At 69.4% G+C, this 115,343-nt stretch carries 86 protein-coding genes and 15 pseudogenes (1 of these 101 running past the window's edge); 52 read left to right on the top strand and 49 right to left on the bottom strand.

The features are described 5' to 3' along the window. Positions 1-1,956 carry the 3' portion of a hypothetical protein gene (locus ACIF83_RS40430; RefSeq protein WP_399734892.1) on the top strand. Its footprint begins 438 nt before the window's first position, so only the last 1,956 of its 2,394 coding nucleotides appear in the window; its start codon lies off the left edge, out of view; it ends in the stop codon at positions 1,954-1,956. Positions 1,957-2,029: 73 nt separating this feature from the next. Here ACIF83_RS40430 and ACIF83_RS40425 read toward each other — a convergent pair whose 3' ends face one another. The 9 genes from ACIF83_RS40425 to ACIF83_RS40385 all read right to left on the bottom strand — a co-directional run bounded on the left by ACIF83_RS40425 (position 2,030) and on the right by ACIF83_RS40385 (position 16,436). Then, on the bottom strand, positions 2,030-4,438 hold the full coding sequence (locus ACIF83_RS40425) for a Helicase associated domain protein (RefSeq protein ID WP_399734889.1): 2,409 nt from the start codon (positions 4,436-4,438) through the stop codon (positions 2,030-2,032). A gap of 51 nt (positions 4,439-4,489) precedes the next feature. Then, entirely contained in the window at positions 4,490-5,122 is a 633-nt protein-coding gene (locus ACIF83_RS40420; protein ID WP_399734887.1) for a hypothetical protein, read from the bottom strand. Continuing rightward, positions 5,119-6,042, bottom strand: a complete 924-nt coding sequence (locus ACIF83_RS40415) for a hypothetical protein (RefSeq protein ID WP_399734884.1) — start codon at positions 6,040-6,042, stop codon at positions 5,119-5,121. Before ACIF83_RS40415 ends, ACIF83_RS40420 begins: the two co-directional genes overlap by 4 nt. 43 nt (positions 6,043-6,085) lie before the next feature. Further along, on the bottom strand, positions 6,086-7,234 hold the full coding sequence (locus tag ACIF83_RS40410) for a nucleoid-associated protein (protein WP_399734881.1): 1,149 nt from the start codon (positions 7,232-7,234) through the stop codon (positions 6,086-6,088). A gap of 769 nt (positions 7,235-8,003) precedes the next feature. Next, positions 8,004-8,561, bottom strand: coding sequence for a telomere-protecting terminal protein Tpg (gene tpg, locus ACIF83_RS40405; RefSeq protein WP_393484811.1), 558 nt, complete (start codon positions 8,559-8,561; stop codon positions 8,004-8,006). Between the two features lie 9 nt (positions 8,562-8,570). Then, a complete protein-coding gene (tap, locus tag ACIF83_RS40400; RefSeq protein ID WP_399734877.1) occupies positions 8,571-10,745 on the bottom strand; it encodes a telomere-associated protein Tap in 2,175 nt (724 codons plus the stop codon). Between the two features lie 23 nt (positions 10,746-10,768). Continuing rightward, positions 10,769-11,077: a hypothetical protein gene (locus ACIF83_RS40395; protein ID WP_393484813.1), complete on the bottom strand. Its 309-nt coding sequence runs from the start codon at positions 11,075-11,077 to the stop codon at positions 10,769-10,771. A 178-nt stretch (positions 11,078-11,255) separates the two neighbouring features. Beyond that, complete coding sequence (locus ACIF83_RS40390; protein ID WP_393484814.1) at positions 11,256-11,522, bottom strand: hypothetical protein; 267 nt, start codon at positions 11,520-11,522, stop codon at positions 11,256-11,258. A 309-nt stretch (positions 11,523-11,831) separates the two neighbouring features. Beyond that, the gene (locus tag ACIF83_RS40385; protein ID WP_399734872.1) at positions 11,832-16,436 is read right to left on the bottom strand and encodes a tetratricopeptide repeat protein; all 4,605 of its coding nucleotides are present in this window, start codon (positions 16,434-16,436) and stop codon (positions 11,832-11,834) included. A gap of 131 nt (positions 16,437-16,567) precedes the next feature. Here ACIF83_RS40385 and ACIF83_RS40380 point away from each other — a divergent pair, with 131 nt between their 5' ends. The 4 genes from ACIF83_RS40380 (at position 16,568) to ACIF83_RS40365 (ending at position 24,048) form a co-directional block, all read left to right on the top strand. Then, positions 16,568-16,894 carry a trypco2 family protein gene (locus ACIF83_RS40380; RefSeq protein WP_393484816.1) on the top strand — a complete coding sequence of 109 codons (327 nt, stop codon included), beginning with the start codon at positions 16,568-16,570 and terminating at the stop codon, positions 16,892-16,894. Then, the gene (locus ACIF83_RS40375) at positions 16,891-20,145 is read left to right on the top strand and encodes a hypothetical protein (protein WP_399734869.1); all 3,255 of its coding nucleotides are present in this window, start codon (positions 16,891-16,893) and stop codon (positions 20,143-20,145) included. Before ACIF83_RS40380 ends, ACIF83_RS40375 begins: the two co-directional genes overlap by 4 nt. Before the next feature lie 172 nt (positions 20,146-20,317). Then, a complete protein-coding gene (locus ACIF83_RS40370; protein WP_393484818.1) occupies positions 20,318-20,515 on the top strand; it encodes a hypothetical protein in 198 nt (65 codons plus the stop codon). Next, on the top strand, positions 20,512-24,048 hold the full coding sequence (locus ACIF83_RS40365) for a trypsin-like peptidase domain-containing protein (RefSeq protein ID WP_399734866.1): 3,537 nt from the start codon (positions 20,512-20,514) through the stop codon (positions 24,046-24,048). The genes ACIF83_RS40370 and ACIF83_RS40365 overlap by 4 nt, the downstream gene beginning before the upstream one ends. 60 nt (positions 24,049-24,108) lie before the next feature. Here ACIF83_RS40365 and ACIF83_RS40360 read toward each other — a convergent pair whose 3' ends face one another. Beyond that, positions 24,109-24,243, bottom strand: coding sequence for a hypothetical protein (locus ACIF83_RS40360; RefSeq protein WP_399734863.1), 135 nt, complete (start codon positions 24,241-24,243; stop codon positions 24,109-24,111). Positions 24,244-24,703: 460 nt separating this feature from the next. On the opposite strand from ACIF83_RS40360, the gene ACIF83_RS40355 reads away from it, so the two are divergent. Further along, positions 24,704-27,919: a Tn3 family transposase gene (locus ACIF83_RS40355; RefSeq protein WP_399734860.1), complete on the top strand. Its 3,216-nt coding sequence runs from the start codon at positions 24,704-24,706 to the stop codon at positions 27,917-27,919. Positions 27,920-28,063: 144 nt separating this feature from the next. Here the strand turns inward: ACIF83_RS40355 and ACIF83_RS40350 are convergent, their stop codons facing one another. Next, positions 28,064-28,798 carry a dienelactone hydrolase family protein gene (locus tag ACIF83_RS40350; protein ID WP_399734857.1) on the bottom strand — a complete coding sequence of 245 codons (735 nt, stop codon included), beginning with the start codon at positions 28,796-28,798 and terminating at the stop codon, positions 28,064-28,066. A 387-nt stretch (positions 28,799-29,185) separates the two neighbouring features. Here ACIF83_RS40350 and ACIF83_RS40345 point away from each other — a divergent pair, with 387 nt between their 5' ends. The 7 genes from ACIF83_RS40345 to ACIF83_RS40315 all read left to right on the top strand — a co-directional run bounded on the left by ACIF83_RS40345 (position 29,186) and on the right by ACIF83_RS40315 (position 38,881). After that, positions 29,186-30,064, top strand: coding sequence for a recombinase family protein (locus tag ACIF83_RS40345; protein WP_399734854.1), 879 nt, complete (start codon positions 29,186-29,188; stop codon positions 30,062-30,064). A 726-nt stretch (positions 30,065-30,790) separates the two neighbouring features. Then, a complete protein-coding gene (locus tag ACIF83_RS40340) occupies positions 30,791-31,009 on the top strand; it encodes a hypothetical protein (RefSeq protein ID WP_399734944.1) in 219 nt (72 codons plus the stop codon). A 514-nt stretch (positions 31,010-31,523) separates the two neighbouring features. Continuing rightward, positions 31,524-32,786 (top strand): phenylacetate--CoA ligase family protein, encoded by a 1,263-nt coding sequence (locus tag ACIF83_RS40335; protein ID WP_393484821.1) that lies wholly within the window; start codon positions 31,524-31,526, stop codon positions 32,784-32,786. Further along, a complete protein-coding gene (locus ACIF83_RS40330) occupies positions 32,783-34,066 on the top strand; it encodes an MFS transporter (protein WP_399734851.1) in 1,284 nt (427 codons plus the stop codon). Before ACIF83_RS40335 ends, ACIF83_RS40330 begins: the two co-directional genes overlap by 4 nt. After that, positions 34,066-35,202 (top strand): GNAT family N-acetyltransferase, encoded by a 1,137-nt coding sequence (locus ACIF83_RS40325; RefSeq protein WP_399734848.1) that lies wholly within the window; start codon positions 34,066-34,068, stop codon positions 35,200-35,202. Before ACIF83_RS40330 ends, ACIF83_RS40325 begins: the two co-directional genes overlap by 1 nt. Beyond that, positions 35,199-36,359, top strand: a complete 1,161-nt coding sequence (locus tag ACIF83_RS40320; RefSeq protein WP_399734845.1) for an acyl-protein synthase — start codon at positions 35,199-35,201, stop codon at positions 36,357-36,359. Before ACIF83_RS40325 ends, ACIF83_RS40320 begins: the two co-directional genes overlap by 4 nt. Then, positions 36,356-38,881 carry an acyl-CoA reductase gene (locus ACIF83_RS40315; protein WP_399734842.1) on the top strand — a complete coding sequence of 842 codons (2,526 nt, stop codon included), beginning with the start codon at positions 36,356-36,358 and terminating at the stop codon, positions 38,879-38,881. Before ACIF83_RS40320 ends, ACIF83_RS40315 begins: the two co-directional genes overlap by 4 nt. Positions 38,882-39,725: 844 nt before the next feature. Here ACIF83_RS40315 and ACIF83_RS40310 read toward each other — a convergent pair. Both ACIF83_RS40310 and ACIF83_RS40305 read right to left on the bottom strand, forming a co-directional pair. Beyond that, positions 39,726-39,932, bottom strand: coding sequence for a hypothetical protein (locus ACIF83_RS40310; protein ID WP_393484826.1), 207 nt, complete (start codon positions 39,930-39,932; stop codon positions 39,726-39,728). Further along, positions 39,929-40,177: a hypothetical protein gene (locus ACIF83_RS40305; protein WP_399734954.1), complete on the bottom strand. Its 249-nt coding sequence runs from the start codon at positions 40,175-40,177 to the stop codon at positions 39,929-39,931. The genes ACIF83_RS40310 and ACIF83_RS40305 overlap by 4 nt, the downstream gene beginning before the upstream one ends. Here ACIF83_RS40305 and ACIF83_RS40300 point away from each other — a divergent pair. From ACIF83_RS40300 to ACIF83_RS40265, 8 genes and pseudogenes are all read left to right on the top strand, one after another. Beyond that, a pseudogene (locus tag ACIF83_RS40300) lies at positions 40,076-40,510 on the top strand (dioxygenase); the annotation flags it as partial. The gene ACIF83_RS40305 and the pseudogene ACIF83_RS40300 sit on opposite strands and share 102 nt — an antisense overlap. 257 nt (positions 40,511-40,767) lie before the next feature. Then, positions 40,768-40,911 (top strand): hypothetical protein, encoded by a 144-nt coding sequence (locus ACIF83_RS40295; protein WP_399734951.1) that lies wholly within the window; start codon positions 40,768-40,770, stop codon positions 40,909-40,911. A gap of 212 nt (positions 40,912-41,123) precedes the next feature. Continuing rightward, a complete protein-coding gene (locus ACIF83_RS40290) occupies positions 41,124-41,261 on the top strand; it encodes a hypothetical protein (RefSeq protein ID WP_393484828.1) in 138 nt (45 codons plus the stop codon). Positions 41,262-42,034: 773 nt separating this feature from the next. Further along, positions 42,035-44,041 carry a SpoIIE family protein phosphatase gene (locus ACIF83_RS40285; protein ID WP_399734838.1) on the top strand — a complete coding sequence of 669 codons (2,007 nt, stop codon included), beginning with the start codon at positions 42,035-42,037 and terminating at the stop codon, positions 44,039-44,041. Positions 44,042-44,225: 184 nt separating this feature from the next. Further along, the gene (locus ACIF83_RS40280; RefSeq protein WP_399734941.1) at positions 44,226-45,002 is read left to right on the top strand and encodes a transposase; all 777 of its coding nucleotides are present in this window, start codon (positions 44,226-44,228) and stop codon (positions 45,000-45,002) included. A 255-nt stretch (positions 45,003-45,257) separates the two neighbouring features. Next, on the top strand, positions 45,258-46,577 hold the full coding sequence (locus tag ACIF83_RS40275; RefSeq protein ID WP_399734835.1) for an ISL3 family transposase: 1,320 nt from the start codon (positions 45,258-45,260) through the stop codon (positions 46,575-46,577). Between the two features lie 65 nt (positions 46,578-46,642). Next, positions 46,643-47,464: a hypothetical protein gene (locus ACIF83_RS40270; RefSeq protein WP_399734832.1), complete on the top strand. Its 822-nt coding sequence runs from the start codon at positions 46,643-46,645 to the stop codon at positions 47,462-47,464. A 159-nt stretch (positions 47,465-47,623) separates the two neighbouring features. Beyond that, on the top strand, positions 47,624-48,631 hold the full coding sequence (locus ACIF83_RS40265) for an ArsR family transcriptional regulator (protein ID WP_399734829.1): 1,008 nt from the start codon (positions 47,624-47,626) through the stop codon (positions 48,629-48,631). Between the two features lie 2 nt (positions 48,632-48,633). Here ACIF83_RS40265 and ACIF83_RS40260 read toward each other — a convergent pair whose 3' ends face one another. Next, positions 48,634-49,545, bottom strand: a complete 912-nt coding sequence (locus ACIF83_RS40260) for a hypothetical protein (RefSeq protein ID WP_399734827.1) — start codon at positions 49,543-49,545, stop codon at positions 48,634-48,636. Then, positions 49,542-49,988, bottom strand: coding sequence for a peptidase inhibitor family I36 protein (locus ACIF83_RS40255; RefSeq protein WP_393484833.1), 447 nt, complete (start codon positions 49,986-49,988; stop codon positions 49,542-49,544). The genes ACIF83_RS40260 and ACIF83_RS40255 overlap by 4 nt, the downstream gene beginning before the upstream one ends. Positions 49,989-50,996: 1,008 nt before the next feature. Between ACIF83_RS40255 and ACIF83_RS40250 the strand changes: the two genes are divergently transcribed. From ACIF83_RS40250 to ACIF83_RS40240, 3 genes are all read left to right on the top strand, one after another. After that, positions 50,997-51,704 carry a hypothetical protein gene (locus ACIF83_RS40250; RefSeq protein ID WP_399734824.1) on the top strand — a complete coding sequence of 236 codons (708 nt, stop codon included), beginning with the start codon at positions 50,997-50,999 and terminating at the stop codon, positions 51,702-51,704. Between the two features lie 208 nt (positions 51,705-51,912). Further along, positions 51,913-52,152, top strand: a complete 240-nt coding sequence (locus tag ACIF83_RS40245; RefSeq protein ID WP_399734821.1) for a hypothetical protein — start codon at positions 51,913-51,915, stop codon at positions 52,150-52,152. Beyond that, positions 52,152-52,373 carry a hypothetical protein gene (locus ACIF83_RS40240; RefSeq protein ID WP_399734818.1) on the top strand — a complete coding sequence of 74 codons (222 nt, stop codon included), beginning with the start codon at positions 52,152-52,154 and terminating at the stop codon, positions 52,371-52,373. The genes ACIF83_RS40245 and ACIF83_RS40240 overlap by 1 nt, the downstream gene beginning before the upstream one ends. Before the next feature lie 130 nt (positions 52,374-52,503). Here ACIF83_RS40240 and ACIF83_RS40235 read toward each other — a convergent pair whose 3' ends face one another. The 3 genes and pseudogenes from ACIF83_RS40235 to ACIF83_RS40225 all read right to left on the bottom strand — a co-directional run bounded on the left by ACIF83_RS40235 (position 52,504) and on the right by ACIF83_RS40225 (position 54,494). Further along, complete coding sequence (locus ACIF83_RS40235) at positions 52,504-52,884, bottom strand: Fic family protein (RefSeq protein WP_399734938.1); 381 nt, start codon at positions 52,882-52,884, stop codon at positions 52,504-52,506. 165 nt (positions 52,885-53,049) lie between these two features. After that, positions 53,050-54,046: pseudogene (locus ACIF83_RS40230) on the bottom strand (IS481 family transposase). A gap of 49 nt (positions 54,047-54,095) precedes the next feature. Next, entirely contained in the window at positions 54,096-54,494 is a 399-nt protein-coding gene (locus ACIF83_RS40225) for a VOC family protein (protein ID WP_393484837.1), read from the bottom strand. A 93-nt stretch (positions 54,495-54,587) separates the two neighbouring features. On the opposite strand from ACIF83_RS40225, the gene ACIF83_RS40220 reads away from it, so the two are divergent. The 4 genes and pseudogenes from ACIF83_RS40220 (at position 54,588) to ACIF83_RS40205 (ending at position 56,451) form a co-directional block, all read left to right on the top strand. Further along, on the top strand, positions 54,588-55,577 hold the full coding sequence (locus tag ACIF83_RS40220; RefSeq protein WP_393484838.1) for a helix-turn-helix transcriptional regulator: 990 nt from the start codon (positions 54,588-54,590) through the stop codon (positions 55,575-55,577). A 126-nt stretch (positions 55,578-55,703) separates the two neighbouring features. Next, positions 55,704-55,886: pseudogene (locus tag ACIF83_RS40215) on the top strand (integrase core domain-containing protein); the annotation flags it as partial. 27 nt (positions 55,887-55,913) lie between these two features. Next, positions 55,914-56,023, top strand: a pseudogene (locus ACIF83_RS40210) (IS5/IS1182 family transposase); the annotation flags it as partial. 50 nt (positions 56,024-56,073) lie between these two features. Next, complete coding sequence (locus ACIF83_RS40205; RefSeq protein WP_393484839.1) at positions 56,074-56,451, top strand: hypothetical protein; 378 nt, start codon at positions 56,074-56,076, stop codon at positions 56,449-56,451. A gap of 72 nt (positions 56,452-56,523) precedes the next feature. On the opposite strand, the gene ACIF83_RS40200 is transcribed toward ACIF83_RS40205, so the two are convergent. Genes ACIF83_RS40200 through ACIF83_RS40185 form a run of 4 tightly spaced genes read right to left on the bottom strand, consistent with a single transcriptional unit; the run spans position 56,524 to position 61,805 of the window. After that, a complete protein-coding gene (locus ACIF83_RS40200; protein WP_145887533.1) occupies positions 56,524-56,709 on the bottom strand; it encodes a hypothetical protein in 186 nt (61 codons plus the stop codon). After that, positions 56,696-57,349 carry a DUF6338 family protein gene (locus tag ACIF83_RS40195; protein ID WP_393484840.1) on the bottom strand — a complete coding sequence of 218 codons (654 nt, stop codon included), beginning with the start codon at positions 57,347-57,349 and terminating at the stop codon, positions 56,696-56,698. The genes ACIF83_RS40200 and ACIF83_RS40195 overlap by 14 nt, the downstream gene beginning before the upstream one ends. After that, entirely contained in the window at positions 57,346-58,401 is a 1,056-nt protein-coding gene (locus tag ACIF83_RS40190) for a hypothetical protein (protein WP_399734813.1), read from the bottom strand. The genes ACIF83_RS40195 and ACIF83_RS40190 overlap by 4 nt, the downstream gene beginning before the upstream one ends. Continuing rightward, positions 58,398-61,805 carry a CHAT domain-containing protein gene (locus ACIF83_RS40185; protein WP_399734810.1) on the bottom strand — a complete coding sequence of 1,136 codons (3,408 nt, stop codon included), beginning with the start codon at positions 61,803-61,805 and terminating at the stop codon, positions 58,398-58,400. The genes ACIF83_RS40190 and ACIF83_RS40185 overlap by 4 nt, the downstream gene beginning before the upstream one ends. A gap of 307 nt (positions 61,806-62,112) precedes the next feature. Here ACIF83_RS40185 and ACIF83_RS40180 point away from each other — a divergent pair. After that, positions 62,113-63,149 (top strand): annotated as a pseudogene (locus ACIF83_RS40180) (IS5 family transposase). Between the two features lie 4 nt (positions 63,150-63,153). On the opposite strand, the gene ACIF83_RS40175 reads toward ACIF83_RS40180, so the two are convergent. Both ACIF83_RS40175 and ACIF83_RS40170 read right to left on the bottom strand, forming a co-directional pair. Then, positions 63,154-64,254 carry a hypothetical protein gene (locus tag ACIF83_RS40175; RefSeq protein WP_399734807.1) on the bottom strand — a complete coding sequence of 367 codons (1,101 nt, stop codon included), beginning with the start codon at positions 64,252-64,254 and terminating at the stop codon, positions 63,154-63,156. A gap of 223 nt (positions 64,255-64,477) precedes the next feature. Next, positions 64,478-64,646 (bottom strand): annotated as a pseudogene (locus tag ACIF83_RS40170) (IS701 family transposase); the annotation flags it as partial. Between the two features lie 240 nt (positions 64,647-64,886). Between ACIF83_RS40170 and ACIF83_RS40165 the strand changes: the two are divergent. Together ACIF83_RS40165 and ACIF83_RS40160 are read left to right on the top strand one after the other, a co-directional pair. Further along, complete coding sequence (locus tag ACIF83_RS40165) at positions 64,887-65,261, top strand: hypothetical protein (protein ID WP_399734805.1); 375 nt, start codon at positions 64,887-64,889, stop codon at positions 65,259-65,261. A 667-nt stretch (positions 65,262-65,928) separates the two neighbouring features. Next, entirely contained in the window at positions 65,929-66,282 is a 354-nt protein-coding gene (locus ACIF83_RS40160; RefSeq protein ID WP_399734802.1) for a hypothetical protein, read from the top strand. 15 nt (positions 66,283-66,297) lie between these two features. Here ACIF83_RS40160 and ACIF83_RS40155 read toward each other — a convergent pair. Continuing rightward, positions 66,298-67,229, bottom strand: a protein-coding gene (locus tag ACIF83_RS40155) for an IS5 family transposase (RefSeq protein ID WP_399734799.1) whose coding sequence is annotated in 2 segments (ribosomal slippage) — positions 66,298-66,891 and positions 66,894-67,229 — 930 coding nt in all. Because the reading frame shifts where the segments join, the coding sequence is not laid out codon by codon here. A gap of 143 nt (positions 67,230-67,372) precedes the next feature. Between ACIF83_RS40155 and ACIF83_RS40150 the strand changes: the two are divergent. Next, positions 67,373-68,497 (top strand): annotated as a pseudogene (locus ACIF83_RS40150) (IS630 family transposase). On the opposite strand, the gene ACIF83_RS40145 reads toward ACIF83_RS40150, so the two are convergent. Further along, a complete protein-coding gene (locus tag ACIF83_RS40145) occupies positions 68,462-69,247 on the bottom strand; it encodes a class I SAM-dependent methyltransferase (protein ID WP_399734935.1) in 786 nt (261 codons plus the stop codon). The pseudogene ACIF83_RS40150 and the gene ACIF83_RS40145 overlap by 36 nt on opposite strands. 256 nt (positions 69,248-69,503) lie before the next feature. Between ACIF83_RS40145 and ACIF83_RS40140 the strand changes: the two are divergent. Next, positions 69,504-70,607: pseudogene (locus ACIF83_RS40140) on the top strand (IS701 family transposase); the annotation flags it as partial. Positions 70,608-70,939: 332 nt separating this feature from the next. Here the strand turns inward: ACIF83_RS40140 and fxsT are convergent. From fxsT to ACIF83_RS40120, 4 genes are read right to left on the bottom strand one after another with little or no spacing between them, the layout of a single operon-like run. After that, entirely contained in the window at positions 70,940-76,084 is a 5,145-nt protein-coding gene (gene fxsT, locus ACIF83_RS40135; RefSeq protein ID WP_399734796.1) for an FxSxx-COOH system tetratricopeptide repeat protein, read from the bottom strand. After that, positions 76,084-77,115 (bottom strand): AAA family ATPase, encoded by a 1,032-nt coding sequence (locus ACIF83_RS40130; protein WP_399734793.1) that lies wholly within the window; start codon positions 77,113-77,115, stop codon positions 76,084-76,086. Before ACIF83_RS40130 ends, fxsT begins: the two co-directional genes overlap by 1 nt. Positions 77,116-77,140: 25 nt before the next feature. Beyond that, positions 77,141-78,997, bottom strand: a complete 1,857-nt coding sequence (locus ACIF83_RS40125) for a trypsin-like peptidase domain-containing protein (protein WP_399734790.1) — start codon at positions 78,995-78,997, stop codon at positions 77,141-77,143. Next, positions 78,994-79,443: a CU044_2847 family protein gene (locus tag ACIF83_RS40120; RefSeq protein ID WP_399734787.1), complete on the bottom strand. Its 450-nt coding sequence runs from the start codon at positions 79,441-79,443 to the stop codon at positions 78,994-78,996. Before ACIF83_RS40120 ends, ACIF83_RS40125 begins: the two co-directional genes overlap by 4 nt. Before the next feature lie 1,409 nt (positions 79,444-80,852). Between ACIF83_RS40120 and ACIF83_RS40115 the strand changes: the two genes are divergently transcribed. Together ACIF83_RS40115 and ACIF83_RS40110 are read left to right on the top strand one after the other, a co-directional pair. Further along, positions 80,853-81,215 carry a transposase gene (locus ACIF83_RS40115; RefSeq protein ID WP_399734784.1) on the top strand — a complete coding sequence of 121 codons (363 nt, stop codon included), beginning with the start codon at positions 80,853-80,855 and terminating at the stop codon, positions 81,213-81,215. A gap of 23 nt (positions 81,216-81,238) precedes the next feature. Then, positions 81,239-81,622 carry a transposase gene (locus ACIF83_RS40110; RefSeq protein ID WP_399734781.1) on the top strand — a complete coding sequence of 128 codons (384 nt, stop codon included), beginning with the start codon at positions 81,239-81,241 and terminating at the stop codon, positions 81,620-81,622. Positions 81,623-81,698: 76 nt separating this feature from the next. Here the strand turns inward: ACIF83_RS40110 and ACIF83_RS40105 are convergent, their stop codons facing one another. From ACIF83_RS40105 to ACIF83_RS40080, 6 genes and pseudogenes are all read right to left on the bottom strand, one after another. After that, complete coding sequence (locus tag ACIF83_RS40105; protein ID WP_399734778.1) at positions 81,699-82,106, bottom strand: hypothetical protein; 408 nt, start codon at positions 82,104-82,106, stop codon at positions 81,699-81,701. A gap of 43 nt (positions 82,107-82,149) precedes the next feature. Further along, positions 82,150-82,851: a transposase gene (locus ACIF83_RS40100; protein WP_399734775.1), complete on the bottom strand. Its 702-nt coding sequence runs from the start codon at positions 82,849-82,851 to the stop codon at positions 82,150-82,152. A 36-nt stretch (positions 82,852-82,887) separates the two neighbouring features. Next, on the bottom strand, positions 82,888-83,271 hold the full coding sequence (locus tag ACIF83_RS40095; protein WP_399734772.1) for a transposase: 384 nt from the start codon (positions 83,269-83,271) through the stop codon (positions 82,888-82,890). A 242-nt stretch (positions 83,272-83,513) separates the two neighbouring features. Then, positions 83,514-83,657, bottom strand: a pseudogene (locus ACIF83_RS40090) (transposase family protein); the annotation flags it as partial. A gap of 325 nt (positions 83,658-83,982) precedes the next feature. Then, positions 83,983-84,720, bottom strand: a complete 738-nt coding sequence (locus ACIF83_RS40085) for a VOC family protein (RefSeq protein WP_393483712.1) — start codon at positions 84,718-84,720, stop codon at positions 83,983-83,985. Between the two features lie 350 nt (positions 84,721-85,070). Then, positions 85,071-85,607 carry a hypothetical protein gene (locus tag ACIF83_RS40080; protein WP_399734769.1) on the bottom strand — a complete coding sequence of 179 codons (537 nt, stop codon included), beginning with the start codon at positions 85,605-85,607 and terminating at the stop codon, positions 85,071-85,073. A gap of 173 nt (positions 85,608-85,780) precedes the next feature. Between ACIF83_RS40080 and ACIF83_RS40075 the strand changes: the two are divergent. The 3 genes and pseudogenes from ACIF83_RS40075 to ACIF83_RS40065 form a co-directional block, all read left to right on the top strand. Continuing rightward, a pseudogene (locus tag ACIF83_RS40075) lies at positions 85,781-86,144 on the top strand (IS110 family transposase); the annotation flags it as partial. A gap of 358 nt (positions 86,145-86,502) precedes the next feature. Then, on the top strand, positions 86,503-86,922 hold the full coding sequence (locus ACIF83_RS40070; RefSeq protein ID WP_393483983.1) for a hypothetical protein: 420 nt from the start codon (positions 86,503-86,505) through the stop codon (positions 86,920-86,922). Then, positions 86,901-88,568 (top strand): cation acetate symporter, encoded by a 1,668-nt coding sequence (locus tag ACIF83_RS40065; protein WP_399734766.1) that lies wholly within the window; start codon positions 86,901-86,903, stop codon positions 88,566-88,568. The genes ACIF83_RS40070 and ACIF83_RS40065 overlap by 22 nt, the downstream gene beginning before the upstream one ends. A 188-nt stretch (positions 88,569-88,756) precedes the next feature. Here ACIF83_RS40065 and ACIF83_RS40060 read toward each other — a convergent pair whose 3' ends face one another. Beyond that, the gene (locus ACIF83_RS40060; RefSeq protein ID WP_399734932.1) at positions 88,757-89,197 is read right to left on the bottom strand and encodes a molybdopterin-dependent oxidoreductase; all 441 of its coding nucleotides are present in this window, start codon (positions 89,195-89,197) and stop codon (positions 88,757-88,759) included. A 21-nt stretch (positions 89,198-89,218) separates the two neighbouring features. Between ACIF83_RS40060 and ACIF83_RS40055 the strand changes: the two genes are divergently transcribed. The 4 genes from ACIF83_RS40055 to ACIF83_RS40040 all read left to right on the top strand — a co-directional run bounded on the left by ACIF83_RS40055 (position 89,219) and on the right by ACIF83_RS40040 (position 92,573). After that, positions 89,219-89,494 carry a hypothetical protein gene (locus ACIF83_RS40055; protein WP_399734947.1) on the top strand — a complete coding sequence of 92 codons (276 nt, stop codon included), beginning with the start codon at positions 89,219-89,221 and terminating at the stop codon, positions 89,492-89,494. A gap of 701 nt (positions 89,495-90,195) precedes the next feature. After that, positions 90,196-90,795: a hypothetical protein gene (locus tag ACIF83_RS40050; protein WP_398141730.1), complete on the top strand. Its 600-nt coding sequence runs from the start codon at positions 90,196-90,198 to the stop codon at positions 90,793-90,795. A 203-nt stretch (positions 90,796-90,998) separates the two neighbouring features. Continuing rightward, the gene (locus ACIF83_RS40045; RefSeq protein WP_398141729.1) at positions 90,999-91,871 is read left to right on the top strand and encodes a trypsin-like serine protease; all 873 of its coding nucleotides are present in this window, start codon (positions 90,999-91,001) and stop codon (positions 91,869-91,871) included. 552 nt (positions 91,872-92,423) lie between these two features. Beyond that, positions 92,424-92,573: a hypothetical protein gene (locus tag ACIF83_RS40040; RefSeq protein ID WP_399734762.1), complete on the top strand. Its 150-nt coding sequence runs from the start codon at positions 92,424-92,426 to the stop codon at positions 92,571-92,573. A gap of 516 nt (positions 92,574-93,089) precedes the next feature. Here the strand turns inward: ACIF83_RS40040 and ACIF83_RS40035 are convergent. Together ACIF83_RS40035 and ACIF83_RS40030 are read right to left on the bottom strand one after the other, a co-directional pair. Continuing rightward, a complete protein-coding gene (locus tag ACIF83_RS40035; RefSeq protein WP_399734929.1) occupies positions 93,090-93,368 on the bottom strand; it encodes a class I SAM-dependent methyltransferase in 279 nt (92 codons plus the stop codon). 9 nt (positions 93,369-93,377) lie between these two features. Next, positions 93,378-93,479 (bottom strand): annotated as a pseudogene (locus ACIF83_RS40030) (IS5/IS1182 family transposase); the annotation flags it as partial. A 281-nt stretch (positions 93,480-93,760) separates the two neighbouring features. On the opposite strand from ACIF83_RS40030, the gene ACIF83_RS40025 reads away from it, so the two are divergent. After that, a complete protein-coding gene (locus tag ACIF83_RS40025) occupies positions 93,761-93,928 on the top strand; it encodes a hypothetical protein (protein ID WP_393483727.1) in 168 nt (55 codons plus the stop codon). A 226-nt stretch (positions 93,929-94,154) separates the two neighbouring features. Here ACIF83_RS40025 and ACIF83_RS40020 read toward each other — a convergent pair whose 3' ends face one another. Next, complete coding sequence (locus ACIF83_RS40020) at positions 94,155-94,895, bottom strand: ABC transporter permease subunit (protein ID WP_399734759.1); 741 nt, start codon at positions 94,893-94,895, stop codon at positions 94,155-94,157. Between the two features lie 18 nt (positions 94,896-94,913). Continuing rightward, positions 94,914-95,669 (bottom strand): ABC transporter ATP-binding protein, encoded by a 756-nt coding sequence (locus ACIF83_RS40015; protein ID WP_399734756.1) that lies wholly within the window; start codon positions 95,667-95,669, stop codon positions 94,914-94,916. 263 nt (positions 95,670-95,932) lie between these two features. Between ACIF83_RS40015 and ACIF83_RS40010 the strand changes: the two genes are divergently transcribed. From ACIF83_RS40010 to ACIF83_RS40000, 3 genes are all read left to right on the top strand, one after another. Continuing rightward, positions 95,933-97,159, top strand: coding sequence for a sensor histidine kinase (locus ACIF83_RS40010; protein WP_399734753.1), 1,227 nt, complete (start codon positions 95,933-95,935; stop codon positions 97,157-97,159). Beyond that, positions 97,156-97,830 carry a response regulator gene (locus ACIF83_RS40005; protein ID WP_393483739.1) on the top strand — a complete coding sequence of 225 codons (675 nt, stop codon included), beginning with the start codon at positions 97,156-97,158 and terminating at the stop codon, positions 97,828-97,830. The genes ACIF83_RS40010 and ACIF83_RS40005 overlap by 4 nt, the downstream gene beginning before the upstream one ends. Positions 97,831-98,368: 538 nt before the next feature. Then, the gene (locus ACIF83_RS40000; RefSeq protein WP_399734750.1) at positions 98,369-99,286 is read left to right on the top strand and encodes an NADP-dependent oxidoreductase; all 918 of its coding nucleotides are present in this window, start codon (positions 98,369-98,371) and stop codon (positions 99,284-99,286) included. A gap of 941 nt (positions 99,287-100,227) precedes the next feature. Here the strand turns inward: ACIF83_RS40000 and ACIF83_RS39995 are convergent. Further along, entirely contained in the window at positions 100,228-100,707 is a 480-nt protein-coding gene (locus tag ACIF83_RS39995) for a hypothetical protein (protein WP_393483745.1), read from the bottom strand. Positions 100,708-101,171: 464 nt separating this feature from the next. On the opposite strand from ACIF83_RS39995, the gene ACIF83_RS39990 reads away from it, so the two are divergent. After that, a complete protein-coding gene (locus ACIF83_RS39990; protein WP_399734746.1) occupies positions 101,172-103,328 on the top strand; it encodes an NACHT domain-containing protein in 2,157 nt (718 codons plus the stop codon). A 491-nt stretch (positions 103,329-103,819) separates the two neighbouring features. Further along, a complete protein-coding gene (locus tag ACIF83_RS39985) occupies positions 103,820-105,259 on the top strand; it encodes a hypothetical protein (protein WP_399734743.1) in 1,440 nt (479 codons plus the stop codon). Between the two features lie 1,269 nt (positions 105,260-106,528). On the opposite strand, the gene ACIF83_RS39980 is transcribed toward ACIF83_RS39985, so the two are convergent. Next, positions 106,529-107,128, bottom strand: coding sequence for a cation transporter (locus ACIF83_RS39980; protein WP_398141723.1), 600 nt, complete (start codon positions 107,126-107,128; stop codon positions 106,529-106,531). A gap of 186 nt (positions 107,129-107,314) precedes the next feature. Here ACIF83_RS39980 and ACIF83_RS39975 point away from each other — a divergent pair. Beyond that, positions 107,315-107,635, top strand: a pseudogene (locus tag ACIF83_RS39975) (transcriptional regulator); the annotation flags it as partial. On the opposite strand, the pseudogene ACIF83_RS39970 reads toward ACIF83_RS39975, so the two are convergent. Beyond that, positions 107,636-107,992: pseudogene (locus tag ACIF83_RS39970) on the bottom strand (DNA polymerase III subunit alpha); the annotation flags it as partial. It abuts the pseudogene before it with no gap. A 564-nt stretch (positions 107,993-108,556) separates the two neighbouring features. On the opposite strand from ACIF83_RS39970, the gene ACIF83_RS39965 reads away from it, so the two are divergent. Both ACIF83_RS39965 and ACIF83_RS39960 read left to right on the top strand, forming a co-directional pair. Further along, positions 108,557-111,391: a glycosyl hydrolase gene (locus ACIF83_RS39965; protein WP_399734740.1), complete on the top strand. Its 2,835-nt coding sequence runs from the start codon at positions 108,557-108,559 to the stop codon at positions 111,389-111,391. Positions 111,392-111,428: 37 nt separating this feature from the next. Continuing rightward, positions 111,429-111,773 (top strand): hypothetical protein, encoded by a 345-nt coding sequence (locus ACIF83_RS39960; protein WP_399734737.1) that lies wholly within the window; start codon positions 111,429-111,431, stop codon positions 111,771-111,773. Here the strand turns inward: ACIF83_RS39960 and ACIF83_RS39955 are convergent. Continuing rightward, positions 111,770-112,408: a TetR family transcriptional regulator gene (locus ACIF83_RS39955; RefSeq protein ID WP_399734734.1), complete on the bottom strand. Its 639-nt coding sequence runs from the start codon at positions 112,406-112,408 to the stop codon at positions 111,770-111,772. The genes ACIF83_RS39960 and ACIF83_RS39955 overlap by 4 nt on opposite strands. 914 nt (positions 112,409-113,322) lie before the next feature. On the opposite strand from ACIF83_RS39955, the gene ACIF83_RS39950 reads away from it, so the two are divergent. After that, complete coding sequence (locus ACIF83_RS39950) at positions 113,323-113,814, top strand: hypothetical protein (RefSeq protein WP_393483764.1); 492 nt, start codon at positions 113,323-113,325, stop codon at positions 113,812-113,814. Positions 113,815-114,272: 458 nt separating this feature from the next. Here the strand turns inward: ACIF83_RS39950 and ACIF83_RS39945 are convergent, their stop codons facing one another. The 4 genes and pseudogenes from ACIF83_RS39945 to ACIF83_RS39930 all read right to left on the bottom strand — a co-directional run. Then, complete coding sequence (locus ACIF83_RS39945) at positions 114,273-114,374, bottom strand: hypothetical protein (RefSeq protein WP_399734926.1); 102 nt, start codon at positions 114,372-114,374, stop codon at positions 114,273-114,275. Positions 114,375-114,495: 121 nt separating this feature from the next. After that, positions 114,496-114,870 (bottom strand): annotated as a pseudogene (locus ACIF83_RS39940) (DUF6192 family protein); the annotation flags it as partial. Then, complete coding sequence (locus ACIF83_RS39935) at positions 114,867-115,070, bottom strand: hypothetical protein (RefSeq protein WP_399734731.1); 204 nt, start codon at positions 115,068-115,070, stop codon at positions 114,867-114,869. The gene ACIF83_RS39935 and the pseudogene ACIF83_RS39940, both read right to left, overlap by 4 nt. A 63-nt stretch (positions 115,071-115,133) precedes the next feature. Next, positions 115,134-115,343, bottom strand: a pseudogene (locus ACIF83_RS39930) (type III effector protein); the annotation flags it as partial.

The following is a 115,343-nucleotide window of genomic DNA, read 5'->3' as shown; positions in this document are numbered from 1 at the left end:
GACACGGTGGGCGAAGCGGCCGAGGGGCGCAGTCGGATGCTGATGCTGGTCGGATCGTCCTCGACCGGCAAGACGCGGGCGTGCTGGGAGGCCGTCCAGCCGCTCGCGGCCCAGGGGTGGCGGCTGTGGCACCCCTACGATCCGACCCGGGCCGAGGCCGCGCTCGCCGACCTCGACCGGGTGGGGTCCCGCACGGTGGTGTGGCTCAACGAGGCCCAGCACTACCTCGGCCACCCCCAGGCCGGCGAGCGCATCGCGGCCGCACTGCGCACTCTGCTCACCCACACCGACCGCGGGCCGGTCCTCGTCCTGGGCACCTTGTGGCCCGAGTACGCCGACGCCTACACGCGCCTGGCCGCCCCCGGGGGGTCTGACCCGCACAGCCAGGTCCGCGAGTTTCTGACCGGGCGCACCGTCACCGTCCCCGACGTTTTCGACGAGGAGGCGCTTCAGGCCGCCTCCGTCCTGGCGCGGGACGGCGACCCGATCATGGCGGGCGCCCTCTCCCGCGCCCGATCTCATGGACGCATCACCCAGGACCTCGCCGGTGCACCGGAACTCGTGCGCCGCTACGAGCAGGGCACCCCACCCGTCAGAGCCCTGCTTGAGGCCGCGATGGACGCCCGCCGCCTCGGTGTCGGACTTCACCTCCCCCAGGCCTTCCTCATCGACGCCGCCACCGACTACCTCACTGACGACGACTACGACCACCTCACCGAAGACTGGGCCGAAGCAGCCTTCGCTGCCCTCGCCCGCCCCGTCCACGGCAGACAAGCCCCCCTACGCCGCGCCACGACCCGCCCCTCGCGACACCCCCCGGGCACTCCGGCACCGACCAGGACGCCCGCCGCGGTGTCAGGACCGGTCTTCCGCCTCGCGGACTACCTCGAACAACACGGCCGCATGACACGCCAAAGGTTCTGCCCGCCCGCCTCCTTCTGGCACGCAGCCCACGCCCATCTCACCGACCCTGACGAACTCACCAGGCTAGCCCGCGCCGCCGACGACCGGCAGCGCCTGCAGTGGGCCCACCACCTCTGGTGCAAGCTCGCACCCCACAACCCGGATGCCCTGCTGGGGATTGCGGCAGTACGGAACACCATCGGGGACCATGAGGGCGCCGAAACCCTGGCCCGATATGCCGCCGACGCCGGTCACCCGGAAGCCCTGACCTACCTGGCACAAACGCGGGAACAGGCCGGGAATCGGGAGGGCGCCGAAACCCTGGCCCGATATGCCGCCGACGCCGGTCACCCGAGAGCCCTGACCTACCTGGCGCTGATGCGAGAGCAGGCCGGAGACCCGAAGAGCGCCGAAACCCTCTACCGGCAGGCCGCCGACGCCGGCGACGCCCGTGCCCTTAGTGGCTTAGCTCGGATGCGGGAGCAGCCTGCAGACCCAAACGGCGCCGAAACCCTGGCCGACCTGGCACGGCTCCGGGAACTGACCGGGGATCCGGAGGCCGCCGAAGCCCTGGCCTGGCAGGCCGCCGCCACTGGGGACATGGGTGCCTTCTGTGATCTGACGCGGATGCGGGAACAGGCCGGAAACCCCCAGAGCGCCGAAGACCTGGCCCGGCAGGCCGCCGACTCCTGCTACCCAGATGCCCTGTTCGACCTGGCGCACATGCGGGAACAGGCCGGAGACCCGAAGAGCGCCGAGAAGCTGGCCCGGCAGGCCGCTGACGTCGGCTACCCGGAAGCCCTGGCCGACCTGGCGCACATGCGGGAACAGGCCGGAGACACCCAGAGCGCTGAAACCCTCTACCGGCAGGCCGCCGACGCCGGCTACCCGGAAGCCCTGGCCGACCTAGCACACATGCGGGAACAGGCCGGAGACACCCAGAGCGCTGAAACCCTCTACCGGCAGGCCGCCGACGCCGGCGTTCGCTGCGATGCAAGGCGGTGGCCGTACGGGCTGGACCCGGACGGTTCCCCCACCCCTCGATGGTTGTGAGCGGGGCTCGCCCCACGGGCGTTACTGCCCCACTGTGGCACCGGCCCCAGTCTAGGTCTCCGAGGGCCCCGGCTTACACCAGGACGACGGGAACGGCATCCTCGGCCGTCCAGTCCCCCTCGAACAGGGCGGCAACCAAGCGTACGTGATCGTCGGGGAGCTGGCCGGCGCGGTGCTTGGTGCGGGCCTTGGCGAGCCAGGCACCGAGTTTGACGGTGTCGCCGTCGACGCGGATGCTCTCGCGGGCGGCGGGGACGCGGCCTTCGCGGTGCAGGAAGAGTTCCAGGAGCTGGACGGTCTCCTCGAAGGTGCGGCGGGCGCGGCGGACGGGGGCGAGGGGGTTGGTGTCGGGGGTGAGGTCGAGGGCGGTCATCAGCTGCTGCTGGCCGGGGGTGAGGGCCAGCCAGGTGGTGAGCTGGCGGTGCAGCCAGGAGCCGATCTTCACCCCGGCCAGGACGGTGTCGCGGGTGAGGGCGGCGGGGTCGGCGCCGGTGGTGAGGTGGGCGCGCAGCAGGTGGTATTTGCGGTGCCAGTCCGCGCCGTGCGGGAGGCGCCAGTCGGCGGCGAGGGCGGTGAGCGCGTCCGCGCGGGCGGTGTCGAGTTCGTTCTTGGCGGCGAGGTGGCGTTGTTCGGCGAGCCAGGCGCCGACGGGGGTGGTGGCGGGGGCGGCGAGGTGGCCGTGGGCGCGGTGGTAGTCGGCTGCGGCGGCCAGGCGGGAGCGCCAGGCGGACTCGTGCTTGTCCCAGATCATGCCCAGCGCGTCGAGTTCGGCGATCCACTCGGCTTCGAGGCGGCCGGCTTTCGCGGCGTCGCGCATGGTGGTGATGAAAGTGCCCAGCCGGTAGCCAGCGGGGTCGGTGTAGTCGGCGGGGACGTCGAGGTGGCCGTGTTCGTCGCGGTAGGACTGGGCGGCGGCAAGGCCGAGGCGGCGGGAGCGGGAGACACCTTGGTCGCGGGGGTCGAAGGAGGTCAGGTCCATCGCTTGGGCGATGCGTTCGGGGTGAACGGTGAAGTCGAAGTGCCAGCGGCGTTCGATGACCTGGCTGGTCTCGCGTGGGAGGCGGTTGGCCTTGTCGGGGAGGCGTTCGAGGATGCGGTGGTCGTGGCTGGCCAGCGCTGTGGCGATGGCCCAGACGGGTTCGTAGGCGGTGCCGAGGATGTTCTCGGGGTCGGCGCCGGGCGGGATGTAGACGGGGACGATCAGCGAGGCCGTCTTGCCCGAGACATCGAGGCGCAGGGCGCGGCCGAGGGCCTGGACGCAGCGGATGACGCTGCGGGTGGGGTCGGCGAAGACGACGGCGTCGACGCTGGGGATGTCGACGCCTTCGGCGATTAGGCGGGCGTTGGCCAGGATCGCGCTGTCGGTGGCGGCGAAGGCGGCGAAGATGCCGGAGCGTTGTTCGGGGGTGTGCTCGCCGTGGGCGAAGAACAGCTTGGGGGGTGTGTCTGGGCACAGGTCGGGGGCGGTTTTGCGGAGCAGGCGCAGGGTGTGGCCGAGTTCGCGGGTGAAGCGCTGGGCGTCGCTGACGAGGTTGAAGTAGACCAGAATGCGGCGTAGTTGGTGCTTGGTCATGGCGCGCAGGACGGCCAGGTGCAGGGCGGTGGTGCGCAGCGCGTCCTCGGTGGCGCGTTGTCCGGTGACGGCGCTCAGATTGAGGCGGTCGCGCAGCTCGGTGTCGGTGACGGTGGGCACCACGATGCGGTAGTCGGCGGACATGCCGTCCGCGATCGCCTGCGCCAGGGGGTATTCGAAGACTTTCTTGCCGTAGGTGGCCTCGTTGTCCATGCTGTTCGCCAGCGCCTCCGAGCCGGGTTGCTCGGCGCTGGCGCGGCGGCCGGGCCGGGAGGGGGCGGCGGACTCGGCCAGGTCGGGTGCAGCGAAGATCCGCGGTGTGGCGGTCATGTAGAGGCGGCGGTCGGCGCGGATGCGGTGCGCGTCGTTGACCATGGCCCACTTCTTGTCCGTGCGGCCGGCGATGCGGTGGGCCTCGTCCATGACCGCCAGGTCGAAGGGGGGTACGTCGAGTGCTGTGTGGTGGGTGTTCTCGACCTTGTCGAGCGAGTCGTAGGTGCAGATCACGGTCAGCGCCGGGATCTGGTTTTCGCCGGGGCCGACGGATGCCAGCAGCAGGGCCAGGGTGCCGACCTGCGCAGTCGAGGTGACGTGGGCCGCGACCAGGTCGTCACGGCCGGAGGCGTCCATGGAGGAGACGATCACCATGTGTTCGCTGCGGGCGTCGGCACGCCACGCCAGCGCGGTCTGTGCGGCCAGGTCCAGAGTGGGCACCACGAACAGCACCAGACGCGCCCCCAGGGCGTCCGTGACGCGGGAGGCGACCACGGTCTTGCCCGTACCGGTCGCCGAGACGTACAGAGCGCGGCTGCCCGGCCGGCGCAAATGCCTGGCGGTGCGCTGGAGGCCCTGCTGCTGGTGCGGAAAGAGGCTGATGCGTTCAGGACCCAGAGGAGTGGGGCTAGTCATGGTTGCTGGCGGTCCGTGTTCTGCTCTTGTGCTTGCTGTGAGTAAAGCAGCTCAATCTGCCGCCGCGGGGGTGGTGGGCGTGCTGTTCGTCTGCGGAGGCAGGGACGCGGTGAGGCCAGCGGTCTGCTGGGCGAGCTTTCGGTAGCCGGTGGCCGTGATGGTGTGCCAGGACAGGTAGAAGCCTGCGGTCAGGAGCAGGCCGAGAGCTGTGGCCAGGGCAAGGAGCAGGGAGCGGTGCTCGATGTCGTAGCGCAGGAGAGCCAGGTCGCTGGCGACAGTGAGCAGGGCGGTGTTGAGAATCCAGCCGCGGCAGATCCTCATCCGGGAACGGGCGTAGTCAGCCAGCGCGATCAGGGCGGGCAAGGTGGCCAGGTTCAGGCGGGCCTGGGCGTAAGCGCTATCGGAGGGGAAGGAGACTTTGCGCAGGCGTCGGCGGATGGGGGCGAGGGCTTTGTCGACAGCCCGGTCGACGAGTATGCCCAGCGCGTAGGCGGCAGCAAGACACGCTCCGGCGGCTGGCGTTGAGCCTGCCAGCGGTGCTGCCTTGGCTGCGGTCTGTGGTCCTGCAGCTGCCACAGCCAGCAGGGCAAGGCCTGTCATGAAGCCGATGCCTACGACCAGCACTTCTATGAACATGGCCGTGGCGGCGGCGAGGGCGGGGGGCTCCGACTGCGCTGCGCTCACCGGCGAACTCTCCAGATCCGGGCCAAGTCGTCGAGCCATCGGTCTTCCAAACTGCCCTCCCAGGTCTCCTGCAGGTCGTAGCGGGCGTTGGCCAGCCTCTCAAATATGATCAAGCTCTCGGGTTGACTGACCAACAGGTAGCGGCCGTGTTCGAGGAACTGTTCGCTGGCGGGCCCGTACTCCTCGTAGACGCTCTCGAGGCGGGAACGTTGCTGCTCGGCGAACTCCACCAGCCGGTCGGCGTAGTCCGGGTCTTCTCCGATGGAATCGACGAGTACGTCGACGACGTCTTGTGACAGTTCCCGGTCGTAGGGGTGAAGGCTGAAGGTTTGGTAGATGCGCTCGGCCTCGGCGAGGAGACGGTTGTTGCGGCTGAAGTCGGGGTGCTCGTCCAACGCTTTGACCCCCCGTTCGACCTCCGAGTCGTACAGCTCTACTAGGGCGATCAAACGGTACAGCGAGCGTCTGACATCGGAGGGGATGTCGGTGGTGACCCCTGGCTTATACATCAGCGAGTGCGACATGCGCGCCCATACGTCCGCGGCTTCGGTGCGGATCTGCACCTCACACTCGTAGGGCATGCCGTCTGGGTCCATCTCTTCCCCGCGGGGGCGGATCTGAACGTGCAGCCGCGGGTACTCGAGGCGCTCTTCGAAGCCGGGCTTGTTGCGGTCATCTTCGATGCGAACGACGGTGAAGTTGCTGGTGACCATCTCCAGCGCACGGTCCAGCAGTGACGAGTACGGAACGACGATGCGGATGCCCGCTTTGTCGGTGATCTCTTTCCAGGGGTCGGTGTAGGGCTTGTGGTAGGCCTTCTTGATGAAGCTGCTGATCTCTTTTGCCCGTGCGGAGACCTGGCAGTCCAGGTGAAGGCGGGCAGCCTTGCGGCGCATGTAGGCGGCGGTCAGCTCGGCCATCGCCCGGATACGAGGCCGCTCCTCGCGGTAGCGGTGATACGCCTCAGTTACGGTCAGCGGCACTGTCATCAACAACGAGCTCTGCCTGGGTGGCCTCGTCGGTGGCCTGTTCGCCAGTACGGCGCGCCTTACCCTGCCCGAAGCTGCGAGTCGAGGTCATGACGCCAATCACGGTCAGACGCATCCGGCCGTCCTCCAGGTCGACGACCTTGACCGTCTCGTTGTCTACGGCCTCGAGCGGCGCAACCAGAAACGCTCCATTGTCGAACTCGACGCGCATCTTGCGCAGCTTCGGTTCGACAAGCTCCAAGTCCTTGTCGAAGGTCTGCTCGGGCAGCTCGTTCTCCCGGAGGAACTCCGCAAAGTCGTCCCGGTGCGGCGGCTGCAGACGGGTTTTGATGAAGGCGTCTGGGTCCAGCACCGGTGTCGGGCTCTGCAGTTCGACGAGCAGCGCCATGAGGTAGGTGATCCGTGTGTCAGCGTCGGAGAAGCGGGAGTTGATCCAGTCCACGGCGGCGTCGTGGAAGCGGAGGGTGACCTCGCGAGGCTCGTTCTTGAGCTGACACCCTAGGAACTTTTCCCGGAAGAACTTGGCCAGGGCTTTGCCCGTCATCTGCTTGTCGGCGGCCCAGCCCTCCATGGCATCCTCGCTGAGGCCAGCGGCCGAGAACAAGGCGACCTTGTAGACGCGGGACGCCTCAGTGAACAGAAGGTTCGCAAAGTATTGGACATCGAAGGTGCGCAGGCCTTCTTCCGTGACGATTTCCGTGGCCTGCATCCCGGTTTCACGTTCCAGCTTGACCATCAGCAGCGTCTTGAAGCCGTCGAGCTTCGCGGATGCCACTAGCAGCAACCCGTCGGAGCTTGAGCCAGGCTGGCTGGTGTGCAGCAGCTGCGCAATCTCCTTCGAAGTGTCCACAAGATCCGCCCGGCCCTCGAGGTATGCGCGGATCTGTTCCGGCAGCACGGCCTTCAGTTCGGGGTCTACGACAACCTCGCGCCCACGGTTGACGAGGACGTCGCTCAGCTTGAGCTGGAGCTCAACGCGAACCGTGTGCGTCAGACTGCAGACGGCTTCGCTCAACTGCACTTTGGCGGGGACGAGGTCGGACTTCATCTTGCGCGGGATCGAGTGCACGATCGCCTGCTCGATGATCAGATTCGCGAAATCAGTCCGCATTCCGGCCCCCACGCAAACACCCCGATACTTTACTGACGTAAATAAGCTGGGTTTTCCGCGACCTCTGCACCACACGCCCCAGACAGAGACTCACGACTGCGACAACGCGTAACTCATCGCCAGCACACCCAGGATGACCCCGCGTTCATCGTAGCGGAACGTAGTTCCATGGGGGGCGGATGCGGCAAGACCGCACGAGCGGTGCGATTGGCGTGCATACAAACGGATGACTGAAATTCATGCACTCACATTTCACAAGCATGTTCGAATATCGAGGCTCGGGCGCCCCGGGTCACGGAGTCGCGCAGGCATCTCGAGGCGAGCAGGAGCGACATGAAACCCAAATGTCCATGCGTGGCTGCGCGTTCGAGCCTCGTGCAGCGGAGCAATCGAACATCACTGCGCCGATATGGCAGCTGGACGGGCTGAAGTGATGGCCACGTTGGATCGCTGCGAGCGGTTCGACGTAGCGCCGCCCTGAGCGCGGGTCGTCGGTGTCATGGCCGTAAACCCTGCCGCGCAGCAGCTGCTCATCGTCGCTGTCCATGCGGTCCAGCCTCACCTCGAAAACCTTCTACGAGCGCAAGAGAACCGAGGGTAAGAGCCACAAGCAGGCAATCCTCGCCCTCGCCCGTCACCGCCTCAATGTGCTGTGGGCCCTCATCCGGGGCCAACGTCACTGGACAGTCGAGCCACTCTGGAGAGGCCGCAGCTTGACAACGACGATTGGGAATCAGTCACACAGGCGCTGCCGTGAACCTGAACCTGCGGGCTTCCGTCCTTACAGGTCGAACTCGACGTGCTCGATGTCGGTGAAGCGGACCTCTTCCAGGCTGCCGGCGCGGCGGCCGTTGTCCTGGAAGTACACGTCCTTGAGTGCTTCGGCGGTGATCTGCTGGAGCTGCTGGTCGGTGGCGCCCTGCTGCTGGGCGTCGAAGAGGCGGGCGGCGTAGCGGGGTGGCAGGGCGACGGTCAGGTGCCGGAGGCGGGCGTCGTCGGTGGTGCCGATCGGGGCGGTGTAGCCGATCCGGGCGCGGGTGTCGATGACGATGCCGTCGGTGGTCGCCGCCTTCTGGCGGGCCTTGGCGCGGATCTGCGGCTGCCACCGCTTCTTCACCTCGGACTCCAGGCGGGCGGCGAGGTCCGGGCGCGGTCTTTTGATCTGGTCCTTGACGTAGCGTTCGACGGTGCGCTGGGAGATCCGCAGCATCTGGGCCACAGCCCTGGTGCCCTTGAGCTGCTTGACCAGGTAGCGCATCTGCGCAGGCGCGGTCTTGGGCGCCGGGCGGGTGAACGCCCGCTGCACCGCGGCTTCCAGGCCGTCCCCGAACACACTCATCGTCCTCTCCTACTCTCCGTTGTCGATGTCGGTGACGGTGCCGTCCTTGATGTAGCGGGCGAGGTTGAGTTCCGGGGCGTTGAACCGGTCACGGACCTCTTCGCCCCACAGGACGCTCTGGGTGCCCTCGTGCTTGACCAGGCCCGGGTTGATGCCGAGTTTGAAGCCGCCGGGCAGTGGCTTGCCGTCCCGGTAGGGCAGGAAGTCCAGCGGCGAGGTGCCGGTGGCCGCGTACACGACGCAGTCGGAGAGGATCGCGATAGGGTACTGCCCGGTGAACGCCGCGTGCTTGACGATCTTGCGGTGGAGGTTGATCCGGGTGCGGGAGATGACTGCCGCGCGGATGTCCGGCCGCCAGGTCGGGCGGGCAAGGGCCCGCCACCGTTCGCCCGGCCGCCAGCCCTCACCCCGGGGACGCTCGCGCAGCTTGCCCAGCCCGCCCTTGACCGTCGCCTTGATCGCCGAGACGACGATCGCCAGCTGAGGGTCGCGTTCCTGGTAGCCGTCCATCGCCGCCAGGAAGTCGGCCGGCGACAGGTCCGCGTCCACGCCGAGGTCGGCCATCGTGGCGAGGTAGGCATCACGCAGCCGGTTGTACCAGCCGTCCAGGTAGCGGCCACTCTCGTTGCGCACCCACCCTTCGATCGGCCGTACCTCGTAGCCGAGCTCCACCGCATACGCCACCGTCGGTGTCGCGTACCAAGCCGGGCCTTCCGGGCGCTCGCCCTTCGGCGTGAACGGGCTGGGCAGCAGACTGGCGTCCAGCTCCGCCCACGTGTCCTTGGCAACCTTCACCCTCGACAGGTCGACGTGGGACAAGTCCACCAGCCACGAGCCGGGCAGCTTCGCATCGAACACCGGCGCCTTGACGTGCATCGGTGCGCCGAGGCCGACGACCAGGCCGTTGGCGCCGGCGGCGAAGGCCATGTTCACGTCGATGCCGACCAGATGCCGCAGGGTGCACTCGGCATCCGTCATCGGCCGCGCCCAGTCGTACGCCTCCTCGAACAGCTTCTCGCCGGGGCCACGGACATGGAAGCGCGGCAGGTCCGCCAGGAGCGGGTGTCCGTCCGGGGCCTCGCACGGCGCGCAGTCCACCGGGTCCTTGCCCAGCGAGCCGGGATTGTGCTCGGAAGTCCGCTTGCCGTCGGCGTCGGGCTCGGAGGCGCGGGTCGGCGGGTGCAGAGCAGTCATCAGCTCCAGTCCGGTGACAGCCGTGGAGCCGCGCGGCGTCATCACCCGGGACGCGTACGTCCCGAGCAACTGGGCGAGTTCCGCCGGTGGCAGCTGGGCGGCGTCGCCCCAGTGGCGGGAGTCGAGCGCGCGCCAGGACGGGATGCACAGCTGGACGCAGGCCCGCTCCGAGCCCTGCGCGGGGCGGTAGATCCGCGCCCACGGCCCGAACCCGCGCTTCGTCAGCAGCCAGTTGGCGCGCCCCAGCTGCTTGATGACCTGGTGACCCTCCGGCAGCCGCCCGGCCACACGCTCCTGCTGTGTGAGCGTGACAGGCAGGCCGTAACGCTCCAACGCAGCCTCGGTCAACACCAGCAGTGGATCGGCATCCTTACCCGAACCGGACAACTTCGACTGACCAAGCTTCGCTTCCTTCAGGGTCCAGTCCACCAAAGCCGGAATCGACTTCGCCGGCACATCCAGCACCAGACCTCCGACGCCATACGCCACGACCTGGCCGTCGTCTTCGACATCGACGACCAACAGCGGACCGTTCACAAACCGCGGATCAACAGCAGCCTTGGCCGCCGTGCCTGCCGCAGCAGCTTTCGGCGCTCCCGGGCGGCGCGAGGCCGATACGCGCCGTGGTGTCGAGTGCGTGTCCGCAAAACGCTCGGGGCGAACGGTCGGCGCGGCGGCAGGGGGCTGCGCACAAGCCGATACCGGTGGCGCGACGGGCGACGCCGGCGGGGCGGGATAGCGCTGGGCGAGGCCCTTGAGGAGGTGCCAGTAGGCCTGGAGCCGTTCGGGTTTCGGTTCGGCGCGGCCGTCCTCCCAGGCCTGGATGCTGGGCAGGCGTACACCGAGGGCCTGGGCGACGGCGGCCTGGGTCAAGCCGGCTGCCTCGCGCAGGCGCACGCGTTCGGCCGGCGGAGGCAGAACGAGGCCGCCGTCGACCGCGGCGAGGAGTGCCTCGACAGCGGCGAGCGGGTCAGAGGACTGGTTGCTCATGGAAGGTTCTCTCATGCCCGCTGTCACCGGATGCCCTGGCGGATCTCTTCGAGGCGGGTCATCAGCCGCTGGTAGCGCTGGGAGGCGGCTTGAGAGGATTTCAAGCCCTGGTGGCGGGCGATCTGCCGCCACTCCATACCCCGGCGCCGGGCCTCGATGACCACCTGCGTCTCCAGCCGGTCCACCGCGGTCCGCATGCCCTCGAACAGGGCCAGAGCCGCAGCCACTTCATCGTCCGACACACCCCGCTCCCCCGCGCCCTCACTCTGGGCGAGGCCGGCCAGCAGCCTGTCCAGCAGCGCGGTATCCCGCTGAAGCCCCTGCGTGGCCACACCATCAGTCCCAGAGAGGCCGGCCAAGCCGACCAAACGGCTACGCGGTTCAAACTGAGGATCCGACATGACACCACACTATCCCAACGAAGCAATGAAACAACGTTCCGTTGTTTCATTGCCCATCACGGTGCTGCGCGTGCCGAGTACCGCGGAAGTCACCGCTGCAAGCGGGCGGCTACCGGCTCGGATGGTTGGGCGGATGCAGTTGGAGCATCTCGGCGTAGTCGTCGACGACGCTGTGGTCGCAGTGGCGCAGCAGGTGGGCCAGAGCGTCGTCGAGTCCGGCATGGTGTACGAGCGTCATGTCCGCCAGGGTGCTGAGGTGCAGGTGGACCAGGTCCGCCCACAGACCGACACCCATCCTGTGCCCGCGCAGCACAGTGATCTGGCATCGGGGCCGTCGGCGCAGGGCGGTCAACACCATGCGTTCCTGTTCAGCCATGGGCCAAAGCCCCCCGCCCCGTACACGGCTGGTGTCCCGGCCCAGGGCGTGCAGGATGTCCTGCCACACGAGACGGCCACCCGGAGCGACGGTGGGGTGAACCACGAAACGTCCGGCTACCGGATCACGGGCGGCCAGCGGCGGGCGCGTGAAGCGCACGGCGTCGCCGGGGTCCAGCACCACAGTGACGGGTGGGCGCGCGAGCGTGCGCAGCCCAGTCTGAGCACGAGGCTGCCCGACACCTCTTCGAGGTCCGACTTGATTCTGAACGGGTTGCTGCTGCTCTGTTCGGCCTCGTGACAGCGAAGGTCACGGCGGCGGAGGCGGGATTGCGCTCCGGTGGGCGGTGGGGGCGGGCGTGGCGAGGCGGCTGAGCAGTGCGCGGGATCGTCGGGCCGTGGTCCTGGCCTCCGCGGTGCGCCCCGTGGCGTCGAGAGCGAGCGCCAGCACGCTCATCGTCTCCGCCAGCTCGGTCATGTGTGTTCCGGGGGCACGGGCGGCCAGGCGACGGCGTACGGCGAACGCTCGGCGTGCCATGCGCAGGGCCTCATGGTGGCGGCCCGCTGCCTTGAGGGCCAGGGCCAGTACGTGCAGCGCGGCACCGAGTGCGATGCGGTGCTGCGACGCGTCGTCCTGCGGGGGCGCCACGGGCGCGGTGAGTGATCTGAGCACGCCGCGGGCCAGTCCGAGCGCCCGGGGCCATGAGCCGGTTTCCAGCAACGCCCAGGCCAGTGAGGTCAGGGCTTCGTCCAGATCGAGACGATCGCCGCCCCGACCGGAGATCGCCTCACCTGCTGCTTCCTTCGCGCACAGCTGTACCAGGTGCTGGCAGGCGTCCACCGCCGCTTCGGGGCGCCCGGCGGCCGACTGTGCGGCGGCGTACAGGTGCAGCGCCTGGCAGTACCCGTCCTCGCGACCTTCGGCGGGGAGTCCCTGCTGGTCCTCGTGGTATCGGACAGCCTCCTCGGCGGCGGCCAGCGCCTCGGTGTCGCCCGCCTGGTGCAGCACTGCGGCCAGTTGTACGAGGAGTGCGCCCTCGCTCACCTGCTCGTCCTCCTCCTCGGCCCCGTCGTTCTCGTCGTTCTCGTCCTCGACCACGCTCTCGCACACGCCCCGTCGCAGGGCGAGGGCCTCACGCACGGCGTCGACGGCCTCGGACGGTCGCCCCGCGTTGCACAGCGAGTCGGCGAGACGCGACAGATCCTGGGCCAGGGAGAGGCGGTGGTCGGCGTCTTCGGGGTCGGAGTCCAAGAGCTGGCGGCGCAGATCGACCATTTGCCGTACGCAGTCCGTCGTCTCCTCGTGACGGCCCAGTTCCTCGAACGCCGAGATCCGGTGCCCCAGGAGTTCGCGCAGGGCGTCGAACCGCTCGGGACGGTCCCCCGCCGATGGCAGGCTGCACAGGAGCAACGCCTGCTCGGTCCGTGTCAGGATCTCCGACCAGCGGCTCCACCGATGCAGGTAAAACATCAGGTTCCCCGCAACGCGGACGAACTCGTCGACGAAGGCTCCGGGTTCCTCGGCCACCGCGGCCGCGAACCTGTCGTACGCCTCCGTCGCCGTGGCCAGGGCGGCCTCAGTGTCTCCTGAGTCGAACAACGCGTAGGACTGGAGATCGAGCACACGGGCCAGCTCCGGTCCGTGTGCGGCGGGCAGCCGGTCGGCGAGGGGACGCAGGACGGCGACCGATTCGCCGAAGGCGCGCAGCCCCTCGTAGTACTGCCCGACGTCGGCGAGGGCGTCGCCGAGTGCGGCGCGGGCGACGGCCAGGGCGGAACCGTGGACACCCGGGGTCGACTCCTCGGTCTCTTCGTAGATCGCGACGGCATCGCTCAGCAGGTCGACCGCCTGCTCCGGAACATAGGGGGAAAGCGCGATCAGTGCGTTGGCGAACGACGGTGCCGCGGTCGGGTCGTGTTCGACCAGGGGCCGCAGCAGTTCCACGGCTTCCTCAGCCGACGCCCGCGCCCTGTCCTCGTCCCCGTGGTCGTCGAAGACGGCCGTGGCGTCGGACAGTCGCTCGGCCAGGTCCTGCGTGAAGCGGTCCGGGTCATGTGCGACGAGGCGCCGGGACTCGGTCAGGCACTCCTCGACCGTGTCCACCGCCTCTGCGAACAGGCCGGCTGTACGGAGGAGTTCGGCGAGGGAACCGAGAACCTCCGGCATGCGTGAACGGTACTGGTCCGGCCACCGAGCGGCGAGGTCACGGTAGAGGTCCCTGGCTCTGCGGGCATCGGCCGTCGCCGCCCCGAACTGCCCGAGCGCACCGTGGATCCGGATGAGGTTGTACTCGGACAGGGCGACATCGGGGAGTTGGGCCGGATCGTCACAGGCGAGATCGTGGTGGAGGTCACGGGCGGTGAGCGCCCCTTCCAGCGCTTCGTCGAGCCGGTCCGCGTCGGCGAGTCGGTTCGCATGGTTGTTCCAGGCCATCGCAAGATCGGCTGTGTACGTGTCGGGATCCCGCGACGCCAGGTCCTCGTAGTGCCGCAGCACATCCTGGGAGAGCGACAGCGCTTCTGCACCGGACCGATCCTGGTCGGCCACCAGGGACAGGGTGTTCAGGGCCAGTCCGAGGCCGCTCTCGGCTCCCGGCCAGCCGTGCGCGGTGAGGATGTGCCACAGGGCGACGGACTTCTCGGCAGCGGTGCGGGCCGCCGGGATCCGCCCGATCTCGACCAGCCGCACGGCATGACGGTGCAGCCGCCGTGCCTGTTCGGCCGACGCCTCGTGAGGGTCCTGCGTCGTGAGTCCCGGTGGTTGTCGGACCAGCAGGCCCGAGAGGTCCGCCGCCCATTCGTCGAGGACCAGCGTGGGCAGCGGAACCGCGTCGTACAGCCGCTGTCCAAGTGATCCGCACCCGTCCACGGTGCTCCTGATCTCCTCCAGTACGGCGGCCAGGGCCTGCCGGAGTGGGGCCGGGTTCTCCACCGCGACGACGGCGTTGACGGCGCGCAGGGCGAGTGGATCGGGGTGGGCGGTGACGACGGTCCGGAGTGGTTCGGTAATGTGAGGCTGGTGGGGCTGGGCCCGGGACAGCAGGTGGAAGGCGGCCGAGGTCTGGCGTTCGGTCGCGGTGGGCAACAGGCGGCCCAGCAAATCGGGATCCTCCGCGATGACGCCGCCCAGGAGATGTTCACCCAGCCGGTCGGGCTGGAGCGGACCCCAGTGGTCGTCGTCGGACGGATAGAGGCTGGACAGCCAACGTCCGCAGCGCACGGGGTCCGGCAGCGGCGTCCGGGGTTCCTCGGTGAGGCCGGTCGGCCGGAGCCTGCCGAGGACGGCCAGGGCCTGCTGCTCGTCCTCGGCCGGGCAGAGTGTCGCCGCGGCGACCATACGGCGGTACTCGAAGAGCGGTAGGTCGCCGATGCCGTGGCTGTGCGCGGTGCGCCTCCAGACCTTCTGCTCGTGACGGAGGAGGACCGCCTCGTGGCGTTCACCGTTCGTGACGCGCACCGGGTCCACAGCCTGCAACAGGGCTACAAGGACGGCCATCTGGAGGTTGAGGGCACCGGAGTATCGGTCCTCGGTGACGGACGGTGGCACCGCTGCGCGTCTCGCCTGCCGTGCCTTCGGCCCCGGGTACAGGGTGGTCAGTCCGTCCCCGAGGTCGGCCATGGCGTCGCGAACGGCGGTGGCACGAAGTGCGGCGGTGGGCTCCAGGGGAGGCAGCGGGCGTACGGCGGTGTCGCACGGGAAATGCACGTGCTCCCGGAGTCGGCTCCACCACTGGCCGGCCTTGCGGGCCAGGAACAGGAGCCGCACCGGATGGCAGCGAGCCGGGACGGACGGGCCGAAGACATCGAGAAGGACGTCCGTCTGTGCCCGGCGGGTCTCGGCGTAGTCCACGACGAGCAGCAAGGGAGTGTCGAGCGTGACCAGGCGGGACAGTGCCCGGTTGTCGGCGCGTTCGGCCAGGAAACCGGCCGTCCAGCCGGCTTCCTCGGCCTCGCGGACCGCTTCCAGGCCCACCCTCGTCTTGCCCTGGCCACCTGGGCCGGTGAGCAGGAGCACCGAGTCGCCGGCATCGGAGTGCCGCCAGTCCGCGAGGTCGCGGAGGGTGTCCTCGCGGCCGTGGAAGCGGACCGCGGCCGCTTCCGGCCTGAGCAGTGAGATGGGGGAGAGCGCCGGACGCCCGGTCGGTCGGTGCAGCACCCCCGAGAGTTCGGCCGGCTGAGGGCGCACCGCTTGGAGACCCAGCAGTTCGCGGGCTTCGGGATCCTCCCACAGCGGTGCCGTCTCCTCGATCTCAACGCCGCCGAGTGCGTCGGCGCGCACCACGATCCCCACGAGCAGGCCGTCGCACATGACGGCCGCACCCGACATGCCGTCCCAGCGTGTCCTCCTCTTCTCGTTCGTCCCCGCGGCTCCGTCGGGCAGTGGCGGCACGGGACGGGCGACGTGGACGACGTGCCGTGATCCGAGGGCATCCGAGGAGACGACCGTGCCGCTGATGTGGGCGGTGTCCCGCATCACGGTGGCCAGTCGTGGGCCGCCCCGGTCCTCGTACACCCTGAGGCCCGCGGGGAAGCCGGTGGCCTCGATCCGTGCAGAACAGGGCCGGGTGGCCAGCCGTCCCCAGCGCACCGGTGGCAGGGCGGACACGGCGGGCGACCCGGCCTCGTCCTCGACGCGCAGCACGGCGAAGTCCCTTGGTCTGCGGTGTCCTCGACCCTCGGGCGCGTCCCGGTCCGAGTAGCGGCGCAGCAGCACTCGGCAGCGCAGCCACGGACCGGTCCCGCCGGGGCGGATCCACACCTCACCGTTACCGGGTGCGGGCACGGTGTGCGCGGCCGTGATCACCAGCCCGTCGTGCAGCAGATATCCGGACCCGGCGTTGTGGGTTCGTGCACCGGGCCGCAGCGACGCTAGTTCGACCACACGCGGGTCCGCCGCCACGGCACGCTCACTCATCCGCTCTCCCACCTCGTCGGCTCCACGCACGCCCCGGCGGCACATCCTGACAGAACGTGCGGGACAGTGTGACGGGGCGCTTCCGGTGGGTAACGATGGGGTTGACCGACGCAGTGCGACAGGGGGATGACATGTCCGACCGAGACTCCGCCGAGAACCTCGTCGAACTCGCGCAGGCCATAGGGTCGTTGCGCAAACAGCTCGACACGGCCCGGCGGCTGGCGCCCGAAGGCGGCCTTTCCTTCGAAGTGGGGGCGGTGGAACTGGAGTTCCAGGTGGCTCTGTTGAGCGGCAGCGAGATCACCGGGGGTGCCCGGTTCTACGTTCTGTCGGGCGGTGGGGCCAAGCGCCGGGAGCGGACGTCCACGCACACCATCCGGCTCACCCTGACACCCCGGGGACCGGACGGTGGACCGCTCGAAGTATCGGACATCACGGAGAAGTTGCCGCAGAGGTGAGCCGGACGATCCCACCCGTAGCCCGGCGGGTGGTCGAGGTCTACCGGACCTCGGACGGCGGTCGGCACCGGATCGCCACGGGCCATCTGCTGGATGACCGTCTGGTGTTGACAGCCGGTCATGCCGTCCGCGGAGCGACGGCGGCCCGTATCCGGTTGCTCGACGACGGCTCGGTCTGGAACTGCTCGGTGGTCTGGCGTCGCTACGACAGCGCGGCGGGGACCGGGATCGACGCGGCGTTGCTCCGGATCGACGATGCCTCGTTCCGGGAGCCGGAGGGGCTTCCACCGCTGGTGTGGGGACGGCTGGGTACGGGCGCCCGCCGTCCCGTCGAGGCGGTCGGGTTCCCGGCCGGTATGCGGGTGCGTGAAGAGGGCGCGCCGGCCTTCAGGGACACTGCGCACGTCACCGGCCACATCGCGCCGGGCAGCAGGCTCAAGGCCGGCCGTCACGAGATCAAGGTGGACAACCCGGTGCCCGCCGCTGTCCCCGTGGGGAGCGCCGGAGAGGACGCCGGGAACGTTTCCCGCTGGGGCGGGATGTCCGGGGCGGGGGTGACGTCCGGGGGCCTGCTGGTGGGGCTGGTGGTGGTCGACCCCGACCCGGGCGCGTCCGGCGGGGCGCTGACCGCCGTTCCGTCGACCGCGCTGCTGGAGGACGAGCAGGCGGCCGCACTGCTGGGGAGGCCCCACGTGAACGACGTCGCGCTCGCGGCCGTCCTTCAGCCCCCGCCGCCGCCCGCGCGGTCACCGGCGGGTCTCCTACGGGCCGAGGTCAGCCCGGTCGGCTTCCATGGCCGGGAGTCGTTGATGGACGGGCTCGTCGAGTGGTGCCTGACTCCGGGTCTGTGGTCGCCGAAGCTGCTGACCGCACCGGGAGGTCAGGGCAAGACGCGGGTGGCGGCCGAGCTGGTGGATCGGATGGCCCGCCGGAACTGGAACACTGGGTTCCTGGATGACGACCCCGACGCCGACCTGACCGCTCTTGGTGAACTGTCGGCTCCCCTCCTGCTCGTCGTGGACTACGCGGAGACCCGTCTCGATCAACTGCTGGAACTGCTGAGGCTGTTCGGGACGATGGCCGGGACAGGGGTGGGGCCGCCGGTCCGTCTGTTGATGCTCGCCAGAAGCGACGGGGAGTGGTGGCAGCATGTGTGCCGCAAGAGCCGGGCACTGCGGGAGCCGCCGCCTGGCACCGTGGAGGAGCTTGGGCCGCTCGCCGACGATCCCGCGACCCGGTCCGGGGCCTTTCGCCACGCGGTCGAGGGCTTGGCGCCCGCTCTGGCCCGGCTGTCGGAGCTTCCCCCGGCGCCGCCCGGTTTTCGACCGGAGTCGGTGACACCGCCGCGGCTGACGGACGAGCGGTTCGCCAGGGCGCTGGAACTGCACGGCACGGCGCTGGCCGCGCTGTTGCAGCACCTGTTCCCGGTACCGGCCGCTGCCCGGGTGCAGGGCGTGGAACTGCTGATGCGGCACGAGGAGGCGTACTGGACACGGACCGTGTCCGCCCACCGGATCGGTCACCTGCACACGGAGACCCTGCGGCAGCTGGTCGTCACCGCGACGCTCTGCCGGGTCCGTACCCCCGACGAGGCCAGAAATCTGTTGGAGGGAAGCGGGATCCTGCGCGGGGAGACCGCCAACACGGTCCTCGGCGCGGCGATGTGGCTCAACGAGCTGTACGGCGGTCGCGACGGCTACTGGGTGGGGCTGGTGCCCGACCTGCTGGGCGAGCATCTGGTCGGTACGACCGCGCGGGCCTTCCCCGAGCTGCTGTCCGCGCTCACCGAACTGCCCGACGCCGAGCGGGCCGGTCATCTGCTGCGCGTGCTGTGCCGGGCCGGACGGAGCTTCCCGGAACTCGACGAGCGGATCGTCGGCCTGATCGCCGGACGCCCCCGGGCGCTGGCGCCCGTCGCCGTCGAACTGCTCGCCCGGGAGGGGTACGGCGTCCTGGGCCGAGCGGTGGACGCGGTGCTGGACGGGCCGGACGGGCGAGGTCCGCTCTCCGCCGAAATGCTCGCCGCGGTGCCCCGCCACACCGTGGTGCTCGCGGGTCGCGCGGCGCGGATGGCCGAAGAGGCCGTGGCGCACGCCCGGGGCACGGCGGGCGCACCGGGGGAACTGGCCTCCGCACTCCATGCCCTGGCCTACCGGCTCGCCCGGGCGAGCCGGTACCCCGAGGCACTGGAGGCGTGCGAAGAGGGTGTCCGCGTCCGGGGAGGCGACAGCCTCGACGCCTCGGTGGACGCGGAGTTCATGGACGTCCTGCTGGGGTACGGTGCTCGGCTGGACGAGGTCGGCCGTCCGCACGACGCGGTCGGAGTCGGCGAGCGACTGCTGGCCGCGCTGGGCCCGGACCACCGTTCGGACACCCCCGAGGCCCAGGGCCGCCGGGCGACCGTACTGCACCATCAGGCCCTGTGGCTGTACCGCGCGGGCCGCCACGACGAGGCCCTGGCGCTGGGGGCCGAATGCGTACGGCTGCGCGAACGGCTCCTGCGCCGGGAACCGGGGTGGCCCGCGGTGGAGATGGCCGACGCACGCCTGCACCACGCCCTCTACCTCCACCAGGACGGTCGTGTCGCGGAGGCGGCCGAGGAGACCGCGCGTGCCGTGGCGATCCTGCGGGTGCTGGCGGAGGAGCACCCGGACGCCTACCTGGTACGGCTGGCGGAAGCGCTGCACAACGAGTCCCGGACACGTGCGGCACTGAGCGAGCACGGGACGGCGCTGGGCCTGGCCGAGGAGGCCGTCGCCATCCAGCGCGGTCTGCTGGACGACGACCCCGCCCCCTTCCAACTGGGGCTCCTGGCACGACTGTTGAGTGGACTGGTCAGTCGGCTGACCGCGCTGCGCCGTCTGCCCGATGCCCTGGAGGCCGCAACGGAGGCGGTGCGCCTGCGACGTGCGCTCGCCGCCGGCCGAGATCCCCGGGCCGTGGGTGAACTGGCTTGCGCGCTCGCCGATCTGGCGCTGTCGCTGCGTCGCGTGGGCGACGACGAAAGCGCGGTGGTGGCCTCGGAGGAATCGGCCGTGGCGCTGCGCGAGGCGACCGGAGGCGGTGGGGCGCCGGTGGGCGGGGAAGACGCCCGCATCCTGTGCGTCCATGGCCTCGTACTCGGCTCCCGCGATCCGGAGGGGGCCCTGAAGGTTCTGGAGGAGGCCGCGGGCGTGGCCCGGGCAGGGCGACACACCGTGCTGCTCCGGCGATGCCTGACCGAAATCGAGCGGCTGCGCGCCCGTTCCTGACCGTCAACTGCCTTTGGCGGACCGAGAGGAGACTCAAACCATCACTGTCGGATCACTCCGGGAAAGAGGCGATCACCGCACCTTCCGGGCGGGGACCATTCCGGCATGCCGTCGCCTAGGCTGAGGCCAGCGCGTCCCCTGTGAACGGTCTTCCCTGCGAGGGAGTTCAGACATGCCCAAGAAGCCCAAGACGTCGAAGCAGGACGGCGAGGCCGCCCCCGCACCGGAACTGTCAACGGCTCCGCCTGCCCCTTCCGCGCAGGACGCTGCCGGTCTCACCCCGCAGGACGCGGATCTCGACCTGAACAGCGAGACATGGTCCAACTTCTCCGAGGTGGACGACGAACTCGACGGGCTGCCCGAGCGGTGACACCATCCGGTCCGGCACCCGTCGACCACCGCACGGACTCCCGTGTCGTCGAGGTCTACAGCCGCAGACCGGACGGCCGGGGCGGCGGCACCGGCTACCTCCTCGACGACGGCCTCGTCCTGACCGCCGGCCACGTCGTCAGCCGTGGCGACTGGCGGCAGGCCGAGGTGACGGTGAGGTTGCCAGGTTCGAAGGACTACCTGCCGTGCGACGTGGAGTGGTACGGCTACGAAGCCCATGAGCCCGCCGACACACGGATGGACGCCGCCGTCCTGCGGATCTCGTCGCCGCTTCCGGTGCCACCGGACGGCGGTTCGCCCCCACTGCGCTGGGGCCGCCTGGTCACCGGGCTGCCAGAGGTTCCGGTCGACCTCGTCGGTTACCCGTCGGGCATGGGCGTACGGCGCGACGACGACATGGGAAGGCTGGTACTGCGGGACACCGTCAGGGTGCGGGGAACCGTCAACACCGGAACAGCCGTCAAGGCCAGGCGCTACCACATCGTTCTGGGGCAGCCGATCCCCTACTCGCCGGCCGCCGCCGTGTCCCGTTGGGAGGGAGCCTCCGGCGCGGCGCTGCTCAGCCACGACCTGCTGTGCGGTGTCGTCGTCACGGCCAAGGACGAGCCGGGGCACGGCAGGGCCCGCGCGATCCCGGCCGAGGAACTCCTGGCCGACCCCGGCTTCCGCGCCCTGTTTCCGAATGCCGTCACCGAACCGGCCGAACTCCAGCCGTTGCTGGAACGGGAGTCGGCCCGGCCGGTCAACACCCCCGTCTCTCTGCTCAGGCCGGACGCGACGGCCGTGCCGTTCACCGGACGCCGGGACGTCCTGGCCCGCCTGAGCGCATGGTGCGAGCAGCCCGGCCGGTTCTCCGTGCGGCTCGTCACCGGACCCGGCGGCCAGGGCAAGACCCGACTCGCCGCAGAACTCGTTCGCCGCCTGCGGCTGCGGAACTGGAGTGCCGGATTCCTGGCCACGGGAGCCTCCCCGGCTCTCCTGCCCCTGGTCACTGAGACCCGCACCCCGTTGCTGCTCGTCGTCGACTACGCCGAGACGAGGGTCGAGCAACTCCAGACCCTCCTCGATCTCGTCGACCGACACGAGCACACCGACACCACACCGCTACGACTGCTGCTGCTCGCCCGGGACGAGGAATCGGGCGACTGGTGGGAGAACCTGTGCAGCGAGGCCCTGCCACTGCGCGACCCGCCGCCAGGGACGGTGCTCCCGCTGCCCGACCTCTACGGCGAGGATGAAGAGCCACCGGACGACAACACCTTCCGCACGATCGGTGAGCACCTCGCCGAGGCACTGACCGGGCTGCCCACCGTCACCGCGCCCCCGGACCCCGCCGTCCTGCGCACCCTGCGCGTGCCCGACCTGGACGACCCCCGCCACCACCGGGCCCTGGACCTCCAGATGGCGGCCCTGGTCGCCCTGCTCCAGGCCCTCGACCCCGAGGAGGGCCCGGCGGACGAGCCGTACGAGGGCGTACTGCTGAGGCATGAGCAGAAGATCTGGCGGCACACCGCACACGACCGGGGACTGGGTGCCCTGACCCTGGGTGCCCGGCGGGAACTGGTCGCCTCGGCCACGCTGTGCGGCTCACCCGCCGATCGGGACCAGGCCACGGACGTCCTCGCGCGGCTGTCCACGCTCATGACCGACACACCGGACGTCACGGGCAACGACGCCACCCCCGACGTGGTCGGCGCCGCCGCGGACTGGCTCGCCACCCTCTATCCCGACCCGCACACCTTCTGGGGGCCGTTGCGCCCGGACCGGATCGGGGAGTACCTCGTCGGACTCGCCGTCGGCCGACGCCCGGCGCTGCTGGACGAACTGCTCGCCACGGCGCCGACCGCCCAGGCCAGCGACGCACTGCGGGTGGCCGCCCGAGCGGCACCCCGGCACAGTGGGCTCGGCCCGCCCCTGCACGCCGTCGTGGTCCGCCACCCCCGGCGGCTGGCCGGACCGGCCGTGACCGCGGCGACTTCCAGCGGATCGGAACCGGGCCCCCTGCACACCGCCCTCGCCGAGGTCGTACGCGACCACCCCGACGACCAGACGCTCCTGCGGAGCATGTTCACCCGGCTGCCCGCGCACTCCCGAAACCTGTCCGTGTGGGGAGCGGAGCTCGCCGGGGCCCTCGTCACCCTGGCCGGAGGAGCGCTCGGCGAACAGCCGGACGAGACCGGCTGGGCACGGCTGGCGGCCGCCTTCAACGACCACGCCCACTGGCTGACCGCCGTCGGCATGCACGACGAGGCACTGGAACGGGGCGCGATGGCGGTCCGGCTCTATGAGGGCGTCGCCGGCCGGGAACCCGGCCGCTACGCCCACGACCTGGCCACCGCACACGAGGGCTACGCCCACCAGCTCCATCTGCAGAGCAGGCGGGAGGACGCGTTGGCATCCGCCGAGCGCGCGGTCGCCCTGCGGCGCGAGCTCGCCGACGGGCCCGTCGCCCGGGCGGCGCTCGCGGTGGCGCTCACCGGGTATGCCCACCATCTGTCCAGCCTCGGACAGGTCGTGGAGGCCGCCGGGGCGAGCGGCGAGTCCGTGTTCCTGTACTCCGGGCTTCCCGCCCAGACACTGTCGGCCCATGAGGACGAGTACGCTGCCGCACTGCTGGCCCACGCCGTCTGCCTCGCGGATCTGGCCGAGTACGACGACGCCATCGACGCCGTGGACCGGGCGATCGTCCACTACCGCCGGCTCTCCCGCCGCTACCCCGATGCCCATCTACGGCCTCTCGCCGCCGCGTTGGCGACTCGGGCCGACCTCCTGGTGGACACTGGCTCCTACGAACGCGGCCTCGACGATGCCGGGGCGGCGCTGAAGGCGTACGAAAGTCTCGCCATGGGCCCGGTCGACCTGTACGCCGGTGAACGTGCCGCCGCGCTGCACTGCGTCGCCCGCTGTCTGGGGCCCCTCGGCCGCTGGGAGGAGGCGGAACGACGGTCCCGGGAGGCCGTCGAACTCTACGACGAGCTACGGCGGGCCGCGCCGCGGACGCACACCTTCGCCTGGGCCCGGGCAGCCGACGGCTGGGCCATCGCCCTGTCGGAGTCCGGTCACGACCGGCAGGCCGTGGAGGTGGGCCGCGGGGCCGTCGACGCGCTGGAGGAACTGCACGCCGACGGCGACCCCGGGACGCAGGGCGCGCTGGCCGACGCGTTGCGCAACCACGCGGAGATACTCCTGGAGCAGGGGCGGGCGGCCGACGCCGAGCCCTTCGCCGCCCGGGCCCTCGCGCTCTGCCGGGAGATGGCCGTCGACGACGACGGGGCCTTCGCCTACGAGACGGTGCTGTACCTGCTGGTCCAGGGCATGGTGCTGGCCACGCTCCGGCCCCGCGAGAGCGTACGGCCGCTGCTGGAGGGACTCGGCCGAGCCCAGGAGGCCGATGACCAGGAGACGGGCGCGCAGTTGGCGGCGGTGTTGGTCGACGCGTACCGGGCGGACCCCACCGTGGCCGATCTGGTCCACGAACTCACCGGCGCCGTACCCGACTGGCTGCGCGCCTGACCCGGGCTCCGGTCATGGGCGGGGCGGTGGAGAAGGCCCTGGACTCGCCGGGCTCGTCCACTACGACAGCTGGATCGCCCGCCGCCGCGAGGCCGCCGCCCGGCCCGCGGGCCCCGGTGTCGCCGCCTCCGCCGAACTGGCGCCGAAGACCCGCAGCCAGGCGGGCTCGCTGGCGCTGATGATCACCACCGGCATCGGCCTGCACAACTTCGCGGGGGGCTGGCCCTCGGCAACGCAGCGGCCCAGGGCGAACTCTCCCTCACCCTCCTGCTGATCATCGGATTCGGCCTGCACAACGCCACCGAGGGCTTCGGCATCGTCGCCCCCCCTGGCCGCAAAAGGTGAACGCCCCTCCTGGCCCACGCTGCTCTGGCTTGGCCTGATCGGCGGCGGCCCCACCTTCCTGGGCACACTCGTCGGCCAGCACCTGGTCGACGACACCCTGTCGATCGCCTTCCTCGGCCTCGCCGCCGGCTCGATCCTCTACCTCGTCATCGAGCTGCCGGCCCTAGCCCGCAAGACCGGGGTGTGACCCAGATACGCGTCAAAGGTGCAATGAGTTGATCTTGAAGCCCTGAGCGCCCGGCCCGTCACCCATTCGGCCGAGTGTCGTTGGTGGTGATGTTGAGCTGTCGTCTGGGCCCGGGGCGGGATTGTGACCTCGATCGAGCGGACCGCATATCCGCGGTTCAAGCGGCTAATCACCGCGCATGAGCTGCATCTGTTCTTCTCACCGACTCGCGATGAGCTGGAGTGGGCGGCAGAGGCGACGGACGGGGACGGGCATCTGCTGGCGCTGCTGCTGATGCTGAAGTCGTACCAGCGCATGGGGTGTTTCCCGGCGCTGGAGGACGTGCCGGAGCAGGTGGTGGAGTTCGTCCGGCGGCAGATTGAGCTGCCGGAGGGCACGCTGCCGGTGTACCGGGCGGAGCGGACCGCGAAACATCACCGGGGCTTGGTCCGCAAGCGGGCCGGCGTGGCGTACGACCAGGCCGAGGCCCGGCGGATCGCCGAGCAGGCGATCCGCAAGGAGACCGCGGCGAAGAACCGGCCGGCGGACCTGATCAACATCGCGCTGGAGAAGGTGGTGGAGGCCGGGCTGGAGCTGCCCGGGTTCTCCACCTTCGACAAGATGGCCTCGAAGATCCGCACGGAGGTGAACACCTCGATCTGCTTGGGCATCCACGACCGCATGAGCCCCCTTCAGCGGGCGGAGCTGCTGCGGCTGCTGGAGGAACGCGACGCGGACGGCACGACGCTGTTCAACCGGTTGAAGAAGCCCGCCAAGGGGCCAAGCTGGTCGCACTTCAAGAGCCTGACCAAGCGTATGGAGTGGGTGGATGGCCTCGGCGACAGCGCGGTGTGGATGGACGGTATCGCCGCGCGGAAGATCACCGACTTCGCCGGGGAGGCAGACGCGGCCGATGCCCCGGCGCTACGGGACTACGTGCCGGTCAAGCGCCTCGCGCTGATCGCGTGCCTGGTGCACAAGGCACAAATGAGGGTGAGGGACGACCTGGCGACGATGTTCTGCAAGCGCGTCGCCACGAAGATCAAGAAGGCCAAGACGGAGCTGGAGGAGATCCGGCTGGCCGAGCGGGAGATCACCGAGGCCCTGATCGGGAACTACCGCACCGTACTCAAGGACATCGACGCCGACGGCGCGGCCCAGCTGGCGTTCGCGAAGGCCGCAGAGATGACCGCTGAGGCCAGGGTGGCCCTTCAAGGGCTGGACGAAGAGGCATCGGCCAGCGAGATCGCTCGGCGCCTGGGCGGGAAGGTCTCCCCGGCCCTGCTCGCCTTCTCCAAGGCCCTGGTGGTGCAGGCTGGGGGTCTGGCCACGGTCACCAGGACGGTGGAGGGCTTCGGCGGGTTCGCCAAGCAGTACGAGCAGATTGAGAAGGTCTCCGCTCACCACGGCAACTTGTGGGAGCCGCTGCTGTATGGGCAGATCGGCCGGGACCGGGCGGTGATGTTCGACCTGGCCGAGAAGCTGGAGTTCACTGCGACGTCCGAGGACGGGCGGGTGCTGGACGCGCTCGCGCATGCCCAGCGGCACCAGGGCGCCCGCGGCGAGTACATCACCGCCTTCGACGAGGAGGGCAAGGAGGTGGACATCTCCTTCTCCACCCAGAACTGGCGCAAGGTGGTGGTCGACAAGACCCGCACCGGGCAGTTCGTCCGCAAGCACTTCGAGGCGATGGTCTTCACCTACCTCGCCGAGGAGCTGCGCTGCGGCGACGTCGCGGTTCTCGGCTCGGAGGAGTACGCCGACTGGTCCGAGCAGCTGCTGGAGTGGGAGGCCGTGCAGGAGAAGCTGGCCGACTATCTGGTGGAGGTCGGGCTGTGCGAGGCGGGCGAGACCGCCGAGTTCGACGCGCAGTTCTTCCGCCGACAGCTGGAGGACAAGCTCCGCAGCGCCGCTGCGGCTGCGGACGCCGGGTACCCGGACAACGAGGGCCTGGTCATCGACCCGGAGACTGGTATCCCGTCGCTGAAGCCGCACCGCTCGGAGGGGCTCACGCCCTCGGCGAAGCGGCTGGAGCAGGAGATCAAATCCCGGATGCCGGAACGCACGCTGATCGGGATTCTGTCGAGGACCGCGTACTGGGTGGAGTGGTGGCGCCGCTTCGGCCCGGCCTCCGGCAACGAGCCGAAGCTGGAAGACCCGTTCGGCCGCTACGTCATCACCACCTTCGTGAAGGGCACCAACATGGGCCCGTACGAGGCGGCCCGCCACATCCCCGGCGTCTCCGGGCACGAGCTGTCGTACACGGCGAACCGGCATTTCTCCATCGTGCTGCTGAACGAGGCCATCGCCGACCTGGTCAACGCGCACGCCCGCCTGGACATCTCGCAGGCGTGGGGCGACGGCACGACGGCGGCGGCGGACGGCACGCACATGGACACCTATCTCGACAACCTGCTCGCCGAGACGTCCGTCCGGTACGGCAAGCCGGGCGGCATCGCCTACCACCACATCTCCGACACCTACATCGCACTGTTCACCCACTTCATCCCGTGCGGGGTGTGGGAGGCCGTCTACATCATCGAGGGCCTGCTCAAGAACACCTCCGAGGTCAAGCCGACCACCGTGCACGCCGATACGCAGGGCCAGTCCCAGCCGGTGTTCGCGCTTGCGCACCTGCTGGGCTTCGACCTGATGCCCAGGATCAGGAACTGGAAGGGCCTGACCTTCTACCGGCCCAGCAAGACCACGGAGTACGTGCACATCGACGCGCTGTTCGGGGAGCCGGGCAAGAACGTCATCGACTGGGACTTGATCGAGTCGCAATTTCGGCACCTGATGCGGGTGGCGATCTCCGTGCGGGAGGGGGCGATCTCCTCGTCCACGCTGCTAAAGCGGCTGCGCTCCGGCTCGCGGAAGAACGCCACCTACACAGCGTTCCGTGAGGTCGGCCGTGTGATCCGCACCGTGCAACTGCTGCGCTACCTCTCGGACGCGCCGCTGCGCCGGCGGGTGACCGCAGCGACGAACAAGGTCGAGGCGTTCAACGGCTTCTCCCAGTGGCTGGGGTTCGGCAACCGCGGCGTCATCGCCGACAACGACCCGGTCGAGCAGGAGAAGGCGATGAAGTTCAACGCGCTGCTCACGAACGCCGTGGTGTTCCATAACGCCCTGGACATCGCGGAGATCGTCCGGCAGTTGCTGGAGGAGGGCTGGGAGATCGACCCAGAGGACCTGGCCCATATCTCTCCGTACCTGACGGAACACATCAACCGGTTCGGCGAGTACTCCACGCACGAGCTCGGCCTCCAGCCCGAGGCGTACGACCCGAAGCTGGACGTCGACTTCACCCCGCTGCGTGAGCAGGACCTAGTCGCAGCTGGTTTCGGCACTGCCGCCTGAACCGGAGCCGCCCCCGCGCTAGCGGGGGCGGCCCTGCGACCATGGTGGATCACCGGTCGTTCACTATGCGAGTGCGGCCCCAGGCGGCATTGGCCAGCAGGCGCAGAGCCGTGTACTTCAGGTTCGATTCTCCGAGCCGGAGCCTCAGCTGTTACCCAGGGCGCGGCCCAAAAGAGGGAGCAGGCGGTCCCAGTGACGCTTCAGCCCGGAGGCGCTGAAAGCGTCGGTGTCGGACATGGTGAAGCCATGGATGGTGCCGGGGTAGATCTCGGAGGTGTAGCTGACACCTGCGGCATCCAGGGTCTGGTTGAGCTCGCCGAGGGCCTCGGGCGTCAAGTCGCTCTCGGCGTGGCCGAAGTGGACCTCGGCGGTGAGCGTCGAGAGGCTGTCGGGCCCGTCGACTCCCACTGGGCCGTGGAATGCGGCGAGGGCGGCCACCTGGCCAGGGTGGGCCGCGGCGGTGCGCGTCGCCAGGAGGCCGCCGATGCAGTAGCCGGTCACCGCGACCGGTCCGGCGCTGACCTCGGGCTGAGCGGTGAGGAACTTGAGATAGGCGTCGGCGTCGCTCAGGACACGTTCTGTGGTGTGCGCCTCGATCATCGGCATCAGCTGGGCGAAGACAGCAGGCCGGACCTCATCTCCGATGTGCTCAGGAAGCTCGATCACTGGAGCCGGGCCGTGCCGGTAGAAGAGGTTGGGGACGAGCACGTAGTACCCGTGCCCGGCCAGGTCGCGGGCCATCTCCCGCAGCACGGGTCGGATACCGAAGCCGTCCGTGTACATCAGCACCCCCGGGTACCGCCCGCCACCATCGGGGAAGGCGGCGAACGCGTCGGCCTGGCCGTCCGCAGTAGGAATCTGCAGCGTCTTGATGGGCATGAAATCTCCTGTCGTGGTTGACGTGTCGAGCCTGTGATCAACACGACGGAGGCGGAGCCCGCGCAGCGGCGCAAGATCCCCGATCGAGCAGCGGGCCCGCACTGGCCCGCGCGGCGCTCAGAAGAGCACCGGGTCACCAATCCGTGTGCGGCGCGATGCCATCCCGGTAATCATCCCCACAACATAGTCCACAGCCCCGCCCATCCGGTGCGACAACATGACTAGGAGTAGAACGGAACGGCCGTCACGCTTCGTACTCGCAGAAATGAGTAGTTCTGAGAGGCCGTGGCCCCCGCCGGACCATGTCCGGTTTGCCTCTAATCTTCGTTCTCACAACCTCTCGCAAAACAGCCTTCGCACAATGCCTCTCGCGGTAGGTTTTGCGACATGCCAGAGCTCGCCGAACCGGCCGCCGTCGTCGAACAGTTCAACTGTCCGACCTGTGAGGTGCCCGCCGGAAGCACCTGCCGCACCCGCGGCGGCAAGGTCGCCCCGAAGTACCACACCCCGCGGTTCATGCTCGTCCCCCAGCTCCGTGCCGAACTCGAAGTCCGCACCCCTGCCGATCGCGGCCCCGGCCGCACGTGGGAGATGGGCCCCGCGATCGGGGCCGCAGTGCCGGAGGCCGCGACGAAGCCCACGAGGGTGGGGTACGCCCGTTGCAGTACCGCTCAGCAAGAGCTCCAGAGCCAGCTCGACGCCCTGGAAGAGGCGGGCTGTGATCCGGTCTTCTCGGAGAAGATCAGCACCCGGGTCAAGGTGAGGCCGGAGTTCGTCAAGGCGATGGACTTCGCCCGCACCATCAAGAAGGCCGTCCCGCACCAGCGGGTGATCTTCACAGTGCACGAGATGAAGCGCCTCGGCCGCGGCGCCGCCGAGCTGCTGACCATCGCCGAGGACTTGCGCCACCACGACATCCAGCTCGAACTCCTCACCGGCCCCCTTCAGGGGGTGTACGACCCGTCCGGGCACGGCGCCGCCCTGTTCGCGTTCTTCGCCGGCATGGCGGAGTCCGAACGCGAGTACATCCGGGAGAAGTCCCTGGAGGGCCAGGCGTCCGCCCGCGAGCGCGGCCGGCATGGCGGGCGTCCCAAGGTTGTCGACGACGACATGGCCGCGTACGCCCGCAGCCTGCGGGCCAACGGGGTCCCCGTCCCCGAGATCGCCCGAAAGCTAGTCATCACCTCGGGCAAGAATCAGGGCAAGCGGCCCTCGGTCGCCACCGTCTACCGCATCCTCGCCGAGAACGCCGACAGAACCGAATGAGCCCGGACGCTTTCAGGTCTTCAAGATCAACTCATTGCCCCTTTGACGCGTATCTGGGTCACACCCGAAGACCGCGCTGTAGACGTTCACCACCTGGTGCATCCTTCTCGGCCTCCTGCTCGGTTTCGTCACGGACGCCGTCGTCACGGCGGCTGGAGCCTGAACCAACCAGCACGTGCAACCTTGCGCTGCCAGGGCGACATCTGCTAACGGATCGGTCGGTCCGGCGGGCGCGTTTCCTTACACCGCGCTCGCTATGCGCTTCACGCGTTCGTCGGCCGTAGCAACCCTCCTTGCCCCGCCCTCACTGCAAGCATGGGCAAGCTGGGTCGCCTCGGGCGACAACCTCACGGAGCTTGTCCACCGAGGGAAGGCTGCCCACCTTGCACCACAGGCTCGGTTCCTGCACCAGGTGGGCGAACAGATCAGCCCCGCCGACCAGCACCCACCGCCACCGACATCCGCCTGTGGTGCCGGGCCACTGACACAGCCGACCAAGCCGACGGCGTCATCGTCGAGTCCCTGCACGCCGAGTCGACGTACACGGAGTGACGCACCCAAGTCCGCTCCGACCTCAAGGCACTGCAGAGTCGCGAGCCACACCTGTTCCAGGACATAGAACTCTTCCGCATCTGCTCTGCGTCCCTGGTGCCCGGCCTCCTGCAGACCGAGGGCTACGCCGAAGAGGAGGCGCCACTGCGCTATCAGGTGTGCGAGGCCGACGCGATGGCGGCACAGCTCGGGCACCTTCTCACCGCCGGGGCCCTTCCCCAGGTGTCCCTCGACATTGTCCCCATGGCGACGGCCGGAAGAGAACAGTGGCCGCGCGAGACCTTCCACGTCTACGACGGCCACCTCATCAGTGTGGAGCTGGTCCCCGCACGCGTGGCAGGCCTTCGAGCAGCTGCGCAGCATGGCTGCGCATGGCGCCGACGCTCGCGCTGATCGTGAAGGCTATTGACGCGTTGCAATGACGCGGAAATTTCGCCCACTTCATGGACCGACACGCGCCCTGCCCCCGGCGGCTCCGTGTTCGGCGCCATGACGCTCATGGCCGCCTCGCGGGCGCGCTGCATGCGGCGCATCGGTTCGGCGGCGCATTCGGCCAAGCCCGAGGCGGTCCTCGGCATCCTTCCATAAAGGTCACTTGAGGGGCACTCAACAATTACTTATGGAAGGACGGTTTCATGTGACAGGCGTCTCTGGTTCTGAAGGAACCAAAAGCAGTCACAGCTCGTCCGCCCACGCACCTGAACCTCCTTGCACACATGGCCCGTTCACGTAAAGCGCGTTCCGAATGTTGAGATATCCTTCTGCCTAGGATGCTCCGCTCATCGCGGGTGCACCGTTGATTGAATTCGTCAACGACAGGGCCTTCCTCCGTGCCGGAGCAGCCCCACTCGTCGTACCGCCGTCGACTATTTCCATTCCGACGGTTCACGCCTTCGAGCAGGAATTGATGCCCGTTCAACCACTCGCGGAGCTCGTACGCTTCGCGCGCCACAACTCGCCTTTCTACCGTGAGCTCTACGCTCACCTGCCCAGTCATGTGGCACACCTCACGGATCTTCCAGTAGTGCCACAGGCGGACTTCTGGCGGGCCAACTCGCCCCGCGACAACAGGCTGCTGACCGCCCCGCTCCACGAGGCGGTCGTCTTCCGCAGCGGCGGCACCACGGGTTCGCCGAAGTTCTCCTACTACACCCGCACGGAATGGCGGGAGTTCACCACGGCGTTCGGCGCCGGACTCGTCAATGCCGGGCTGCGACCGGGCCATCGGGTCGCCGACCTGTTCTACGCGGGTGATCTGTACGCCAGTTTCAGCTTCATCCTGGACGCACTGCACCGTTCCCCGGCGGCCAACGTCCGCCTCCCCATCGGCGGCGCGACGCCCTGGGAATCCACCGCGGCCACTTTGGAGGAATTCCAGGTCCAGGTCGTCGCCGGGACGCCCACCACCCTGTGCTCCCTCGCCGAGCGCCTCACCTCCGCCGGCCGGTCACTCCCGGATGTGGAGCTGCTGTTCTTCGGGGGTGAATGCCTCTTCGGCGACCAGCTCCCCCTGCTTGCGGGCGCGTTCCCGAAGGCGCAGGTGCGCTCCCTCGGCTACGCCAGCGTGGACGCCGGGCTGCTCGGGGAGGCCGTGCCCGGCGGCGACCCGCGCGTGCACCGCGTGTTCACCCCGTACACGATGGTCGAGATCCTCGACGAGGAGACCGACCGGCCCGTCAACGGCGACGGCGTTCCGGGACGGCTGGTCGTCACCGACCTGCGCCGACGGCTCATGCCGGTGCTCCGCTATCCGGCCGGTGACCGGGCCGAGTGGGTGGACCGGAACGCCGGTGTCTTCCGCATCCTGGGCCGCGCCGAGGAGGGCGTGCGGGTCGGTCCCGTCTCCCTCTACACCCAGGACGTCCACGACATCGTCATGGCTGCCGACACGGCCGGTGAGGTGACGGGGCTGCAACTCGTGGTGCGCCGCACCAACGGCCGCGACGGCTTGGTACTGCGGCTCGCGACGGGTGAAGCCGACGACGGGAACACCGCGTTGGCAGATGCCGTCGCCAACGCGGTCCTGGCGCAACGCCCGCTCTATCGGAGCGCGACCGCCGCCGGTCATGTGAACCCGCTCACCGTCCAACGGGCGCGGCACCAGGACCTGGCCGTCAACTCCCGTACGGGCAAGCTCATCCGCGTCGTCGACGAACGGCCGCATTCATGAACGCGGTGGAATCACGCGCACGCCGTCTACCCCTCGTGCTGCGCAACGCGTCGTTCGGCCGGGTCTGGGCCGGTCAGCTCCTCACCCAGGCCGCGAGCAGGATGTTCCAGGTCGGCGCGGTCTGGTGGCTGGTCGGATTCGCGGGCGGCGGGCACCGCGGGCTCGACTCGGGCCTCTTCCTCATGGTCAGCGCGCTGCCCGCGGTAGCGCTCGCACCCGTGGTTGCTCGCATCGTCGCACGTCACGCTCATCGGACGGTGCTGGCCGGCGCGGCTGCCGTGGCCGGCGCGGTGGCCACGGTGGCGGCCGTCCTGGCGCAGTCAGGGCCACTGCCGATGGCCGCGATCTACGCGGTGGGGCTGGCACTGGCTGCCTGTCAGGCGCTCTTCGACCCGTGCCTGACGACATCGGTGCCGGAACTCGTCGAGGACGCCGACATCGAAGCGGCCACCGGATTCGAGCTGTCCACCCAGTCGGTCGCCGGGCTCGGCGGAGGACTGCTCGGACCACTCATGGTCGATGCGGGCGGACTCCCGGGCGTCGTCGCCGCCTGCGCGGCCGCCTACCTGCTCGCGGCCCTGCTGGTCCTCTCGGCGCGCTTCCCGCACACCTCGGCCCAGGCGCACGGACCGGAGAGCGGCACGGCACCCGCATCGCGGACGCTGCGCCAGGTCCTGACCGGGCTGCCGTTCATCCGGCGTGTGCTGGTCTGCTTCGCCGCCGCCAACGTCTTCACCACCGCTGTCTACGTCGTGATGCCGCTCTACACGCGGGGGGTGCTGCACTCCACCGGCTCGACCGTGGCCTCGCTGGAGGCCGCCCTCGGCGCGGGCACACTCGTCGGATCCTTCACCGGTGCCCGCGTTCCGGGGCGTCCCGTCACCGTCGGCACCGTGAGTCTGACCGTGATGGCCGCAGCCCTCGGACTGCCGGGCCTGGCCCCCGGGCACGCCGTGGCGTTCGGTGCCCTGGCCGTCGTCGGCTGGTGCGTCGGCGTGATCGGCGTCCGGTTCGTCGCGCTGTTCCAACGGCTGGTGCCCGCCGACGACAAGCCGGAGTTCTTCGCAGTCATGCAGGCACTGCTCGGTGCCACGTTCCCCGTCGCCTCACTCGTCTTCGGCGCACTGGGTGACCATCTGACGGCCCGCACGCTCTGCCTCGTGCAGGGCGCAGGTCTCGTACCGGTCGCGCTGGCACTGTGGTGGGTCGGCGGACGGACGGACGCCGACGGATTCCAGCCGCCCGCCACGCAGCCCCTCGTCCGGGCGGGAGAAGCGTGATGAGCGTCGTCGTCTCCCCCACCGCTGTCCAGGACATCGCGGAACTAAGGCAGTTGTACTTCGAGGTGTACGGGCACGGCTACCCGGTACCGCTCGGCAGTGACCCGGTCGTCATGCGCCGCCTGATCACCGACGGCACCGCCCACTGGCTCACCGCCCGCACACACCGCGGCGGCCTCGTCGGGTCCGCCGTCGTACAGACCGATCCGGGCAGCCGCATCGGCAAGCTCGTCGGACTCGCCGTGCATCCCGGCCACCGGGGCGGTGGGCTGGCTTCCCGGCTGACCGGTGCCGTCTGCGAGGAAGCGTTCGCCACCGGCCACCTCGACTCGGTGTACGCCACCGTCCGCGTCGTCACCGAGGGCCCCCAGCGCGTCGTCGTACGCAACGGCTTCCGGCCGCTCGGCCTGATGCCCAACGCGGTCGAGGTCGAGGGCTGCGAGAGCCTCGCGCTGTTCGCCCGCTACGCCGACGGCGTGCTGGACCGCCGCGCCCCCGTCGAACACGTGCCGGAACGGCTGTCGGCGCTGCTGTCCGCCGCCTCCAGCGGCATCGGCATCGACTACAGCGCCACCGGGCTCGTCCCAGGTGGCGGTGCGGCGCGCGCCACCGCGGTTGCCGCACCGATCGAGCTGATCAACGCCCCGGCCTTCGTCCGCCGCCGCTTCCTGGAACGGTTTCCCGAGGCGGACGACCGCTTCTTCCCGCTGCACACCCCGAACGCGCTCCTGGTGGCAGCCGACGGCGGCTTCGAGGCGTACGCCGACCTCGACCCGGTGGCGGGCAGCTGCGCGCTGGTCGCCGTCCATCCGCGCCCGGCCGCGGTGACCGGCGCGCTGGAGGCACTGATGACCAAGGTCACCCGGGCCGGCGCGGACTACGCCGAGACGCTGCTCCCACTGGCCGACACCAAGGCACTGGAGGTCTATCTCGCGTCGGGGTTCGTGCCGAGCGCGGTCTATCCCGCCATGCGCCGCATCCACGACCGCTTCCACGACTACGTGGTGCTGTCCCGCACCAGCCGCCAGATCGACTTCCGGACGGCGGCCGTCAGTCCCCTGCTCCAGCCGTACCTCGGCGCCTATCTGAGCGCCTGGACCGCCACCTACCTGCCCCTTCACGAGGTGTCCCGATGAACCCCCATCTCGCTCCCGTCGAGGTCCCCGACCCGGCGGCGCTCGGCCACGTGCAGCGGCTGTGCGACCTGGCGGAGCCGTACGCGGCCGGCACCGACGAGCTGTTCGCCGCGGCGATGGCCGAGACCCATGCCTGGCACGCCCAGCGCTCCGCGTTCTACGCCGCCCTGCTCCAGGACGCGCCCGAGGTCCCGGCGCCCACGGTCGGCGACGGAGTGCGCGCCCCCCTGGTGCCCGCCGCCTTCTTCAAGCGCCACGAGGTGCTCTCCATCCCTCGCGAGGAGGTGTTCCTGCACCTGACCTCCTCGGGCACTACGGGCCAGAAGTCGCAGATGTTCTTCGACGAATGGACGATCCGCTCGGCGCAGCGCATGGTGGCCCGGATCTTCGACCACTACGGCTGGATCACCCCAGACCAACCGGTCAACTACCTGCTGTACAGCTACGAGCCCGCGCCGTCGCTGAAGCTCGGCACGTCGTTCACCGACAACTACCTGTGCGACTTCGCCCCGGCCCGGCACACCACACACGCGCTGCGGCACACCGGCTCCGGCCACGAGTTCGATGTGCACGGCTGCATCGCGGCGCTCCAGCGGTACGCGGACGACGACGTGCCGGTGCGCATCCTGGGCTTCCCGGCCTTCCTGTACTTCACCCTGGAACGGATGAGGGCCATGGGTCTGCCGCCGCTACGCCTGCCCGAGGGATCACTGGTGGTGCTCGGCGGCGGCTGGAAGGGCCATGCCGACCGGCAGATCGGCAAGGCCGTGTTCTACGCCGAGGTCAGCGAACGCCTCGGCATCCCGGGCGACCGTGTCCGGGACACGTTCGGCTCCGTCGAGCACTGCGTGCCGTACGTCGAGTGCGCACACCATCGGCTGCACGTACCGGTGTGGTCACGCGCCGCGGTCCGCGACACGGCGACGCTGCGTCCGCTGCCGTACGGAGAGCGCGGCTTTCTTCACCTGGTCAGCCCTTACATCACCGCTGTCCCGGCGCAGAGCGTCGTGATGGGCGACCTCGCCTCGCTGCACCCGGGCGAGGACTGCCCCTGCCCGCTGTCCACCGACTGGTTCACCGTGCACGGCCGTGCCGGGGTGAGCCGCAACCGCAGTTGCGCGGTCGCCGCCGCCGAACTGATGAAGGGAATGTCGTGACCACCTCCGCACTTCACCTCTGGCAGGGCGAGTTCATCGACGACGCCGAGGCCGGCCAACGGCTCGCCGGGCTCGCGGAGTTGACCGGGCGGGTCCTGGCACGTCCGCTGCCCACCGACGTGGTGCTCGACGCCTGCGCAGCGGTCAGCCGTGACCTGGCCGATCCCGGCTCCGACCTGTACGGCCGGCTGGCCGAGCAGCTGACTGCCGCCGAGGCCGCGGCCACCTCGGCCGAGCTGGCCGGCGCGCTCACCCGGCAGGCGCTGGAACGCAAGCTGCGCCGGGAACTGGGCGGGCTGCGGCCGGAGCGGCTGACCCGGCCGGACGGCCGTGAGACGGTGTACGAGTCCTGGGCGCCCGTGGGCCTGCTGCTGCACATCGCCCCCGGAAACGCTGCCGCCGTGGCACCGCTGAGCGTCGTCGAGGGCTTGCTGGCGGGCAACGTCAATGTCCTGAAGGCCAGCAGCTCCGACACCTCACTCGCCCAGGACCTGCTCGCAGCCCTCGGGGCCGCCGACCCGACCGGGCTGATCTCCGAGCGCGTGGTGGCCCTGCGCTTCCCCTCATCGCGGCAGGACTGGATCCAGGCGCTGTGCGGGCAGGCCGACGCAATCGCCGCCTGGGGCGGAGAGGACACCATACGCGCGGTGAGCGACATCGCACCGCCGGGCTGCCGGATCGTCGAGTGGGGGCACCGCATCTCCTTCGCCTACCTGACCCGGGAAGCGGCGACCGACGACAGCACACTCGACGCGCTCGCCGAGGATGTCTGCCGCTTCGAACAGCAGGCGTGCTCCAGCCCTCAGGTGATCTATCTCGACACCCCGGACGCCGACGACGTCTTCGCGTTCGCCGGGCGGTTCGCCGAGCGGTTGGCGAAGGTGTCCGACGCCCTGTGCGCGCCACTGCCCGGACCGGCCGAGCAGGCGGAGATCACCACCGTGCAGCAGCTGGCCCGGCTCGAACAACACCTCGGCCTCACCCGCGTGTTCGCCGCCGACGACGGTTCGTGGCGGGTCATGGCGGACACCCGGTCGGCGCTCGACGCCTCCCCGCTGCATCGCAGCGTCTGGGTGAAGCCCCTCCCCCGGCACACGGTCACGGCGACGCTGCGGCCGATGCGCCGCTATCTGCAGACCGCGGCCGTGGGCGGCAGCCCGGCTGACGTGGCCGAGCTGTCACGCGCCCTCTTCGCCGCGGGGGTCACCCGGGTCACCCCGGTCGGCTCCATGCTGGAGGGCTACGAGGGTGAGCCGCACGACGGGGTCTACGCGTTGCAGCGCTACAGCCGTCGGGTGAGCGTGCGCGCGCCGGGCGATGCGTTCCGCACCGTCGCCTGCCTGGACGACCTGGTGGCGCCCCCGGTCCTGCCCCCGGCACCCAAGGCGCCGCTGCTCGGCAAGGAAGGCGTGCAGCGCGCTCTCGTCTCGCTGGACCCGCGCCACGCCCACCTGTACTTCCGCAGCGGGGGCTCCACGGGCACGCCCGCCCTGTCATTGTTCACTTGCGACGACTACGACAACCAGATGCGCGCCGCAGCCGACGGGCTGCTCGCCGCCGGCTTCGACCCGGCCCGTGACCGGGCGGCCAACCTGTTCTACTGCGGCGGGATGTACGGGAGCTTCATCAGCTTCTTCTCCATTCTGGAACGCCTGAACGCCACCCAGATCCCGATGGCCGCAGGTCCCGACCACGCCATGACCGTCGAGGCACTGGTCACCCACGGGGCGGACACCCTCTTCGGCATGCCGTCCTACTTGTGGCAACTGTTCCACGCCGAGGCGGACCGGCTGCGTGCGTACGGCGGGATCAGGAAGGTGTTCTTCGGCGGAGAGCACTTCACCCCTGAGCAACGCCAAGTACTGACCGAGGAGTTCGGCGTCGAGGTCATCCGTTCCGCCGCGTACGGCAGCACCGATCTGGGGCCGCTGGGCTACCAGTGCACGGCGGGTGAGGGGTCGGTCCACCATGTGCTGACCGATCTCCACACGCTGGAGATCCTCGATCCGCACACGGACCGGCCGGTGACACCGGGCGAGCCGGGACGGCTGGTCTTCACCTCCCGGGCCCGTGCCGGACAGCGGCTGGAGCGCTACGAGATCGGTGATCTGGGCCGAGCGGTGGAGGGCGCGTGCACGTGCGGCAGCCACGTGCCGAGGCTGGAACTACTAGGGCGCTACGGCGACGTCGTGCGCGTCGGCACGTACTTCGTCAACTACCGGCGCATCCTGCGGGCCGCACAGGAACGCCTCGGCTACCACGGTGAGATGCAGTTGCTGGTCGCATCCGGCTCCGGCCGCGACGTACTGACCGTCCGGCTCGACGAGCAGTACGCGAGCGACCCCGAGACAGCGCGGGAGGCCCTCCTCGCCGAGGTGACGGAGCTGGCCTCGGCCGGGGCGGAGGGTCTGCTGGCCCTCGCCGTGGAGACCGTGCGGAGGGAGACGTTCGAGCGCACCCCCACCAGCGGCAAACTGCGGACGGTCGTCGACCTGCGCGAGTACTGCAGCGCGACTTCGTGATCCAGCTAGGCGTCGAGGTAGTGGTAATCCCCATCCGACAGGCCGATCACCAGGCCGCCGTTGTGGACCCTCCACTCGCTCATGCCGTCGACGTCGCGGCTGACCAGAAACAGCCCCCGGAGCCTCTCGTCGTACTCGTCATCCTGGTAGGAGGCCGCGCAGGTGTCTCGTGCCCCGCCAGCGGCGAGGCCTCCTCAGGCCCGGGCGTTGAACGTCCGGGTGCCGGTTTGCGACGCTCAACTCAGCGTGTGAAATGGGTACTTGAGGAGCCCTACGTGCTCGAGGAAATCGCGCCAGATTTCCCCGGGAAGGACGTCCTCGAAGTCCCCCGGAACTGGTAGATCATCAGGAATGATCTCTGGATCCAGCTGATGTGGGCTTCCGTGAAGTCGAAGTTGGGCGACCTTGTTTCGACCGAAACAAGGTCGCGAATCGGGCAGCCTGCGACCTCCAACGTGGCCTGCGGTACGGCTTGCACGGTGAAGTGCCGTCGCCCCCCCCCACCGCCTCGCCCTGACCGACAGGATCTGCGGCGACTCACCGCACGGTGCCGGGCGGGAGTCAGCGGCTCCCGCCCAACCCTGGCAGGTTCAGCTTCAGCGGACCGCAGCCAAGGCGGGCAGCCTCGGCTGTGACGTAGCGGGGGAAGAGGGTACTCACGCCCGCGCTCACCCCGCCCTCGTCTGCCTGTACGACGAATACCGTCTCGCCCGCCTGGCAACCGGCCCGGAAAACGCCGAGGTTGGGGCTGAGGCCGCCGTAGCCGACGGCGGAGCGCACCCAGCCCCCTCGTATAGCGCCATTCTCGTGAAGATCCCGGCCAGCCTCGGGTCCTCGATGGTCATCAGGCTGCTTCGGCGGCCTGCGTCTGCCAGGCCATGCCGCCGGAGCCGAGCAGCATCCCGGCGAGACCTGCGGCCAGCAGCGGCCGGACCCGTCCACGCAGCAGTCCACGCCAGTGCCACCGGCGCAGGCGCCGTTCGCTGAGCAGTTCCCGCTCGGCGGGCAGGGGCTGCTCGTATCGGTTCGGCTCGTCCGCAGTGCTGCTCACCGGGCGGCTCCCTTGGGGGCGATGGGGGCGCAGCCCAGGCGGGCGGCGGCCGCGTCGGCGAAGGCGGCGAGGTGGCCAGGGTCGGTGGAGGCGCCCATCAGGAAGGTGGCGGCCCGGCCGGCGCAGTCGGCTCGTACGATCGCGTGCTTCTCGCCGATGGTGCCCGTGCCGCGCCAGCCGCGGGCCGCGGGGCGTTCGCCCGCGACGCCGTCGAACACCGCGGCCAGCCGGGGCTGCGCGACCATGCTCGACGACGTCCCCTGGATGGCCAGCTCCTGGACTGGACCCAGAGCCTGCCCAAACCCAAGGCTGTCCTGATCGTCTCCGCCCACTGGGAGCACGCGCCGCGGTCCCTGTCAGCACCCGCCGCGCACACCCCGCTGGTCTACGACTTCGCCGGATTCCACCCCCGATACCACCGGGTGCGCTACGACACCCCCGACGCGAGCGCGCTGGCCCGACGGGTGGCGGCGATGATGCCGCACGACGAGCCCGTCCACCAGCACCCGAGCCGCGGCCTGGACCACGGCGCCTGGCTCCCGCTGATGGCCATGTTCCCGCTCGCCGACATCCCCGTCCTTCAGCTGTCCATGCCCACCCACAACACCGCCCGACTGCTGGAACTCGGCACCCGCCTGGCCCCCCCTGCACGAGGAAGGAACCCTCGTCATCGGCTCCGGGTTCATGACCCACGGCATCCACGCAATCACCCCGACATACTCTCCACAAGGGCACCGTCCCCGGCTGGTCCTCCGACTTCGACACCTGGGCCGCCGACGCCCTGGCCTGCGGCGACGTCGAGGAACTCGCCGCCTGGCGCGACCGCGCGCCCGGCATGCCCCACGCCCACCCCACCCCCGACCACTACACCCCGCTGTTCATCACCCTCGGCGCCGGCGGCGAGCCCGAACGACCCGTGAGAACCGTCATCGACGGCTACGTCCTCGGCTTCGCCAAACGCTCCTTGCAGACCGCCTGACACTCCCGCCGCAGAGCGTGTCCGGAAGATCGTGCACGTCCGGGATGCGACAGTCCGGCCGAAGGCCCGGCCTCAGGCCAACTGGCCGGGCGGGACGGACCCGTCAACCGTCACTCCTTGCGGTTGCGCACCGCAAGCACGGCGCCCGCGAGCGCGGCGATCCCGCCACCGATCATGGGCACAACCTGCGTCGACGCCTTGTGGTCCACGGCGTGGAACCCCAGCCAGACGAAGGCCACACCGACCTGGCGCAGTCGCTGCAGCGGTTCGACGACGTGTGCGGCGGAACCTGGTGGCGGGAGTACTTCGCCGACGCGGTGGCCTCCGACGACAAGGACGGTTTGGCCTAGGACGCGATTGAGGCGGTGGCGGCCGAGTACGCCCGCCGTCTCGCGCGGCGCACCGGGATGCTCGTGCACTGTTCGATGTGCCGACGCCCGCCCGTCTGCCGCACCTGAGCGCTGGACGGCCCGCGCAGCACTGATCACTGAGGGCCGAAACAGGCACTGTCTGACGCATCAATGACGTTTCACCTTGGCCGGCGGTAGCCTGACCTGCGCACACTAGATGTATGTGCGGTATGACCGTCGCCCGGGCGGCGGAGCGCGAGGACTTGCTCGCTGGGGCCGTCGTAGAAGCCGTCCAAGGAACGAGCGCGTACGCGGGGAGCATCTTTCTCCGCTCCCGCGACCGTCGGTCGATCGTGCTCGCTGCAACGTGTGGTGCACCGCCTTCCCTGCTGGGTGGCTGGCGCCTCATTCCGGTGAACAGTCCCATCCCGGTCGCCGTGGCATACAAATCCGGGCGCACAGTCCACCTGGCAACCGCTGATGAGACGATGCGGAGGTACCCCCAACTCGCGGTGGCTCTGCCGTATGCCTTCGGCTCCTGCTCGGTGCCAGTGCACGCGGGTGGGGAACGCTTCGGAGCGCTAGCGATCGTGTGGCCGGCATCGCCGGGCAGCGAAGGGTTGTCCAAGGCCCAGCGCCGCCACCTGCGAAGCGTCGCCAGTCGGCTGGGTGACTGTCTGGCCGCAATGCGTGACCGTACCGGGGATCCCGTGGAATGCGCCCCGAGGACGGTTCCCGTGGAGACCCCGGCTCCCTCGGCAGCAGCCGTACGGGTGGGATTGTTCGACTGGGACCTCGGCTCCGACACCCTCAACGTGGACAACGCGCTCTGCGCGATCTTCGGTCTGGACCCCGATGCTTTCGACGGGCGAATCGAAACGCTTACCGCGTGTCTGCACCCCGGTGATCGAGCAGCTTTTCGGGCCTGCGCTCGGGAGGCAGCAGGCGAGGGCCAGATCACCGCGCGTCGCATGCGCGTACGAGATCGCAGCGACGACGGCGGAGGCTATCGCACGGTCGAGCTGTGGGGCCGCGCCCCGGAAGCCGACGACCCGCGCCCCGGCACGCAACTGGTCGGCGCGGTCGTGGATGCCCAGGCCGGCACTGCGGCCGTCGCAGCGGTCGAACGGCTGCGGGACGGCCTGTTCTCCCTCGCCCCGGACGGGCGGGTCACCTACGCCAACCGCAGCGCCCTGCAACTGCTGGACGTTTCCACCGATGAGGTACTGGGCGAATTCCTCTGGGACGTGCTGCCGTGGCTTTCCGACCCCGGCGTCGAATACCGGCACCGGTCCGCGATGATCTCGCAGACGCCGTCGTCCTTCCTGGCATGCCGACCACCCGACCAGTGGCTCGCCTTCTCCCTCCACCCACGGGCGGACGGGGTGACCGGCTGGGTGGTGCCTGCCACCAGTGCCCCGTCTGCCGCTGCAGTGTCTGCTTCCCCGATCACTGCAGTACCCGCCGCCGCACCGGCGCGCCTGGGTGTCATGTATCACGTCCTGCAGCTGAGCAGCGCGCTGACCGAGGCAGTCACCACACGCCAAGTGTGCGAAGTCGTCTCCGACCAGCTCCTGCCGGCCTTCGGGGGTCAGCAGATGGCGATCTATGTGGTCCGCAGCGGAACGATGCAACTGCTCCATCACACCGGCCGCCACGAAGAATTCCTCGACTGGCTGGAGGGCGTTCCGCTGCACGCCCGTCTGCCGGGAACGGAGACCCTGACGTCCGGTGCTCCACTCTTCATCGAGTCGCAGCAGGACCTCGCCCGGGGCTACCCAGGAATCCCCATGGGCCAGGTGAGCTCCTGGGCATATCTGCCGCTGATCGCCTCTGGCCGCCCGGTCGGCACCTGCGTCCTCGGCTTCGACGAGATCCATCATTTCACCGAGAAGGACCGCGGCGTCCTTACCGCACTCGCGGGGCTGATCGCCCAGGCCCTGGAACGAGCACGGCTCTACGACTCGGAGTTCGCCGTCGCACACGGCCTGCAGCAGGCGCTTCTGCCGCACCGGCTGCCAACAGTCCCAGGTATCCGCGCTGTCGCGCGCTATCTGCCCGCTACCAGCGGTATGGACATCGGTGGCGACTGGTACGACGTCATCCCCACCGACAGCGGGGCCCGTCTCGTCATCGGAGACGTAGAAGGGCACAGCATCGCTGCTGCGGCCACCATGGCCCAGTTGCGCAGTGCAGTACGGGCTTTCGCAGCCGCGGGCCATACGCCCGGCGACATGATGGCCGGCGTCAACCGAACCCTGATCGACCTCGACTCCAACCTGCTGGCCAGCTGCTGCTACATCCACCTCGAGCCCCGCGGTCGGCACGCCTACGCGGTCACCGCCGGCCATCCTCCTCCCCTGCTCCGCCGCCCCGACGGCACGACCGACGCCCTTGACCTCGAGGTCGGCCCAGTCCTGGGCGTGGATCACGCGAGCGCCTATGCCCAAACCCGTGTCGCCCTCCCACCGGGATCCATTCTCGCCCTCTACACCGACGGACTGGTGGAGGAACCCGGCACCGACATCGACGTGGGCATCGACCGTCTGCGAGCATCACTGGCCCACGCTCGTGCAGGCTCCCTGGACGAACTCGCCGACCGCATCCTGCACAACGCCCGCGGCTCCCCCTACCGGGCAGACGACATCGCCCTACTACTCACCGAGCATGGTGCCGTCCACGGCCCACGTCACACCTCACGGAGACCTTGGGTAGACCGCTACGACGACTCCGCGGCGGGGCGCGGCGGGCCGACCGGCCAAGGCGGGGAGCCGGGGTGACCGTCGGGCGGCTACGTTTGTGCAACTCGCCCTTGCGGTCGTGCTCGGGGCGCGGAGCCTGCTGGAGGCCGAGCAGCTCCGGGGTGCAGCCGCCAGGTCGTCCGTAAACACCTCGACGCCCTGCGGGCGGGCACCGCCGAACCGGGCCGGCATCCCCAGTCCCCGCAAGATCACCTCCTTGATCATGCGGCCCCGCAAGACACCCACCGACAGTCAGTACAAACGGCTCCTGGAGGTCCGGCTCGCCTGCCCGGACATCAGGCGGGCCTGCAATCTCGCCCGGGCCTTCGCGGATCTGGTCCGTCACCACTGCGGATACCTGCTGCTGGAGTGGATTCGCCAGGCCGAACAGGACGCGCCGAAACCGATGCAGGGCTTCGCCGGCTTCCTCCGCCAGGACCTCGACGCCGTCACCGCCGGACTGACCCTGGGGTGGAGTTCCGGAGTCGTTGAAGGCCACGTGAATCGGGCGAAAACACTCAAGCGAGCCATGTACGGCCGTGCCTCGTTCGAACTTCTCCCAGCCCGGATCCTCACCCTGTTCGGGGCCGACTCCGACGGCCAGCTCGCCGACTTCATCGCAAGCCAATACGCCGACCAGGCCGACGCGCTCGTCTTCGCCTGCCTGCTCCACCTCGCCGAAGACGGCAGCGGCGCCCGCCTTCTGGTGGCGCTTCGCCGCCGGCGTCGGCCACCAAGTCGCCGAATACTGCCTCTTCCTCGAGCACGCCCACAGCGGCGAGTACCACGACGCCGACTACTGGCGCACCCAGCTCGTACGCACCCACTTCGACCCGCTCATCATGTGCGGCGACCGCCACACCGCACCACTGCCCAACCCGCCCCACATCGATCAGATCCACCCCCACATCACCCGCCAGCACCACCTCAGATCGGCAGCGTCCCCCTCCCCCGGTCCGCTCTCGTCAACCAGCTGCGCCACCTCACCTCCCCGCTGTGACGGCGAACCCGGCCGGCGCCTTGATCAGGAACCGGCCGGGATCCGTTGGTGCGACTTTGCATCCGGACGCGGTAAGACCATCTGGTTCAAATGCGGGTCTTCGAAGTTGAGCGGTGCGCCTCGTCTCGCGCGCTGATGTGGTGTCACGGTGTGTGACCGACTCCGGGAGTGATCGCCTCCTGGAAGCAGAGGGCCCGTGGGCCTGCGTGATCATTTCTGTTCTCTAGGCAGAAGGATCACGCAGGAGCCACGGGCTTGGTCAACGATAGGACGTTGCTGCTCGATCTCGACGGGGTGTCCGTCGTGCGGGTCGAGAGGCTGGGTGACGGCAGCCGTCGGGTACATCTGGTCACAGCGGACGAGGCGGCACGGGCCTGCCCCGCTCGTGGGATCTTCGCCTCCCGGGTGAAGGGAACAGCGGTGACCCGGCCACGTGATCTGCCCTACGGTGAGAGCAGGTTGCAGTTCTTGTGGCACAAGCGGCGCTGGTACTGCCGCGAGGCTGGCTGCTCCCGCCGGTCCTTCACCGAGCAGATCCCGCAGATCCCGGCCGGTGCCAGGCTGACCACCCGGCTGCGGGGTGCGGCCGGGCGCCGCATACGGGACGCCGGCTCCACAGTCATCCAGGCTGCGCGGGACCTGCATCTGTCCTGGCCGACCGTGATGGACGCCTTCCGCGTCCAGGCCCGTGAGGTCACCGTGGAGCCGCTGCCCGAGGTGAAGGTCCTGGGCATCGACGAGACCCGGCGGGGCAAGACGAATTGGGCACAAGACCCTGAGACGGGCAAGTGGCAGCTGGTGCGCGACCGGTGGCACACCGGGTTCGTCGACGCGCTGGGCACCGGCGGGCTGCTCGGCCAGGTCGAGGGCCGCGCCGTCGCCGACGTCCTGTCCTGGCTGTCCACCACCGGCCTGGAGTGGAGAAAGAACATCCGGTACGTCGCGATCGACATGTCCACTACCTACCGGGCCGCCGTGCGCACCGGACTCCCGGGCGCCGTCGTGGTCGTGGACCACTTCCACGTCGTCCAGCTCGCCAACAAGATGCTCTCGCAGGTCAGGCGCCGCACAACCGCCGAACTGCGCGGGCGTCGCGGACGCGCCACGGATCCGGAGTGGAAGGCCCGCAGGAAGCTGCTGCGCAACCGGGAGGATCGCAGCACCGAGCAGTTCGCGAAGATGTGGAACCCTCTGCTCGGCGAGGGAAAGATCGGACAGGCACTGCTGACCGCATGGATCGCCAAGGAGTCCCTGCGCAACCTCCTCGCCCTGGCCCGCACCGGCGCGGACCGCCACCAACTCGGCCACGCCCGCTGGAAGTTCCTAACCTGGTGCGCGGACAGCGACATCCCCGAAGTCCGCCGCCTGGCCGCCACCATCGACCGCTGGTGGACCGAGATCGCCGCGTTCATCGACACCGGGTACAGCAACGCCAAGAGCGAGGGCATCAACCGCGTGATCAAGCTCGTCGCCCGCAACGCGTTCGGCTTCCGCAACGCCGAGAACCAACGACTACGCACACGCTGCGTCACTACCCGCCGAGCCCGCGGACACCTCCGCACCGCTCAACTTTGAAGACCCTGATAACGCACAACTCGACCTTCTCGACGGACGGTTGAATCAGTACTAGTCTCCGCAGCGTGTCCCAGGAATGTGTGAAATCCTGCCCTGTGTTGGTTAAGTCGTATTATGACGCGGCCTACGCACTCGAAGTGGGCCTGAAGACCAACGTCGCGAATGTCGTTCCGGCTCTGTGGCCGGTGTCCATGATCGGACTCGACCGCCTCAACCGTGCGATGAACGGCGTCGAGCGAGCGCTGTTCCCCACGACTCCCGGCGTCGCCCCCATGAACCCACAGGCCGCCGTCGGCCTGCTCGACGCGTACGACAGGCTGAGCACGTGCCCCGGGCCGCAGGCCGGATCGGAGACCGTACCGCGGTGCTTCTCCAGGTCGTTGCGGGCGTTCGGGGTGGCGGATACCAAGGAGGTTCCCACGTACTCCTGCCCTGCGAGCACCGCGTCGGCGCCCAGCGTCCTGCCCAGCAAGTGCCCCGAGGTGCAGAAGCACGCGGCGATCCTGACCGAAAGGCTGGTCAGGGCGGCCAACATCGACGGGCTGATTCCCTCCGTCCGCAAGGCGATCATGGGCAAGATCGACGGCAAGGCCTTGGAGCACGCGAAGAATTCAGCCGAGGCCCTGCGGAAGGAACTCCCCCTGTTGGCGGGCGATACGCGCAAACTGGGCGAGAAGGCGGTCCTGGCAGCGGACATGGCGCGCTACGCGGGCATGGCGGTCAAGACGGTCAACATCGTCGGCAGCAGTATTGGAGGCGTGCTGTACCTCAGGGCAGCACACAGTCTTGACCAGTTGGTCCTCCACATCGCAGATCCCGACTACACCTGTCCGGACACGACCGGCACCTGCAACAGGCCACCTGCCGGTCCTCCGAACGCCGGATGACCAACGACTACGCACACGCTGCGTCACTACCCGCCGAGCCCGCGGACACCTCCGCACCGCTCAACTTTGAAGACCCTCAAATGCACGGCGAAATCTGACCTGCCCCCTCACACCTGGCGCCCTGAGGATGGTGGCGACCACAGGCCACGGGGAGGGCACATGCCGTACAGGATTCACTTCACCGTCGATGACCTCGCGCGTACCCGGATAGCGGTGAAGCCGAATCCCTTGCTGGAACTCAGCACCGCCGTGCGGCAGTTGCAGTGCACCGAACATGCGATGCGGCTGGGCGCCTGGCGCCGCGAGGTCGCCGTGGCGCTGCATCCCCAGGCCCGTATGGTGCTGGACCTGGTCCCCGCGCGAGGACGGGCGCCGGGCTTCCTCGTCCCTGCCGGACCGGGCACGCCGGAGGAACTCCTCGAGCGGGTGCTCGCGACGCCCCGTGCCCGGGTGCGGGCCGAACTGGAAGGTCTGGCCGAACACCGAAAGCTGCCATCATGGGCCGGTCACCTTGCCGACGATCCCGACACGCTGCGCCGGTTCGGCGACGCGTTGAACCACATGTACGACTCTCTGTTGCGACCGTACTGGCAGCGCATCACGGCTCTCACGGCGGCGGACAGTGCGGTACGGGCACGGCAAGTGCTGTCCGGCGGAATGGAGGGCGTCCTGGCCCGGGTGAATCCGCGCAGGGTGCGGTGGCAGCCCCCCGTACTGGAGGTCACGATGGCCTCCGGCCTTGAAGGAGATCTGCATCTGCAGGGCCGCGGTCTGCTGCTCGTGCCATCGGTGTTCGGGGTCGATGCCCCCGTGATCGACCCCGACGCCGAACCTCAGCCCTTCCTCACCTATCCCGCCGCGGCGGACCGCGGCTCGGCCGAGCGTCTGCTCCCAGACGTGCTGTTCGGTAGCCTGCCCACGGCCTCCCGATCGCTGGCCGCAGTCCTCGGCCCCACCCGGGCGGCCGTACTGACGACCGTGGTGAACCGTCCGGGCTGCTCCACCACGGAGCTGGCGGCGACCGTGGGCATCGCGGCGGCCAGTGCGAGTGAGCACGCCGCGGTCCTGCGCGGTGCCGGGCTACTGCACACCGTCCGGCACGGCAAGATGGTCGCGCACAACGCCACCGCCGCGGCCCACGCCCTGCTCGAAGCCTCGGGTGCATGAGCTCAGCGCACCGCACGGGCTCGCGCCACAGCGGCGAGCCAGCAGTCGCTCAGTGCCCGCAGCACCGTCAGATCCGCCCGTGGAAGACGAGCGACCCTGGCACGTCGAGCCCGCAGAAGGGCAGTCGGCAGATGGCCGCGTGCGGCGCAGCGACCGTCGGCGACCGCCAGCGCGATCTCCTTATGCCGCAGGGCCGCCGCGTTTCCCCTGCGCCGGTATGCGTCGCGGACCCAGGTCCGAGCGGCCTCGGGATCGGCGTGGTGGTAGCCACGTTGTCGCATGCAGGACCGCCAGGTGGTGAGTGCGGACGCGTAGACGGGCTCACGCTGGGCCTCGTGTGACACCCGGTCGTCGAACTGCTGGGGCAGATAGTCGAGCCGGGCCCACACGCCCGCGCCACCCGCGAGCCTGCGGCGGCCTTCGGCGACGCACCCGGCGGCGGGCACGTGAGCCATCGCCCGTCCGAGCAGGGGCACTGTGACCTTGGGCGCCCCGGGTCCGAACTGTGCGTCCCCGTAGCGCTGCCGGCCCTGGCGGGACAGCGCGGTGGCGTAGCGGTCCGGTTCCGTTTCCGGGCGCCGCGTTCCGCTGGTGCCGGCGCCCACGATGCCGTAACCGACGCGCCTTCGTTCCGCCATGCCGATCGCGGCGGTCTCGTCCTCGGGGACGGGCAGGCTCAACCGGGAGGCGCGGGGCGGCGCGAACCCGGCCCGGCGCAGGCAGGCCCGATCCAGTAGGTCGAAGGCCAGCTGGAGCTGCTCGGCGTCCGCCGTCCACCGGCCTGAGCGGGTCGCCAGGTCGATCATGACCGGGGTCACCGTCGGGCCGGGCCTGGCCGGCCGAGTCTCGGCGCAGCCGGCCAGGCTGACGAGCAGGGAGCAGACGGCCAGGACACCGGCTGCCCGCCGCCTCACTTGGGCTGGCACCAGTGGTTGGAGCTGATCGAGTCGTTGAAGTCCGGATCGTGGTACCCGACGGCGAAATCGTCGACGCGGTCACCGATGCTCAGGCTGTGGTACCTGCCCTGGTAGTTGGCGTCGGTCCAGAAGTAGACCTTGCAGCTCCTGCCCTGGTTCTCGATCGAGCTGATGCAGTCGTTCCAGGTACCCGGGTAGGCGGTGCAGCCACTGCTGTTGGACACGTTCATGTAGTTGGTGTTGTTGCCGGACACCTTGCCCATCGTGCCGCCCCGGTAGCTGTTCACCCAGAAGCAGGCGTAGCCGCTGTCCTGCGGGCATCCAGTGACCTGGGGCCCCGACGTGCTCGCCTGGGCCGCGGGCGCGGCACCGAAGAAGGCAAGTGCCGAGGCGGTGGCGGCTCCCAGCAGCGCGGCCGTGGTCTTCCCCCTGAGTCGCATCAGTTGGGCTTCCTCTCGCTCGTCGGCGTGTTCGGCAACGGTCTCGCCGCTCCTGCGGCGCGGGTCCGGCCGCCCGCCGTGTCGTCGTTGGCGTGCCCACACCTTTCCGGGTCGGTGATGGCCGCGTCGATCCATTCGGCCCAGCCCGAAAGGTGACCGGACGGGTGGCCCTCTGCCACCGAGCGGGATCCACGTTTTCAACGGATCGAGCCTTGGCGCCTTCGGCGTTCCGGCCCTCGCTGGGAGTACGGCACTACACCGGTTCGGGTTCGCTGCTGACCTCGGCGATCGCCGTCGCCGTCCGCGCCCGCGGTCCCTGGAGCACGTACACCTTGGAATCATGGGAGCGTCCTCGCCTGCGGCCGGGCGGCAGAGGCAGGCTCACCCCCGCCCGTGTCCGCCAGAGGCCCGCTCTAGACCTGGACGCGCGGCGTCGTTCTCAGCGCCTCGGCCACACAGGAGTGCCGGATCGTGGGACTGGCCGGAGACGGAACCAGCATGACCAATCCGTACCCGCGCTGGCGTCGGGGCACCGACGAAATGCTCTGGTCAGTGGCTACACCGAGCGGGCCGAGATCGATTCCCGCGGTAAGAGTGATCGTTTCCCGCCCCGCACGTCAGGCGGCTCCGGGTCGGGCAGGAGGCCCGCCGTCGCGCGCCGACTCAATCAGGGCTCGTGAGCACCGAGCAGGCTGACCGGGACGTTCTGACACCGAAGCCCCCTTGCCCTCGGCCTGGCTGACGGCAGGGCCCGGATGATGCGGGGCTCACCGTCCGGCCCTCGGGTGTCCTCACACGACGGCCTTGTAGCCTTCCAGCCCGTGGCGATCTTCGTGCGACCGCCGAACAAGCCCTTGCCGTTGCTGCTGTAGCGCCACAGGGTGCCGGAGATGTCCCGCCGACGAGACGGAAGTTGTCGCCGCCGACGGAAGTGGTCGAGGCGCAGGAAGCTGGCGAGGTGCGGGCAGGCGAGCGCGACATCTCATCGGCGTCGAGTATCTTCCTGGCGTGTCCATGCCTCCGGTGCCCCAGTCGACGAACCAGACGCCCCTCTACCCCTGGGGCGTGCCCCAGGGACCGCCGGAGAAGAGCCGGGTCGGCCTCATGGTCGGAATCATCGGCGGGGTCTTCCTGCTGATCGTCGCGCTCCTGGCGACGCTGGTGCTGGTCGGCAAGAAGATCGACAGCAGCTATCCCCGGGCCGAGTCCACGCTGACCGCGCCTGGAACACTGCTCGACGGCCACTACAAGCTGGCCAAGGACGACTCCCCGAGACTGGGACCGCCGCTGGAGAAGAGCTGGCGCCTCAGCTGGGAGGCCAAGGCCGTCCACGGCGTCGTAGTGGCGTACCACCCGAGCGGTGGCGACCGGGGCGACCTGGTCGTGACCGGCATGTACGGCCGATTCAGGAATACCGCCGCGGTGCGCTCGCGGGTACTGGCGGGCAACGGCAGCCAGCACACCGAGGTGAAGGTGATCGTTCCGCCGATGGACGTCACCCCGTCCGGCTCTCGCACCAGGGTCAGCTGCGAGGAGGTGACGCGGAGCTGGACCGACGGGAAAGCGCTCAGCTACCCGGTCTGTGCCTGGGCGGACGGCAACACCTGGGCCCGGGTCGCGTACATGACCGTCTACACCGCGAGGAGCCTGAGCCTGGAGTCCGCCGCCAGGATCACGCTCCAGATCCGCTCCGAGATGGTGAAGCCGATCAGGTGACCATCCCGCAGCCCGAACATCCCGGTGATGGTGTACGCCAAGGGCGGGGAGTACCCGGAGCTGGCCAAGCACATCGGGTACGCGCAACACCAAGCACCCGCCGGGCAAGTACGGCAGCACGAAGTACCTGACACGCCTCACCAACAAGACGAAGATCCGGCAGAACCGGGACAAGGCGTGCTATCAGGCCGAGCAAGGGCGCGGGCTCGTGCCCGTGCAGTACCACCAGTTTCAGATCCACGACGAGGACGGTCCCGCGGGCCCCGATCTGCCCCGCGAGCACAACGGGCTGATCGAACTGCAGGACGGTATCGCCACGGTCCGCACCGGCATCCACACCGGGGACGTCGACGTCACCGTCACCCTGCACACCGACGCCCCCCAGCCCGCCGCGCCGAGTGGGACGAGATCGTCGAAGTGTCCCTGCACTCGGTGTCGGGAGAGCTGATGGTACGAGGCCTGATGGACGACCTGGACGAGGAGCTGCCGGTGCTGTCCTTCATCGGCCCCGGCAACTACCGGCTACGCATCCACGCCCGCGGCCGCGACACCGCCATCGACCTCGCCCCGGACGACGTCACCGAGTGGTACCTCATCCAGGCATGGCCCGCACCACCGCAGCCCGAGGTAGCACTGCGCCAGACCGACGGCCACGGAGCCACCTGGTGAACTCCGTGGCGGCACGTGAGCATGGCGGCCACGGTCATTGCACGCGGCAACTCCCCCATCATCGCCGCCCGCCGGGCGCAGTGATGAACCTGATGGTCCCGGCCTTCAGTCTTCAGGAAGTCCGAAGGCTTCAGTACCGGCGGCGGTTGAGCACCCCGATGAGAGTGGCAAGGGTGGCGCCCGCCGGGTCATCCGCGTAGCGGGTGGTCTGGAGAGGGCCGACCTCAGGAAGGACGATGTCCTCCCGGGCCAGGACGTGTACCAAGGTCAACAGGGCAGCGCGGGCGTTGCCATCGGTGAAGGGGTGGAAGAACGCCACGTCGAGGTATACGCGGGCCGCGCGGGCCGCCAGCGGGATGTCCGGGTCGGTCGTCTCGCGCAGGCAGGAAGCGAAGTCGGCCTGGGTACGCGGGGTCAGGCCGTACCGCTCGCGGCCGGCCTTCGCATAGGCGTCGTTCGCGCGGAACGATGCCTCTGCTTCGCCGAGGACCTCGCGCTGCCAGCCGGCCAGCAGGGCGAAGTTCAGCGGCGTGCGGCATCGGCTAGGTGCGGTGTCTCGGGACCTTGGTTGCGCGAAGTCCTCGAAGGTGAGCTGCTGCGGGATGTCCGCGAGTGGTTCGGGCGGCCGGTCGAAGACGATCCGGTAGTCGCTCCCGGCGGTCCGGCTGATGGGCGGTCAGCCGCCGAGCGCGGCATGCGGCCGCTCGTGGTTGTAGTAATTCACGAACTCCGCGATTGCGACGCGGCGTTCACGCTCAGTTGTGTAGTCGCGGACGTACACCCACTCGCGGGAGAACGTCCCGTTATACCTCTCCACCTTCCCGTTCGTGCACGGCGTGTACGGCCTGGTCCGCTTGTGCTTCGTACCGGTCGCGCCGAGCGCGTCAGCCCAGGTCGTAGACCGGTAGCACGCGCCGCTGTCGGTGAGGCAGCGGCGGATCGGTGTGATGCGGTGGGCGGCAAAGAAGGCAACGGCCCGGTGCCAGAAGGCGACCGCGGTGACGGCCTTCTCATCATCCAGGGCCTCGGTGTAGGCGAGCCGGGAGTGGTCGTCGAGCGCCGAATGCAGGTACGTGTGTCCGACCTTGCCGGTGCCGGGACCGGTGCGTTTGGACGCGGGGGCGGACTCGGTGCCGACGCCGTGCATCCGCCGGCCGCCGCCGGTCAGGATGCGTCCGAGCTTCTTGACGTCGACGTGGACCAGGTCGCCGACCCGGTCGTGCTCGTAGCGGATGAGCTCGCGCAGCTGCTCGCCGGTCGGTGGGTCGAGGTACCGGAGCCGGTTGAGTCCTCGCCTCACCAGGATGCGGTGGACGGTCGCGGGCGCGGGTGTGTGACGCCGTGCAGCCGCTGAAGGTCGGCGGCGAGCCGGGCCGGCCCGTGCGTAGTCTGCCGCCGCAGCGCCTCCACCAGGTCAGCGATGTCCTCGCGGATGGGGGCGGGCTGGTGACGGGGCGGGAGGAGTGGTCGAGCAGTCGGTTCTCACCGTGCGCGCGCCAGCGGGCGTACCACTTGGCCAGGCAGCGGCGGGAGATCCCGGCTTCCGCAGCCACGTGCGCGATCGGACGTCCGGCGTCGATCCGCAGACACAAGCGCAGACGTCCTTCGAGGGTCAGCGGTGCGTTCCGATGTCCCCTGCTGGTGGCGCTCCTTGACTCGGCGGCCGCGTTCACCGGGAGCCCTGGGATCTCAGGGCTCCCGCGTGAGCGGCTGTGCGCGGCGTCAGCGTGCGAACTTTTCGATGGCCGCTGCGGTGACGGGGGTGAAGAAGTTGACGAGGTTGCCGTCGGGGTCACGGAACAGCAGCGACCGGTTACCCCAGGGCATCGTGGTGGGCTCGTTGACGAAGTCGGTGACGAAGCCGGTCAGGTTCTGGTGAACGCGGTCCACGTCGTCGACGAGGAACTCGGTGATCACGCTGTGGTTGTCCGCCGGGCGGGCAGAGCCCGGGGCGAACAGCGGGACGGTGCGGGTGCCGGCGATCGCGAGGGTGGCGCCCGCGGTCTTGAGTTCGGCGAAGTCCTCGGTGGCCCACGTCGCCCGCGCCCCTGTGGCTCGCTCGTAGAACTCGACGAGGCGCGCTACGTCGCTGGTGATGATGCGGATCGAGACGAAGTCCATGGGGATCTCCTTGGTTGTGCTGGAGGCGTGCACGTCGCAGGCTAGGAGAAATAGTGGACAGAATCGGTCCTGTATTCGCGTTAGGCTGAGAACATGCCTCGACCCACCGGCCGCGTGCTGACACTCCTGGAGCTGCTGCAGTCGGGTGGCACCCGGACGGTGGCCGAACTAGCCGACCGGCTCGGCGTCGAAGGGCGCACCGTGCGGCGGTATGTGGACCAGCTGATCGACCTGGACGTGCCCGTGGAATCGGTGCGCGGCCGCTACGGCGGGTACCGGATCGCTCCCGGGTACCGCTTGCCTCCGCTCATGCTCAGCGACGACGAGGCGCTGGCCGTGCTGCTCGGCCTCGTCGCCGGCCGCCGAGCAGGGTTGACGACGACGGAGCGCACGGCAAGCGAGACGGCATCGGCGAAGATCCGGCGGGTGCTGCCCAAGCGCATCGCCCGTCGGCTTGACACACTCCTGGAAGCTCTCGCCTTCACGGATCAGCCCGATGATTTCGACACCCCGGACGCCGAGGTCCTGCTCACCATCGCCGATGCGGTGCGCCACCGCCGACCGGTCTCGATCCGCTACACCGACCGCGACGGACGGCGCAGCGAACGCACGCTGCACACATACGGGATCGTCGCCCATGCGGGCCGGTGGTACGTCACGGGCAAGGACGCCCAGATCGGCGAGGACCGAACCTTCCGGCTCGATCGCATCGCAGACGCGCGGACCCTGCCCGGCTCATTCGAAGCGCCAATGGGTCCCGGTCCGGCACAGCGCGTGTTGTCAGGGTTCGCCACGGCTGAGTACCGGCATGAGGTGACCTTGCGGATCCACGGGACGGTCGGGCAGATCCGCGCCCACTTTCCGGCCAGCGTCGCGAGCCTGAAGGAGCACAAGTCCGTGGCAGGCGGGGACCGGGCGACCGAGCGCTGGCTGCGGGTCGAGCTGCGGGCGGAGCGGCTCGACTGGCTGCCTCCAGTACTCGCCTCGCTCGACCGGCCGTTCGTCATCGAGCGCCCCGATGAACTGCGCGACCTCGTCATCGCGCTCGCCGATCGCCTCGCGTCCTACGCCCGCCAAGACTGACCGCGAGGAACCAATGTCATGAGACGGCACATCTAATGCTGCTCTGCGACTCGGACGAGCACGATACTGCTCCCGCACACGCTGGGATGGTCCCATTCCCGAGGCGTTCGCCTCGGCGCCCGAGGAACCCTGCTCGACGAATGGGCCTACCTACGGCCCTACACCAGCAAATCCGAACGCACCGAAGCCCTGGCAGACTTCCTTCACGCCTACAACCACCACCGCTACCACACCGCACTCGGCGGCCAGCCACCCATCAGCCGTGTGAACAACGCCGGGGGTCAATACAGCTGGAGTGTGTCTCCTTGATCCAGTTGTCGGTTGATCGGATATGTCCGTCCGATTACCGCGTTCCTGGCAGCGGCCGACGGTGCTGATGACATCGGCTGGACCGTGTCTGTGGACTCCACCGTCTGCCGGGCCCACAGCACGCCGCTGGAGCCAGGCTGACGCCTGGTATCTGGAACTGGATCTTGTAACGGGGCAGCTGAATCTCGTGACCGCAATCGTCCCTGACGAAGATCCGGCACGGGATCCGACGGTGTGCTTCAACCCGCGTGTAGGGCACGTGGACGTCCCCTACGAGGTTATGCGCTGGTTCATGCGCCAGGTCGATGAAGAGATCCGTACCTCCCGTGCCTGGATGCGGCTGAGACCCGAGCTCGTCGAGATCATCTACCAACTCCGTCAGGAGCACATGGGCGTCATCGACGATGACGACTTTGCTCAGGTTCTGGCGGAGGTGCGCGCTACGGTCCCGGAGGCAGACCTCCCCGCCGTTCTGGAGGCCGCCTTCGCGCGGAATCCTGACGGCACCACCATGGACCATCCGCAAGCACCCCAGTTTGCAGACGGTCAAGGAGACAGGCCCTAAGGGCGCCCGGGCCGAGGCTCCCGGTCGATGGCGGTCCGGCGGACGCCACCCGGAACCGCGCACGCGGTCACATCACTGCGGCGACGTGTCGCCGTCCCGTTCCACGGTGGTGGAGACACCGGCCGGTCCCTCCGGAGGCAGGACCTGGTCCTCGGGCACGTCCTCCTTCTTGGGATGGTGGGTGCCCCGCGGCGGGCCCGCCCAGCTCGCGAAGTCGTCGTCGAGTTCCTCGTAGTCGGCGGCGTCAGACTGCGTCATCGGCGTCTCCTCGGGTGTCGCGGCGCGGTTCGTGGAATTCCAGGAGGTCGACGTCGGCGGCCCGGACGTACAACCCGGCCGTGCCGCTCATCCGTGGTCCGAAGGTGCCGTCCGGCTCCATCCGGTACTGGGACTCCAGGTAGAGGTCACCGGGCTGCGGATAGGCGGAGGCACGCGAGCGCCTTCCGTACCAGCCGCCGGCCCAACCGCCGTTCTTCAGACGGACCCGGACGAAACACGCCCCGCGGTCCTGGAAGAGAGCGTCCCACGCGGTGGGGGTCCCCTCGTGCACGGCGGCGCGCCGACGCCGGATCCAGTACGCCTCCGCCCACGCCACCAGCGTCGGCACGACGACGACGAGAAGCAACAGCCACAGCCCGGCCTCCCTCGGCTGCTCGGCGACACCGGTCAGAGGCCGCTTCCCCCCGCCCCGCAGCAGACGTATCAGATGGGGACCGACGCTGATCAGATATGCGGCGTCGAGCAGGACTCCGACGGCGAGGGCGCGCAGAAAGCGGTTGTTCACCTCCTGCTCGGCCTCGCGGATCCCGAGGAGCCGCTCCCTCGCGAAGAGGTAGGAGGTGCCGGGCAGAATCAGCAGCACCAGGATCGCGAGCTGCTGGACGGTACTTGGTGTCACGGTCCGCTCCCCCGCTCGCGCGCGCTGACGGCCGCGTTCCGGGCCAGCGTGCTCAGTGCGCCGAGGTCCAGATGATAGGCGCGGGTCTTCACCCACTCGGCCAGGGACGGCTTGATCAGCTCCACTTCCTGCCCGGCCCGCTTCATCAGCTCGATCGTCGCCGGCTCGTCGTCCTGGTGGAAGGCGAGCTGGGCTCCTACGAGCAGCAGGAATGCCGCCAGCAGGCGTTCCCGTGGCCGGGCGCGCCGCTCCAGCAGAGCCAGGGCACGGGAGAAGCACAGCCTCGTGCGCGGCACGATGCCCCGCAACGCGCTCTCCACACCGTCGTCGACCAGAGCGCGCACCTCGCGCAGGGCGCCGGGGCCGAGCGGCGGCGCGTCCGCGGGGTCGCCGATGCGCCGGTCCGCCTCCAGCAGGAGCCGGGTCGTCTCCCGCCGCATCGACCGGGCGCCCCCGAGCGACTCGGTCAGCACCAGGACCCGGTCCAGGACGGCGATCGCGTCCGCCACCTGTCCACGGTCGAGGAGCGCCTCCCCGAGCAATCGGGAGGCCCGCGCGGTTTCCGGCTGCCGGTCCGCCGCCTCGAAGACGGCACGGCACTCCTGGAGGAAGGCGAACTCGGCCTCCCCGGTCGGCCGCCCGGCCTCCAGCGCCAGCAAGGCGTTCGCCCCGGCCTTGAACAGCGTCTCCTCGTCGCCGCCACGGCGTGCGTGCGTCCAGCTCTCGAGATACGCGGCGAGGCCCTTTTCGAGGTCACCTGCCTGGCTGTGGGCGACCCCGAGGTTGAGCAGGACGTGGCCGAGCAGCGCCGGGTCGTCCGTCGCCCGGCCCCAGGCGATCCGCTGTGCCCGCAGCCCTGCGGCGAAGGCCTCGTCGTAGCGTTCCTCCAGGGCGTAGGCCAGGCAGAGCGAGCCCAGTATGGAGGCCACATCTCTGTCCGAGAGCGTGCGCCGGACGGCCGGGGTGTCGACGAGCGCGAAGCGTGCGACCCGTTCGTAGGCGGGCATGTGCAGGAAGTCGGCCGCGGTCGTGTCCGGCACCTCGGTCATCATGCCCCCACCATGCTGAAGGGTGCCCACAGGAAGGGGTGCCGGAAGGGACGCGCCGGCACACGGCGGGACATCAGCCGCCTGCGGATCTCGGCCGGGAGCCAGTCCAGGCCCAGCAGTTCGGGCACGGTGGCCGAGCGCAGCCACAACTGGGCCCACCGGAGCGCTTGTGTGGGCGATTCGGCAACACCGGGCGGTGTGCCGTACGGGGGCGGCTCGACGCCATGGCCGAGCAGCCGCCGGTAGAACGCGATCATCAACAGCACGGCCGCGGTGTCGTTCGTCCTCCAGCGCGTGCAGACGACGCCCGCTCCGCCGGCCAGCAGGATGCCGGTCGGCAGCCCGATCGCCTCGTCCGGCAGGCGGGGGTCGACGAGCCCGGTGTCACAGGCCGACAGGGTCACCAGCCGGGCCCGCTCCAGCGGCCGGGGACGTGCGTTCAGCAGGTCGGCCAGGGTGATGCGCTCGCCGCCGAGGTCGAGCCTGGAGGCGAGCGGATCGGTCGGGTCGTAGGCGCCGTGGCATGCCAGGTGGACGTGGCTGCCGCCGGACAGCGCGTCGACCAGGTCCCCCTTTGTGCACCCGTCCTGCGCCCCGGGCGGATCGCCGGTGACGTCCCGGCTCTCCCCCACCGCGGCGAACAGCCGCCGCAGCGTCTCCACCTCCTGCGCGGCGAGCAGTCCTCCGTCCTGGCCCGGGGTGGACGCCGCCACGAGAAGGGGTTCCGACAGCGGTTCCGCGGCCCGGTGTCTGGCCGCGAGGAGCAGTCGCACCGACGGTGCGTACCCGACCGCACAGGTCGCAAGCAGCGGCTCGCCCGTCGAAGGAAGGTGCGCGGCGTGCAGGGGCAGATGGGCGGTAGGGCCACAGGCGATCACGACCACGCCGGTCGCCGTGCCGAGCGCCACGGCGACCGGTCCGATCAACTCCTCCCCGAGCCGCGGGAGCAGCTCCCGCAGCTCCCCTCCCTTCTCGGCTACGGTTGCGGCGAAGGCGTCGGCCAGCGCGCGGGCGTCCGCGGCGGTCAGCGTGGACTCCACGGCTTCGACGCGGGGCCCGGGATCGCTCTCGTGCCGGACGATCAGGGACAGGCTCCCGGTCTTCGTCGCGGCGATGTAGCAGAGCGGCTCTCCCGGTCGTGCGGCCCTCAGGATGTCGGCCCGCGTCGTCTCCCGCAGGAAGGACTCCATACCCGGCAGCGCCCTGACCCGAGCCAGGGCGGCGGCCAGCTCCGCCCTGGCTTCGTCGAGAACTCCGCCCAGCTCGTACTCGGCCGCCTCCAACTCCCGCCCGCCGTCCCGCGGGGCTCCCTGGCGGCTCAGCTCACGGTTCCGGGCCTCCAGGGTCTGTACGGTTTCGGCGGCTCGCATGTAGGCGGTGTGGGTCTCCGGGTCCGTCTGCGCCAGCCGGTGAAGCTGGTCGTGATCCGGTGACAGGGCCAGATTGAAGTTGCGTGTTCTGCCGCGCTCCAGGCAGAGCAGCGCCTCTTCCAACCGGCCCACGCGAGCGAGTGCGTAGGCGGCTCGCTGATGCAGATCCCCGGCCGAGTTCAGCTGCAGCTCCCGCGAGGAGCTCACCAGACAGGCGCGGAACAGCTGTTCGTCCGCCTCTACGGCCTGCTGGTACGCATCGGCCGCCGCGGACCATTCGGCCCGTTCCGCGAGGGCGTCACCGAGCTGTTCTGCCGCGGTTCGCAGCAGGTCGCTGTGCCCGTAGGCACGGTCCATCGCTTCCCGCAGAACGGACAGCTCCCGCTCACGAAGTTCGTCCTCCCGCGAGGGGTCCAGCTTGCGACAGAGCCGGCACGCCAATGCCAGGGAGATGAGCTGAAAGCCGACTTCGAACCCGGTCGGGAGACCCTCGTAGGCGGCGACGGCGTCTTCGATGTGCCCCAGACCCCGCCGCGCCCTGGCGGCAAGATTTTCCGCCTCGTCTCTCTCGGCCTGCTCGAGCAGGGCCCAGCCGAGCTTGGACATGCTGCGTGCCCACAGGTGGGGAGCGGTGTCCCTGTGGCGGTTCACGAGGGCGGCCTCGTGGCACCGGATCTCCTCGTCGTACTCGCCGAGTTCACCTGCGACGACGGCCAGCTTGTCGTAGGTGCTGGAGGCCTCGCCGCGGTCGCCGACCCGCTCGTAGACGGCGAGCGCCCGCAGCAGGTGCTCGCGTGCGCGAAGGCTGTTCTCCCGGCTGTCCCCGCGCATTCTCTTGGAGAGTGAGACCGCCAGCCGGGCCTGCGTGTTGGCCCACTGTTCGGGGTCGGTCTCTTCCGATTCGACGGCGTCCAGCTGCTCGTACAGCCGCACCACATGCTCCCTGTTGACGGCCGGGTCGCCTTGTAGCCGTACGTTGTACGCGCCGGCGAGGAAACTCTGGGCGTCGCACCAGAGCTCCTTGTCCCGAGCGGGGTCGAGCCGGGCGACGACCGGTTCCAGCAGACCGATGGCCTCTTCGATCTGGCCGGGTGCGGACTGAGTGCCCTGATCGATCAGCACCTTCGCCAGCTCGCTGCGGACACGTGCCCACGTCCCGGTATTGCGCTCCGGCGCCGTCTCTTCCAGAGCCGCCCGCAGGTGCCGGATGGCCAGCTCCTGGTTGGCGTGGACGTCACCCGTGTAACGCTGGCCATAGGCGCGTGCCAGCTCGTATCGCGCTATGGCCCAGCCCTGCGGGTCCTCCTCCCGCGAAATGCTGCGCGCTCTGCGCAGCAGCAGGCCGATGGCCCGTTCCAGGCCGATGACGTCCTGCCCGCGGTTCGCACTGCTCAGCATCATGCCCAGCGTCATCTCCAGGTCGCCCCGCAACTCGGGCTGGTCACGGTCGCCCAACAGCTCCAGCGCCCGCTCGGCCAGACGCGCCAGCTCCTCCGCGAGCGGCCTGTCGCTCAGGGACCGGCCGAGCCCGGCACGCCCTGACGCCACCAATTCGGCGCCGATCCGCAGCACTTCAGGCGGTGGTGCCGAGCGCCGGGGCTTGACCCTGCACATGCGCGGCCCTCCGCCCGCCGAGGCGCCGCGCGCAGTCGGCGCCAGCACTCCCCGTACCGCGTCGAACGGCACGGACAGGACGCCGGAGTTCTCCGCCTCCTCCCCACTCACCGGCCCCAGCCTGTCGAGCAGCGCCTCCACGTAGAGCTGCTTGTTGGCCTCGTCCTGCTCAGGCGGGGTGTGGGGTGGATAGAAGTAGACCAACTGCCCAGTCGCCTCGCCGCGGTACACCAACAGCGGGAAGAACCGGGCCTTCCTCTCGCCACAGGAAGGACAAGTGACCGACGGCACCTTGCCCTTGAGCACTCCCTGCACCAAGTCCGGCCGCGCCAGGGCGTCGACGACCATGTACGTGTCGTCCTGGACGTCTTCGCCGCACCTGCGGCACTGCCAATCGTGCCTGATCCGAACCGAGTAGTTCACCGGCCCCCCCAACCGACGTCACACGCTCCGAGTGAGGCCCCCCTCCCCCGTGCGCACCGGAGGTCCTCGGGGTGCAGCCGCCGAACCACAGACGCGCCGTCACCCGCTGCCCCACTGTAGGGACACACAGTGACAGCCGCCGCGTGAACCCGTGATTCCGCCATCGGGCGCCTTGCGCGGGCTCTCGCTGCCTCCCCGCGCACCACCGAGGGGCGACAGCAGGTCGGCGCACTAGGGCGCGTATTGATTCGTGATCAATCCACAGATTCGACCCCGCCCTGACCGCTGAACCGGTAGATCGTCTTGCGTGACGCGAGTGCAACTGACGGACGAAGAGTGGGAGTTCATCGGTCCGTACCTGCCGATCGGCGAGTACGGCCCGTATCCCGAGCGGCTGCGGCAGCAGCTTGAGGGTGTGATCTGGCGGTTCAAGACCGGCGGGCAGCGGCGAGAGATGCCGCAAGAGTTCGGCGCCTGGTCCACTGTCTCCAACCGCTTCCGCCACTGGCGTGACGCCGGAGTGTTCGAGGCTCTGCTGGAAGGCCTGATCGCGGAGGCCGCGAAGCGGGGCGAGGTGGACCTGTCCCTGGTCAGCATCGACTCCACCACGGCGCGTGCCCACCACGATGCCGCGGGGATGCACATAAGTGAGGACGTGCTCACCTCCCTGGAGAAGGCCGCCGCTGCGGAGGAGAAGGCCAGGTCAAAGGGGGCGGCCCCGAAGAACAAAGCGGACGGGATGTCGAAGCTGATCCCGAGCGGGAGGAGCGACGACGCCTCCGCCATCGCCGGAAGCTCCGGCTGAAGGCTGCCCTCCTAGGACGCTCGCGGGGCGGGCAGACCAGCAAGGTCCACCTCGCCGCCGACCGCAAGTGCCGCCCACTGGCGTTCATCCTGACCGCCGGACAGGCGGCTGACAGTCCGCAGTTCATCCCCGTTCTGAGGAAGATCCGGGTTCGTGGACCCGTCGGGCGCCCCCGCACCCGGCCCGACGCGGTCGCCGGGGACAAGGCCTACTCGTCCCGTGGAAATCGCGCCCACCTGCGCAAACGCCATATCAAGGCCGTCATCCCAGAGAAGGTGGATCAGGCAGCCAATCGCAAGAAGAAGGGCGCCCGAGGTGGCCGGCCCGTCGCCCACGACGCCAACCTCTACAAGGAGAGGAACACGGTAGAACGCCTGATCAACAAGCTTAAGGCCTGGCGAGGCATCGCGACCCGGTATGACAAAACGCCCGAGAGCTATATCGCTGGACTCCACCTCCGAGCGTCGATGATCTGGGTCAAGGACCTCACGCGAAACGGCCCCGCCCACGGGCAGACAAGCGACCCCATCGGGGACTGATGCCTCACCCGCCGAACCCGGACCAGCGGAACCCGTGTTCGAGCAGCGGTGTCAGGGTCCCGCGGTGAAGAGCGCTGAACCCCACGATTGCCTCGTCCTCGTCGCCGCTGACCTGGGCGAGCAGTCCCGGCGCCGCGAAGAACCGCTCGGCCGCTCCGGTTGGCATGAATGGACTCAGAGGTACGGGGCGCAGCAGGTTCCACAGCGCGTCAAGGCGCGCGGTCGGCATGCAGTAGGTGCGAGCGCCGTAGGGGGCACCACTCATGGCTCCGTTGAGGGTGAACTGCAAGAGGAAGCGACTCAGCGGTTCCTCTTCAAGGGTCGTCTCCGGGTTCGGATCGTCGGGGTCTTCGGTGAACCACACACGTGGATCGGCCTCGTCGGGCATATTGAGCGGCCAGGGGATGGACCAGTCCTTTCCGGCCCCGTTCCACATGGCGAAGACCAGCCGGTCGCCCAGTGGCCCGGAAGCACGCCTGGGCTTCTTCAGCACTGGGTCGATGAATCTGTGAATGGCCGGGCGGAGGCGGGCCAAGCGGTGGAAGGCGGCCAATGCTTCTGGCAGGTTGTCCAGTTCGTTTGCCGTGGTCTCGTCGGCAGCCGACTGCGCTTCGGGAAACCAGCCGAGGACGAACGACTCCAAGGCCCGGATCGGATCTGATTCCACGAGGTCGATCCAGTCCACGCCTGGCACCGGCCCAGGTGAGGGGACTGGCCGGACCGCATCTAGCGTCTCGCGGGTCAGCGGCTGGATGAGCCTCAGTTCGGCGCGGTTGAAGTTGGCAGGCGCCGACGGCATCGCCCTGCACTGGGCGGTGCCGAGCGGAAGGCAGCCCTCTTCCAGTCGCGCGAAGACGTGAATGGGCAAGGCACCCCGGAACTCGAACCGAGAGTGGAGCTCTGGAATCCGATCCCCTCGCAGAAGCACCCAGACGGAGTCCTGGACGCCGCTGACCTTCGGATTGTCCCCAGACTCGACGATGACGACGGTTGCGTCAGCTCCCGCCCCGATCAAGGTCGGCCCCATTGCGTACCGAAGGAGACCAGCTCCAGCAACGGACAGGGCCGCTTCCTCGGTGATCAGGGATGGAGGCGTTCGCAACATGCCGTCAGCCTATCCATGAAGGCAGGCAGGGCAGATTGATCGGGACCCGATACAGGCCCTAGTTTTGCAACGGTCTTTGCGCTGATTGCTGGGCAGCTTTGAGGGCTGTGGCCCCGTCGTTTGTAGTGACTGAGGCGGGCCTGGTGTTGGCGTCGACGGCGCCATGTCGACCAGTGCAGGATGTGGTCGGCCGGGGTGGGGCGGCGGTCGGTGAGGCAGGTGATCAGTCGTCGGATCTCGGCGAGGCTGAGGTTGATGAGCTGGAAGGATCCGTTTCTGCCTTCCCCTTGTCCAGCTGGCGGGCCCGCAGGACGGTCATGGAAGCACTCCTCCACCGCCCATCGGCTGCCGGCAATGCGGACCAGCTCGTCCAGCGTGGTCTGGGCCGGACAGCGGTACCAGGTGGAGCCATCCCCCTGCCCCAGCCCAGTCAGTACGCGGTGGCCGACGAGAGCGGCAACGTCTCTCTCTGCGACCTGACTGCCCCAGGCGGTCAGCGCCGTGGGAGCGAACTCAAACGGGACCCCAACGGCGCGCCTCGACGCTGTCAAGTCTGGGGAGACGGCACCGTCCACCGCGAATCGGCCTCGCTCGTCCGATCGACGATCCCCGTCTTTGCCCAGCACGGCGCCATGGCCAACGGCAAGGCAGCATGTCGCATCGTCAAGGAGTTCCTCGTCGACGACGAACGCCTCGACCTCGGCCCCGACCAGGCAGAAGACGGCATCGGCCTGAACGTCCCCGACTACGTGTCCCCCAACGCTGTTTGGGGCTGCGTCGTCAGCGGCACCGACGACCCCTCTCAAGTCGAGTGCACCATCGCTGCACTCGAAGGGGACTGGCAGAAGAAGGTCGCGTTCGAGGTCATCGGCGATGACAAACTCGGCGTCAAGGTCACCCTGCCGGATTTGGGTCTGTACCGGATCACCGTCCAAAGCGACTACGACCCCTTCGTGACCCAGCTCGACTTCGCGGGACCAGACGGCCAGGACCATCTCGACGACTAGGGCCTGTCCGGCCGATCTTGGAACTCTACGAGAGTGGACACCGACCCTCCCGCTACGGCAGCTTGGTAACGCTCATCCACCAGGCGAACGAACACACGGTCACGGCGATCGCCCGCTTCCAGGGTGCGACGCTGCCCGGGTCCTTCACGTTCCAACTGTTCCCGCGCGATCTCACCACCGAAGTGCCCGTCGAGTTTCACAGCGAGCCCTGACCGAAGGCGCTCGTCTTCCGGCGCGCGGCACCGCGACGCTCTGGGAGCGGACCGCTCCCTCCCTCGACGTTCGGGCCACGCTCGCCGCCCTGCTCGGACGCTCGCGGGCGTGACTGCTCACGGAACCGGCAACGCCCGCGAGCACCACACGGCTCTCCCGCAGCCTCGGCATAGCTCCCGGCGCTGTCGGCGACCACCTTGCCGTGCTGCCGGCGTCCGGGCTCCTGGCCCGGGCACGTGCCGGCCGCGCGGCGCTGTATCGCCGCACCGCGCTCGGCGACGCGCTGATCGAAGGCGCCGCACGACAGGTGTGACCACCGGCACGACGGTGGCCGGGATGGGCTTGGCCTGCGGCTGACGTCGCTTGTCGAGCAGGTGTACGGGGTGCGACCATGCGGCTCGTGACAGTCTCTTCAAGATCATCCTTTGGCAGTACAGCGCCGCTCTTCCGCTGGGTGGCCGCTGCCCGTAAGGCCCCCATCAGCCCGGCGAAGGACGTGGCCGACTTCCAGCAGGGCGTCGAACTCCGCGTACGTGCACTGTTCGTCACGCCGGACAGCAGGATCAAGGCACAGTGGGGCGAGTTGCGCCTCTCGAACTCCGCGGACGCCGCGTGGAAGGCCAAGGCCAGCAAGGACGCGTTGACGATTCCGCTCGCCACCACCACGATCGCCCCCGCGGCCAAGCACATCTTCATGGGCACCGCCGCATTCGACCTCACGCTCGCCGACGGGAACGTGCAGCGCATGCGGGTCTACACCCGAGACGCCGGGCTGGTCACTGCCGTGTTCGGCAACGCAGTCGCCTAGGAGCTGCCCGGCCGATCATGTTCGGAGCCAGATGGTGAGGGCCGCGACGGTTGCTGTGCCGAGGTAGACGTAGCCGCGCTTGTCGTAGCGGGTGGCGACGGCTCTGGCGTTCTTGAGCCGGTTGATGGCTCGTTCGACGGTGTTCCGCTTCTTGTAGCGCTCGTCGTCGAAGCCGGGTGGCCGTCCGCCGCGTGAGCCTTTGCGCAGGCGGGCAGCCTGGCTGTCGGCCTTCTCCGGGATGGTGTGCCGGATGCCCCGGCTGCGCAGGTACTGGCGGCAGGGCCCGTTGCTGTATGCCTTGTCCGCCGCCAGGCTGGCCGGCTTCTTCCGTGGCCTGCCCTGCCCCACTCGCGGGACGCGGATCTTCTCTAGCACCGGCTTGAACTGGGTGCAGTCCGCCCGCTGTCCTGGCGTGACGATCAGGGACAGCGGGCGGCAGAAGCCGTCGGCGCTCAAGTGGAGCTTGGTGGTGAACCCGCCGCGCGAGCGGCCCAGGCCCTCGCTTCCTGCACCACCTCCGCCAGGCGGGCGATCAGGCTCTGCCACGGCGTCTCGACCTGGTGTTCTGCCGGTGAGTCCCCCTTTGACGCGGGAGTCGGCGGCGGGTCGGTGCGGGCGCCAGCCGCGTGCTGATGGGCTCGAATGATGCTGGAGTCGACTGAGATGTCCCAGTCGATCTCTCCGCCCGCATCGGCCTCGGCCTGGACCTGCTGGAGCAGGCGTTCCCAGGTGCCATCGCCTGACCACAGCCGGTGCCGTTCATAGACGGTTTTCCACGGGCCGAACCGTTCGGGCAGGTCACGCCACTGCACACCGGTCCGCACGCGGTGCAGAATCCCGTCGATCACCTGCCGGTGGTCCCGCCACCTGCCACAACGCCTGTTGCTGACCGGCAGGAACGGCCGCAGCCGTTCCCACTCGGCATCGCTGAGATCACCCCGCCCCATGCCCAAATCAACGACCCGGAGACGGAGTAGTCACATGATCGGCCGGACAGCTCCTAGTGCCGCATCAGACAATGTTCGCCCCGATTGTGACGCGCCGTCCGGGAACAGGCCTGGACGGCGCGTGCATCCGCCATGCTGATCTGGTGGCTGAGCGGGCGCGGGAGATCGATGACGGTGAAGGCCGGAGGCCGCTGCGGATCATCCGGCGGGGTACCGGGTCGGTGGTGACCTGGCGGCGTGCCCAGATGGTGCTGTTGTCCTCGCAGGGAATGACCGTCGACAAGATCGCGACGGTGACGTTCACCAGCCCGGATCGGGTCCGCGACGTGCTGCGCAACTTCAATGCCGACGGTTTCGACTCGCTCTACCCGAAGTACAAGGGCGGGCGGCCCCGGACCTTCACGCTGCCCGAGCGCCGCGAGATCAAGAAGATCGCGAAGTCCAAGCCGGTCGAGCACGGCCTGCCGTTCTCGACCTGGAGCCTGGTCAAGCCGGCCGACTTCCCGGTCGCCGAGGGGGTGGTCGACGACATCAGTCATGAGAGCCTTCGGGTCCTTCTCCGCGAGGAAGGCGTCTCCTTTCAACGCGTGAAGACCTGGAAGGCCTCGAACGACCCTGCCTACGAGGCGAAGAAGGCCCGGGGGGGAGCACGTCTACGCGATCGCTGACGGCGAAGTCATCCTCGAGCAGGGCGAGCCCGAAGTCATCTTCTGCATGGATGACTTCGGCCCGCTCAACCTCCAGCCCCATCCTGGGCGCCAGTGGGCCGAGCATGACGGCAAGGGCAAGGACCCTGAGCGGGAGCCACGGCCACGCCGGGCCACCTACACCCGCCCGCACGGGGTCCGGCATCTGTTGGCTGCCTACGACTTGGGCAAGGACCAGCTCTTCGGCCACATCAAGAAGGCCGAGAACCGCTCCAAGTTCCTGGAGTTCTGCCACTATCGGCGCTCCCTGCACCCCATCGGGAAGCGCATCGCGATCGTGTGTGACAACTACTCTCCGCGCCTGACCACGAAGCGGTGCCGCCCGGTGGTGGACTGGACCGAGGCAACAACGTCGAGATCGCCTACACCCTGACCAACTCCTCATGGCTGAACCGTATCGAGGCCCAGTTCACCGCTCTGCGCTACTTCACTCTCGACGGCACCGACCACATCAGCCACAAGGCGCAGGGGAGCATGATCCGTCGCTACATCATCTGGCGGAACAGGCATGCACAGGACGAGCGCCTACGCGAGGTCGTGAACAGGGCGAACGTCGCCTGATGCAGTCGCATCCCGTCGGAACAATGCGGTCCACAGGAACGTCACGCCGAACAGTGCTGACTCCGGCGGTTCCTCCCGCATGCGGCGCAGTTCGACCTCCACCAGGTCAGAGAAGATCCAGCGCAGCGATTCGGGTGTGTAGGCGAGGCCGCCCTGCAACTCGCGTTCACGGTAGAGGTCCGCGTCGGCGAGCTGCGACCCCATTCCCGCCTCGCCGGCAGCGAAGCTGGTGAGTGCGAGGTGGCCCCCAGGGGCGAGGACGCGGTCGATGAGGGCCAGGTAGCTGACGCGGCGGTGTGGCGGTAGGTGATGGAAGCAGCCTGAGTCGACGACCAGGTCGTACGGGCCGCTCAACTCGGTGGCGGGGAGGGCGAAAGCGTCACCGCGCAGGAAGCGGATGTCGACTCCAGCCTTGTGAGCCCGGTCCTCGCCCCAGGCGACGGCAATGGGAGAGAGGTCGACGGCGTCCACCTCGAAGCCGTGCGATGCGAGGTACAGGGCATTGCGGCCCGGGCCGCACCCCAGGTCCAGGGCCCGACCGGGAGCGATCAGGCCCTGGTCGAGGTAGGCGGCCAGGTTCTCGTCCGGCTTCGCCGCGAAGAACGGGACCGGCCTTGACCGGTCGGCATAGAAGCGGTCCCAGAAGCCCTTGCCGTCGCCGGTCGCCAAGCGGCCGGCCTCGGATTCAGATGTGAAGAGTCCATCCAAGAGCGCGAAAACGTCCTCGACGGTGCGCACGGTCCGGTCCATCCGACCCCCCTTTCGACCGAGATGGATGATAGGAACGATGGGGATGAAAGGCCAGTTCAGGCGGCATATCGAGATGGCTGGAGTGGGCTGCTGCGCCCCACGGAGCATGCAGGGCAGGAACCCACTCCAGACCCCAACCCCGGGTCCGCACAAGCAACCCTCGGGGGCCAGGAAAGGACCGTCCTCGGCCACGCCGGGGAGACTATTACGACAGAATTTCCAGCGGCACTGCAGGGCGAACGTTGTCTGATGCGACAGGTCGGAGCCGCGTGAGTCGACGCTGGCCTATATGCGTGGGCTGATCGCACCGATGGAGCGGAAGAACGGCTGGACGCTGGCCGAACAGGCCGGGCATGCAGGCCCGGACCGTATCCACCGGATGCTGAACCGGATCGAGTGGGACGCCGAGGAGATCCTCGATGACGTGCGCGGAAACGTCGTCGAGCACCTCGGAGAGCGGGATGCCGTCCTGATCGTGGACGACACGGGCTTCCTGAAGAAGGGGCTGCGGTCGGCTGGGGTGCAGAGGCAGTACTCCGGCGCGGCAGGCCGGACGGAGAAGTGCCAGATCGGTGTCTTCCTCGCCTATGCCACCGACCGCGGGCGGACGCTGATCGACCAACGCCTGTATCTGCCCACGTCCTGGATGGAGGACCGTGAGCGGTGCCGCCGGGCTGGCATCGGTGACCACGTTGGGTTCGAGACGAAGGTGGCCATAGCGAAGGCGATGGTCCGTCGTGCCATCGCGGACCGGATCCCGTTTCGGTGGGTGACCCCGGATGCCGCCTACGGCTATTTCAAGGACTGGCGGTTCGAGCTGGAGCAGGCCGATGTCTTCCACGTCGTGGCCACCCCCCGACATGACACCGTCGTCACCCGCTGGGCGATCGACCACCCCGTCCACGACCTGTTCAACGGTCTGCCGCGGCAGAAGTGGAAACGCCGTTCCTGCGGCACCGGGGCTCACGGCCCGCGGATCTACGACTGGGCTCGCGTCGAGGTGCGGCCCTGGCACCGGCCCGACCGCCGCCACTGGGTCATCGCCCGCCGCAGCGTGAGCCGGCCCGGGGAGATCTCCTACTACATCGCCTACTGCCCCACCGAGACCACCCTCGACGACCTGATCCGCATCGCGGGCAGCCGGTGGGCCATCGAGGAATGCTTCCAGAGCGCGAAGCAGGAGTGCGGCCTGGACGACTACCAAGTCCGCCGGTATCCCGGCTGGCACCGCCACACGACCCTGGCCATGGCCGCCCATGCCTGCCTGACCGTGCTGCGGGCCCGCGAGCTGGATGCCGACAAAGCAGAAACGGATCCTCCCCACTCATCCACCTCAGCCTCGCCGAGATCAGACGCCTGATCACCCGACTCACCGACCGCCGGCCCGTGAGCATCGACCACATCCTGCACTGGTCACACTGGCGGCGCCGACGCCAGCACCAAGCCCGCATCAGCCACTACAAGCGACGCGGACACAGCCCATGATCCTGCCCAACACTCAGTACAAGCACCGTTGCAGTACTAACCCTTTACTTCGGGCGGGATGCAAGGCCGCGCGGCCGCGACGATCAACTTTGTCGGCATGGGGCTGACCCGCTCGGCTCGATGGTGGTAGTCCCGAAGCAGGCTGCCGTGAACGGCTCGGTCTCGAGTTCTCGTGACTCGGGGCCGGGCCTTTTCCGGTGCTGCCCGTCAATCCAGGTAGGGCTCGAAGTCCCAGTAGGGACGGGTGCGTTGGCGGGCCGCGATCGTGTGCGGATGCTGGGAGCCCAGGGTGCGGGTCAGGGCGAGCAGACCCTCGCCCTCCAGCTTCCGGGCCTCCTCCTGCTGCCGGGCCGACCGCAGGTCTGCGGCGAGCGCCATCTGGCAGGAGAGCGTGAGGGGGTGCTCGTCGCCCAGCACACGCCGGGCCCTGCGCAGGGTGTCGCGGCTCAACTCCACGGCCTCCACGATACGACCGTTGAAGTTCCGGGCAGTGGCTGTGTTCAGAGCGCAGCCCAGCACCCAGGGGTGGTCCGGGCTGAGGGTGGCGGTGAGGCCGGCGAGCGCTGACTCGAACATCGGCATCGCCTCGGCACGTTCGCCCACGGCCAGCGTCACGAGCGCGGTGTTGGAGAGCATGCCGGTGACGATGGGATGGGAGTGTCTGAAGAGGACACGGTATCCGGCCTCGGCTTCGTAGATGAGGTCGCGCGCCTGGCTCAGGTCACCGTGCTCGCGCAGGAAGTTGCCGTAGTTGGCGATGACGGAGAGGGTCCGGTAGTGCTCACGGCCGTGGACCACCTCCATCTGTTCTAGGAGAGTGGTCATGTCAGGTCCCACATACTGGGTGTAACCACCCTCACGACGCCGGCTCATGACCAGTTGGGAACGGGCCTCCAGGGTCTGCGGATGGTGGGGGCCCAGCACCTGCGCGTGGAGCCGGACCACCGCCTCCTGGCGGGCGAGCGCATCGCGGTATCGGCCCAGTAGGCGCAGGTCGTGAGTAACGGCGTTGCCGGAGCTGAGCGTGTTGATATGCCTGGCGCGTAGGATGCTCTCCTGGCGGCTGAGGGTGTCCAGATCGAGTTCGTACGCCTCGGCGTACCTGCCCAGGAGCCGCAGGCTGACACCAAGGTCGTGCCGGGCGGCGAGCCCGGGGAGCGTGTCCAGGCCGAGCAGCCGTCCGGTGCCGTCGAGGACCTCGCGGTGCATGTCGTGGGCCTCCTGGTACCGCCCGAGGCGATACAGGCTGTTAGCCATGGCACCCTTGGCGTTCAGCTCGCCGAGCGCGTTGGGCTGCTCGGCGGCCCGCAGTCTCTCCAGAACGCCGCGGTCGAGGTCGTAAGCCTCGCGGAACCGGCCGCTCGCCCGCATAATGTTGCACTCCTCGGCGGTCAGGTCGAGCATGGGCTGGTCCAGCGGCTCCAAGGTCCGGGACCAGTAGTCCCGGATGCGCTGGGCCAGGTCCCGGCCGCTCGCGTACTCCCCGCTGCGGAAGCAGTAGCGCAGGCAGTTCAGCACCGTCTCCTGGACCCTGCGCTGGGTGCTGCTGAGCGCCCCGGAGGGCTCCAGGTGGGGCAGCAGTTCGGCGTACCGGGGCCAGTTCCTGCTGTCCAGCGGGTTGCCCGGGTCGGCCTCCGCAAGCAGGGTGCGGACAGCCCTGCTATAGGTGGCGTGGCTGTCGTCGCTGGTCAGCTGAGACACGATGTTGTGTACGAGCCGGTGCATGTGCACCGTCTCCTGGTGCGGGCCCGTCTCAGCGGCGACCGGCCCGCGGGTCTCGCGCGTTACTACCGAGTAGTTGACCAGTGTGTCCAATGCCCGGGTCCAGGCAGGCAGGTCGGTGGCCATCCATCGCAGCTCCTCGGGGAGGTCGGCCTGTGGATAGGCATGGATGAGACCGAGGGGGATGCGGCCCGGGGCGAAGGACGTGCAGAGGTTGAGGACGTCCAGGGCCTGGGGCTGAGAGCGGCGGAGCCGGTTGAGCAGTATCGTCCAAGAGGTCATAGACGACTGCGGGATGACGTCGCCGGTGGCGGGCTCGTCCACGGTGGACAGCCGATGCTCTCGCACCATGCGCAGGTACTCGGGCACCTCCACGCCGGACTCGCCGAGCCAGGAGGCGGCCTGCACGAGCGGCAGTGGTATGTCCCCGAATTCGGCCGCAACCTCGTCGGCCTCCTCGACGTTGATGTGCGGGGCTCGGCGCATCAGATAGCCGATGGACTCCCCGCGGAGGAACGCCGGGACCTCGAGGATGTCGGTGAATTCGCTCCAGGCGCGGTTCCGGGAGGTGATCAGGGTGTGCCCGGGGCCCTGCGGAAGCAATACGTTGATGTCCTCAGTGCCGTCCCAGCCGTCGAAGATCAGCAGCCAGTTGTGGTGCGGCTCACCGCGCCGCAGGGCGTCCCGGACGGCGCGGATGCGCCCGCCGGGAGCACTGCCGATGCGCAGGCCCAGTTCCACGGCGAGCTCACCGAAGCGGTCGCGCTGGATGTCGCGGTCGTCGGAGTTGACCCACCACACCAGGTCGTAGTCGGTGCTGAAGCGGTGTGCGTACTCGGTGGCGAGCTGGGTTTTTCCGATGCCGGACATGCCCAGCAGAGTGCAGGCCGCGGCGCCGGGTCCGGCGTCGGCCAGTCGCTGGTGAAGGTCGGTCAGCAGTTCGTCGCGGCCGGTGAAGCGTGGGTTTCGACGTGGTACCTCGCCCCAGATCGCGCAGCGCTCGTTGGGATAGCGGGCTCGCGTCGGCAGGGCCCGGGGCCTACGGCGCCGCTCAAGGCCGAGCCGGCCCAGCAGGCGCTCCTCGGCGGCCTCCTCGCTTAGTCCCCACAAGCTGGCCGGCTCCAGGACGGCAGTCGCCCGGAGCAGAGGCCGGTTGGTGAGGTTGACAGCAGCGAAGCGGTCGGCGTGGGAGGCGACGAAGCCACGGAGCACGTCGTTCCACTCACCTGCGGGACGCGGACCCAGGCTGAAGAACCAGTCGTCGAGGACCAGCAGCACCCGCCCGCTGAACAGCAGCAGGTCGCCGAGCGAGGACTCCAACGGTTCGTTCCTCTGAGGGTCCCAGCGCTGCAGCGTGGCCCGGTGGCCGTGGCGCTCCAGACATGACGCGATCCAGGCCGCCCAGGCCCGGTGATAGCCGGCGTGGACGATCAAGAGACTCTCGGCCGTGCCCGAAGGGCCCGGCCGGGTGCGGACGGCTTCCCCCGGGATCGGACCAGGTTCGGAGACCTCCCGCGACTGTGCCTCCGGCTCGCCACTACCGGAGGGCCCCTCCGCGGTCGGCAACGGCGACGCGTCCTCCACGGGATGCCTCGGTCCAGGGAATTCGGGCGCAGCACCGCTGGGCACGTATGACTCCGTGTCCAACCCCAGAGCGGTCAGCAACCGCCACCTGGCCACCGCTTCGTCGGCTGTGAACAGCAGCGGGTCGCGCCCGATGCGCGTCCCGGCAGGGGGCCTGTCGACCCACAGGCGGACACATCCGCCCGGGACAGCCCCCCTGAACCCCAGTTCCCCACCCAGCAACACGAGCGCGCGCTGTGACGGCCCCACCCTCTGTGTCGCCGCGCCGAATTGAGCGTCGTCGGGGCAAGCCCGCAACACCGGGTCGTACCCGCAGGATGCCATGACGTGGGCGATCCACGTGGCCCAAGGACGGTCGCCTCCTTCCCCGTCCCCACCCCGGTACACGATCCGGACGGTCTCCCGCTCCCGCGCCAGCTGCCCCATAGAAGCGGCCGGCACACTGAACCTGCCCAGTACCAACCCTGACACCTCGGCGAACGCCTCGGGCACCGGCTCCGTCCCGCCGTCCTCTTCGGATGGGACCACGCCACCCGTCAGCTTCGCCAGGGCCAGCGCCGGGAAGTTGCGTGCGTGCCGCCCGAAGTGCCGGTCGACGTACTCCCCGCAGTGCTTGAGGACGAGCAGTGCGTCCCCACGTGGCAGCAGCCGCAGCAACTCGTCGCGCACGCCCGGCACGAACTCGTACCAGCCCGCCTCCTCGGACCGCACGAGCAGCCCGCTCAGAAGAACTTCGGCCAGCACCGACGGCCCGCTCTGCGGCTGCATCGCCCGCTGCACGAGCTGCATCACAGGCAGCGTCAACGGTACAGCCGACAAGGAGACGGCGAGGGAGACGGCCTGGCGGGACGCAGTGCCCCGGAAGAACCGTACGAGGTCCGCATCGGAGTCGGTCGAAGCGCGCGCGGGGCGCGGCGGGGACGCCGGGTGGTCGGCGTACACCCACGCGGCTGCGGCCGACAGCGACAGGCCGGTGCTGCCAGACAGGAGACGGGCCCAAGTGCCGAGCGCGGTACGCGTGGGGGCAAGAACCGGCACCGGCATCGCTCCGTCGCTCGGCGCACCCTCGGCGGACCGGAACTCCAGCCGCGCGCCGAGGCCTTCGCGCCGCCGGAGGGTGCCGGGACGTGCGGGCAAGTGGGTGCGCCGCCACAGACGCTGGGGCATCGGCTGGATCACCGCGATGGGCGCGGCAAGTGCCCAGTGGTGCAGCAGTCTCTGCATCCGTCCCGACCGCCACAGCGGTCCGGCGCAGTCGCTGAGCACGAGGGTGAGCTGCCGTCCGGTCGGGTCGCGAAGTTGCTCGGCCGCGCGGGGCGCTCCTGCGTCCGGATCAGGTGAGACGGACGCCAGTAGGCCTTCGTCCGGGCCCTCGTGGACGTAGTGCACTGACACCTCACGGAAGGCACCGAGCCCTGCGGCGATCTGGCGCAGCTCCTCCAGGAGTCCGTCCCAGACGGCCGTCGACGAGGACACGTCCATCAAGAACCGCAGCCGCGCTTCGCGTCGGGCGGTGGCGGCCAGCACAGGCAGCAGCAGCCCGGTCTCGGCGGCCCGTTCGGCGGTGGCCTGTTCGTCGATGCGGTGCGCGGGCATGCGCACCGGAGGGTGGTAGCGCTGAAGGGGGCGCAGGGCGCGCTGGATGCGGAGGGAATGCGGGAGGGCAGCTGCCACAGGCACCCGGACGCGTACGAATTCGGGGTCGGTGAGCTCGGCCGCAGGACCGTGCAGGCGGTTGGCGTACAGGCGAGTGCGGTCGTCGGCGGTGGAGAGAGACGCGTCCTGGGGGTCGATGTCCGGTGGCGCCGTCACAGGGTCGGCGTCCGGGCGGTCCGAGTCAGGCTCTGTTGCGGGTTCGGAGCGCGCCGCCTGGTCCTCGTGTTCGGGCTCGTCTACCGCGAGCCGGGGCCGCGTAATGTGACGAGCCAGCCACAGTGCCTCCGCCAGTTCACGCGCGCTCGGCCCCGTCCCGGTCCGCACGCGCAGCCGTTCTGCCAACTCGCTGACCGGGTCGGCGGCGAAGGGTCCTGGGGAGGGCCTGGTCATCAGCGCGGCCTCTGGTCACCGTGGTCGAGAGGGCGCATCAGCAGCTCGGCGAGCCGTTGCCGGTCCGGTGCGCTGTCGCGAGCCGCTTCCTGGGTCAGATAGATGGCGTTGAGGAGCTGGTCGGCGGCCCGCAGGGCACCGGGGCTGGACTGGAGGAAGTCTCGGATCAGCGCGTCGTGCACAGGTGAGGGGGCGTCTCCGAAGTGGGCGCGGACCATGGCCTCCAGCCGGGCAGCTCCCCACTCGTCGTTGCGCGGCGAGGGCAGGTCGAGGTGGAGGCAGCGGCGCAGCAGAGGTGCGGGGAAGTCGCGTTCGCCGTTGCTGGTCATCACCACCACCGGGAAGGCCCGACAGCGCACGCGCCCCTCCCTGACAGGGGCCCGGTCACCGTCGTCGGTGAGCACATGGACGTCGGGCTGCTTGCGGGCGATGCGTTGCAGCTCGGCGATGTGGAACTCACCCTCCTCGAGGGCGTTGAGCAGGTCGTTGGGCAGGTCGATGTCGCTCTTGTCCAGCTCGTCAACCAGGAGCACTCGCGGTCGGGCGTACGGCAGCAGGGCGGTGCCCAGCGGGCCCAGACGCAGGTATTCCCCGATATCCTCGGTGTACTGCCCGCTGCGCTCCTTGGCCATCTGCATGTCCTGAAGCCGGGCGATCGCGTCGTAGGTGTACAGGCCATCGCGCAAAGTCGTACGGCTCACGATGGGCCAGTGCAGCACGCGGCCGAGGCCGAGTTCGTGGGCCAAGGCGTGGGCGAGTGTGGACTTGCCCGAGCCGGGGTCGCCGGTCACGAGCAGGGGACGACGCAGATAGAGCGCAGCGTTGATCAACTCCAGTTCCTCGGGGCGCCAGGCGATCCTACCCAGCCCCCGCGTGCCCAGTCGCCGGGTCGACTCAGTGCCCAGGGGCGGAGCCGCCTCGATGACGGGCCCTCCGTCGAAGTCCCGCCACGGCGGCGGCTCGGGCAACCACCGGATGCCGTCGTGCGGCTCTCCGGTGCCCTGGTAGACGAGCCAGTCGGGAGTTGTCACGCTTGTCTCCTTCTGCCAGGTGCGGTCACGGGGAGTCCAGGACGTCGTCGCACAGCGGGATGGGGCGGTGCGGGTCGTCGTACAGGAGCGCCAGGTGGTCGGCCCAATCCGAGTCGAGGTCGTCCGCGCGCTCGCGCAGCACGCGCAGCCGCTCCGGCAGGGCCGCCGCACGTGCCGTGGAGGCCAGCAGCTGGGTCGTTCTGCTGTACAGCTCACCGCAGTTCCTGCCGCACGCGCGCGCATGCTCGGTCCTCAGGCTCCACAGGGCGACGGCGTACCCGGCGCCGATCGCGTCAGCGAGCCAGCCCAGAGTCTGCTGCGGCGGTCGGCACAGCACGGGTACCGCCCCGGGCGGCGCTGTCTCCAGCGCCGCCTTCGGATACTCGGGCCAGTGCATCTGGAGGGCGTTCAGACCACCGTCGACGACACCGCTCCAGCGCTCGCGCCAGGCCGAGGCCGGTTCGCCGCGCCGCTTCAGGCAGCGAAGGACGACCTGGCGCCTGGCGCCGAGCGGCCAGCGGTGCACCTGGAGGCCGAAGTGCTCGACGGGTAGGGCGAGTTCCAGGCGGGTGCGCCGCTCACCGGCGTCAAGCAGCCGGAAGGCCCGGCCGAGCGGCTCGTCGAGCACGTCGGGCAGCTCCGTGAGCGAGGCGCCCTCGTCCGCCTCGTCCTCGTCCAGCACGCGCGCGGTCACGGAACCTTCCGGCCAGGACCACACGCGCCAGTGGAAACGGTCCTCGGGTTGATACGCGTTGGGCTCCAGTTCGACGGCGACCACGGGGCGCTCGTCGTCGTGGGGTTCCGCGTGGAGAACTGTGTTGGCGGCGCGGTGGCGCAGCAACGCCCCGAGGTACTCGGGCAGCGCCTCGATGCGTGCCTTGACCCAGTGCTCCAGCTCGGCGACGGCGTCCGGCGCCAGGCGGCGGCATTCCTCCGCCACCGCGAGCAGATAGTGCAGCGCGATGATGTCGGCGCCTCCTGGCTGGTCATGCACCCAACCCTGCCCGTCGCGCCAGTCGATCGGAGCGAGCTCGTCCTCCCACAGCGGTTCGTAGCCCAGTACAACAGTGATCATCCGTTGGAGTGTGGCCGAGGAGACCGGCCGGGGCAGCGCCGCCAGCAGTGCGGACGCCTCGGCACTGTCGTCGGGCGCCCACGCCCGTTCGCCGCCTGCGCGGATCCCGCTCTGCAGCCTGACCCATGAGTGGCCGCCGCGAGCGCTTTGGTGCCAGCGGTCGTGCTCGCGGATCAGGGTGGCGTACGGGTCGCGCCCGAGGTGGCTCTCGTTGTCCACGGGCCGTGCCTCGCCGAAACTCCGTAAGGCCGTGGCGGCGACGGCCAAACCGCCGTAGTCGTTGGCTTTGCGTGCCTTGACCACTCCCGCGACCACGCCGTGGTCACGGTCCAGCAGGGGCCCTCCGGAGGCACCGTGCGGAATCTCCATGTGGGGCGCGAGAGTGAGACCGTACGAGCCGTCCCGGCCGCTGCACTCGCTGTGGCCGCTCCACCGCTGGGGCTCTCCGCCGGCCGGAGTGCGCCAACCGAGGGCGGTGACGCGGTTCGGTGGGTCGCAGCGGTCGGTCAGCCGTACGCAGGCATGGGGCGGCAGCGGTCCCTCCAGGCGCAGGAGGGCGAGATCCTGACCGGGGTCGGTGCCGCCGCCGAGCCGGTAGGCGAGCCTGGCCGTCGCATTGAGCTGATGTCCCTGCACGCGCAGTCTGCCGACGTTCTCGGCGCCGGCCGCGTTCGGCAGGACATGCGCGCAGGTCAGCACCCAGCCGGGTGCGACGAAGAACCCACTGCCCCAGAGCGTCTTCGGTGCCTGGTCTGGCCCGATCCGTACGGTGGCGCGGCTGGCCAGCTGCTCCAGCTGCACCGTCATGCGGAGGCGGGGGCGGAAGACAGATCGCCGGTGTCGGGGAGAGCCGTGCCGGTGGCAGCCTGTGCGGCACTCGTGGCCGCGGCGGCGTCGCTCTCCGGCGCCCCGGCGGCGCCCCGCCACGTGAGGGTGATCGCCAAGGCGGCCTTGGCCTCACCGTCGGCGAGGAGGGCCACAGCCTTGCCGGGTTTGACCGCGAGCTCTACGCCGAACGTGGCGCTGACTTCGTCTGGCCGCGTGGCGCGCGCCGCGTCGAGCACGGCGCCGCCGACGGCTCCGACAAGTTCGTTCAGCTGGTCGATGCGCGCGGCCATGTGGTCCAGGGCACCGACGTCCTCGAACTCGAACTCGTCGGACAAGCCGGGGATGTCCTCGGGGGACAGCACACTGACACGGGCGAGGACCTTCTGGCCGTCGGCCAGTTCGACCTCCTGAATCCTGCGTTCCATGGCTGCCCCCCAGTTTCGTGTCGCCCGGCCAACTACCCTGAGCGCGGGCTCTGTTGCGCTCGCACGTCGCGTAAACCCATTCTGCCCGGTGGTACGCCTGTGAGAGGCGATTCCGGCAAGTGTGACCGTGCGGCCCGCCCGCTTACTTGGAGACGTACGGCCCGCGGCCCAGGCCCAGGAATGACGTGGACGCCGAGTAGGTCGTACCCAAGCGAGTCCTCCTCGCATGACGCTCCATCACCACGTCACGAAAATCTTGGCTGAACCCAGGCCCTGGCCGGCTTCGTCCTCGATTGCCGCCCGGCTCGTCGGGCAGGGGCTGCCCGGCTACTCGCGTGTCCCGAGCCGCCGCAATGATGGCGGCCGGCCCTGGGCGCGGCGGTGGCGCCGACGCGCATCATCGGCGAGCGCGCCCCGGTCCCCGGCCGCGTCCGCGCTGCCCATCCCGCCCGTCTCCACCCTCACTCCAGCCATGGATATGGGCGAAAGCAGCCGCAACGGGGATGTCAGACCCCCCGACCACGCTCGTACGCTCGTGCTGGTCTGGGGGGATTCCAGGGGGCCGGGAGGGCTCGCGCAACGTTTGCCGCAACAGATGGCGCAAGAGGCGACGCAGCAGTTGGCGCAACAGGTGGTGCCGCCGGCCTCCCGATGCCGCGACTTGAACTCTTGTGCCACCTGTGTCGCTATCCTGTCATGGGGGCGACTGGCGCCTGTCGCCCCCAACGGGACCCACACGATGTCCACTCCCCTGCCTCGCGTCACAGAGCCGGTCCCTTTGGGGCTGAGCTGCCCCTGCGAACTGGTAGCTCCGTGTGCCTCGTGCCAGCGCAAGTCACACAGGTACGTCCGCGAGGCAGTGCGCTGTGCCGGTCGTGCGCGGTCCCGGTGATGGAGAGGTGAGGCCCAACTGTGCGCTACGTGAACCCTCGCGCGTGACAGTCCATCTCATCGGAGAGGACGTCATTGAAGGCCTGTCTTAAGCCCGACCCAGAAGGTCGTCGCCCCCCTGGCTGCCCCTCCTCAGGGGCTCGCCTGGCGACGAAAGCCACCCCTCACATGTCGACCCGTTGGTGAGTTCTTGCCTGGGACGAAACGCGCTGCGCCGATCGTCGCTGGCCTGCCCGACCGGATGGGCCCTAAGTAGCTGTTGTCGTTCCGACCTTGAGGGTTGTGCGTCGAACGGGAGTCTCGATCGGGTGGTTGCCGCAGGCTGCGGGCATGAAGGCAGGGCCTCTTAGTAGCTCGGGGTTGCGAAGCCAACCGAGATCCAGGAGATCCTGTTGCCGCAGTTGTACGTGCTCGCGCCGGTGGAACTCAACTCGGCTGCACCGACGTGTGATTGTGTCGATCACCGGTTCGAGAATGCGGCCGATCACCCGGAACGTGTTTGGCGGTAACCCTCGGACATGACGGACACGGAGTGGACTGTGGTCCGGCCGCTGCTGCCGGTGCCCGGCTGGCTGCGCGGCCGGGGCGGGCAGCCGGAGGCGTACTGCCACCAGGCGGTGCTGGACGCGGTCCGCTACCTGGTCGACAACGGCATCAAGTGGCGGGCCATGCCTGCCGACTTCCCGCCGTGGGAGCGGGTATACGCGTTCTTCCGCCGCTGGCGCGACCACGTGCTGGTCAAGGAGTTCCACGATCGGCTGCGATCGAGGATCCGCGAGAGGGAGGGGCGGGACACGGAGCCGACAGCCGGCGTGATCGACTCGCAGTCAGTCAAGGCGGACGCAGTCGTCGGCTCCGACAGCCGTGGCTTCGACGGCTGATCAATGGGCGCAAGCGGCACGTCATGGTCGACACGCGCGGTCTGCTGCCGGGGGTGATGGTCACTGCCGCGGACACCGGTGACCGCGCCGCCGCCCAGGTCCTGCTTGACCAGGTGGCCGACGCGCACCACCGGCTGGCCCTCATCTGGGCTGATGGTGGCTACACCGGCAGCCTCGTCGAGTACTACCTGGCCACGCTCGCGCTGGTCGTGGCGATCGTCAAGCGCAGCGACGACCAGAAGGGGTTCGTGGTGGTGCCCAAGCGGTGGATCGTCGAGCGCCTCTTCGCCCACCTGATGCGCACCCGCCGCCTGGTGCGCGACTTCGAGCGCCGCAACACCAGTGCCGAGGCGATGGTCTACTGGTCGATGATCCTGCTCATGACCCGCCGCGTGGCCCGGCCATGATGAGGCTCGTTGAATACGGCTCTGGCCGCAGTTCCGTGATCCGGCTTGATCGTCAAGACCTGAACGGCAGCACCGGTCAGGGATTTCCATCTGGTGAGCTGTTTGCTGGCCGCCCGGCCAGCACGTAGTCGTGATACTCGTCCTGGGCCAGACCGGCGTTGACCCACCTTCCGCGTACTGCTCCGGTGACGTCTTCGGCGGTTGAGAGGGCGGCGAGCGGGTCGTCGCAAGTCGCGACAAGGCGGCCGAACTCCTCTTCCTCATCATCAGGATCAAGGGGAGGGAACTCGACCAGGTCAGCGAAGGTCTCGTGACCGATGTCTTCAAGTGTGTGCAGGAAGATCTCGTAGTGGGTCTTGGCCGGTCGGACCTCGACGTAGTGGATGCCGGGACGCTCGGGTGAGCCGGCAGGACCGAGGAACTGCTCGACAGGTCGGCCCCGTCTCAGGGCCCCGAGGGCGAAGGGCTCAGCCAGATAGCGCACGTGAGAAGCGTAGAGGAACACCGAGGATCGTCGGCGTTACGCCTCATCGCTGGGTGAGAATGCGAGTGCGGAGGAGTTCGAACGAGGCCCGGCCGTACATGGCTCGCTTGAGTGTTTTCACCCTTTTTAGGTGGCCTTCGACTACGCCTGAACTCCACGGGAGGGTGAGGCCGGCGGTGACGGCGCCGAGGTCCTGGCGGAGAAAGCCAGCGAACCCTTGCATTGGCTTGGGGACGTCCTGTTCGGCCTGGCGGATCCATTCCAGAAGAAGGTATCCACGCCGGTGACGGACGAGATCGGCGAACGTGCGGGCGAGGTCGCAGGCCCGGGTGATGTCCGGGCAGACGAGCCGGACCTCCAGCAGCCGCTTGCCCTGGCTCTCGGTGAGGGTCTCGCGGGACCGCATGATCCATGAGGTGATCTTGCGGGGGCTCGGTATGTCGGCGCGGACCGGTTCGGCGGTGCCCGCGCGCAGAGCGGCAAGGTGTTTGCGGACCACCTGACGGCTGCCACGGTAGCCGCGGGCATGAATCTCTTGGGACAGGCGGGTGCCGCTGGCCTGGCCCTGGGTCTCGGTGAAACGGGCCTTGAGGTATGCCTTGAACGGTTCCAGGACGCCGTTGGGGCGGCGGTCGCGGGCGGAGGCCAGGAGTTCGTCGAGGTCGGTGTCGCGGAAGCGGCGTACAGTCTTGCGGTCGAGGTTCAGACGGCGGGCGATGGCGCTGATCGTCCAGCCCTTCTCCACCAGACGGTGGATGTCCTCGAAGCGGTGGCGGGTCCGTTAAATGATCTGGGTTCGGGGCAGTTCCGGCACTGGCAGTTCCATCGGGACCGGTTCCGGCACGGTCGGCTCCGTCTCCTGCTCGGCGTTTTTGCGCAGGCAGTTGCGGTGCTGGTGGCAGGTCTTCTCCCCCGCGGCGGACAGGTTCTGCAGCAAATGCCACCTGTCTGCGACTTCGAGGGCCTCGGGGGCGGCTTCCTTAACCGCCTTCGTGTAGGCGGAGGCCCGGTCACGGCAGATGATCACCGCGCCAGGATGGTCCTTGAGCCAGGCCGCGAACCTCTCGGAGGTGCGGTCGGGCAGCACGTCCACGACCCGGCCGGCCTCGACGTCGACCAGCACGGTGCCGTAGGTGCAGCCCTTACGGAAGGCGAACTCGTCCACCCCAGCACCCGAGGGGCGCGGCCTTCACCCGGCGGCGCCGTCAGCAGCTTGAGGAGCCGGGTGCGGCCTGCAGCCAGTCGCAGGCGACGGCACAGTTGCGCCGCCGGACGGCCGCCCAGCTCCACCGTGATCGACCGCAGCCACCCCGTCAGCCCGGTGCTGGAGCGCCGGTGTCGCTCGGTCAGACCCGGTACCTGCTCGACGAAGGTCCTGCGGGAACACCTCTTCCGGTCGCAGAAGTACCGGCGCACCCGGAGCCGGACGACGACCCGCTGCGAGCCCAACGGCAGCTCATCCAAGGTGCGTTGGTACGAGCTGTGCACTCGCCTCGCCTGCTTTCGGCAGCCCGGGCAGCGGCCCAGCCGACCGGTGGACAGCGCCTCCACCACCAGGACGCCGGAGGAGTCGCTTACATACTCAACTCGCACAGCGATCCCGGGAAACAGCACATCCTCAACCGTCTTGCTTGCCACGGCAGGAAACACACTGCCGAAACGTTCCCCCTGTTCCCCCCTGACCTGGGGATTCACGGAACTGCGGACAGAGCCTTGAATACGGCCACCCCTGACCGGGAGTTACCCCACATGCTCGATGGATCTCCCCAGCCATGCCTGACCTGACTGGGCGTCACAGGGGCGGCCGCCCGATGCGCACCCCGTTCCGGGGGCGGGCGGAGTGTCCATGGTGGCCGAGGGCCAGCGGGTGGTGCCGTCAGCGAGGGGTGAGGAGGCAGAACTCGTTGCCTTCCGGGTCGGCCAGGACCGTCCAGGAGATGGCGGACTGGTCGATACCGGGGTCGGTGGCTCCCAGGGCGCGCAGTCGGGCTGCCTCTGCTGCCAGGTCGTCACCGGGGTAGGGGCAGACGTCGAGGTGGACGCGGTTCCACACGCTCTTGGTGTCGGGAGTGCGGAGGAATTCCAGGTAGGGGCCGACGCCTTTGGCGGAGCGCATGGTCGCGTGGTCGTCGGTGACCTCGTGCAGCGTCCAGTCCATCGCCTCGCCCCAGAACCGGGCCATCTCTCGTGGGTCGGTGCAGTCGACCACTACCGCGGCGATCGGCCCGGTGTTCCGGTAGATCGGGCGGGGCTCCAGGACGCAGAACTCGTTGCCCTCCGGGTCGGCCATGACCGTCCAGGGGACGTTGCCCTGACCCACGTCCGCGAGCGTCGCGCCGAGATCCGTCAGGCGTGCGACCAACTCCGCCTGATGGGCGGTCGAGGTGGTGGCCAGATCAAGGTGCACCCGGTTCTTGACCGTTTTGGGTTCCGGGCGGGCGACGATGTCGATGCAGACGGCCGCGGGGTCGGGGTAGGCGAACCCCACGGGTTCGAGGTTGGTCACGCCGGGTCCCTCGCTGTCGACACCCCAGCCGAGTGCCTCCGCCCAGAACCGGCCGAGCACGGAGTCGTCCCGGGCCTTCATATTGATCTGCACAAGTCGTGTTGCCATGCCGCAGATCCTAGAAGGCTGCCGCTGGCCCGGGCCGCCGCGATCAGACATGTGGTCGACCCGGTACTGACCGTGGTCGCCCTCGTCGAGACTGTGCAAGTCCTCGTTAACGAAGGCGAGGTTCGACCGTGCCGCCTGCATTCGACCGGCCAGTGGCACGGAGCCCGAACTCCGGCGGGGCGCTGACGCCACTGGCCGATCGGATACTGCTCAAGCCCCGCGCCCGCTGACCGGACAGCTCGGTCCGCACAGTCCAAGGGCGGGCGGTCCCGGCCGACAACGTGCGCGACGCTCGCTGAAGCTACCCGCTCTGCTGAACGCCGGACCAAGTGGGCGACGAGCAGCCTTGGCTATTTTCCGAGACCCTCATCAGCCACACCCTGCGCGAGCGTGAACCGGCCCGGCTGCTGCTGGGCCAACCAGCCCCGCGCGACCGGGCGTTTCGCCTTCGACCGCAGTGCCTCCACCCGCGCCGGCACCACGTGCATGCCGAACGCGGCGGCCATCTCCTGGCAGGTCAGCGGCCCTTGACCGAGCCGGACCCGATCCGCGAGCGCCTGCAGGATGCGCTGGTAGTCCACCGACAGCACCGACCAGGCCAGCTCCTCACACCACACCGGCACCTGCGACTTCGGCTTCGCCGAATCCCGGGGCGCCGACGGCACGCCCGCGTCCCGCGGATCCGGGGTGGTCTCCGTGTCGGCGGTGCTGCCGCCGACCGGAGCCAGCACCGTGCCGACCCGCCTGCGGGCGATCGACCACCCCTGCCATTCCTGCTCGGCCGCGGCCAGCTCGGCCTTGATGCGGTCGGCCTCCTCACGCAGCCCGTCGACCCGACGGCGCGCTGCGAGTTCGCGCTGTTCCAGCAGTCCGACCACCGACGGCATCCGCGACCTCCCAGGGAGCGACAACACGACAGGCCGTGACTCCCACGGAATCACCGGCCCTATGCCTGACCGGCGAAAACGCCGTCCTCAAGTCCGGAAAGACAACAGCTTCTAAGGCCACGCCGGCGCGGTCGTCTGCGGCTGGACCTGCACGCACGGTCCTCTGGAGCGCGATGAACCGGATCCGGGCCGGAATCGACAGCGGCAAGACCCACCACCACTGCGTCGCCATCGACCAGGACGGCACAAGATGCCTGTCCCGGCGTGTGCCGAACGGAGAGCCGGAGTTATCCAGCTCCTTCAGGATGTCCTCGCTCTGGGGCATCACGTCACCCGGGCCTCGACATGGCCAGCGGCGAGCCCGCGCTCCTCCTGACCCTGCTGACCGGCCACGACCAGGAGATCCTCCACATTCCCGGCCGGGTAGTGAACCGGGCCAGCGACGGATACCGCGGCGAGGGCAAGACCGGCGCCCACGACGCCCTCGTGATCGCCGACCAGGCCCGCATCCGCAGGGACCTAACACCCATGCGGCCTACCCCTGGCCTGTGGATCCTTGATCATCTCTGCGGGCCACATGCCTGGCAGCAAACGCCTCACGGGTCCCGCCGGCCTCTTCGGAAATCTCCTGCCAGAGCCTTGTTCCCCCACCTCCAGATATCGATACTCGTCGTAACGATTCTCGATGTGAGCGCCGAGGGTCGCGCGAGCACTCCTGCCCTCTTTCAACGGTTCCTCGACAAGCAGCTGATGCACTGCGGTTGCTGCGTGCCGGCTTCACGAGCCGTTTCCGCCCGGACGAGCGACCGCGGCTTCCGTCCGGCTGTCGAACCTGAGCCGGGCTCCAAGTTGCAGACAACAACCGAACAGACTCCTCAAGTGAAGGGACACCCGTATGTCCTTCTCGCACTACCCCGTCAATCCGTCCGTGGCGTTCCCTTCGGAGGAGCACCTGGCGGCTGACGGTCCGGAACTCGGAGAGCTCCGTCGCCTGACCGCACGGTCGCGGCGGCGCTTCGTGATCGCCAACGGAGCCGTATTCGTTCTCGCCCTACTTATCGACTGCTCGTCAGACGGACTGCCGGCGCGGCAGATCGCGGGCACGCTCACTCTCGGCATGGGCCTCGGCCTTCTGCAGGCAGTGCTGCTGCTGGTGACCGCCTGGCGGCACGACCGGCTCTTCACCCAGCGCTGCGACATACGCGCGAAGGTCCTGCGGGCCCGCGCAGAGGCAGCACGAGGGCAAAGCGGCCTCCACGCGCGGGGCCACAGTCGGCCGGTCGACCCGACGGCATGGACGGGGATGACGTGGTGATGGGAGAGGTCACGCTTTTCGAGGGGCCTGGCGCCGGCTTCCTCGGCTCCGGCGCGCAAACGGCCGTTCTGGTCTCGTTCCTGGCGTTCGCCGGACTTTCGCTGCTGCTGTGCGTGCTGGCCGCACCAGAGCGGGACGAGGTCGCCGACTTCTACGCCGCCAATCGATCACTGACGCCGTTTCAGGCCGCCATCGCCCTGGTGGGTGGCTACATGTCGGCGGCAACTCTGCTGAGCACCACCGGACTCGTCGCCGTCGTCGGCTATGACGGCCTGGTCCTCGTACTGAGCACCAGCCTGGCCCTCGGTGTGCTCTTGATACTCGCCGGGCCGCTGCGCAACGCCGGTCGCTTCACCATCGGCGACATCCTCGCACTGCGGATGCCCGGGGCGGCGCCGCGGATCGCGGCCGCGCTGGCCACCCTCGCCGTCTCGCTGCCCTTCCTGGTGGTGCAGTTGTCGGGTGTGGGGAGCACAACCGCCCTGCTCATCGGCTTGGAAAACCCTGGCGCGCAGAAGGCCTGCATCGTCTTCGTCGGCACGCTGATGATCTGCTACCCCGTGCTGGGCGGCATGCGGGGCACCAGCGTCGTGCAGATCCTCAAGGTCGTCATCGTCTTCGGCGCGGTGGCTGCGGTCGCCGTCCTCGTACTGAACCGCTTCCACTGGAACGTGAACGCACTGCTCGCGGCCGCCACGCGCGGCAGCGGGCGCCCGGACGTCTATCTGCACTCGGGGCTTCAGCTGGGCCAAGACCCCGCCGGGCGGCTCGACTTCTTCGGCACCCAGCTGACCGTGGTGCTGGGCCTTGCCGTGATGCCGCACATGATCACGCAGATCAACTCCGTTGCCGACGGCGCGGCCGCTCGCCGTGCCTCCCGGTACGCCCTCACTGCGATCAGCGTCTTCTGCCTGCTCGTAGTGATCGCCGGGCTGGGCGCGGCCGCTCTGGTCGGCGACCGCACCATCACCGCGGTCGACCCGAAGGGCCAGATGTCACTGCTCCTGCTGGCCGGCGGGCTGGAAGGGGGCACCGCGAACGCTGCGGGGAGTGCTCTGTTCACAGCTGTGGCGTGCGCGGTGTTCGTCGCGGTCCTCGGGGTGGTCGCCGGTGCCGCGCTCTCGGCGGCCGCTGCGCTGGCCCACGACGTGCACGCGCACGCAGTACGCCGCGGCCGCCTCACGGAAATGCGCGAGATCCGGTCGGCTCGCTGGTCCGGGGTGGGCATCGGCGTCCTCAGCATCCTCCTCGCCACCCTCTCGCAGGGCTACAACGTGAACTTTCTTTCCTCCCTCGCACTCGCCGTCGCGGCTTCCTCGGTGCTGCCCGCCGTCGTCTACACCCTCTTCTGGCAGCGGTACAACCGCACCGGACTGTTGTGGACCGTCTACGGCGGCCTCGCGACCTCCATAGGACTGAATGTGTTCTCGCCGACGGTCTCCGGCACGCCCTTCGCGCTCTTCCCGCACAACGACTTCCACTGGTATCCGATGCAAACTCCCGGTGTGGTGTCGATACCGACGGCTTTCCTTCTCGGCTGGGTGGGCAGCGTCGTTGCACGCGGGCGCAGGGCCGACGACGGGCAGGGCGAACCCGGCTACGCGGAAGCGGAGTTCCGGATCCTCACTGGCGCCGGGGGCGACTGAACGGCGGTCCAGACGGAGGAGCGACCTCCGGACTTCGAGCGATCGAGCAGGGGCGTTCCGTCTGGGCAACGGGCGGAACGATCCGCACGCAGCCCGCAACCACGGGCCCCGGTTCTCAGGTTCCCGGGTGACCGACCGCCCGGACGACCAGATCCAACAGGTCCTCCACGAAGCGCGAGTCGGGCGGTTCACGTTCCGCCAGCAGGCGGTAGTGGCGCCGCCGCCAGTGTGGCGGCCGGCCGGATGTCGACGTCGGGCCGCACCACGCCGTGGGCGACCTCGCGCACGGGACTCGGTGCGTCTTCACTGGGCGGGGTGCGGCGTGTGTCCGCCAAATGGATGCGAGTGAGCCACTTCGCCGGGTTCGTGCCGAACATGCGTGGTGCCACGGCACGCAGCGGAAAGCCGTGGCTGGCGAGCAGGGGCTCACCGGCACGGTGTGGGCCAGGACGACCTCGTCGTGGGCCTGCTGCAAGGGAAGGTCCTTGAGGTACGCCAGGCCGTCCTCGCCGGCGTAGGAACCGGTGCTCGCGCCCTGGAACCAGACGTGGCGCGCCGAGGGCCGCGGGCGAGCCAGATCCAGGACCGTGGACAGCGGGACCCGTACCACTCCAGAGACTGCGCCGCACCGTACGGGAAGTGAGCGGACCGTGATGATCGGCGCGGGCAGCGGGGACCGGCCGGCGCTGGGCGTGCTGACGCAGTACCCAACGGCCACCACCGACCAGATGCACCGGGTGATCGCCGCCGAGGTGCGCATCGAGCAGACCCGTCGGCGGGCGTGCGCCGACCACTTCCTGGGTTCCGCGCCTCTCCCGGCCCAGAACCAACGGTGTATCGGAAGGGTATTGGAGTGTGGTCTGGGCCAGGGCGCCGAACACAGTCTGACGCCCGCCCGGCGGCGCCGGGTTCCGCTGCCCGGGTGACAGCCACCGACACCGCATGGAATCGGTCATCCAGTCACGGTGGCGGAGCGGGCCGGCGCTTCCAGGGGACGGACGTTCGATCCGCCAGAGCCCGGCGAGCGTGCTCCTTCCCGCAACGTCACAGGACACCGGGGGCGACGTTGCCGCCGGACAACTGAGGCTGCTGCTGCAGGGGGTGGGCGGCAGGCCAAGCCGCGGAGGGCAAGACCCGCGCCAGCTCGTGGCGTACGCGGTCGGCTTCACCACGAGCCTGAGCCGGCACATCACCGCGCTCTGCGACAAGGCGGTTGAAGATCGGGGTTTCCTGGAACACGCTGGGATCTGCCTTCTGAAGTTGACGCGGCACGGCGACCGCCGAGCTGCGAGCCGATCATGTGACAGATCAAGTATCCAGTGCCGCGAGATCGAGCAGTGATCAGCCGTCTCCCGAGCGGGCACAACTGCTTCCCCTCATTCGGGCCTTACGGTGACTCAGGCCGCTCGGCCTGCCTTCTGCAGGGCGTGCCGCCCAGACGTCTGCATGCTGATGAAGAGCGGCGGCTTCTGCGTCGGTGGAACAGGCGAACTCACATGCGTTCCCACGCAGGCAAGCAGCAGCTGGAAACGACTGCGGCGCCGGATCGGCCCGCCTCTGCGAACCGGCAGGCTCCCCAGGGGCGGGGCATGAGAAGGTGGCGGTTCGGCCCAGCAGAGGGGGGAGAATGGGGCTGGCCTACGGCTACGACATCTACCTGCGTCCCAGGAACGTCGCCAGGGCGCTGGCCAATCTGGCCGAGCTGGCGCCACCGGCCCGAGGGGTGCCGCCGCTCGAGCTCACACTGCCCGGCGGTGACCGGCTCGTCCTCCCGTTCACTTCCCACTTCCAGAGCGAGCCGGTCGACTGCTCCACAAGCAGCATGCTCGAACTCGACACGTCCATCATGTTCGGCGTCGATGACGCGGTGCGCGAGTACGTAGAGACACAGGGCCATGGAACCGAGGAGGACGGACGAATCGGAATCGGGTACGTCTACCTGACGATCCGGTTTGAGTCCCTGCTGCATCCTCGCTACGCGTCCATGGAGTTCTGGGCAGCGACGTCGGCGATGAGCCGCATGTTCGCGCGGTCGACCCGCGTCAGGGAGGTGTTCACCGGCCTCACCGCCGCCGGCGGCGGAGTGTGTTGCCTGTTCGACACCGGCGACGGCGGCCCCGAGCAAGTGTGCTGGCTCAACGGCGAGACGACCCAAGAGATGGTCTCCGGTCCCCGCTTTCCAGATCTGACCGCCCTTGTGGCGACATGGCCCGACCCCGACCAGTGAACACCGCCCGACTGATCTGCCTGTTGCGGGACTCAAGCCGGGCGACGGCGACCACATCGCGTGGCGAGCTGACCACTCACAGCCCCTACATAGGGAAAACCCTGGAAGGGCGGGCGTGCTCTTGTCGCTGCCGCCTTCAGGGCGCTTCACTGGCGCTCCACCCCCACAGGAGAACACCCGTCCCGTCGGTAGAAGGGTTTCTCTTGACCGCTCTACGCGCCTCCGCCGTCACCGCCGCGGCCTGTGCCGCCGTGCTCGCCACCGCGCTGCCGTCCTCGGCCATCAACTCGTACAACGCGACACCCGCACCCGAGCGCACCGAGGTCGGCGCGCTCATCGCGACCTGGGACAACGACGGCGACCCCTCGACACCCGACCGGGTCGACTGGGTCTGCTCCGGCACCATGATCGATGCGGACACGTTCCTGACCGCCGCGCACTGCACCACCGATTGGCCCGACAACGTGAAGTTCTACGTGTCGCTGGACCAGGACGTGCAGGCCGGCCTCGACGCCGCCGCGAAGAAGTACCCCGGCGATCCGGCCGCGCAGGCAGGCGCCGTCGCCGTGCAGGGCACCGCCCGCAGCCATCCCGACTACCCCGGGCCCGCGTCCGACCCGCACGACATCTCGGTGATCGAGCTGCCCGCGACCAAGGTCAAGGCCCGCTGGACCTTCACCCCGGCCAAGCTGCCCACAGCCGACCAGCTCGGCGCGCTCGGCCCGCAGGCGCTGAACTCCACCGACTGGTTCGTCGCCGGATACGGCACCCAGGAGGCCCAGCGCGGCCCCGGCGGCCAGACCCACCCCGGCGGCGGTGTCCGGATGAAGGCGCCTGTCACCTTCGACGCCCTCAACGACGCGTGGGTCCGCCTGGCGATGACTGAACCCCAGGGCAACGGCGGCGCCTGCTACGGCGACTCCGGCGGCCCCAACTTCGCCGTGATCGGCGGCCGTAACGTGCTCGCGGCCACCACGATCACCGGCGACGGGCCGTGCTACGCGACGAACGTGTCGTACCGCCTGGACACCCCGGGCGTCCGCGCCTTCCTGGCGCCGTTCGTGAAGCTGCCGTAGCGCCCCGCCGGGCAGAGCGCGCCACCTTCGCAGCGTCTTACCGCGCTGCCGGGCCCGCCGCCGACGGCTCGGACGAGCCTTCGGCGGCGGGCTGATCTCGGACGGTGACGGTACAGTTCGGCAGGCTGGGCTGCGAGCGCTGTTTTGTTGCCTGCCGCGTCGAGTTGACCAAGCCGACCGCGATGGAGCAGAGACAGACGGGCAGCCCCTTGACCAGGGCGCGAGGCGTGGGGCCACCCATGCCCTGCCAGTCCTGTCAGTAACGCAAGGCACTACGACGCTGGCGGGGCACCAGGCGCGCTCCGTAGCGTGTTCAGGCTCTCGTCTTCTTCAGCCGCTGGGCGGCCGGGACACAGCGCACGAACTGCGGCCTCATCTTCAGGCATGGCGTACGCGTACCGCAGCGGCAACCCGAGCAGGCAGCTCCACCGCCCCCGGAGCATAGGCAGGGCGTCTGTCCCACCTGCAAGGCCGCCGACGACGAGTGCCGGCCGCGGTCCTGTCCTCCCCAACCCGAGTCCCCGTAAGGGGTGAGGAAGGAGGTGATGCCCCATGCCGTGCGGTATCTGCGGTCACCCGGGCGGTCAGCACGCGATCGTGCCGGGACAGGCGCTGCCGAAGCCGGGCCAAACGGCGCCGATCTGCGTCGACCAGTGCGCCCGCTGCCGCGAGCAGCGGCATGCGGAGGCGGACGCCCGCTGACGCGTGAGACGCCCCGCATCCGGGAAGCGTCACAGATTCGCCTCGGTTCGTGATGATCGGTCAGGACAGAAGATGAGCCCTCGCGGCGGCAGCGGTCCAGACCGAATCACGCTGGATCGAGTGGCTCAAGCCTTCTCGGCGCGGATCGAGTAGGTGAGGGGAATGCGCGGAGCGCCCTCGGGATGCCGGTAGATGTCGCCGTCGTGGCGCTCAAGCGACTGGCGTTGGAGGTAGAAGGTGTGGTCGTGCTCGTGGAGAAACTGGATCCGTAGCCCAGCTCCCGCGATCGCCGAGACAACAGTCGACAGACTGTGCCGCCACTCGACGGTCTCCTTGTCCTCGTCGTTGCCGCCTCATCGGCGTAGGTGCCGGGACCTCCCGAGGGTTCCGGACCTTCATCGAAGTAGTCGTGCGTGCCGTGCTTCCGGTCTCGTCGTCAAGGGCGAAGCCGAAGGGATGGAACTCCGCAACGTACAGGCACCCAGCGGGAGCGAGCAGTTCAGCGACCACCGACGCTCAGCGGCTGACGTCGGGAAGCCAGTTCAGCGCCCCGAACCCGACGTAGACAATGTCGAAGGTCTCCCCCTCGACCGCCGAGACCGCGTCGTAGACGTCCGCGGTCACGAAGTGTGCGTCGATGCCGAGTTCGGTAGCGAGTCGTGACGCCGCCTTTGTGGGGGGGGAGAGAGAGAAGTCCAGCCCGGTGACCTGTGCTCCTCGGGCCGCCCACGACAGCGTGTCCCGGCCGAAGTGGCACTGCAGATGGATCAGTCGCTTGCCCCTGACATCCCCCACCTCGGCTGTTTCGCCTCCCGCAGGCCGTCTGGCTGGTGTGGTCACCCACGCGCCGGCACCGATGTAGGCGCGATCGGCCAGGATCGGTACCCCTTGGCGCTCGCAGACCCTGAGGACCGCCGGCGGACGAAGAACCTGCTGTTCCACCAGCGGCACCGGAATCAAGCCGCCGAGCGGGAGTCGGGAACCATGCACCGCGTCTGCACAGCGGGCGGAAGGTCAGCAAGCGGAGACGCGGCTGCGACGCTTGCTGACCTCTTGCTGACCAGGGGGCAACCGTCCCGGAAGGACCCCGACGGCGCACGCCGATCCGCTTGGGAGGGGCGCGACCGGCAGTCCGGCGCCTGGTGCCACTTCGACGGCGTGCTCCGGAAATGAGGCAGCGGGGAGAAGTGCGAGACGACCGGCGCTGCACCGCCTTCCGTCTCGCCCCCCGCCGGACCACCATCGCGCCCGCCGACCGCGGCCACGTCGAAGCGGTGCGCAGGCTGGTCTTCGACACGCCGGCCACTCGTCAGATGACCCAGTCGGCCGTCCTGGCTCCTCACCCACCCGTGTGACCGCTCCCCGACTGGGCAGCTTGACCCGGACCAGTGGGGTCCGGCGCTGGTCGGCCGCGTCGTGGATGAGCAGTTGACTAAGGTCGCGACGCCTGAACGGATCGGCGCCCGTGTGCCGACCGGAACGGCCACATCACCCGCCCGAACGGAACCGCGAGACCGCGACCGGCCTCGTCAGCGACGGACGGTCGCCCCGGTGCACCGGGGCTTGGCGAGCGGGAAGGGGTCAGGAGACGTCGCGGCGCATGGACGTGGTGACTGCGAGCACCGCGAAGAAGAGCGTGTAGCCGGCGAGGACGGCGCCGCCGCCCGAGCGTGGCAGCAGGCTTCCGGACGTCATGGCATTGGCCCCGGCGCCGAGTGCCTGGCCGGCGTTGAACGGCAGCCAGCGGGCAAGGTTGCCGATCAGTTGGCCGACGGTGCCTTCGACCAGGGCGACCCAGGCCAGGGCGACGGCGATCGCGCCGACGAGGCTGCGGATGAGGGCGCCGACTCCCACGCCTATGGCGGCGAAGGCCGCGTTCCAGGCGATGCCGCCGCCGATCGTGGCCCACATGTGCGAGTCGGTCCACGCGAAGGAAATGGCCTTATCCGCCCACCAGGCGGCAGCGACGCCGAGGCCGACGAGGCTGCTCACCACTCCGGACACCGCGGCGCAGACCGCGTAGACCACGAGCTTCGCGCCGATGACGCGCCCGCGTGCGGGAGTGCTCAGATACGTGTCGGTGATCGTCTTGTGCCGGTACTCCCCGGCGACCGCGAGGATGCCGAAGACCAGAGTGAAAATCGAAGTCAGGCCGACGTGCGCGAGAGCGCCGCTCTGCGTGGCCGTATCGAGCGGCTTGTCGTCGGAGACCACCAGACCGCTGACACCGGCGGTCACCAGCAGGGGCGATGCGGCCAGGAGCAGCCACGGGCTGCGGACGGTGCGCAGTTTCAGCAGCTCGGTGCCGATCAGAGTGTGCATGTCGTTCATTCCTCGCGCTCAGTAACGGGCGGATGCCGTGGCAGCGCCGGTCATGGGGTCGGTGTCGGGGGCGGACGTGAGCCGGAGGAACGCGGCCTCGAGCGTCTCCCCCTTCGCGCCGGTCAGCTCGCTCAGCGGACCCGCGTAGCGCAGCGTGCCACCGGCGACGATGACCACACGGTCAACGGTCTGCGCCACCTCGCTCAGTACGTGGCTGGACATCAAGACCGTTCGTCCTTCGCCGGCCAGGTCGCGCAACAGGTCCCGCAGGTCGGCCATGCCGGCCGGGTCCAGCCCGTTGGCGGGCTCGTCCAGGATGAGCACCTTCGGGTCGCCGAGCAGGGCGGAGGCCAGGCCCAGCCGCTGGCGCATGCCGAGCGAGTAGCCACTCACCCGCCGGTGCGCCGCGTCGGCCAGGCCGACCCGCTCCAACACCTCCGCGACGCGTGAGCGCGGGATGCCGCCGGCCTGGGCGAGGATCCGGAGGTGATCGAGGCCGCGTCGACCTGGGTGGAAGCCGGTCGCCTCCAGTACGGCGCCGACGACCCGTCTCGGGTCCCTGAGGTCGACATAGCGACGGCCGTCGATCAAGGCCCGGCCCGCAGTGGGAGTCACCAGGCCGAGCAGCACGCGCAGCGTGGTGGTCTTGCCGGCCCCGTTCGGGCCGAGGAACCCGGTCACCACCCCGGGCTCCACGTCGAAGGTCAGCGAATCGACCGCGGTCACCGCGCCGTACCGCTTGGTCAAGCCGTCGATCGTGATGCCGCCGTTCATCGTGTCCTCCAGGAAGGGACCGGCGCATGGGTCGGGTACATCAGGGTTCTCCGTTTCCGTGACATCGACGAGTCCGCCGTCGGCGCCCGGCACCGGGCGCCGCAACCACCCTCCCGGCCTGGCCACCGCCTGTCGTCGCCCTGCCACGGCAACCCCGGCTACAGCGCACGTGGTGCTCGCACGGGCGTATACCGCACCCGCGGTATGCGCTGGTACGGCACACGGCCGACGGCGTTCCCGCTGCGCCTGCCTATCGTGAAGGCATGAACGCCATCGGCCATCTGCGTCGCGCCGCTCGCCGCCATGCGCATCTGGCGGACGTGGCCATCGCCCTGGCTGTTTTCACCGCCACAGCGCTGACCGCCTTCGCCGGGCATTCCGACAGCGTCGGCGGCAGCCGCACCGTCGCGCTCGTCGCCGCCGCGCTCGCCTGTGGGGTACTGGCCGGACGGCGCCGTCGCCCGCTGGCGACCCTGGCAGTCAGCGCGGCGGCCGCGGAGCTGTTCCTCGCCCAGAGCGGCGGCACCGGCGGGGTGCTGGTCCTGCTTGCCCCGTTGACCGCCCTCTACACAGTGGCCGACCTGGTCGAACGTCGGCGCGGCCTGGTTCTCGGCGCCTCGGCGGTGGCCGCGCTCGCCCTCATCCACGCAGTGCACAAGCCGGCGCTGCTGGGACCGCAGAACCTGGCGTTCATCGCGCTCGGCGGCCTGGCGATCGCGGCCGGCGACTCCTCCCGCAACCGCCGCGCCTACCTCGCCGAGGTCGAGCAGCGAGCCGCGCGCGCGGAACGCGAGCGCGAGCGGGACACACGGCGCCGGATCGCCGAGGAACGGCTGCGCATCGCCCGCGACCTGCACGACGCCGTCGGACACCAACTCGCCCTCATCAGCGTGCAGTCCAACGTCGCCGGGCAGGCGCTCGACAGCGACGTGGCTGCGGCAAGCGAGGCGCTCTCGCATGTGAAGTCCGCCAGCCGCAAGGCCCTGGGAGAATTGCGCGACACGGTCAGTCTGCTGCGCCAGCCCGGAGACCCCATTGCCCCCACCGCGATCCCCGCACCCGGACTGGACGGACTCGACGAGCTCCTCGCCTCACTGCGCGCCTCCGGCCTGCACATCGACTGCCACGTCGACGGGAAGGTGGTGTCCCTGGCACCCGCGGCCGATCTCACGGCGTACCGCGTGATCCAGGAGTCACTGACCAACGTCTACAAGCACTCCAGCCGACGGCAGGCACGCCTGACGCTGAGCTACGACCGGCACGAGTTGCGCATCATCGTCGACGACCCGGGAGGTCAGCGCAGCGCGGGCGGGCATGCCCACGCCTCGGGCGCTGTCCCACCCCGTCGGCACGGCATCGTCGGCATGCGGGAACGGGTCCTCGCCCTCGGCGGCCGCTTCACCGCTGGACCACGCCCGGACGGGGCCTTCCACGTGGCCGCGGACCTGCCCTACCAGCCCCTCGACCTCTCCCCGGAGCTCGCCCCGTGACCATCCGCGTAGTCATCGCTGACGACCAGCCCCTGGTGCGCACCGGTTTCAAGGCCCTGATCGAGCCGGCGCCGGACCTGGAGGTGGTGGGCGAGGCCGGCGACGGACGCGAGGCAGTGCGCCTGGCCAAAGCCGCGCAGGCGGACCTGGTGCTGATGGACATCCGCATGCCGGTCCTGGACGGCCTCGCGGCGACCCGTCTGATCACCGGTGACGAGGACCTCGCCGGGGTGAAGGTCCTGATCCTGACCACCTTCGAGATCGACGAGTACGTATTTGAGGCGCTGCGTGCCGGGGCCAGCGGCTTCCTGGGCAAGAGTGCCGACGCGGAGGAGCTGCTGCAGGCCATCCGCACGGTCAGCCGCGGCGACGCCCTGCTGTCCCCCGCCGCGACCAGAACCCTCATCAGCCGCTTCCTCAGCACCCCCGCCACGCCGCAGCCCCTTGACGAGGCCGCCCGCCACGGACTGGAGGCGCTGACCGAGCGGGAACGGCAGATCACCGCGCTCGTGGCGACCGGCCTGTCCAACGACGAGATCGCCGCCCAGCTCGTGCTCAGCCCCGCCACCGTCAAGACCCACGTGAACCGCTCCATGGTCAAGGTCGGCGCACGCGACCGCGCCCAGCTTGTCGTCTTCGCCCACCGCAGCGGCCTGGCCGAATCGTCGTAGGCTCCGGTCAGCAGGAGTTCACGACCCCACCGGTCCGGTCAGCACCTCGGTGAGCACCGCGGTACCTCCACTCTCGACCGCCGCCCGCAACTGGTCGGCCTCGGACCGGTGCTGGAAGGACAAGGCGCGGGGCGCCTTCGCCGGCCGTGGCATTGCCGGTGTCCGCGGCTACCTGCCTTGGCCCTCGCGGTATCCATCACCGCAACCCCGGGCTGTGGGCCTACGGAGGACTGCAGCAATGCCGCGTCGGCATGACAGTGAGCACCATGACAGCTGTGGTCCGCCGCCGCCGTGATTGAGAATTCCCCATGTTCTGCCACCTCCGCCGTCACTCTCCGTCGATGTTCCGGGGCCCGAGTTGCACGGTGCGAGTCAGGCCACAGGTGAGTCCTGGGCGCGGACGGCATCGCCGTGGGTCGTGCTCTTGGGAATACGGATCCGCGCTTGATCTTTGAACGCGGTGGCACGGTCGACGTCGGCGCCTCTGCCGCGAGGCCGTCCAAACCTTGTCCGAACGAGAAGGTGCGGTGATCACGCGATGCAGGCGGTGCGGTTTCACGAGTACGGCGGGATCGATGTGCTGCGGGTGGAGGAGGTGGAGCGGCCGGTGCCCGGTCCCGGGCAGGTGCTGGTCGAGGTCCGCGCGGCCGGGATCCAGCCCGGCGAGGCGCACATCCGCACGGGCGCGCTGCACGAACGCTGGCCGGCGACGTTTCCCTCTGGGCAGGGCAGCGATCTGGCTGGCGTCGTGGTGGAGACCGGCCCGCACGTCCGGGGGTTTGCGGTGGGCGATGAGGTTTTGGGCTTCACTCACCGGCGGGCCAGCCATGCGCAGTTCGTCGTGGTCGACGACGTGAATCTGGTCTCCCGTCCGGCGGGGTTGGCCTGGGAGGTGGCCGGGGCGCTGTACGTGGCCGGCACGACCGCCTATGCCACCGTGTTCGCGGTGGACCCCGGCCCGGACGACACGGTCGTCGTCTCCGGCGCGGCGGGCGGAGTCGGGTCGCTTGCCGTGCAGCTCGTGCGGCAACGCGGCGCCACGGTGATCGGGCTGGCGAGCGAGCGGAACCACGCCTGGTTGAAGGATCGCGGCGTCCTCCCGGTCGAGTACGGGCCAGGTGTGGCCGAGCGGATCCGTCAGGCGTCCGGCGGCAGGGTCGACGCGTTCATCGACACCTTCGGCGACGGCTACGTGGCACTGGCAGTGGAGCTGGGCGTGCGGCCCGAGCGAATCAACACGATCCGCGACTGGCAGGCCGCGGCCAAGGTCGGCGCGCGGACCTACGGAGAAGGCGCGGCGGCGTGTGCGGTCGTGCTCGGCGAGCTGGCCCGGCTTGCCGCGCGTGGGCAACTGGAGGTACCGATCGCCCGCACCTACCCGCTGGAACAGGTGCGAGACGCCTTCCGCGAGCTGGAACAGCAGCACACCCACGGCAAGATCGTGCTCCGACCCTAGCCGCGGCTGCCAAGGCGACCAATTCTCCTGCTGCCCACAGCTGTTGCGTGGGGCGGCGTGGCGGGTCGGGCAGGCTTTCACTCCCCGGCCGGCCTCGGAGGTCCGTTCGGGAACATCTCGGCGTAGGCCAGGCGCTCACGGTGGCACTGGTTGATCTCCTCGTCCTAGCGCCGCAACCCTGGCTTCCTTGCTGGCTGGGCGGAGGCACACAACGGGGCCCGCCCGGGCCGGAGTACGGCAGCGGCGGGCCCCGAGGGAGCTCGCAGGCGGCAGCCTCCGGCCCGGCGCCCCAAGGGCGCCAGGTGCCGTGGCTGACGGGTGGCTTGTTCAGAAGGGCGGTTCGTCGACCTAGCCGTGGCGGAATGTTCGCTCGCGGTGTCCCAGGGATCGGACCTGTGCGAGGTGCGGCGGCGCCTGTTGCGCCAGGCGTAGAGGCGGTCGATGGTGCGGACCGGCCAGATAGGCAGGTGGTCAATCAGAACGCGCCGGGTGGGGCATGTCGGGCAGATCGGCGGCTTACCGGATGCGTGCTCTGCGGCGGCGTCCTTCGGCCTCGGCAGATACCCGCTGCCGTGGCAGGTGCGGCAAGAGTACTTGGGGCCGTGGATCGAGTACTTGGGGCCACGAGAGAGGGTGAGTGTCATCAGGCTGTGCGTGAAAAGGAGTTCGAAATACCCGAAGCGCCATGCCCACTCAGGAGGATCCTTGGCGTCGTCGTGCGGGCGGGCGGGTTCAGCGAACAGCATGGGCATCTCCGGTTCAGTGGGTGGGGCTGGGGTGCATGGACGGTCCGGCGGCGGGGAGCGACCCGCAGGACGCTGGCGACAGATGGGGGTACCGGACACGGCCGGCTCGATCGGGCCGAGGACCGGACCGTGTGCGCATGTACTGCCGGAAGGGCACCCTTGAGTGGGGCGGGTCCCCCGGCGCTGCGAACAGGATCAGTGGCAGCGAACGGGTGCCGAGCGGTGCTCGGCGAGGTCGGGCGGGGCGCAGCAATCAGTCTTGGAATCGGGCGAGACGGTGTCGCCGGACTCGGTCTCGGTGCAGTAGGCGTCGAAGACCTCGCCCGCGGTGAGGGGTTCCAGGCGCCGTCCGCTCACGCGCCATCCGTAGACGCGGTCGGAAGTGCCGGGATCGCTGGTGCGCATGACGAGTCCGCTGGGACGCTGGGTGGCGAGACGGTGTCCCAGCAGTTCCTCCCACCCCCACTGGAAGTCCCGCAACTCTTTGCCAGCCGCGTCCCAGGCGGGAAACAGTGCGGTGTACCCCTCCTGGCGCCGGCCGCGCAGCCACTGCCCGTGCTCGATGCTGGCCTGGTCGGCGGTCTGGCGCCGGGTGCCGTGGTATCCCACGTAGGCGACGCCGAAGGTGCCGGCGAGGCCAAGTGTGGCGGTGAGGAAGACAGTGGAGAGCGGCAAGGTCCACAGGCAGCGGATGCCCGAGCGCGGTGGTGCAGCTGAGCAGCGATGCCTCTGGGGTCGACGGCTGGAAGACCGCCGGACCAGGCAGGGCAGTGACCAGTTCGGTCCACACGGCTGGAGCGACCTCCATGAGACTGTCCGGCTATCGAGTGTTCAAGCGGCCCCGTCGGCGTGCGCTGGTGTCTCACGCGTAGCGCGAGACGCGATTGATCACCGCTCGGACAGTATCGTCCTGGTCGGCCGGGCGCCCCAGCTGCACTGGCCGGGGCATCTGCGGCGCGGTGACGGCAAGCAGCGGGGGCGCACATCGCGATTCGTCCGCAGGGCGGAGGCCTGGCGCAGCGTCACGTGGCGGACAGTCAGGGTTGGATCGCCGTCTTCGCAGGCGATGTGCTTCGGCGCCGCCCTGGCAGCGAGCTCAAATCCCGGGAACACCGTGCAGGGTCCCGCATGATCACTGTGTGAGACGTGTACCGAAGCAGGTCGGACTGCTCTACGTCGTCCTGGTTGGGGCGTTCCTGGCGTGGTACACACGCGGCCACAAGGTCGACTATCTGGTCGCCGTGGTCTCCGCGTTCACCGCCCTGCTCGCGCTGCCCGCCGCAGTAGTCGCCGTGCTCCGCTCCGGCAAGACCGCACTGGCGCCCACCCATCTGGGGGACGTGGCCGACCAGCTCGCCCAAGCAGTACGCCAGCAGTGGGAGGCCGAGGCCCGGCTACGCCGCCTGAACGACCCTTTCCCGCTGCCGGTCGCATGGGAGGCAGCCGACGCGGACCTCGTCGAATCCTGGACGCAGCTGAAGGAGCTGGCCGAGGACTGGCCTGGCCAGTCCCCCGAAGCCGACTCTGCGTGGGCTGTCAGCCCCAGGGGTCTGGCCGGCGAGGGGGGAAAGCTCGCCGAGGTCTTCGAGCACGTCCCCACCCGCCGTCTGGTGGTCCTCGGCGAGCCCGGTGCGGGCAAGACCATGCTGCTGATCCGCCTGCTGCTGGCCCTGCTCGAGCACCGCCCGCCCGGAGGCCCCGTCCCGGTCCTCTTTCCCCTGGCTTCCTGGGACCCGGCCCGGCAGGACCTGTACACGTGGATGGCCGACGAACTCGCCCAAGACCACCCCGCTCTACGCGCCCTCATCCCCGCAAACCCCCCGCAGGCCGGCACCTGCACCCAGGCGCGCGCCCTGCTTGCCCATCGGCTGGTCCTGCCCATCCTCGACGGCCTGGACGAACTCCCCGAAAGACTGCGGGCCCGGGCCTTGCACGCCATCAACCAGGTACTGCCGGCCCGGCAGCCGCTGGTGCTCTCCAGCCGCACCACCGAGTACCGAAGCGCCCTGACCACACCAGAAGGGGCGACCGTGCTCCTCAACGGAGCCGCCGGCATCCGCCTCCTCCCGCTGGATCCCGCGAAAGCGGCCGCCTACCTGGAACGCGACGCCGGAGGCTCCGCCACCAAGGCCGCAAACCGCTGGACCCGCGTAACCGCTGCACTGGCCACCGACACGCCTGTCGCTCAGGCTCTGAGCACCCCGCTCGGACTGTTCCTGGCCCGCACCATCTACAACCCCCGCCCCGACGAACACCTCTCCGACCTACCCGACCTGTCCGACCCCGACGAACTCCTCGACCAGACCCGCTTCCCCACCCGCCAGGACATCGACACCCACCTGTTCACCGCCTTCATCCCCGCCACCTACCGACCCCACCCCGACCGGCCCACTCCGTGGAACGCCCAACACGCCCAGCGCACCCTCGCCTTCCTCGCCCGCCACCTCGAACACAGCATCCACGGCACCCCCAACCTCGCCTGGTGGCAACTCCCCCGCGCTCTGCCCCAACAGGCACTTGCGGCAGGGCTCACTGTCGGGCTCATGGCCGGACTACCAGCCAGTCTCCTGGCCTGGCTGCAAGCCGGGCTCCCGTCCGGGCTTGAGGGTGGGGGCGTTATCGGGTTCACGTGTGCAGTGGTGGCCGTGGTCATCGCCTGGTCCGTAAGAGACAGAAACCCAAGTTCTGGGATCCGCTGGAGCTGGAGAGGCAAATCCTGGCTCACCGTCGGACTCCCTTTCGGGCTGGTGTTCGGACTTATTGCCGTCGTCACGGTGGAGCCCGCGACCGGGTGGGGGCACGGGGTCGTGGCCGGACTCCTCGTCGGGCTGCTGTTCGCGCACATGGGCGGAGTCAGGTCGGTACACCCTGACCTGGACAAGGCAGTGGGACCCGGCACGGTCCTGCGTCGGGATCGGCGCACGTTTTGGGTCATCACGATGGCGGTGGGGACCCTGGGCGCAATCGCGGATGGGATGGCAACCGCGTATGGGGTCGCAGGGCCGATTGGGATGTCAGTCTGGTCACGGGAGGGGTTCCTGTTCTTGCTCACAGCTGCGCTTGACGGGTTCGTGCTCGGACTCCCGCTCGGCTTCATGCTCGGACTCGCCCGGTCGGTGTGGATGCGGTTCCTGGTGGCGCGAACAGCACTGGCGGCAGCGGGGCGTGTGCCCTGGCGCTTCATGAGCTTCCTGGCCGACGCCCACGAGCAACGAGGCGTACTACGCCAAGCTGGAGCCGTCTACCAGTTCCGCCACCTCGACCTCCAACGCCACCTCGCACAACACCAACCATGACCCGCTCCGTTGTCGTTTCCCAAGAGCGCCGTCAGTGGTTCCCGCTACCGTGGAGTCCGGCTGCCACACGTCGGCCTGACTCCGAGCCAGCTCCCGCCCGCGCGGGGCTGGCGACCGAGGACAGAGGGTCTCCGACTCACGTGCCGCATCTGCCCGTCCGTGGTCACGACGCCCGCACGGTGGGGATGCGTGGGATCTCCGCCGCCTGAAGGGGAATTCCGTGGCCGGCGACAAGCAGTTCAAGAAGGCCGCCCGTGCGCTCGCGGCTCGAGAGGGCATCTCGTACACCGACGCGTGCTGGCGCCTGCGGAAGGCGGCAGCACCGTCAGCCGCACCGGCGGACGCGGTCCGGTACGGATGGCAGCAGATCCGGTCGACGCGCTGTCCGCCGTCGTCGCCGAGCAAGGCCTCGTACCGGTGCGGGCGATCTGGTCCGAGGACGCCCGTCGGCCGACTACCGCCGGACGCAACACCGGGGAGTGCTGGGGGGGGTGGCCGAGCCCGCCGCCGACGGCGACGTCATCCGCGAAGGCCCCTCGGCCATGCGCGCCGTGGAGAAGGGCACGCGGGTGCCCGCACCGCACGGCCGGCGGGCGGGCGGGCGGGTGAAGGTCGCCGCACTGTGGCCGGTCGTATGGCAGTCCAGCGACGCGCCGTTCAGGCTGTTCGTGAACAACGGCTGGTCGGTGGAGCAGCCCGGCAACTTCCCCGACGGCCTCGACCCGATGTACCCGAGCCGCGATCTCTCCTACGAGGTCCGCGTCTACACCGTCCCCGACGGGATCGTGGGCGAAGACCACTGGGGCGGCGCGCCGCGCTGGTGGACCACGGCCTGGTGCACCGACCTCGACAAGGCCCGCGAACTCGCCGATGCCCTCGGCTCCCACCGGCTGCACACCACCGAGCGTCCGCCCGGAGGGAACAGCGGAGACCTGCGGGCCGAAGTCTGGGAGCACCTCACCACCGACCGGTCCACGCTGCCAAACCGGGTCCACCGAGCCGACGCCGACCCCGGCCGGCCGAAGGCGCCGCAGCTGCCGTTCGACACCTGGCCGCCCGGGCGCCCGCACTCCCCCGCGCCCACGCCCGAACCCACCTGGTTCCCCAACGAGAAGCACCCGCCGCACTACGAACTGAAGGAATGGAACGAGGACCGCGGGTGGACGTCGCTCGCCTGGTTGACCGGCGGCCGCACCCCGGCCGGTGTCGCCGCGACGCTGCTGCAGGTCGGCACCGGGCGGCCGTTACGCCTTCGCCGAGACCTGAGGACCGCGCTACCCCGACACCTGGCCGCACGACTGGACGCAGGAAGGCCGGTGCCTGACCGACCACCACCCGGCCCGTACGCGGAGGACTCCGCCCGCCTCAAGGCCGAACGCCGGGCGGAGGAGGAGTATCTGGTTGCTGCCCTCGCCGAACGCAGCCGGGGCGCGCTCACCATCGACCAGGTCGCCAAACGGCTCCGGGTCGGCGGGCAGGAGTACCGGGACTTCCTTCACATCGGGACCGTCTGTATCAAGGACGCCCTGCACCATGCCCACCGAGCTGCCGAGGGCACCGAACGGCTGCGGCTGCGTGAAGCCCTGGACGCGCTGGAGAACCGCCACGAGGTGGCCGACTGGGTCGCCGACCTCACCCACGCCCACCTCGCCACCGATCTCGACGACGGGGGCTCGGGCGTTCCGGCGCCGGGCGCTGCAGGAGTTCCTCGCACTCAGCACGAGCACGGACGGCGTCCGCGGCCTGGCCAACTCCTGACCTGCGACGAACAGCAGGACGCCCCCGCCTGCAACTCGCTCGTTCGCGGGGCGTCCTGGGGTGTCATCAACGTGCGCGACGAAGGGTTTACGCGATCCGGCGCCGGAACTTGTCGCGCGCCACCGCGTCGCGCCCACACCAGCCGACCCCGGGAGGTGAGCAGCAGGTGGTAGCGGCCGGGGCTGGTCGTGCGAGCCGGATCCCTCGGCGCCGGCCGGGCTCGTGGACGATCGCGTGCTTCGTCGCCCGCTCACCGATCTGGTAGTGGTCGGAGGCGCGGCTGACGTGCCGACCGCGGCGCCGATCTGGTCCTAGGTGGGTGCCTCTCCCTGCTCGGCGATGTGCTCGCGGATGCAGCGGAGCATGAGCTACTGGATGTCGGTGAGGTGGTCGACGCGTGCATGCTTCGATTAGATCTCTCGTTCGAATTTTGGTGCGACCTGGAGGCGTGACCGACCTGCCTCCCGACCTTGCTGTCCTGTGTCAGCGAACGTTGATTGCTTGGCATCGAGGATTGGGCGGTGGGGACCAAGCGCCCTCCGGCGAGCCGAGGATGCAGTCAGCGTGACGGCCGCTCTACCTGACCGGACCTTCATCTTCTCCCGGCTGTTCGTCAGGCATGTCCATGATGGCCTCTCGGGTGTAGTGAGGGCTCCGCGGGGGTGGGGCCGCCCCAGGCGCCATGAGTTCGGCGAGGAGTCTGCTCAGGTCGTCCGTGGACAGCGCCAGTCCCAGGGTCTGCACGATGCGCAGAGCGCAGTCCCGAATGGACTGCGCGTCCTTCTCGGGCGCCGCCGTGTTCCTGATCTCGTCACACACTCGGCTGAACTGCTCAGCGCTGATCGTTGGCCGACTTACCGGTTGCTCCATGGTGCGCTCCTCCTGGAAGAGCGGGCCGTTCCACCCGCTCTTCCAGAAAGCGCTGAGCACGACCCAACGGCAACCGGAGAGCCAGCGCGCAGGCGATCGGCCAGAGGAGCTCAGACTTCGTCGGCCAACGCCTGGCCTTGCAGTCCGTCCGCTTCGGAATCGGTTCCTGACAAGGTCCGACGATTACCAGCCAGCCGCCCCATTTCCCGTCATCGACCTCCACCGGCAAGGGTGATCAACTCGTTGGGCGTCCCGCACACCCAACCGAACTACGACGCTAGGACCCTGCAGCCGGCATCGCGCTTCCTGCGCGGCACCTGGGTGAGCCCCTGCCGTTCTGCCCGAGCCCGTCGCTGCAGACTGAGACTGACCCGAACTCGCGCGGAGCAGCACAGAGCCACGCGGTGAGCGCGAGCCGGACAGCGCATTCGCCGACCCGGGGCCTACTCGCTCTTGCCGCACAACGGGACGTTCGCAGGCGCCAGGTCAGTGCGCACAGCTGGTAGCCGGCACGTTTTCGAGGTACGCGGTACTCGACCGTGTTGACCAGGCCTGCTGGTCGATTCCGGCGCTCAGTGCGTGCCGAAGAAGATCTCCTTGACCTCGCGCAGCCCGTAGTAGACCAGCACGTACCCTGCGGCCGGGTCGGCCCACCACAGGCCGGCGAAGGAGTTCAGCAGGAGGCCGATCAGCACGGCGGCGGCCAGCAGGCCGTCGATCAGGGTGACCCGGCCCTCGGTCTTGAGCACAGGGTTGTCCAGCGCGCTGCCGGTACGTGCCTTGCCGGCGGCGAGCGCGAACATCACCAAGGCTGTCACCACGGTCCAGCCGATGCCCAGTGGCGAGTGGTGGGGCCGGGCGTCGGTGGACAGTACCCAGGTGGACTGAACCAGAAGGTATACCGCCAGCAGTGCGAAGCCGACGCCGATCAGCTTCAGCGCACGGCGCTGGCGGTCCTCGCCGGTACCGGACAGTTCCCAGATCACCACGGTGGAGGCGCCGATCTCGATCAGGGAGTCCAGACCGAACCCGGCCAGGGCCACGGATCTCGCCGTGATGGCGGCGACGGCGAGCACCACGGTGCCGATCACGTTCCAGCTGAGGGTGGCGTACTCCAGGGCAAGGCCGCGGCGGACGAGCGTCCTGCGGGTGGCGTCGTCAGTGCTGGTCACCGAGGGATCCTCGCAGACCTGCGGGTTGGTCTGGAAGGCTCTTCGGGCTGCTGTCGAAGCGTGTGAAGAGGTCGATCCGCTCCGTCTTCTGCCTGCCCCTCCCTCCCGCCAGGAGGCGCTGTCCGTTCTCGTAGAAAGAGTCGGCGGAAGATTGGCAATCTGTTGGTCTCTCGCTCTCCGTTTGCTGTCGCCCGGGTGCTCCACCTCGACGACGAACGCGGCTACCTCTTCCAGCTCGCCGACAAGACCACCACCCGCACCCGGCGGCGCGGCCGGCAGAATGTCCAGCCGCAGCTGCAGCGAGTGCTGGACGACCTGACCACGAACCCGGCCATCGTGCAGGGCCGCCGCGGGGACGTCCTCGCCTGGAACACCCCGGCCGCCGCGCTGGTCACCGATTTCTCCCAGCTCCCGGAGAAGCACCGCAACTACCCCCGGATCATCTTCGTCGACCCGTCCATGCGCAGCCTGTACGCCAACTGGGAGGGCTCGGCCCACACCCCCGTGGGCGGCGAGCTCTTCGAGGTCCCATGCCATCTCGCCGACGACGGTACGGCGCGGGCCGCGGGCTTCGACGGTGCCGCGCACCAGGAGGAGCCCGCTGTGAAACACGGTGTGCGCGCAGGCGTCATGGCTGTCTTCGAAGAACGCGACGTCGACCAGGTCCGAGCCGTCCTCCAGTGTGCAGAAGATGACCCGTTTTCCGGACGGGATCGGCGGGGTCTGGGTGGAGGCGCGCACCCCGGCGACCAGTACCTTCTGGCCGGGGATCATGCCGCGAAGGTGGGCGGCGTCGGTGGCGCCGAGCTCGCGCAGCAGCCGGTGGTGGTGCTCCATCAGGTGCTGGCTGACGTCGATGGAGAGTGAGGGACTGGCCGGGGTGTTCGATGGTCCAGCGCAGCGTCCAGCCGCCGTCTTGTGCGGGTTCGATGCGGGCGAGGCAGGCGGTGGTGACGGGCAGGCTGGTGTGGCCATCAGGTCATGAGTGGACGAGCGGCTGGAGGCGCCCGCAGTTGCCCATGAGTACCTGGGCCAGCGGTCTGCCATCCTGTCGCCGCTCGGCATCGCATGATGGCGCAGAGTATTGACTCCCCACTCAGTCGCTCTTAGCCTCCCCGACTTGAGAGCGCTCTCAATCTGTCATCGCAAGGTATTTCCGTTCTCGCCCCTTGCCCAGGAAGGGCACCGGGCGAACCCCTTGCGTGCACTGATCACGCAAGGTGCACGAGTCCTGTCCACGTTGCGTGCCGTCGCGCGTGACAACCCACGTCTGGGAGAGCCGCAATGTTAAGAGAAACCGATCAGCTGATCAGTGTGGCGGATGGGCGCCCGCCGTCAGGCGGAGGTCCGGCCGTCCCGGTGACCGGCAAAGGCGGCACATCCGTCTGGTGGCCCACACACGGGCGGCGTACGGCAGTGCTTGTGGCCGTGGCTGCACTTCTCGGGGCAGCCTTGGCGGTGTTCACGCCGCGGACGGCCGGCGCCGACACGGTGGGGCAGGGCAGTTACACCACCACGGCGCCCGGTCCGCTGCCGTCGGGATGCGGGGACCTGTCCACCAATCCGCGGCACTGGGTGACGGCGAACGCCCCGTCAGGCGCGGTGCCTACCAACGACTGGTGGTCGTCGGTCCTGTGGAAGCGCACCAACTGCGCCTACGGGGAGCCGATGTACGCGCAGCCACTGGGCTTCAAGGCACAGTCGGGAGGGCTCGGGGTCTCCTACAGCACCAAGCCGACGATCTCGGGAAGCGGCAAGGGCGTGGGCGAGTACCACTTCAACTACGCGGAGGACTTCGTCGCCGGCGTCTCGGGGCTGACCGCTCCCGAGGTGAAGGTCGATGACTGGAGCGACTGGACCGTCAGCCCCTACCTCAGCGACGGCACGCACACCCTGCGGGCGACCATCGGCTCCGGCCTGCCGTTCGCCTACTTCCGGGCCGCGGGCGGCGACGCGCAGGTCAAGGCCGTCTCCGACGCAGTGGTCGACGTGTGGTCCAACTCCGGCCCCACGCTCGGGTACACGGTCAACGGGCACGACTACGTCGCCTTCGCGCCGACCGGGGCGACCTGGACCGTCAATGGCTCCACCTTCACCTCCTCACTCGCCGGCAAGGACTACTTCTCGGTCGCAGTGCTGCCGACCACGCCGTCCACCTCGGCGTCCGAACGTGCCGGACTCGCGGCCGAGTACGCCAAGTACGCCTACGACGAGGTGAACGGGACGGCGGTGTCCTACCGGTACGACGAGGCGGACAGCACCGTCACGACCACGTACCGGTTCACCACCACCGTCCTCGAGGGGTCGGCGACCGGCACGGTCGCGGCCCTGCTGCCCCATCAGTGGCGCCACCTGGCCGATGGCAGCCCGCTGCCGCAGACGTACATCTCCTCACGCGGCCCGCTGAAGGTGCTCACCGGCATCACGTCCTTCACGACGTCGATGGTCTTCCACGGGGTGCTGCCTGAGATACCAGCCGTCGCCGACAGTTCCGGCGCCGACGCCACGACACTGCAGGACTACCTCAACGAGGAGAAGGCCGACCCGACCCGCCAGCAGAGCGACGACACCTACTGGACCGGAAAGGGCCTCGGGCGCGCCGCACGACTGGCGGAGATCGCCGACCAGACCGGCAACACCGACGTGCGCGACGCCGCCCTGTCCGCGATCAAGTCCAAACTCACGGACTGGTTCACCGCATCCCCCGGCGAGACGGGCCACCTGTTCTACTACGACCGCAACTGGGGCGCCCTGATCGGCTATCCGGCCTCCTACGGGTCCGATCAGGAACTGAACGACCATCACTTCCACTACGGCTACTACATCGCCGCCGCAGCGACCCTCGCCAGGTTCGACCCCACCTGGGCCGACGTCAGCCACTACGGCGGCATGGTCGACCTGCTCATCCGGGACGCCAACAACTACGACCGCGCCGACAAGCGCTTCCCCTACCTGCGGGACTTCGACATCTACGCCGGCCACGACTGGGCCTCCGGCCACGGCTCGTTCGCCGCGGGCAACAACCAGGAGTCCTCCTCCGAGGGCATGAACTTCGACAACGCGCTCATCCAGTGGGGCACTGCCACCGGGAACAAGGCCGTCCGGGACGCCGGGATCTACATGTACACCACCCAGGCCGCAGCGATCGCGGACTACTGGTTCGACGCCCACCACCAGATCTACCCCGGCGACTTCCCGCACAAGGAGGTCGGCATGGTCTGGAGCAACGGAGGCGCCTACTCCACCTGGTTCTCCAGCGCCCCCGAACAGATCCAGGGCATCAACCTGCTCCCCGTAACCGGCGGACACCTCTACCTGGGCGACGACCCCGCCTACGTCAAGGCCAACTACCAGGAGATGCTCAGCCAAGGGGGCAAGACCCAGCCCGGCATCTGGCCCGACATCTGGTACGAGTACCTCGCCCTAGGCGACGGCGACGCCGCCCTCGCCGACTTCCGCGCCAACAACTCCTTCACCTCAGAGGAAGGCGAAAGCAAGGCCCACACCTTCCACTGGATCCGCAACCTCGCCGCCCTCGGCACCGTCGACACCACCGCCACCGCCGACAGCCCGCTGACCGCGGTGTTCGTCAACAACGGCGAACGCACCTACGTCGCCGCCAACACCACCGCCACCGACACCACCGTGCACTTCTCCGACGGAACCACCGTGCAGGTACCCGCCGGAAGGACGGTCACCGCCGGCGCCCACACCTGGAGCGGCGGCAGCGCACCCGGCGGCACGGGTCCCAGCCCTACTCCCACTCCCTCGCCCACCGGCGGTGGTTCCTCGCCGACGCTGTACCTGCACGATGACGGAGGACTGACGGGAACGGCCGGGACCGCGGGCAGTGTCACGCTGACGTCGGCGGACGGCACGAACCATGACGGCGATCCCTACCGGCCGGTGACGTTCACCGCGTCCGGGCTCGACATGAAGTACCAGGGCGGGGCGACGCAGTTCGACCTGGCGGTCGACGCGAAGGAGGCAGTCGGCGACGCGGTCCAGATCCAGGTGTCCTACGACTGCACCGGGGACGGAAAGTGGGACCGTGCGGAGACCTACCGCTACTTCGCCACTGACCCGGTGACCGGTTGGGAGCACTACACCGACAAGGCCGGACTGGCCTCACAAAGCGGCACGCTGTGCGACCTGAAGGACGGAACCGTCCAGGCGAAAATCTGGAACGCCCTGGGCAACGCCACCAGCACCCTCGCCACCGGTAACCAGTCGGCCCTCCGACTGCCCTACAGCGTGACCTGACATCGGCAGGGGGACGTCCGGAACCAACTGCAGCTCGGTGGTCAACTACTACAGGGAGATCACCGTGGCCTACGAACGCGAGCTCGCCCAGCTCGAGGAGAAGGGACGCCGACCGCTGCGGACCGCAGCCACAGCCACCGACGACCCGGCGGCTGGGATTGTAGGCAGCACCCGGTACCGGTGGGAGCTGTCACAACTCCCGCCGGGCCTGGCGTGTAGGGGCTGCGGTCAGCTGGCGAGGGTGGCGAGGAAGTTGCGGGCGGGCGACAGCCAAGAGATCCGGGATCTTGTTGGTGAGACGACCGAGGACGACGGTGATGCCTGGTCGATGAGTGACCGGACCTCGGTGGCCGCCCCGCTCCTGGGAGGGCGAACCAGCTAGCCGCAGCGCGAAGCCTGGCTCGGCGGGGCTGCCCCGAGGGCCAGGCGTAGCGGGGGGCTGTAGATCCGGGTTATTTCATCAGGTGCCATGGAGGCGATCGGTTCGAGGCGGAGGATGTAGCGGGTCACGATCAGGCCGGCGATCTGGGCGCAGAACGCTGCGGCGCGTTTGCGGGCGTCCCTGCCGCCGGTCCGGGATGCGATCTTGTCGATCAGTTCCTTCTCCGTCATCTCCCTGACCAGGTCGGCGAAGGCGGCATCGTGCGCGGCCCCGGCCACGAGGGCGCGCAGGGGTGCGCCGGTTTCGGTGTCTTCCCACAGCGAGAGCAGGGCGTGCAGGGCGCGCTGGGGGAAGGTGGCCGGGTCGCCTTCAGCGGCGCGGCCGAGGATGTCGGAGGGGTTGACGGTCAGGGCGAGAGCCGCGCTGAGCAGACCCTTCTTGGAGCCGAAGTAGTAGCTGACCAGGGCCAGATCCACGCCTGCCTCGGCGGCGATGGAGCGCAGGGTGACGTCCTGGTATCCGCCTTCGAGGAACCGCCGACGGGCGACGTCGAGGATCTGGGCGCGGGTGTCGGGCTTTCCGGGCCTGCGCCTGACCGACTGGGTCGCCGGCAAAACCCGCGACCAGCTCGCCATTGACCCAGGCGAGCAGACCGCCCTCACCGAAGGCCTCGCCCGCTGCGCCGACCAGCCCATCACCGTCACCCTCGCCCACTGAACGAGCGGCCGGGCCCTTCACCATGGGGGAAAGCGAAGGCCTGGCCAGGCACCACAACCCCACACCCCTGTTGCACCCTGCAGGCGATCCAGCCCCGCTACGCTGCCGAGCCGTTACTGCCACGATCACCAGGCCGCATGCTGCGCGCCGACACCGCCCTCGGTCGCCTCGCCCAGGCGCCGACCGGGCCCTCCCCCGCACGACCCGTTCCCCCTCGGCGGGCCAGGCCGGCTTCATGCGCCGACCCCTGATCGCGCTCGCCAGCGGCCTGCCGGCATCCGATGGTCACGACGCCCACCATGGGGGCGCAAGCTCTCCACCTCGGCCGTGAATGCGCCGTCCTGGCGCCGGTGTTCTCTGCGACTGCGGCCGTGCAGGTGACGTGCCGCCCGAGGGCTCGACAGCGCACCAGCAGGCCGCTCTGCCAAGATCGCGACTTTGTTTGCTCGGCTCAGCCGAGCATGCGCCCTCGCCCAACGACTCACCCACGGTCCTGACAATGTCAGTGACTTTTAGTGTCACTCGAGTGCTGCAGCGCCGCCCGCTTGGTCATGACGAGAGCCGGAGCATCCCGTCAAAGGCATCTGGGACCGGTCCACGGCCGTGCGGGGGATCGCGGGCTTCGGCTCAGCGGCGCTATACATCCGCACCGCATGCCCGCACGAATCCAACGGGTACTTCGTCGGGCGAACATCAGGCCTCGATACCACCCGAACGACGCTGTGAGGCTCGTCGATACACCGATCTTTTCGTGATCAACTCTGACCGGATAAGCGGAAGTCACACGGCCGGTAGTGCCGTATTACCCTCGATCCGCTAGGAGTGTCTCGGCATGCGTAATTTCGGATTGCTCGGTCGGAGTACCGTGGCAGCCTTGAGTGCGGTTGCGTTCTCCGCCCCGCTGGCTTCAGCTGCTGCCGCCTCATCCGTGGCTGACGGCCAACAGGACGAGCAGGTGCTATCACTGGTCGCGAAGACCACTCAGTTCACACCGAACGGCTCGGGCGATGCCCAGGGCAACGGGTTCACACTCGCCAACGACCTCTACCGCGACGACCAGAGGGTCGGCTCCGGCGGCGGAGGCTGCACCATTGTCCGCCTCGAGACAGGAGCGAGCACCGGCACTCTGCAGTGCTCCATCACCTTCGCCCTCAGCGACGGTGACATCACGGTCCAGGGCTTCGCTCCCTATGCCCCGCCGCCCCGCGACTTCAACCTCTCGATCAACGGCGGCACGGGGAGCTACGCGGAAAGCCGCGGCTACGTGCACGGGCACACCGTGGACGACACGACCACCGAACTCACATTCCACATCGCGCCCTGAACGACGTGCTCCCCCCGGAAGCCGTGACGCCGAGCCTGAACAGCCGGCGGGTGTGGGACGAGGTTGATGATGCGCAGGCAGCGTTCATTCTCGGCGCAGCCTCCGGGATGATGGGGTCCGCAGGACTCGGCGAGTGCCGCGATCCAAACGCGGCCCCTCACGTGTGGCGCTCGGTCAGCCGGCCTGGGCTTGTTCGGCTTGGGCCTTGGTGTGAGCGAGGCGGTAGGACTCGGTGCCGGTCTGGATGATGGCGCCGTTGCCGGTAGCCCCACGTCTTGTCCCAGGTCACCGGCGGGAGCCCCTTCGCGGCGGCGACCTGGCGCAGGTGCGCTCGGTGGCCGCCATCAGCTGGACGATCGTCAGACCGGCCGGACGGGCCTCCAAGAAGGCGGACAGGATCGCTTCGGCGTGGACGTGAGCGGGAACGCTCCGCCCCATCGTTACTCGCCCGAGCCCTTTCAGCAGCTTCTGAAGCTGCTCGTCCAGGTCGACCTGGCCACGGTGACCGCGTTCTCGATCCAGTCCGCCGACGCCCGCACCCGCGCAAGGCCCCGCAGGATCGTCTCGCGCTCGGCGTCGTCGTAGGGCTCGCCGCGCAGGTTCGGAACGATCCTGCCGGACGGTGACGGTGAACTGCGTGCAGGCCACGACCAGGTCCATGTACTGGGTGCGCTGGGTGCTGTGCTCCATGCGCCGCAGCTGGTCCAGCTGCGGGGCGGCCTCCTCCTGCCCGTACTGGACCTGCTGGCGGAACTGGTCGAACTGCGCCTCGTTCACGGCATGCCTGGCAGTGTCGTCGGCCATCGCCTTCGGGGCGACCGCCGGGCGGCGCAGGAAGTCGGTGGCCACCCGCGCGGCCACCTGGTCGTCGGCGGCCAGGTCGTGGATTGCGTCCACCTTCTCCTGGACACTCTCGGGGTGTCGAACTTCCAGCCGACGATCCGCTTCGCGCTGTCGTGAGTCCAGCGCGCAGGTCCGCCGCGCGGGTTGGGCGGGGGCCCGCCGCCTGACCCAGCCGACCCGTTCAGCTCTCCAAGCCCCCAGCGCCGCAGTCACTCCTGGAGCCGCGCCACGCCGGCGTCAGCCTGCGACGGCGTCAGCCCAGTCTTCCGTTCCGGCTCCGGCTCCGGCTCCGGCTCCGGCTCCGGCTGGCTGAGTCTGCCCGGATGCGTCCACACCGCCCGCGCGACCTTGCCCGCGCACAACTCCTTCTCGATCACGCGGACCTCGATCACGCTGATGACCAAGCGGCTCACGCGCCGCAAGACCTGCCCATCCGGGCGCATCCCTACGAGTGCCTGCCGCTCTGCGAAATCCAGTCAGTCGGGGGCCGCCGGGTTCGTGGCGGAGTTCGTAAGGGCGTCGAGTCGGGCTACGAGGTCGGGGTGGGCGGGGGACAAGTGAGGGCGGGTGGCGTGGAGGGGGCGGATGAGGGCGGCGGGGTCGTCGTCGGCGAGGGCCGCGTGGAGCTGCCTGAGCGGGGAACGCGCGGCGGCCGGAAGGTCGGTGAGGGCGGTGATCTGGCCGGC

The sequence above is a fragment of the Streptomyces sp. NPDC085866 genome (genome assembly GCF_044541035.1).
In the GTDB taxonomy this organism is placed as follows: domain Bacteria; phylum Actinomycetota; class Actinomycetes; order Streptomycetales; family Streptomycetaceae; genus Streptomyces.
The sequence above is the reverse complement of the archived record's forward strand: the minus strand, read 5'-3'. Positions and strand labels throughout refer to the sequence as shown.

Coding starts and splice junctions, on each gene's coding strand:
- ACIF83_RS40425 (WP_399734889.1), bottom strand. CDS start 4,438: ATGACTAGCCCCACTCCTCTGGGTCCTGAACGCATCAGCCTCTTTCCG.
- ACIF83_RS40415 (WP_399734884.1), bottom strand. CDS start 6,042: ATGGCCGAGCTGACCGCCGCCTACATGCGCCGCAAGGCTGCCCGCCTT.
- tpg (WP_393484811.1), bottom strand. CDS start 8,561: ATGAGTGTGTTCGGGGACGGCCTGGAAGCCGCGGTGCAGCGGGCGTTC.
- tap (WP_399734877.1), bottom strand. CDS start 10,745: ATGAGCAACCAGTCCTCTGACCCGCTCGCCGCTGTCGAGGCACTCCTC.
- ACIF83_RS40390 (WP_393484814.1), bottom strand. CDS start 11,522: ATGGCTGAACAGGAACGCATGGTGTTGACCGCCCTGCGCCGACGGCCC.
- ACIF83_RS40385 (WP_399734872.1), bottom strand. CDS start 16,436: ATGAGTGAGCGTGCCGTGGCGGCGGACCCGCGTGTGGTCGAACTAGCG.
- ACIF83_RS40380 (WP_393484816.1), top strand. CDS start 16,568: ATGTCCGACCGAGACTCCGCCGAGAACCTCGTCGAACTCGCGCAGGCC.
- ACIF83_RS40370 (WP_393484818.1), top strand. CDS start 20,318: ATGCCCAAGAAGCCCAAGACGTCGAAGCAGGACGGCGAGGCCGCCCCC.
- ACIF83_RS40360 (WP_399734863.1), bottom strand. CDS start 24,243: ATGCCGGTGGTGATCATCAGCGCCAGCGAGCCCGCCTGGCTGCGGGTC.
- ACIF83_RS40350 (WP_399734857.1), bottom strand. CDS start 28,798: ATGCCCATCAAGACGCTGCAGATTCCTACTGCGGACGGCCAGGCCGAC.
- ACIF83_RS40345 (WP_399734854.1), top strand. CDS start 29,186: ATGCCAGAGCTCGCCGAACCGGCCGCCGTCGTCGAACAGTTCAACTGT.
- ACIF83_RS40340 (WP_399734944.1), top strand. CDS start 30,791: ATGGCGGCACAGCTCGGGCACCTTCTCACCGCCGGGGCCCTTCCCCAG.
- ACIF83_RS40335 (WP_393484821.1), top strand. CDS start 31,524: ATGCCCGTTCAACCACTCGCGGAGCTCGTACGCTTCGCGCGCCACAAC.
- ACIF83_RS40330 (WP_399734851.1), top strand. CDS start 32,783: ATGAACGCGGTGGAATCACGCGCACGCCGTCTACCCCTCGTGCTGCGC.
- ACIF83_RS40325 (WP_399734848.1), top strand. CDS start 34,066: ATGAGCGTCGTCGTCTCCCCCACCGCTGTCCAGGACATCGCGGAACTA.
- ACIF83_RS40320 (WP_399734845.1), top strand. CDS start 35,199: ATGAACCCCCATCTCGCTCCCGTCGAGGTCCCCGACCCGGCGGCGCTC.
- ACIF83_RS40305 (WP_399734954.1), bottom strand. CDS start 40,177: ATGGTCGCGCAGCCCCGGCTGGCCGCGGTGTTCGACGGCGTCGCGGGC.
- ACIF83_RS40295 (WP_399734951.1), top strand. CDS start 40,768: ATGCCCCACGCCCACCCCACCCCCGACCACTACACCCCGCTGTTCATC.
- ACIF83_RS40280 (WP_399734941.1), top strand. CDS start 44,226: ATGCGGCCCCGCAAGACACCCACCGACAGTCAGTACAAACGGCTCCTG.
- ACIF83_RS40265 (WP_399734829.1), top strand. CDS start 47,624: ATGCCGTACAGGATTCACTTCACCGTCGATGACCTCGCGCGTACCCGG.
- ACIF83_RS40255 (WP_393484833.1), bottom strand. CDS start 49,988: ATGCGACTCAGGGGGAAGACCACGGCCGCGCTGCTGGGAGCCGCCACC.
- ACIF83_RS40240 (WP_399734818.1), top strand. CDS start 52,152: ATGGTACGAGGCCTGATGGACGACCTGGACGAGGAGCTGCCGGTGCTG.
- ACIF83_RS40225 (WP_393484837.1), bottom strand. CDS start 54,494: ATGGACTTCGTCTCGATCCGCATCATCACCAGCGACGTAGCGCGCCTC.
- ACIF83_RS40220 (WP_393484838.1), top strand. CDS start 54,588: ATGCCTCGACCCACCGGCCGCGTGCTGACACTCCTGGAGCTGCTGCAG.
- ACIF83_RS40200 (WP_145887533.1), bottom strand. CDS start 56,709: ATGACGCAGTCTGACGCCGCCGACTACGAGGAACTCGACGACGACTTC.
- ACIF83_RS40190 (WP_399734813.1), bottom strand. CDS start 58,401: ATGATGACCGAGGTGCCGGACACGACCGCGGCCGACTTCCTGCACATG.
- ACIF83_RS40175 (WP_399734807.1), bottom strand. CDS start 64,254: ATGTTGCGAACGCCTCCATCCCTGATCACCGAGGAAGCGGCCCTGTCC.
- ACIF83_RS40165 (WP_399734805.1), top strand. CDS start 64,887: ATGGCCAACGGCAAGGCAGCATGTCGCATCGTCAAGGAGTTCCTCGTC.
- ACIF83_RS40145 (WP_399734935.1), bottom strand. CDS start 69,247: ATGGACCGGACCGTGCGCACCGTCGAGGACGTTTTCGCGCTCTTGGAT.
- fxsT (WP_399734796.1), bottom strand. CDS start 76,084: ATGACCAGGCCCTCCCCAGGACCCTTCGCCGCCGACCCGGTCAGCGAG.
- ACIF83_RS40125 (WP_399734790.1), bottom strand. CDS start 78,997: ATGACGGTGCAGCTGGAGCAGCTGGCCAGCCGCGCCACCGTACGGATC.
- ACIF83_RS40120 (WP_399734787.1), bottom strand. CDS start 79,443: ATGGAACGCAGGATTCAGGAGGTCGAACTGGCCGACGGCCAGAAGGTC.
- ACIF83_RS40115 (WP_399734784.1), top strand. CDS start 80,853: ATGACGGACACGGAGTGGACTGTGGTCCGGCCGCTGCTGCCGGTGCCC.
- ACIF83_RS40110 (WP_399734781.1), top strand. CDS start 81,239: ATGGTCGACACGCGCGGTCTGCTGCCGGGGGTGATGGTCACTGCCGCG.
- ACIF83_RS40085 (WP_393483712.1), bottom strand. CDS start 84,720: ATGGCAACACGACTTGTGCAGATCAATATGAAGGCCCGGGACGACTCC.
- ACIF83_RS40080 (WP_399734769.1), bottom strand. CDS start 85,607: ATGCCGTCGGTGGTCGGACTGCTGGAACAGCGCGAACTCGCAGCGCGC.
- ACIF83_RS40070 (WP_393483983.1), top strand. CDS start 86,503: ATGTCCTTCTCGCACTACCCCGTCAATCCGTCCGTGGCGTTCCCTTCG.
- ACIF83_RS40065 (WP_399734766.1), top strand. CDS start 86,901: ATGGACGGGGATGACGTGGTGATGGGAGAGGTCACGCTTTTCGAGGGG.
- ACIF83_RS40050 (WP_398141730.1), top strand. CDS start 90,196: ATGGGGCTGGCCTACGGCTACGACATCTACCTGCGTCCCAGGAACGTC.
- ACIF83_RS40040 (WP_399734762.1), top strand. CDS start 92,424: ATGCCGTGCGGTATCTGCGGTCACCCGGGCGGTCAGCACGCGATCGTG.
- ACIF83_RS40020 (WP_399734759.1), bottom strand. CDS start 94,895: ATGCACACTCTGATCGGCACCGAGCTGCTGAAACTGCGCACCGTCCGC.
- ACIF83_RS40015 (WP_399734756.1), bottom strand. CDS start 95,669: ATGAACGGCGGCATCACGATCGACGGCTTGACCAAGCGGTACGGCGCG.
- ACIF83_RS40010 (WP_399734753.1), top strand. CDS start 95,933: ATGAACGCCATCGGCCATCTGCGTCGCGCCGCTCGCCGCCATGCGCAT.
- ACIF83_RS40000 (WP_399734750.1), top strand. CDS start 98,369: ATGCAGGCGGTGCGGTTTCACGAGTACGGCGGGATCGATGTGCTGCGG.
- ACIF83_RS39955 (WP_399734734.1), bottom strand. CDS start 112,408: ATGGCGAGCTGGTCGCGGGTTTTGCCGGCGACCCAGTCGGTCAGGCGC.
- ACIF83_RS39950 (WP_393483764.1), top strand. CDS start 113,323: ATGCGTAATTTCGGATTGCTCGGTCGGAGTACCGTGGCAGCCTTGAGT.